The following is a 113,759-nucleotide window of genomic DNA, read 5'->3' on the forward strand; positions in this document are numbered from 1 at the left end:
CGTGCGCTTCCGCTCTGAACCCCTGAAAACCAACACGCAATCCAACACAGCGTATCGGGGATTTGGCGGGCCGCAAGGTATTGTAGCGGCAGAACGTGTGATTGAGGAAATTGCCTTTGCGACGGGGCTGGACCCATTGGATGTACGCCTACGCAATACCTATGGCACCGGCAGCCGTGACATCACGCCCTATCACATGACCGTAGAAGACTCCATTGCATCTGAAATCATGACTCAACTGGCAGAAAACTGCGATTATCGAGCTAGACGTCATGCTTTGAGGGCAAGCAATACACACAGCCCGTATATAAGGAGAGGCATAGCGCTGACGCCAGTTAAGTTCGGTATTTCATTTACGGCGACACATTACAACCAGGCTGGTGCTCTTGTGCACGTCTACACGGATGGGTCTGTGCAGGTTAATCACGGCGGCACAGAAATGGGGCAGGGACTGCATACCAAGATGGTGCAGATTGCCATGCGGGAATTCGGCCTGACAGAAGACCGCGTGCGTATTACAGCCACCACTACCGGTAAAGTGCCAAATACATCTGCAACAGCAGCCTCAAGTGGGGCGGACCTGAATGGTATGGCCGTTTTGGATGCCATTTCCAAAATCAAACAGCGCTTGGTCTGCTTTGCCGCAGAGCACTGGGAGATAGCTGAAGGCGATGTCCTCTTTCTGCCAGAAGGAGTTCAGGTAGGAGAAGCGCTGATCTCTTTTCCTGCATTGGTAAAAGCTGCCTATTTTGCCCGCGTTTCCTTGTCTTCAAACGGATTTTACAAAACACCGAAGATTTCCTGGAATCCCGATACAGGACGTGGACGCCCTTTTTACTATTTTGCTTATGGCGCAGCCTGTGCGGAAGTTGCCATTGACCTTTTAACGGGAGAAACCCGTATCGAACGCGTGGATATCCTGCATGACGCTGGGCAGTCCCTGAACCCTGCAATTGATATCGGCCAGATTGAAGGTGGTTTCATACAAGGGGCAGGGTGGCTGACTATGGAAGAACTTGTGTGGGACAAGGCAGGGCACCTGCGCACTCATGCACCCAGCACCTATAAAATTCCGGCCTGCTCAGACAGACCGCGTATTTTCAATGTGTCTCTTCTTGAAGCTGCTCCGAACAGAGAAGCAACCATTTTCCGCTCCAAAGCTGTGGGAGAGCCTCCTTTTGTGCATGGTGTAGCGGTGCTACAGGCAATTTCTGATGCTCTTGCAAGTTTGAATAACTATACGGTCTGCCCTCAACTGGATACGCCAGCAACACCTGAGTGCATTTTGCGCACGGCGGAACGTCTGCGGGCTCTTCCAGTGCCATAAGCATGAAATGAATTCTCTTCTCTCCATTCTGGAAGGCTGGAAGCCTGAAAGTCCTGCTTTTGCCTGCGTGCAACTAACGGCAGTGCGCGGGTCCACACCGCGCGAGGCAGGCGCTTTTATGCTGGTTGGGCCAGATTGGCAGAAAGGGACGATTGGAGGCGGCGTTCTGGAATGGGAGTGCCTGCGAAAAGCCCGCACGCTTTTAGAGATCAACCAGCCAAGCATGACCCATCATTTCACGCTAGGGGCGGGCACAAACCAATGCTGTGGTGGGCAGGCAACTGTTGTTATCAGTCGCGCTCAGGCTGAGATTGTTGGCGCGCTGAAACAACAGCTTTATGAGCAAAAACAGAATGACCCGACCCTACTTATGTTTGGGGCGGGTCACGTTGGAAGAGCTTTGGCTTATGTGCTGGCGCCTTTGCCCATGAATCTGATCTGGGTTGATCCACGCCCCGAAGAATTTGGGAATATACCCAAAGGGGTCACAGCGCATGTTACTACGGAGTGGGAGCAACATCTTACAGCGCTCCCTGCCAAGGCAGGTGTGCTGGTTTTAACGCCCAATCACTCTCTTGATGCCTTAATTGTCGCCAGTGCTCTGGAGCGAAATGATCTGGGCTATATCGGCCTGATTGGCTCAAAAACAAAACGACGCCGCTTCGAAGCGGGGTTTCGAGAAATTGGTCTGACAGAAACTCAGATTAGCACCCTGACATGTCCCATAGGTGGGCAAACCGTACGGGACAAGAGACCAGAAATTATCGCGGCCATGGTTGCCGCAGAGATTATTGAAAAGCTTATTCACCGACCGAATTAGAGCCGACAAACGACTATCTTAGAGAGCTGGCCGGTTTGTTTCTGAGTGTTCCACCATGAGAGAGACGTGTGCCGCGATAATTTTCCACCCCTGAGGGGAGCGAAACCAAGTCTGCATTTGTCTGCCAATTTTGCTTGAACCCGTACGTTGGAATTCCAGACTCACAACGGCAGCATCCTCTCCCAAAACAGTCACAACACGGCGTAGCATTGTGCGTGGTGGCGAACCGCCTTTTCTAGCCCGACGAAAGGCCGCTATTTCTTCCGTGCCATACAGGTTCTCACCTACACCATAGCGAACGGTCTCTGGGCCATCAAAAAAGAATTGATCTAGAGCAACTAAATCATTTTCTGCCAGAGCACGTTCATATGCATCTGATAATGCGGTGATTTCAGCTTCTAATGCATGAAAAGACATGAGGGCAGGGCTTCCCTTGAAAATGAGAGAGGAGTGATTACCATCCAGAAGCTACATGCCATTTCGCCACGAGCAAGAAAACAAAAATCCTTGAGAGATGGGCCTGCAACGCTCTCTCAAGGATCTTCACGTATTATTCCGCTCACCGAAAAGACTGTCTTTAAGCTGCTGCGTCTCAGAAGGAGGTAGAAACTGTGCCTGTCATTGAAAAACGCGGCTCAACCATGAAGGAATTTCCGTATCCGGTATAGGCAGGCGAGCTACCGCTATAAACCGTGCTGGAATCTCTAGCACTATACACCGCCCCCATGGCACCAGTACGCACAATAGAACCTGTAAGGTTGGTGAAGTTTAACTTGAAAGTTGGAGACTTGAGAAAGCTGAAAGGCTGAAAATGGTAGCCAAGAGAAAGGGAGTTGGTAACATAGCCAGGAATACGCTGGTCATTTGCAACGCTGACGGATTGAGGTCCTGTATAATGAACAGACCCGTTCGCAAAAAATCCTTTGTATGTATATGTCAAACCAAAGTTGGCGATAATGCGCGGAGCCATGACTGCTTGCGTGCCTTTGGAATGAAGCATGATCTGCTGGTACGGATCAAAAACGTTGCTGTCCTGCGTGGCATGCAGATACTCAATGGAAGCATAGGGGCTGAAGCCATGAATTGATTTTCCGGCGATCATGAAATCAAAACCACGCATGGTTTGATTACCAATGGAAAATGGACGGAAGCTATTCATACCCAGATACTGATCAACAATACGGTTGGTTACATTATAGTTGAAGAAGGACATATCCAGCATCAGATACTTGTTGTGATATCTGTATCCAAGTTCTTCCTTAATTGAGTACTGATTTTTAGGAATAGGCATGCTGGTATATAACCACCCAAGATCATTGGTGCTCGGCTGTCGATAATCGCCTTCTGCGTTGATATAAATCTGGTTCTGATTATCGATATTATAGCTGATAGAAAGCTGGGGGAGTGGAGCTGTGCGGTTATTTCCTTGATAACCGTAATAATCCTTGTTCCATGTATTCGCCATGACAAATTTGAACCCGGCGTTAATAACCAGCTTATCATGGAGATAACGAGCAGTATCCTGAATGAAGAGAGAATGGATTTCGTAACCAGCCTGCTGCCTGTCTCCTTTGGAAATAAGATAATCGCCCTTATTGGGGCCTGGGGCGGCCCCGTTATCCATAACAAATCCGCTTGGGTAATTCCGGTCCGTTACGTTGTTCTCATACCAATAACCCAGTGAAATATGGTTATGCCGGTCAATATCATACCCAAGCTTTGCCGTAGCACCGACCTGCCTTGCTCCATGCTCATTAAAATAGGAGGTCATGTTACGTTGTGCCCCGGTAGCGTCCGTTCCAATTCCTCCGGGAGACGCATCCCACCCTTGGCCAAAGCTGAAGTAAGGCTGGAGATCAAACGTAAATTTTTTGGGTAACACCACGTGAACGGGAGCAGTCAGAAAGACCTGGTTCCAATGATCGTTATTGTTTTTCCAATAATTGACATTCCGTGGGTCAGAGGAGCGTCCCCATCCGATACCATTATGTTTATAGTTAAAGAATTGTTGTTCTGTTGGGTAATTATCAATCACAAAGTCTTCAGAGTTCCAAGAAAGAAAAAGATGAGCGTTTGATCCGTTATCCCAGTCTTTGCGCACACCGAAATCAATGTGCTTGCGCTGATTGATGCCTGCGCCCATCCAACTGCGAGCATGTGTATTGGAAAAGGAAAAAAAGCTTTTTACGCCACTATTCCCAATTTCACCTGATTCAAGGCGGATGAATTCTCGGGAGAGATTATTCGTCCCATAAGAAAAATCCATCATCCCGCCGAGTTTGTTCGATGGTAGATGGGTGCGGGAATTCATGACGCCGCCGGCAGCAGACATTACCGGAAGATCACGCGCAGCACTTCCCGGTGCCACGCTGACTTCCTCCAGGTTTTCAGAATCAATGTCTTCCGTCATGTATTTGGCTGCCGCAGCCGGTGCGCCGTCCACCATGAGTGCCATATCCAGATCAGTAAGCCCGCGAGACTGGATCTGGCCGCCCTCCATACCAGAACTATCAGGGGCCATGATATTGAGACTGGGAAGATTTTTAACAAGATCAAGAGCAGTAGATGTAGGGCTACGCATATTGATGTAAGCTTTTGTAACGGTCTGCACAGCATGAGGTGCGGTTTCCAGGCGCATCATGCCTCCGCCACCGTTTAGCGCCTGACGATGCGAGCCGACGAGAATATCTTCCTCACCTTTGGCTTGAAGCGGGTTAGAGGCTTTTTTTACTGGAGCAGTTCTTGAAGAACGTGGGAATGTCGTTTTTTTTGCGCCAGTATGGGGCGCTGCGTGGCGGGAAGAAGAAGGAGCCGCTTGTCCGGGGGTAGCAAAATTGCACAACGTGACTGCGCTAACCAGGCCAGAGAGAAGCATCAACCGTTCTCGACGAGAGAGAGATGCAAACAAACGAAAAGTTTGGAAAGAATTGGTCAGCATGCTCTGCTTTCCTGCCATGACATCAATACACAAAAAGAAAATAAAACAACGGCCCCGATCACGTGCTATCCTGAAAACAGCCAGAATGATTACCATCTCGTTATATATGGAAATCGATATGTTCTCACAAAAGGAAAAAAAGCATTTTTGCGTTGCTTTTATTCGAATGTAGATATTTTCCTTTTAGCCCTTCTTACAAAACAGCAATCTAACCCCTTGACCTTATTCAGGATAATGGGTGTGTTGTTCACCCAAGCTTGGCTTCTTTAAATATTTCTTTATAGAAAACAACCACTCCCGCTCCTGAAGCGAGAAAGCAACTTAAGGGATCGTCAAGCGTTGAAAATGTAGGCGCAGAAGATAGTTCCGTTTGCTTCGAAAACGTCTTCGTGCGCAGGTTGAGTTCTTTTCATCAGGCGGAGCACACTGTCGCACAAAACCTAAAGCTACAGAGTTACACGACGGAAAGCTCTCCAGAAACGCGAGGCGAAACGCATGAAACTCTCTGAACAAATTACCTCCGCTGCTACGCAGGTTGGAGACTTTTTGACATTTGCAACTCAGGATGAATCCGGATTGCTGTCAGTAATAAATGATATTCTCGGGCCTGTGCCTCAGCCTGATCATCCCAGTAAACTGGAAGAACGTGCACAGGCAGTAGGGATGATTGATGTTATTCGCTACTGGCAAACGACAGACAAAGCGCGTAGCGCAACGCCAGAAGAAATCCAGCAGTTTTTCACCAAATCTGAACTGGACTCAATTTCTGAACAAACTGGCCTTTCAGAAGAGGCAACCATGAGCATGATGTGCGAACTGCTTCCCCGCTGCATTCGGCGCCGCGCACTGCACATGTCATTTACACGTCCGGCTATCTCCGACCCGGAATGAAACCCAAAAAAGAGGAGGTGCTGGTAAGGCATCTCCTCTTTCCGATTTCTGGGTAACCTCCAAGATAGTCTAAATTATTCTGCTTCTTGGTTATTGTTTGGCAAAGAATTAAGTAATTTTTTCATTTCTCGAATTACGTTGTGGACAGCATAAGGCTTTCTTACTACCGGAACATCTTTAAATTCAGCCGGAATCATTGAGCCGTCTGCATATCCGGTGGCGAAAAGGAATGGGACACCCTGCGCACGAAGGGCCTGAGCTATTTTGACCGATGTCTCGTCACCCAAATTCAGGTCCAAAAGAGCAATGTCCGGCATGTCTTTCTGCAAGGCTTGCTGGCCTTCATAAACAGATGAGACCGTCCTGACATCCTTCACACCATATTCCATCAGGGCATGCTCTATATCCATAGCGATCAACAGTTGATCTTCCACGATCAGAACAGATGCCATCCGCAGATCATCATCAGTCGATCTGGCTTCTGACTGTACCATAACGTCTGGCATAAGATTGTCCTCCTGCGTGACAAGCACGGCATGGCGCTTGGGTAAATCAAAACGAATGAAAAGCCCTTCAGTTCGAAAATCCCATGTAGCCCTGCCATTCAATTCATGGGGAATAGCACGCTGAATCAAAACTGATCCGAAACCTTTTCCGTCTGGCCGCGTAACAGGCGGTCCGCCGGTTTCCTTCCATGTCAGCACCCAATTCTGCTCTGCATCATCAAAGCGCCACGCCACTTCCAGACGTCCTTCCCGGCAGGAAAGAGAGCCATATTTTGCAGCATTTGTGGCCAGTTCATGGATAACGAGAGCAATAACAGAAAGACCCCGCCCCGTTAGCCATATCTCCGGGCCCTTCAGAGTGATTGTGCTTGCTTCCAGCCGATAGGGCTCCAGTTCCGCTTCTAGAAGAGGACGTAACAATCCCCCTCCATCCGCACGCACAACCTGATCATGTGCACGCGCAAGAGCCGTTATACGTGCCTTCAAAATGGAAAAATGATTCTCCATGCTACGCCCATGTGGAACAGGACGCCCCATAAGAGACTGCACAACCGCCAGAATGTTCTTAACACGATGGCTCAGTTCTTCATTCAGCATCCGCTGCCGAATATCAGCTTCCGCACGCTCCTGAAGCTGTTGCTGATGATATGCTCCCATCACTTCTATCAGGGCTGAGCGCAACTGAGTAGCTGCCTCCACATCATCCGCTGTCCATGGATAACAATGATCGCGCACTTGCTCTTTCCATATGGCAAAGCTGGTACGCGGAGTAAGACGTGGGCCATTCGGCCCTGTTTTGTAAGTCTTGTTCGGGTCACCGCCCCAGTTGAGCGTCTGCACAATTTCCTTACGGAAGAGAAAAAGATAATCTCCCGGCTGTGCCGAAATGGGAATGACCATAACGCCAGCCACATTGGGGAGCAGGCACTTCGCCCACTCGAAATCCCCCGAAAAATGCGAGGTATGCCAGATGTGCCCACCCGCTACAGAGGAAATAGTGTCAACAAGCTTCTCTGCCACCTGCAAAGTGGTTGGGGCTTCTTGGTAAGAGGTCCATTGCCCGTTAATCCATAGCCCCAGGCCATCACAAGGAACAAGTGGGAACAAATCTGCAATCCGAGAACGCAAATAGGACGGCATGTCCGTCATGGACACAGCATCCCTCAGGAAATTATCGATTAAGGCATGGGTTCTTCGCGTGATAAGAAGACGATTGGTACGCAGGATCACAACAATACGGAGAGAAACAAACTCTCCAAGCATTTTGGCGACCGCGCGCTCTGCAAGGGTGAGAACACGGGGAGAGTAATTGTGGCAGGCAATCATCCCCCACAAGGAACCGTCCACAATCAGGGAAATGGACATGGAAGCACCCACGCCCATATTCGCTAGATATTCGCAATGAATAGGGGAAACACTGCGAAGCTGCGCGAAAGACATATCCAGCGGTTCACTACTCGGCAATTCCAGCAACGGCACGGGCGTATAAGCTACATCCCCAATGGTACGGATCAGAGCCCGGCGGTAGAGATGGCGCGCCTGTGCGGGAATGTCCCCACTAGGAAAATGTTGCCCAAGAAAGCTCTCAAGCAAAGGAGAACGTGCTTCCGCTATCACCTTTCCTGACCAGTCGGGATCAAAGCGATAGATCATGATCCGATCATACTGCAACACGCCGCGTAGTAGCCGCACGACCACATCACACAGTTTCTGCTGATCTGAGAGGTTACGTATCCGATCCAGCATAAGGCGTAGCTGCCCTATGGATTGCCGGCTGATTTCCGAGGCTCCTTCAGCCTCGCATTCAACGACCACTTCCTGCCCAACAATATGGACCGAAAGATCAAAAATGTTTCCCGGGGTTATTTCAATGCCGAACAAATAGGCTGGGCGCTTGAGAGAAAGGCTGTTGGTAAGCGCGTTGCGTATCTCATGCACAGCACTGCGACTGAGATGATCAGATAACAGATCTCCGGGCAGCATCTGCTCAAGACCAAGCATGGCGGCCGCATTGGCGGATACACGCCGGAGCATGAAATTATCTCTATCACAACTGAAAAGGCAGCCGTGTGGCTGAATACTACCGGGAATATGGATCGGTTCTTTATCGCAACTGGTCAGATCAGCCTTACCGAACTCAACCATGAGAAATGCCAGCCTGCTCATCTGTGCGTCTTACGGCATCCAACGCATAGCAGAACAGTTGCCTTGCGCCTTCTACCGCGCTGTCTCCGTCAAATTGGGGAGCCTTTTCGAGCAAAGACAAGAAAGTTTTCCAACCATTCAGTGATCCTGATTGCATAGCCAGATGACGCGCACCAAAGTCTGCACTTAATCCCAGTTGGGAAGCTTGCTTGACCAGAATTTGTGCCCCCAAGGATGCTCCTTCCACCACATAAACCATCCCTAGTAATTCAGAAATATTTTGAGGAGGGGAGGGAGGAGGCAGAATGCTCGGAGACATGTCCATATCCCGAGCATCCTGATTGAGAACGGTCATAAGAGAGGCAGGACGCCACTCTTTCAAAAAATCTGGCCAGGAAATTGTCTGAAAGCAGTCTTCAACGCCTCCTCGCAACGCCATGATGCTCGCAAGATAGCGTCTATAAGCAGACAAAGAGTTCAATGGACCTATTGCGGTATCAAGTTGTTGATGGATCGTCCATGTGCCGTCACGCAAGGTAAACCGTCGGGAAGTCGCATTCATTGAAAGCAGAGCCGCTTTGCTGAGTTAGGATGTTAGAAGAAACATGGACCTAAATTCAGACATCAAAAGCAACCCTATTCAAATCCAAGTAGCACTACAGCACTATGTCACTTGCATGAAAAGGGATCAACAGCATGACTGCACAAGAAAAACAGAATATCTATAAACAATCCGCTACTGCTGCAATTAGAGGTGGTCCCCATTTTTCGGACAGGGCGATAAGCTATCATCTGGCCTGAACGAGGACGGGTTTTATGGGCAAGGTTACGCGGAAACGGTATGCGGCAGAGTTTAAGTCACGGGTTGCGCTGGAGGCGATCCGTGGGGAACTGACGCTGGCGGAACTGGCTTCGAAACATGGCGTGCATCAGACGATGATCGCCCAATGGAAGCGCCAGGCGATCGAAGGCATGGCAAGCCTTTTTTCTGGTAAGTCAGTAACGGAACCTTCAGTCAGCCCTGCTGATGTAGAGAAACTGCACGCCAAGATCGGCCAGTTGCTGGTGGAACGGGATTTTTTGCGGGATGCCTCTGCTCGGTTGGGCGTGATCAGAGGCGGCAGATGATTGACCCGAAGAGAGCATGCCTGCCGATAATCCGGCAATGCACGCTACTGCAACTCAACCGGTCGGGCGTCTACTATCGGCCTGTGCCACAGAGCGAAGCCAATCTGGAGCTGATGCGGCTGATCGACGCCCAGTTCCTGGAAACGCCGTATTATGGCTCACGGCAGATGACATGGCATCTGCGCCGCCTGGGACATGAAGTGGGCCGCAAGCGGGTCCGGCGGCTCATGGCGATCATGGGCCTGCGGGCGATCTACCAGAAGCCGCGCACGACCGTGCCCCATCCGGAGCATCGGAAATATCCATATCTGCTACGGGATCTGGTCATCAATCGGCCTGACCAGGTCTGGTGTTCCGATATCACATATATTCCCATGAAACGGGGATTTCTCTATCTCGTGGCGATCATGGACTGGTTCACGCGCAAGGTCCTGTCCTGGCGTCTGTCGAACACGATGGACGTGGAGTTCTGTATCGAGGCGCTACAGGATGCCCTCATGCGCTATGGCGCCCCGGACATTTTCAATACTGACCAGGGGTCGCAATTTACGACACCCCGTTTCACCGGGATACTGGAAGAGCGTCAGATCCGCATCAGTATGGACGGGCGTGGGCGATGGCTGGACAACGTGTTCATCGAGCGTCTGTGGCGGTCGCTGAAATATGAATGCGTCTACCTGCACGCGTTCGAGACCGGATCAGAGCTGAGGGCCGGGCTTGGCAGATGGATCGCCCATTATAACGAAAGGCGTCCGCATACGGCGCTGGCTGGACGAACGCCCGATGAGGCGTATCATAACGTGCCGACGCCATCTGGTCCGGGGTTAACCCCGGACCAGATGGCCAACAGCAACGCCGTCAGAAGGGCGGCATAACAACAACCGGGTATAGCTTATCAAGCCCGCAAAACTGTCCGAACGGACGGGACCACCTCTATTCACCAGACAAAAGAAGGGCTGTGTGGATAAGCGCCAGGTGTGAAAAGCCCTGAGGGAAATTACCTAGCTGAATTTTTCTTTCAGCATCATACTCTTCCGCTAAAAGCCCAACATCATTTTGTAGCCCTAGTAGTCTTTCAAACAAAGTCTTGGCAGCTTCCTTTCGGCCATCCATAGCATACGCATCAGCCAACCAGAACGAACAAGCCAGAAAAGCACCTTCCTCTGAGTTGAGACCATCAACATTATCTTTTGTTTCATAACGGCGGAGCAGACCATTACTGAGAAGCTTCTTTTCAATGACAGAAATAGTACTTTGAATGCGCGGATCAGAAATCGGTAAAAAACCCACGAGCGGAAGCATTAAAAGAGAGGCATCAACATTACTGCTTCCGTAATATTGAACAAAGCTTCCAATTTCCATATTAAACCCGTAGCTGCAGATATCAGCATGGAGTTCCTCCCGCACTTGCTTCCATCTTTTATAGGGGCCTGAAAGATTATATTGCTTCATATCTTTCAACGCACAATCAAATGCCAACCAAGCCATGACTTTGGAATGGACAAACTGACGCGTTCCACCGCGGACCTCCCATATTCCATGGTCTGGGTCTCTCCATTTCAATTCCAGTCGGTTGAGAAGGTTTGTTTGGAGCGCCCATGAGGAATGAGAGCGAGGCAACCCGGCATTCCGCGCCAGTTGTGCGACATGAGCCATGACACCATAGATATCAAGCTGGATCTGATCTGACGCCGCATTGCCAATTCTGACTGGTTTGGCGTTATGGTAGCCGGGAAGGTTTTCCACACTCCATTCCCGCAAAATCCGTTCACCACTGACACCATACATAATCTGGGTTTGGGCAGCATCCCCCGCAATGCTCCGATGGAGCCAGTCATTCCACGCCTGAGCTTCTTCATGATATCCGCACGAGATGAGGGCGGAAAGCGTTAAGGCTGCGTCTCTCAACCAGCAATAACGGTAATCCCAGTTTCTGATGCCTCCCAAATCTTCCGGCAGAGATGTGGTCGGAGCAGCAACAATTCCGCCAGTCGGGGAGTAAGTGAGGGCCTTCAGAACAATCAGGGACCGCATGACGGCATCCCGCCAAGGACCATGATAGGTGCATTGTTCAGACCAAGCCTGCCACCATGCTTCTGTCTCATTCAGCACGGTATCGACATCAAACGTATCGGGGAGTGGCAAATGAGACGCGGCATGCTGAAGAACAAATGTTTCTTCTTGCTGTTCTGATACTTCAAAATAGGCAACAGTGTTCAGTTCTTCAGACTTTAACGGAACTGAGGACCGAATAACGATCTGATCCGGGCCGGCAATGGCACGGATACCTTCCTCTCCATGCAGATGCGTGACCCATGGAACAGTAATACCATAATCAAACCTCAAGCGCAGAAAAAGCCGCATCCTAACGCGACCTCGTATTCCCCTTACACGGCGGATAATGGATGTATGCCCATCCAGTTTAGGCATACAATCTGTTACCAAAACCTCTCCACTTCCGGTTATCAACCGTGTTTCAAGAATAAGAGTGTTTCCGCGATACCTGCGCGAGGTTGAAATAAGAGGATCTTCCGGCTCCAGTTTCCAGCACCCGTGTTCCATTGTTCCCAAAAGAGCATTCAGGCAGGCTGCACTGTCAAAGCGAGGAACGCATAGCCAGTCTATTGAGCAGTCTTTGCCAATAAGGGCTGCAGTACGGCAATTTCCAATCAAGGCATAATCTGCAATTGGAAGAGGAAGTTCACGGAAAGGAGCATGAAGAACCTGGGGCATACCGTCTCCCTTTATGTGGATATTTATACGTATTTCCTGAAACGAAATCGAAACAGACAATGTTCCGCAAATAATTTTATTTTACAATTAAATCGGTAAAAAATGAGAAGTTGGGTTTTGCAGGTACTTTTTTGTGACAGGATTACGCCCCAACATCACATTCCCGTGACAGGCGCACTCTCAACGCTATCTGAACGTTAGTCGATACATACGGAAACCCAAATCCCGACAATCGGGAAAGGTCATGCCATGCATCAGGCTTTTCAAAAAAAAATTGAACTGGATGTTCTGTCTGTTGCATCAGAATTCTTCCCTTTGGTGAAAACGGGAGGACTGGGTGATGTAACAGGCGCTCTTCCCGGCGCATTGGCTCCTCAAGGAGTTCGTGTCAGAACAGTTTTGCCTGGGTATCCATCGGTCATGAGCGCACTGAAGTGGTCTCGTCGCGAAGGGGATTTGGTAGAAATAACAGAATTTGGGCACGCAGTTCGTATTCATCAGATCTCTATAGATCATAATTATTTCTTTATACTTGATTGCCCAGAACTTTATTTAAGATCTGGAAGCCCCTATACTGCGGGCAATGGAAAGTCTTGGGATGATAACGGCCTCAGGTTTGCTCTCCTCTCGCGCGTTGCGGCGCGTCTGGCGTGCGGACTACTGCCTGATTATCGACCCGATCTTGTCTTGGCGCATGATTGGCCCGCAGGATTAACGGCCGCGTATCTTCACTTTACGCCTGAAGCCACACCTCCCGTTGTGCAAACCATTCATAATATTGCGTTTCAAGGGCGTTTTAGTGCTGAGTATCTTTCCTCCTTCGAGCTTCCCATTGAAGGATTTTCACAAAATGGATTTGAATTTCATGGGGATATCGGATTTTTAAAGGCAGGTTTATATTATTCGCGATGGCTGATTGCCGTTTCCCCCAATTATGCAGAAGAAATACAGACCGCAGAATTTGGTATGGGCTTGCAAGGGTTATTGTATAGTCGGAGGGCCAGTTTAAGCGGCATTCTTAACGGAGTAGATACGGATGTCTGGAACCCGGAGACAGATCCAGATATCCATTTTCCGTACAAAGCGGGAAACGTATGGACCCGCAGATCAAACAAGGCCGCTTTTCAAGCTGAATTTGGCCTGACTCAAAATCCTGATGCTCTCCTTATCGGCGTTGTCAGCCGCCTGACAGATCAGAAAGGGATAGATCTACTGGCGGAAGCTATGCCAGTTCTCATGCGGCAAAATCATGCTCTGCAATGTGTAGTTGTGGGAGGAGGGGAACTCCACATTGAACGACAGCTTGGGCACCTTGCTCGTCGCTTTCCAGGACGTTTTGCCTGCACATTACGGTATAGTGAAAGCTTGGGCCACCGTGCTCAGGCTTCTGCTGATGTTATTTTTGTACCTTCCCGTTTTGAACCCTGTGGACTTACGCAACTTTATGCTCTGCGCTATGGCGCGGTGCCAGTTGTTTCAAGGGTAGGAGGGCTGGCAGACACTATTATTGACGCGAATGCCGCGGCTCTTTCCGCTGGTTGCGCCACGGGTTTTGTTTTTTCCCCCAACGATGCCACGGCGATCATTAACGTCATGCACCGTGTTTATAAAGTCTTCTGCGATAAACCGTTGTGGACGCACCTTCAAAGAAACGGCTCTCAGCAAGATGTGTCTTGGCAGAGACCTGCAGCCCAATATGGCGATTTATTCAGAAAGCTGGTTCCATCCCACCATAGCAATCAAGCCGATGTTCTGTCTTTCAGCGCTAAAACTGCGGCAGGCAAACGAAGCATTGCCAGGCGCCCTCCCATCGCCGGTTCAGAACGCTCGGTATCTTGACAATGACGCAACGTGAAACGGCAAAAGCGCTCCCAAGTGTAACACATGAGCAACTTTCTTCCCTACTACATGGTACCTGCGGTGATCCATTTTCTTTGTTGGGCAGACATAGATCCGGAAGATCTGACATTATCCGTGTGTTCATGCCGGATGCCCGCGAAGTGCGCCTGGTTCGCTGGACACGCACAGGCGTTCAGCGTGAACAGGCCATGAAATGTGTTGCGCAGGCCGGGTTTTATGAAGCACGCATTCCCACTGGTGCCCCTTATAAATTACGGATTGGATGGGCGGATGGGTGGGAAGAAGGGGCAGATCCTTACTCTTTTCCGCCTCTTCTGAGCGCACATGATCTGCATCTTTTTGCAGAAGGAAAACACCGCGAACTGGCCCAGATGATGGGTGCTCAATCCATGACCATTGAGGGGGTGGCGGGCGTACGGTTTGCTGTATGGGCTCCCAATGCGAGAAGCGTGTCCGTGGTCGGAGACTTCAATCTCTGGAACGCCCGGCGTCATCCCATGAGGCTCCGGCATGACGGCGGCATCTGGGAACTGTTCATTCCAAATGTAATGCCGGGGTCGCGTTACAAATATGATATGACAGGCCCTGATGGAGCGCGCCTGCCATTGCATGCTGACCCTTTTGCTCTGGCATCCGAAATTCCACCCGCTACAGCATCTGTTGTGACCTCCTCCACAGGGTTTGAATGGCATGATGACGCGTGGATGGACCGCCGCGCTACATTGCATAAGGAAAATGCTCCTCTCTCAATTTATGAATGCCATGTAGGATCATGGCGACGGCCCGATAAGGATGGCACACGGGTTCTGACGTGGGATGAACTCAGGGAAACCCTTATCCCTTATGTTGTTGATATGGGGTTTACTCATATTGAGCTTATGCCAATCATGGCCCATCCTTTTGATGGATCATGGGGATATCAGCCCCTCGGTTTGTTTGCTCCCGTACCCCGACAAGGGAGCCCGCAACAGCTCGCCGCTTTTATAGATGCCTGCCATCAGGCTGGTTTGGGTGTCATTCTCGATTGGGTGCCAGCTCACTTTCCAAATGATGTCCACGGGATAGCACTCTTTGACGGCACATGCCTCTTTGAGCATCAAGACCCTCGAGAAGGCCTGCACCCTGACTGGCATACCCTTATTTATAACGTAGGACGAAACGAGGTACGAGGGTTTCTGATTGCCAGCGCCTTGATGTGGCTCAACAAATATCACGTTGACGGGCTGCGCGTGGATGCCGTGGCCTCCATGTTATACCGTGATTACAGCCGCCCCCATAATGGTTGGGTTCCTAATTATTATGGAGGCCGGGAAAACCTTGAATCTGTTGAGTTCTTGCGGGAGCTAAACACCGCAGTAGCGCAGTACGCGCCTACAGCCTTGATGATTGCAGAAGAATCAACTGCATGGCCTGGCGTTACGCGAAGTGCAGATAGTGGCGGCCTCGGGTTTCACTACAAATGGAACATGGGGTGGATGCACGACACCCTGTCCTATATTGGCCGGGACCCACTCTGGCGCCGTTATCATCATGATAACATTCTGTTCGGTCTGCACTACGCTTTTTCTGAAAAATTCGTTCTTCCCCTTTCTCATGATGAAGTTGTGCACGGGAAAGGCTCCCTGCTTTCTCGCATGCCCGGAGAAGGGGGGACGCGTTATGCAGGGCTACGCGCCTACCTTGCTTTCATGTGGGGGCATCCCGGCAAAAAGCTTATTTTTATGGGCGCAGAACTGGCTCAGTGGGACGAATGGGACCCTTACGGTGAACTCGCATGGAACATGCTTGACACCCCTTGGGGACGAGGGATGCATGCCTTGATGCGCGATCTGAACCGTCTCTATCGGACAGAACCGGCTTTTCACCAACGCGACACCCATTCTGACGGATTTGCCTGGGTCATTGGTAATGACACAGAAAACAGTGTTTTTGCCTGGCTCCGTTACGGAGACGAAGGAAAACCCATTCTTGTTGTGTGCAACATGACACCAGTAGCACGGCTCGATTACCGCATAGGGGTTCCTTTGGCAGGATGGTGGGCAGAAAGACTAAACACAAATGCGGGTGAATATGGAGGAGAAGGGGCAGGCAATACGGGGGGGCGCAATACAGAGCAGGTTGGCTCTCATGGGTATGAACAATCCTGCATTTTGTATCTCCCGCCCTTGAGCGTTCTGTATCTACAACATGAAGGACACGCCCGATGACATCATGGAGTGATGCCCTGCTACCAGGACTGCCTTATCCTCTCGGAGCGACATGGGACGGAAATGGTGTCAATTTCGCTGTATTTTCTGGCCACGCCCAACGTATTGAACTCTGTCTATTTGATGCATCGTCACGCAAGGAATCCCAACGTTTTAAATTACCAGAATATACAGATGAAATCTGGCATGGTTACTTGCCAGGCGCGCGCCCCGGCACTCTGTATGGCTTTCGCGCTTTTGGTAACTATGAACCTATGCAGGGACACAGGTTCAACCCCCATAAGCTTCTCCTAGACCCATATGCACGCGGTATGGCTGGCCGCCTGACATGGACTGATGCTCTTTTCGGGTACCGCATTAACGCAGCGCGGGCGGATTTAACGCAGGATAAAAGAGACAGCGCTCCTTACATGCCCCGCAGCGTTGTCTGTCATAATGCTTTTGATTGGGGCGATGACAAACGCCCGCATGTGCCATGGGAAGACACGGTTATCATGGAAGCGCATCCACGCGGTCTATCCATGCTGCGTTCGGATATCCAGTTTTCCAAGCGTGGAACGTTTTCTGCCTTATGTGAAAACTGGTTTGTGGCCTACCTCAAAAACCTTGGGGTCACTACCTTGGAACTCATGCCCGTTCAGTCTTTTTTGACAGATCGCTATCTGCAGGACAAAGGACTGGTCAATTATTGGGGGTATAATACTCTTTCTTTCTTTGTGCCGCATGCAGGCTATATCGCCTCTGGTTCTTTAAATGACCTATGCATGCTCGTTCGTATTTTGCACGCATCGGGCATCGAAGTCATTCTGGATGTTGTCTATAATCATACGGCTGAAGGAAATGAACTTGGTCCAACGCTGTGTTATCGCGGCTTGGATAACGCAAGTTACTATCGCCTGGCACCAGACAATCTCCGCTGCTGCATCAACGATACGGGGTGCGGCAATACGTTGAACCTCTCGCATCCGCGGGTTTTGCAGATGGTCATAGACTCTCTGCGATACTGGGCGGAGACGTTTCATATTGACGGTTTTCGATTTGACTTGTGCACGACATTAGGCCGCGAAGATTACGGCTTTGATCAACGGAGCGGTTTTTTTGATATTTTAAGACAGGACCCTCTCCTGTCTCGCCTTAAACTGATTGCGGAGCCTTGGGATCCAGGTCCAGGAGGGTATCAGATTGGCAACCATCCACCCGGTTTTGCAGAATGGAACGATAGTTATAGAGACACAAGCCGACGGTTCTGGAGGGGGGATGAAGGGCAAAGAGGCCTGATTGCAGCCCGCCTTACCGGATCAGGCGATATTTTTGAACGTAAAGGCAGACGTCCCTGGAGTTCTGTCAATTTCCTGACTGCGCATGATGGCTTTACCCTCATGGATGTTGTGAGTTTTAATCAACGACACAACGAGGCCAATGAAGAAAACAACCAAGACGGCCATGGTGAAAATTATAGCACCAACTGGGGGGAGGAAGGACAAAGCGAAGATCCCGGCATCCTGCATGTACGCGATGCAGTTCGGCGCGCAATGTTTGCTACTCTCCTTTTGTCACAGGGCATACCGATGCTTTTGGCGGGAGACGAATTTGGGCAGACCCAGAATGGTAATAACAATGCCTATTGTCAGGATAGTGTCGTCAGTTGGCTGAACTGGTCACTTCTGGACACACCTCGAGAAATGGAAATGGCTGCATTTGTCAAACGGCTTCTCGCAGCGCGTCAAAATCATTTTTCCATAAATTCTGGACGATATCTACATGGTCATACTGAGATCAGCCCGGAGATAACTGACATTGGCTGGTTTTCAACCGATGGAAGCTCCATGAGCGTAGAAGAATGGGAGCGACCAGAAGGACGTACACTTGCCTTAAGACGCGCAGGCTCTCGTAAGGATGAAAAGGATATTACCCTTCTTTTACTAAATGCGAACGCCGACCCACAACTTTTTACTCTTCCTCAACCGAGCGGAGAGTGGCGGTTTATTCTGGAAAGCGCACGGCCCGACAAAGAAGAAAGTCTGGATTTTTCTCCTTTGACCGAAATTGAAGTAAGCGGACGAAGCGTCTTGCTGCTGGCGTATCGCCCAATCCCTGCCACTAAAGAAGCAGGAGCACCCTCATGAAGTCCTCAACCCGGTTCATGCCCCGTTGGGGGGCTTGGCACAAGGAAGACGGAACAACCCGTTTTCGGATATGGGCACCCCATTATAATAAGATTGCTGTTGCTTTAGAGGATAAACCCGCAATTGAGATGTCCCGGGATCAGGAAGGCTGGCACGAAGTTACTTTTCCATGTGCGGCAGGGACACTTTATAACTATCAACTCTCGTTCAGCACACTCATTCCTGACCCGGCATCTCAATGTCAACCAGAGGATGTGCATGGAAAAAGCTTGATTGTAGATCAGGGAGCCTATCAGTGGCGCACCCCACATTGGCGCGGCCGACCGTGGGAAGAAGCCGTTATTTATGAAGTTCATGTAGGGGCCGCAGGAGGATATGCCTCCATCATTAAGCAACTGGATGCACTTTCTGATCTTGGCATAACGGCTATTCAACTGATGCCGTTATCTGAATTCCCTGGCGGGAGAAACTGGGGATATGATGGTGTTTTTCCATATGCTCCAGAATCAAGCTATGGCACGCCGGATGATCTGAAAGCTCTTATCGACGCGGCTCACGAACGCAACATCATGGTTTTTCTGGATGTTGTCTATAATCATTTTGGGCCAGAAGGAAATATTCTCTCCCAATACGTTCCTACATTCTTTGACCCAGATCGACAGACAGCATGGGGACAAGCAATAAACTTCACACTTCCGGCCGTGCAGGATTTTTTTCTAGATAACGCACTCTATTGGCTCAATATTTACCACTTTGACGGATTACGACTGGATGCAGTGCATGCCATTGCCCCTCAATCCTGGCTTCGGGATCTTCTGCAAAACATACGGGCAGAATGTGATCTGGAAAGGCATATTCACCTTATTCTTGAAAATGAGAATAACGATGCCTCCCTGCTGCGTGCAGGCTACTCCGCCCAATGGAATGATGATGCCCACAATGCCCTACATGTTCTTTTAACAGAAGAAACAGAAGGATATTATGGGAACTTCGCTCACAACCCCACACAGGATCTTGTACAGGCCCTACAGGAAGGTTTTGTTTATCAAGGACAAATTTCGCCCGATACACAAAAACCGCGGGGACAACCCTCTGCAGATTTACCTCCCACCTCTTTTATTTTCTTTCTCCAAAATCACGATCAGATCGGCAACCGTGCTTTAGGAGACCGGCTATCCACACAAATAGACCCTGGCGTTTTAGGTGTGGCTCATGCTTTATTATTGCTATCCCCGCAAATTCCTATGCTTTTTATGGGAGAAGAATGGGGATCAAAAACACCATTTCTCTACTTTGTCAGCCACAGTGAAGGCTTGAATACACTTGTCCGCGAAGGACGGCAGAAAGAAATGGCTTCTTTTTCTACTTTCAGTAGTCAGGAGGCGGCAAATCTTATTCCTGACCCAGCATCCCCTGATACTTTCAAGCGTTCGTGTTTGCACTGGTCTGAACGCACTCAATCTGAACATGTACAAACCTACGAAACAGTAAAAAAACTTCTTTCTGTTCGACAGGAACATATTGTTCCTCGGCTACATAATGCACGATCTGCCTCAAGCCATATCTGGGCTCCGGGAGCCTTCGCTGTCAGTTGGTATATGGGGGACGAAAGAATACTCGAACTTTTTGTCAACTTCTCGGACACAGACATTACTCTGCTTACCGGCTATGCGGGAGTTGTTCTCTATCGTTCTGTGAATCAGGACTGTAAAATTAACCATACGTTAAAAGCTCATAGTTTCATAGCGACCTTACGAAAAGGTTCTGAACGATGACAAAACGTGATCTGCATCAGGCTGCTAAAAAAGCAGGGCTCGCCATTTCATGGCAGGATGCGTTCGGCAAGACCCATCGCACGGACCCTGATGTACTCAAGGCACTTCTTCAAACTTGTTCGTTCGGAGAGGAAAAAAAATATCCCACCTTGGTAAGCGTGAAAGTTGGGGAAAGCATATGTCTGCCTATTAATAACAAAGGATCAGAATCTTTTTTATTAAAACATGAAGATAATACGCAGACGGAAGGAAAAATTTCTCCCAATAAGGACGGGGTCTTTCAACTGCCGCCTTGTCACAAACCGGGCTACCATAAGGTGGAAATCGCTGGAACAGAGGTTACCCTTGCGGTTGCCCCCGAAACTTGCGCCGCGCTGAAATTCCGCGATGAAGGCTCTCGAGCATGGGGCCTTACTGTACAAATTCCCGCACTCAGGCAAAGCAATGATACCGGTATCGGACATTTAGGAAGTGTTGCAAAACTCGCCAAAATAGCCGGGCAGGAAGGAGCGGATGCTCTTATGATGAGTCCGCTCCATGCTCTCTGCCCTTTACGCCCGGAACGATGCAGTCCTTATTCCCCTTCCAGTAGACGATTTTTAAATCCGCTTCTTGCAGATTTGCGGACATGCTTTCCTAAACAACTTATTCACACTGTTTACCGTCAGCACCCAGAATGGGCGGCACAAATTACAGAAAGAACAGCAGAAAAGCTGATCAACTGGAAAGCCGCAGGCACATTGAGGTTTCAGGTGCTTCGGGTACTTTATGAAAAACATATTCGTCCATCCCCTCCCCAAGAGATGCTCTCTTTCATTCAACAGGGAGGAAACGCGTTAAAAAACCATGCGATCTTTGAGGCGCTGCAAGTTTCTCTAAAAACCCGAGGCCCCCGCGGAGACAACTGGAGGCTATGGGAAGCCCCCTTCAAAAAACCGACTACTCCTGAAATTGCCCGCTTTGCCCATCTGCATCAGGAAGAGGTTGGTTTTTGGCTATTTTTGCAATGGCTCGCTGCAAAAAGCCTGAAATACGCGGCCAGTACGGCTCATGATGCGGGAATGTCCATAGGATTAATTGCAGATATTGCCGTAGGCCTTGATCCGTCCGGAGCCGAGTGCTGGGCACAGCAGGACGGCTTTCTTATCGGTGCTTCCATCGGCGCGCCACCGGATCAACTCGCGCCCAAAGGCCAGAATTGGGGGTTAACCACGTTCTCTCCTCAAGCTCTCCAACAAACGGGTTATGAAGCTTTCATTGCCATGCTGCGTGCCGGTTTTGCTGCGGGCGGCGGGATCAGGTTTGATCATGTGATGGGACTTGAGCGGATATGGTTGATACCTGATGGTGGGAATTCAAACGAAGGCACGTATCTCACTATGCCCCAGAAAGACCTGAAAAATCTTCTAGCTCTTGAATCCGCAAGAGCCGGAGGCATCGTGATCGGGGAAGATTTGGGAACTGTTCCCAAAGGTTTCAGAAGCCGGATGGCGGAAAAGAAAATATGGGGAATGAATGTGATGTGGTTTACGAAAACCGCGTTAAACCAGTTCCTTCCCCCAGCAGCATGGCCCCCTACAGGTGTTGCCATGACAACCACACATGACCTCCCGACTGTTGCTGGATGGTGGCTGCAAATGGATAACCCTGCCCAGGAGAACAGCAGTGAAGAACATCAGGAAGAGAGCGACCGCCAAGGAGAAAGAAAAGCTTTATGGACAATGCTGAGAGATAATACCGCAGAAAATCAGGATCTCTCTTTGCCTCCTGTAAATGCAGATGGGGCTGCTACTGTTGTTGATGCAGCAATTCATGCGGTAGCGAGCACACCATGTCCTTTGATGCTTCTGCCGATGGAAGATCTTCTGGGATTAACAGATCAACCTAATGTGCCGGGAGATCAGAAACTGCATCCAAACTGGCGCAATCGATACCCAGTCACGGTAAAAAACCTCAGACAAAACCAAGATATCTCGCGCCGATTTTCCATTATGAACACAACAAGACATAAAAAATGACCACTCTAAGAGCAACCCTGCGACTTCAAATACATAAAGATTTCACCTTATATGATGCATGTGAGCATATCGATTACTATAAGGAACTTGGTATCAGCCATCTTTACCTCTCTCCTCTCTTTGAGGCGCGACCTGGTTCCAGTCATGGTTACGATACTATTGATTACAGTCGCATTAGTCAGGAGAGGGGAGGGGACGCTGGGCTTTTACAGCTCAGTAAGGCTGCCCATGCCCGCGGGATTGGTTTAATACTGGATATTGTGCCCAACCACATGGCGGTGGGGGCGGATAACAGATGGTGGCAGGACGTTCTGACATGGGGCCGTTCTTCCCGTTACGCTCCTTTTTTCGATATTGACTGGAGTGAAACACGCCATCGTCCTGGAAATACTATTCTTCTTCCTTTTCTCGATCGCCCCTATGGCGAAGCGTTAAAAGATGGTCTTCTGATTTTATATTATGATGCCGAAAAAGCCTCTTTTTCTATCAGGCATTATGAACATTCATTCCCCATCTGCCCGGAACATCTTTCTTTAGATACGAAAAACAACTGTGGGCCGGAGGAACTACATAATTCGACTCAGAATATTTTAGATTTTTATAATATCCCCTCGAAAGAGCAAAGAGAAAGATTACATACCCTTTTGGAAAAACAATGTTACAGGCTGGCTTGGTGGCGTGTAGCCGATGAGACAATAAACTGGCGCCGTTTTTTTAACATCACGGATTTGATCGCTCTCAATATTGATAAGGATTTCGTCTTTGACGCCGTTCACGCTTACGCTCTTACTCTGTACGAACACGGCGTTATTGACGGTTTTCGTGTGGACCATGTTGATGGGCTGGCATTGCCTGGGCATTACTGCCAGCATCTGAGGCAGGAAATGCAGCAACGGAATGCGTTCCGTCCTTCACTCTCACCGGAAGAACCTATCCTCTTTATAGAAAAAATTCTGGCTGATGGAGAAAAACTCCCCTCAGCATGGCAGGTCACCGGCACGACAGGCTATGATTTTCTGGAAGAGGTTAGCCTTTTACTGCATGATGATTCTGGAGAAGACTGCCTTACTGCCTTATGGGCAGAGACAGCACCCGACTGGTCCGGTTATGGAGCAGAGAGCCAAAGTGCCCGTATTGAAGTGGCAGAAACATTGCTCTCTGGAGCAACTGATAATTTTATTGCTACTCTTTATTGTCTCACAAGGCAGGATATTACTCTTCGTGATTTTACGGAGCGAGACGTCCGCCTTCTTATCACAACGCTTCTCTCACTTCTGCACATATATCGAACATATAGCGCAGACAATCTTAACCAAACTGGTTATTTATCACCCATATCAGGTAACCAGACTATATTTCTTGAACACGCATATGAACAACTTACAAAAAAAATGCCCATTAGATTATCGCCTTTATTAAACTGGATAAGGGAAAAACTGGCAGGGAAATATAATGATCATGAAATAGTAAGATCTTTTGAGCATTTAAGCGCTCCCCTTGCGGCCAAAGCTATAGAAGACACAGTTTTTTATCGCTATGGACGTTTACTCTCCCGGAATGATGTCGGGACAGATCCTGCACATTTTTCTATGTCAAGTGCCCAATTTCATCAGGCAATGCGAGCACGAAGAAAACACTACCCGGATAGTATGCTCGCAACTGCCACGCATGACCACAAGCGGGGAGAAGACGCCAGAGCCCGGCTCGCTGTGCTTTCGTCGTGTTCCTCAGAATGGAGTGAGGTAGTCGCAACATGGTCCACAATAAACGCCCCTCTGAAGGGACAATATGGGCCAGATAAAATAGATGAATTGATTTTGTATCAAACTCTTATTGGAGCATGGCCATTAGAACAGATTAGTCCTAGCGTCTCATTTAAGGAGCGTGTTAGCGCCTGGCAAATAAAGGCAATACGTGAAGCCAAACGGCATGGAAGCTGGGCCGACCCGGATGAAAATTACGAAACCGATTGCCTGAAATTCATTGAGAAAGTTTTTCAGCATGAGCCTTTTCTGATAGAATTTAATCTCTTCTTCCAAAAGATAGCACCAGCAGGTGCGCTAAACGGCCTCACACAAACTCTTCTCCGTTTTACGGTCCCCGGTGTGCCAGATACGTATCAAGGTACGGAATGGTGGGATTTTAGCTTGGTTGATCCAGACAACCGAAAAGCTGTTGACTATAAAGCGAGATCAAAGGCTCTCCTTGGCAAGAAACCATTCTGGCAAGCTGCCAAACACTGGGAAAACGGACATATCAAGCAAATTTTGATTCAAAAAATACTTGAGATACGCGGTCTATGGCCAAGCCTTTTTGCAGAAGGAGATTACAGTTCGATTACAGTAGAGGCCAATTTTGCAAAATCTCTTGTTAGTTTTGTTCGCCATACTACTACAGAAAAAATTCTAATTTTAGCCCCGAAGCATGGTTTTTTGTTAAACCCTGATTCCATTGACTTGAATACATTAGATTTTTTACAGAGTGGCCGAAAAATTATAGAAAAAACGGAATACACATGGAAATCCATACTCTGGGAGAATGTATGTATACGAAGAAGTGGTGAGGTTACCATTCCCCCGTCCTGCCGTTATTTTCCTGTAGATATTTTGGTTCCTGATTTTGACGAAACTTAAAGCGCATTTCTCAAGACCGTGCTCATCACTGCCCCTCCCATTCGCTAAAATTTCTTTTTCTCATCGGGAAGGAAGGCGTAATCACACATGATTATTCTCGGCTACAGTGCCTTAAAATTTCTTAATGATTGAGAGTGGAAAATATACGCCTGAAAAGGAAAACTTATCGACCTCGAACGTTGAAACGATGAAGCCCGGCAACTCTTACAAAGCACAGGAATGAAATTTCCTGCCTACACTCATTCGGGCTCCATCAAACATCAGCAACATGAGGTGCTGTCATGGTCGATAAAAAGAACAAGAATGGCAAGAAACAGGCTCAGGATGAAAAGCTGGATGAATCCTTGGATGATAGTTTTCCGGCGAGTGATCCACCGTCTCACAGTGGCGTAACGGGAGATCGAGATCCCCCTGCAAAACCATCCAAACCGCAGAAAAAAGAAGGGGCGTAAAACCCTTTTTTTCACCTGAGTAGTGCTCTTTAGGTGCTCTACCCCAAAGAGCACTATTTTTGCGGAAAAACAATAAGCGCGAGACGACGTGTATCGGTGGGACCATATTCCAGAAAATCATGATGAAAGAGCATTTTCATCCCTTGCGTTTATAGCTGCAACGGCATATGAGGAAGCGCCAATGGTCAGGTGACCTGAGGCAATGTCTTGCTATCGGGTGACCCAGTCGCACTCTACTGAAGGGCCCCGTTGTATGACTTCTTCCCCTTACAGCCGTGTTAGCGAAGCCTTGGCGTTCGACGACGTTTTGGTTGTTCCCGCTGCATCCGAGGTCGTTCCGAGCCAGACCTCTGTTCGTACTCGTCTGACACGTTCCATTGAACTCAATATTCCGCTTGTTTCTGCCGCTATGGATACCGTGACGGAAGAGCAGATGGCGATTGCCATGGCACAGCAGGGCGGTTTGGGGGTCATTCATAAAAACCTGTCCCCAGAAGAGCAGGCGGAGCATGTGCGCCGCGTAAAGCGCTTTGAATCCGGCATGGTTGTAAATCCTGTTACGGTAGGGCCGAATCAGACCCTCGCGGAAGTGCGCGAAATCATGCAGCGGAACGGCATCAGCGGTCTTCCCGTGGTTGAGCCGGGCACCCAGAAATTGGTCGGAATTCTGACAAACCGTGATGTGCGCTTTGCCATAGACCCCAATCAGCGTGTGTCTGAACTTATGACACATGAGGGCCTGGTAACCGTTCGGGATGGTGCCGATGCGGATACAGCCCGCCAGCTTCTACATAAACACCGCATTGAAAAACTTCTTGTTGTAGATGATGCCGAACGGTGTGTTGGCATTATTACTGTCAAGGATATGGACAAAGCCGTAGCCTATCCGCTTGCAATCAAGGATAGCATGGGACGCCTGCGTTGCGCGGCTGCAACCGGAGTAGGGGAAGACGGCTTCAGCCGTGCTAAACTTCTGGTTGAAGCGGGCGTGGATGTTCTGGTTGTTGACACCGCACACGGTCATTCTTCCGGGGTGCTCCGCGCAGTCGAGCGCCTTAAAGCATTAGATAACCAGATTCAGATTGTCGCTGGTAACGTCGCCACTCCAGAGGCGGCTGAAGCCTTGATTGACTCTGGGGCTGATTGCATAAAAATCGGCATCGGGCCCGGGTCAATCTGCACAACACGTATTGTCGCTGGTGTGGGTGTTCCTCAGTTCTCTGCGGTTCTGGAAACAGCACAGGCGTGTCATGCCAAGAATACGCCAGCTATTGCTGACGGAGGCGTTCGTACATCCGGAGACATCGTCAAGGCCATTGGGGCCGGGGCCGATGTTGTCATGGTCGGGTCTCTGCTAGCCGGCACGGAAGAAGCTCCAGGCGAAGTCTTCCTGTATCAAGGGCGTTCCTACAAATCCTATCGAGGCATGGGGAGCCTAGGCGCCATGGCGCGGGGCTCCGCTGACCGCTATTTCCAGCAGGAAGTCAAAGATTCGCTCAAACTGGTTCCTGAAGGAATTGAAGGCCGGGTTCCTTATAAAGGTACCATGTCGGCTGTTATTCATCAACTGGTTGGTGGCCTGAAAGCCGGTATGGGTTATACGGGCTCCCGCGAAATCAAGGAACTTCAAGAGCGTGCCCGCTTCCGTCGGATTACGGGGGCAGGACTGCGTGAAAGCCACGTGCATGATGTATCCATCACACGTGAAGCACCGAATTATCGCCGGGATTAAGACACTCTATGACTCCTTCTGCCCGACTTGCAGCCTCCATTGATCTTCTTACCGCTATGGAAGCAGCCCCCCGCAAACCGGCAGATGCCGTTGCCAACAGTTTTTTCCGGGAACGACGCTATATTGGCGGCGGGGATCGTCGGGCTATTTCGAGCCTTGTTTGGGATGTCATGCGGGCTTGGCGCAGGCTTGGCTGGCACCTTGAGCAAGCGGGAGCAGTCCCCGCAGCCCCCAGACTATTGGTTGCTGCCTGTCTGATTTTCAAAGGAACGCCACTTAAAGAGGTGGCCAGTTCTTTTTCTGATGGACGCTTCGCGGCTGGAGCATTGACCTTCAAGGAACAGGACGCTCTTTCAGCATTAGCAGGGAAATCCTTGGATAACCTTGGTATGCCGCGCGCCATCAAACAGGAGGTTCCTGACTGGCTTCTTCCCAAACTGGAGGAGACTTTTGGAGAGTTTCTGGAAGAAGAGTTGGCCGCTCTTTCCGAGCCAGCCACCCTTGATCTGAGAGTCAACATCCTACTCAATTCCCGACAGGAAGCACAAAAAGCGTTAGCGCGAGAAGGGTTACATGCAACTCTGACACCGCTTTCTCCATGGGGACTGCGGCTTAATGGACGCCAGCCTGTTACCTCCACAACGCCTTTTAAAGATGGCCGCGTAGAGATTCAGGATGAAGGTAGCCAACTTGTGGCTGCAATACTGGGAGCAGCTCCGCAGATGCGGGTTCTGGATTATTGTGCCGGGGCAGGGGGTAAAACTCTCGCTCTTGCCATGATGATGGAAAACAAGGGGCATATTGCTGCCTGTGATGTGGCTGAAAAACGCCTTGCTGGAGCAGTGCGTCGCCTCCGTCGCGCCGGTGTCCATAATGTTGAACAGCACCTTCTTCAGGCGGGTGACAAATGGGCAAAGCGCCGGTCCGGTTCTTTTGACAGGGTGCTGGTAGACGCACCTTGCAGCGGGACCGGCACATGGCGCCGCAATCCTGATGCCCGCCTACGCATGACCGAGCAGGATCTGGCAGAACTTCTGGTTAAACAGGCCGAAATTCTGGACAAAGCCGCTGCTCTTGTAAAACCGGGCGGGAGATTAGTGTACGCCACGTGCTCTGTTCTGCATGCTGAAAACGCAGCGCAGATTGACGCCTTCCTGCATCGTAAACCTGAGTTCACACTTGTTTCATCGGACAGTACAGCGCTGCCAGACACGCTAAAAGAAACAAATATGTTTTCCCTTTCCCCTCGACAAAATGGGACAGATGGCTTTTTTGCTGCGGTTCTGACACGCGCCGCGCCAGAAGAACTCTCTTCACAGGACGGCGCGACAACAGTAGCTGCATCGTAAGACCACTCTATTTCCCTTTCATACCAACCCCTCCAGAAGCGAGTTCCATCTTCGTTGCTCATGCAGGTAATCGGCTTCTGATGAGGGTAAGAAAAATTCCATTAAAGGAAAGTTGGCCCCCTCAACCTTTAAGCGCATGAATATGGATAGCTGTTGCCCCATCAGCTAACACTTGGCGTAAATCCTCTTCTGTCAGTGCAACACATCCTTCAGTCGGAGCCTTATCCTCCCGTTGAAGGTGCATAAAAATGGCCGATCCTCGGCCTGCCTGAATTTTCTCATCATTATATCCTATAATAACAATCAGATCGTAAACATGATCCTCTCGCCAAAGCCGCTCATGCCGTGCAGCATGAGGGAGTAATATTTTCTGGTTATATGCAGGATGAGCAGGATCATCACACCAGCCGTCCTGAGAGGTAAGAGCCACTACAGGTAGAATCGTATCCGGTTTTTTAACACGGTCCGCTCGATAAAACACGTTCCGTAGTGGAAAGCGTCCTGCAGGCGTTGCGTGATCTCCTTCCTGCTTATCTTGTGTAACACCATTTTTGCCGATCACCGCACTCATGATTTTGTGTTCGCAATGCAGTTGTGCATCGCTACGGCTGCATGAGCTGGGTTTAACGTGTATCATCATTGCAACAAGAGTCCTGGCCGTAGATTTTTCTATGATGTCAGGAAGATCATACTTATGGCTATTGGTTTGAGCCCAAAATCGTGACAAACTTGTTAGAGTGGATGGTTTAGGCAGCCATCGGTTACAGGCTGACACAAGGAGATGAAAACCCCATGACGGGTGCACGTCCAATATTGGTTGTTGATGATGACCGGATACTGCGTCAGACGCTGGTTGAGCAACTGCAACTTGAAGGTGAATTCACTGTACAAGAAGCCGCTTCGCTAGCTGAGGCGCGCGAGAAGCTCAAGGCTCCCGATGCGAGATGCGATGCCATTCTACTGGACGTCACGCTGCCTGACGGTGATGGGCGTGACTTTTGTGCCGAGCTACGAAAAGATGGGCTGCGTATGCCCATTATCATGCTGACCGGCTCCGACGACGAAGCAGATATTGTTCGCGGGCTGGATGCCGGAGCAAATGATTATGTTGCCAAGCCATTCAGAATTGCAGAACTGCTTGCGCGCTTGCGTGCGCAGCTAAGACTTTTTGAAAACAGTGAAGACGCTGTTTTTACAATTGGGCCCTATACGTTCCGTCCATCTGCAAAACTATTGCAGGATCCTCAAAAAAATCGCCGTATCCGCCTGACAGAAAAAGAAACGGCCATTCTTAAGTTCTTGTATCGGGCGGGAACACGCCCCGTTCCTCGGCAAGTTCTTCTGAACGAAGTCTGGGGCTATAATGCCGCAGTTACGACTCATACTCTTGAAACTCATATCTATCGGCTACGGCAGAAAATCGAGCCCGATCCAGCAAATGCCTCTCTTCTCATTACAGAAGGGGGCGGATACCGCTTGAATCCAGAAACAGTTGCGGTTGTTTCAGAATAATTTTCTAATTATTCAAATTGAATAAAGGAAATGTTGTACTATTATACAATTTCCTTTATTCAATTCATTGGTGAATAAAAAATTTTTCTTTTATTTTAAAAATAAATAATTTTATATTTTTTAACAAAAATTATACAGAAAAAATATATTATTTTATTTCATCAAGAACGATTTTAGAAATATCGATAACCTAAATGGAGGGTTCTAAAAACCCCCTGGTTTTGAAACCAGCTCTGTGATTCCATTCGTCCGGCTCTGGCTGAGGGAATGGCGCTATGAACCAGGCTGGTTTCTTTGATGTTGAAGAGCGGCTTGCCCGGTTGAGCGGGGTTGGCGATCAGCTCGAAGCGTTTTCCCGGACAGTGGGTTTTGAAGTGTTCCGCCCTGATTTGGAGCAGGCTTTGGCCTATTCAGATGGAAGTAAAGGCGGACGACCGCCATTTGATCCGGTGTTGATGTTCAAGATCCTGGTGATCCAGACGCTGAACAATTTGTCTGATGAACGGACGGAATATCTGATCAACGACCGCCTGTCGTTCATGCGTTTCCTTGGCCTGGGGCTGTCGGACCGTGTGCCTGATGCCAAAACGGTCTGGCCATTCCGTTCTTTGGCTACAAGTCCCATGTTTCCATCGACCGGAAGTTCCGGTTCATCCAGAAATGGAAGACGACAGATGCCGCCGCCAGTGATGGCGCGCGATTGCGAGAAGGGCTGCTGGATAAAACCAATACGGCCTCAAGCGTCTGGGCAGACACGGCGTATCGCTCCAAAGCCAACGAAGACTTCATGGAAAAGCAGGGCTTTGTCTCAAAGGTTCACAGGAAAAAGCCGCATCTCAAACCTATGCCCCGGCATATCCAGAAATCGAATGCTGGAAAGTCAGTGGTCCGATCTCGTGTCGAGCATGTCTTTGCCGATCAGAAATCGCAGACGGGACTGTTCATCCGAACCATCGGTATCACCCGGGCCACCATGAGGATCGGACTGGCCAATATTGTCTACAACATGCGCCGCTTTCTCTTCCTCGAAAGATTGAGCGCGAGCGCGTAGTCATCCAGAGGGGGCAGTCCCCGGTATGCTCAAATCGCAGAACGAAAATCAGGCTAAGGAACCAGAAATCAACACGTCAAAAACAGGAAATCAGGCACAAAAGCAGTCAGTCAAAGGTTTTTCGAACCCTCCAGGTAACCTTGAATATGCCCGGCATTCCTCTTTCATCAGAACGCTCCACAAGCACTGATAGAACAGTTGCCAGCCGCCACAATGGCGCATTGGGTGGTAGGCCGCGCAAAGGAGAAACCTCCGAAGAAGCCCGCCTGCGTAGATTTCACATGGTGGAGAAAGAGGTAATTCCGTCTGAGAACGGGCAAAGTGCCACGGTGATCACGTATGCCACCCACCCAGAGCAGCAGGAAAGACTTTCTGGGCTGTAAAGCAGGAGAGGGTAGCCGTGTCGGCTACCGCCTCCTTGCGGTCGTTCACAAAGTGACCGTCTCAGCTTTGAAGCGGACGCTCGCTCCGTGTAAAAGCGCTGGAGATTCGACACAGCACCGCGATGTTGTGTGTTTCGGACAAGCCCATGATTTAAAGGAGGATAGTTTGGGTAACCGTCTTTTCGTTGGAGTTCTCGGCAATCGAAACTCGGGCAAATCGACTACGTGGAACACCTTGTTCGGTGCGACGGTACGAACAGGTCAAAATACTCGAACTCTGACTCTTTATGGAGGCGAATGCGTTGAGGTGTTTTTAATTAGCGGATCGCCCGAAGAGCGCCAACTTTATGCAGGGGATATTCTCGAGAACCAAAAGTGCCGCATCATACTGTGCTCGATCCAATACACAGAGACATTGCGTCAAACGCTCAACTATGTAGTCGAGAATCAATTCGACATTTTTGTGCAATGGTTGAATCCAGGTCGCTCCGATGCGGGCGAGAGTTACGACCGTCTAGGTCTGCTCCCGTGGCTCATCGGGCATGAAGCATCCTTCTCCATGCGTGACGGCAAAGGAGCGCCGCAGAACCGGACCGAGGAGCTTCGTCAATTCATCCACAGTTGGGCGAAGGCGCGCATAAGCCTCAAAACAAAAGTCTATCGTCTGCTTGCCAGTCATCAGCGCGGCTCTCTCCATGGTGGGTTATCCATGTCGTCAACTCTAATCGGTTCAGCGCTGCGCCTCTCCACCCGTCGAAGCATTTTTATGTTGTATCAAACACCGACATCACCGATCTTGTGAGGAGAGGCTTCTGTGTCCAAGCGGTAGGCACCTGTAAAAATGAAAAATTGGACGATTCACTGGTTAGATGCGTCGGGGAATTTTTATGACCATCGTTCACCTATTATTGAGGCCCTTCAATCAGCCTATGCTGTATTGGCTCGGTATGTTCAGATACCCAAAATGGATGTCCTTATTCAGCGCGCGGATGGCCACACTATCCCTGAGCTCGGCATTTCAGGTCGAGCCTATCGAGCAAGTCTATTCGCTCTGAGCTTTGATCCTGATAATCCGAATTTTGCGAACAGCCTTTTTGGGGGAGCTCTGGTACGCCAAATCGTACATGAGGTTCACCACTGCCTCAGAATGGCAGGACAAGGATATGGTAAGACATTTGGCGAAGCCCTAGTCAGTGAAGGGTTGGCCGGTCGTTTCGTCCAGCATGTAATGCAGTCACAGCCTGAGCTATGGGAAGCCGCAATTCCTATCTCGGAACTGAAAGCTTTTATGGTGAAGAAAAGCATGCTTTCGGAAGTCAGATATGACCACTCACGCTGGTTTTTTGGACGTGGGTCGATTCCACGATGGTTTGGCTACACACTTGGTTATGAGATCGTCGGTAATTGGCTGATCACCGTTCGCGCCGATACTGTCGATTGGATCAACGTACCTGCCGGTGTTCCCATCACCGCTGCCATCAAAAGCGGATTAATTGCGAAAGATTAAATGTTACGGACATAGCGTGAACGCCTACCGCTAGAGTCAGGACGTTACCCAATGTCTGCTTATTGATAGCAGGTGACAAAAAGCAGACCGTCGTAATCCCCCCCCCTAAACAACCTGTCTGCTCTACGAGCGATAACAGATAGGCGGTGCCGCCTTAAATCGGTCATTAGAATTGTCGCAAGAACGTATGAAAAGCGCGCGTAAACCTTATAATTGCTACCTATCCAAAGCACCGCTATGCAAGAACCATGAATTCGACAGACCAACTTCCGCGCGTTTTTCAGGCGAACGCTCATCGCTTCTATCAGCGTGTGATCGTAGCAACACTTGATCAACTCCCTATGCATGGCGCCCTCATCACAGGGGAGATGAAAACTTTTGAGAAGTTTGCAGGCAACTGCGCTGCTCAAGTTGATAACTATATAGCTAACGAAGCCATAAAAGCATTCTCCCTCACATTTGACGGCATGTTTGAGCGGCAACTTAGACGGTGGGTGGCCGGGCATGATGTGAAAGTAGGAAATAATTGGGGCAAATTGCTTAAAGAGTGCGCGAAAATTGGATCGCTCGATCTTACGGTGAATGAAATGGCCGATGATCTCGAGGAAATGCATCTGGTGGCGAATGTGGTCCGCCACGGAGATGGCCGGTCGTGTCAAGAGCTAAAAGCTCAAGCACCAAGCCTTTGGGATAGTCCGTCTCTCGACTATTCTGATGTAGTACCCGGCCCTACGCCAGTAAGCGATAATCTTCGGGTGCGGCCGAATGATTTACTGCGTTATGCACGTGCCGTCTTTCGATTTTGGGGTAACGTGGACCGGCTGCCCCACGCTGCACTAAATCCACCCTATTAACCATTAACTTGGATCATCGCATACTAACATTCAGCTCGATCTCCCAGCAGATAACCTTACCAGGAAAGTCACTAGAGTTTTTTTAAACCCTCTAGGTATTTGGACCAAAGTGGAGACACGGGTGAGAAAGCGGCAAAAGCAAAAACGAATCAGAAAAAGCGGCACGGATTTGGCACGGATTTATGCGTGCCAAAGTGCTTTAGTTGATACTAAAGTGGATTAACACGATCTTTGGGAAACAACCGGAAACCACATAAGACCCGCAGAAAACTGGGGGAAATCGTGGTGGGTGCGACAGGGATTGAACCTGTGACCCCCGCCGTGTGAAGGCGATTAGCCTTTTTTATAACCATTTGTTCTAATTGAATTAATTTTCAACATGGACTGGCTGGCCCGTATATGGCACGCATTTCTGAATTTCGGACCAGTCATCATATGCCCACCATTTCCTGATCTGGTCGCAATAGTGGTCCGGCATTTTTTTGGCATACCGCGTCACCATGGTGATGGTCTGCCAGCCTCCATCCTCCTTCAGTTTCAATAAGTCCCGATGGACGCAATAGTGCCACGTGGCAAATGTATGCCGAAGACAGTGGGGTGACATATCCGGCACAAATACCTTCTTAGGCCACCGTTCTCCCTTTGGGGTCCACACGCGCTCGTGACCAGGCAGTCCGGCCCGGCGACAAGCTGCGGCCCATGCGCTCTTGATCTGGCCTCCACCGGTCCGGTTGGTATCGAGGTATGCATCTCCGACTACCCAGCGCAACACGCCATGCGAATCGCGCCGCTTGAAAACGGGCCGGAACACGCGCCCATCTCGCCACGGGATCCCGCGCAGGGCAATGACGGCTACCGGCGGCAGATCTATGTGGCGCTCATTCCCCTGTTTCTGCCAGACCACCGCCCGTGCCCCATCGAGATCGACATCTTGCCACTCTAACTCCAACGCCTCAGACATCCGGGCACCGGTGGTAATCAAAAAGACGAGTAGAGGGCGAATATGCGGGGCGGCCTCGTTTACGAGCGCCGCGGCTTCTTCTGGCCGCAGAAACTGCATGCGAACAAGCTCAACCTTGGGCCGCTCAAAGGCAGGCTTGTCGCACCAGCCACGAATCGCGGCCCACTCCAAAACAGCGCGAAGCGGAGTAAGGACGGCCCGTATTTTTGTTGCGCCCTTAGATTCTCCACCCTGCGTAAGTATGGCAGCATACGCGCGATCTAGTTCATGCTGACCAATGGCAGACAACTTTATCTTACCGAAATAGTTCACCAGCCGCAGTAGATGCCTTTGCGTTGTTTTGCTGCGTGGTTCTGCATTAACATACCCCGTCACGGCATCGGCAAACGTGACTACTGCCCGCTTGCCATAGACACTCGCCTGCCAGAGTTCCGCTTCTCTTTTGGCGCGGAAAGCTTCTGCAAGTTTCGGGTCAGAAGTGTTTGTGCATTCATAAACGCTTTCTCCGCCGACGGTACCACGGACGTATAGCGTTTGCCTTCCTTTGCGTTTGACGACTTTGAGCGGCATTCCAGGCTTTCGAGTAGGCGAGGGTAATCTTCGGCACGGACCACAACTTTGCCACCTATTTTTCGGTGCGTCGGCCGGCCATTGAACTCAGGATATTCACGCAGGTGTTTGAGCAGATAAGTGCGGCCCACGATGCCACGCAATCGTTCCAGAACATCCGGCAGCGTCATCAGCTCAGGTAGCTTCTCACCCATCTACCCCTCCCAGTTCAGCACTATCTTTCAGTTTTGCTAAAACGAGAGTCATGTTTTGCGGCGCAGGAGCGCCAAGGCGCAGAGCCTGAGCAGACATAAAGCCCAGGCGCGGGCGAGCACGGTTAAGGGCAGGTGCATGGTGCGGTACCATCAGGACACGCCCTCCAGATAGAGGACGATTTTGGTTACGCCATCTGCCCATTGGCCAAGCAGCCACCAGCCTACGTCTGTGCAGCACATCAGCACGATAGCAAGAGTGATAAAGGCCAGTGCGTTGACGATCTCACCCACTGTTGTGCGAGAGAGCCCGCGGCAGGTAGCGACTACCTTTCCGGCCAGTGTGGCGGCATGAATGAGGGCCTGTTCTGGCCAGTCTGCGCGCTTTTGCAGGGTGTCTATCTGCTGCACTGTGTTCATGGCCGGGCTCCTGTGAGCTTGTCGGCTCTACGAACACGGGCTTCCGCAGATACGCGGCAGGCCGCAGCCAGATGTTTCCATTCCGCAGCATCTTCCAGTTTATCGCTGGCAAGCGATGCGCGACGGAAACGCTCAAAACGATCTGCTTCCAAAAAGAGGATATCAGCTAACCGCATATGATCCTGCGCACGGCTGATATGGTCCTGCGCTTTGGGCTGTTGGGAGATAGCATTCATGATTTTTCCTGCCAGAATCTGGCTTCAAAGCGCAGGTTGACGGTGTGGGGCAGGGTGCAACTGCCAACGTCAAAGTGCTGGCGCAGCGTGCTCAGATCGCCACGGATCTGATCAGCATCCGCAGCGGCCATTCTTGCCAGAGCAAGAGGGCGGCACAGGCGGTGACATTCCGTGAGCATGGTGCAGGCCAGATCAAACGCGCGTTTGTGGCTATTGCGAGGCGCTACACGCGCGGCGATCTTCTCAATGAGCGCGTTATCCTCGGCGCTGATAACGAGGTTACGCTTTACTGGGACGGAAGGTTGAGCGAAAAAGCCGCCTCTTCCATGTGCTACCGGGGCCTGCGCTGGGCGGCTCTCTCGTGCAGCGTTGAACATGATGTTTCTCCATCACGGGTTGTGATGAAGGCAATGTGCATATCAAGCACATTTTCTGTCAATGAAAATGTGAACCACAAGCACAAAAAGAATAAAAAAGGCTTTATTTCTAGCCGTTTACGCTTCGCATAGGTGCCCCCAGTGAACATCTGGGTTGAATGTTCACTTAATGTTCTTCAGTATTAGCAAATGAATATGTTGAGAACAAACGAGTCTGGTTTGCTTTTAGATGGCGGTGGGTTTGATACGATTACCCACCAACGCGATCAGGCCTGCACGTTCGCTCTCGTTCATAGCACGCCATATCTTGAGGAGAAGCCTCTCATCCTCGCTATGCGCGATATTCTCCGGAGACTGGATCGTCGGAACAGAGCTCTTACCTCTAAGGTAATCAACGGAAACGTCATAGAAATCAGCTAAAGCTGCGAGACTTTCCCAGCTTACTCCAGCCTTATCATTTTCTAGTTTGGACAAGTGGGAACGATCTACGTTTGTCTCAGCGTAGACTTCGGTTTGATTTAAATTGCGCTCATTACGCAATTTCCTCAGGCGTTCACCCATTGTCTCAGTCATGTGAATCAGAATGACAGCAACCGGCAGAGCGTGTGTGGCTGTCATGCACATTTTGTGTTGACCAGATATGTGAATGAGATGCACATTAGCGCGATGGATGCCAAGGAACTCATCAAAGCTGCTGGTGGCTGTGTGCGGCTGGCCGAAATATGCGGCTTAAAGTCACACACCACCCCCTTACGATGGAAAACTGTTCCTGTAGCCCATCTCAGGGCAATCGAAGCGGCGCTAGGAATCCCTCGGCACGTCATGCGGCCGGATATTTTTGATGTGCCTTCAGGTGCAGGAGTTGCGACATGACGTGTCATGAGAAGAACCATGCCGCAGGGCCTGAAGCCTGTCAGCCGAATAGTGTTCGGGCCGAGATGCACGCGGCTTTGCAAGAGGTCCTTGCCCAAGAGCGGAAGCTTGCGGCTAAACGCGCCATGGATTTCTGGAGACAGAAATTCTCCGGTGAAGAGTGGCTTGAATTCCAGAACCTGACTTCAGATGAAGCTGACGCTGTTATTCAGGCTGTGGTTGAGCGATTGAACGGTATGATCCGCTCTTCCCGCGTTTCAGGTGTTATTCTTATGCAGGAAGGCGGATACTCCAAGATAGAAATACTGTTTCGGGACTATAAAACGCCGTCAGTTTCAGGTGTTTCGGAATGAGCAGTCGCAACAAAACCAGTCATGCCGCAGGGCCTGAAGCCTGTCAGGTGAATGGTGTTCAGGCCGATATCGAGCTTCGGAAATGGGCCATTCAGACAATTCTGCTTAGCCCGCATCCTTTGCCGTCATCTCTAGAAAGGCTGGAAACTTCCTCGCTCAGGCTTGCAAGCTTTGCAAAGCATGGGACTCTATTTCCAGAGATCCGGGCGGTCGTAGACACTTCCCTCTTCGGACGGAGAATTAAGACCGGGAATAAGAATGTCAGCGGCTTTCAGCGCATCAAGAATTTTGCGCTGATTGCTCGCAAGTTCATCTATTTTCCGTTCAAGTTCTTCTACGGTTGGTTTCATAAAGAATCATCCTTTGTTGGTTTTGTCGAAGATTCCACAATGGACGATGGCGGGCGGTGCGGCAACGTACCGCCCAATGCCGCTGCCAGCAAAGGAACTGCCCCAAACAGACCAAGGTGTTTTCAAAAATGAAAACACTTAGAAGCATTTTTCCTTCTGGCATTCTTTCCGAGGATACATGATGGCTCCGTTTTCCGCCCGTTTCCTCGCAGCTATCAAGACGGCAACCAAAACGGCCGTTCAGGCTGTAGGGGATTTCCGCTCTGCCGCAGGGTTCACCCGCGTGCAGGAAACACAGCTGCACGCTTACACCAGCCGCAACCAGCCAAGCGTGGTGCCGCTGGATGTGGCGATAGATCTTGATCATTGCGCAGAAAAGCCCATCCATCTGATGGAAATGGCGCATGCACTGGGCTTTGTGGTGCTTCCGCTGCATGTGGGTGCCGGTGATTTTGGGCAGGATATGAGCGAATTTGCCCGCACATCTGGAGATGTGCTTGGCACGGCCGTGCGTATTCTTGAGGATGGCCGCATAGATCCGCATGAGGCGCGTGAGATCGGGCCCAAACTTATGCAGGGCAAGCACATTCTTGAACGCGCCCTGGCACGCGTGCATCAGGTGCAGAAAGACAACCAGCCTTACATAGTCTCTGATAGAGAGGCCGCTCATGGCTGAGGAATTGCTGACGCTGCAACAGGTGTTTTCAGAACTGAATACACAGGTGGCGCGCGCTGGCGGAAACAACGCCTTCGCCCGCCTGCATGGCCGGAACAAGGGCACCGTTTCCAACTGGAGCAACTGCAACCGAGAGGTAAGTGACGCTTGCTTGGAAGCATTGGGCCTGGAACGTGTGGAGATGTTCCGCCGCAAGAAACCCATTACGCCTGGGAGGGTAAAGAATGGCTAGTGCCATGATACGCCCAGATGTGGCTGAATTTGACCGTAAGGAAATACCGTCACTCAAATTGCTGCGTTGTCTGCCAGCAGAGCTGCACGGTGTGATTGTAAAACTGCATGATGCCTTGAAGGAAATGCGCTCGTGCGTGTTTCGGATTGGGCAGGATGTTATGCAGGACGCTGAGATCGCTCTGGTTGCAGGCATGCCTTCTGATGTGTTGGTCAGCACGTTGCCTGCCATCATTCGCAAAGGGATGATGGCACGGGACGATGCAGGCGCACTCTTCAGCCCGCATTTTTACGACAAGGTTCTGCGCAGTGAAGAGCGTGCCGCTCGTAAGGCGCAGGCGGAGCAGGACCGCGCCCAGTGGGTGGCGGAAGCGCAGGCGCGTGGTGATGTGCCTGCGGGCCTGACACCCAAGCAACTGGCCAGCATGATCAATGGCCGCAAGGGTGGCCGTCCGCGCAAGAATGGCGTGCCGGTGGCAGGGCAAAAGAACATGCCGTTTTATGGCGTGGTGGGTGGCACAGAAAACCCAAACAAAAAACCCGAGAGTGCTCAGGTTATGGAAAACGCTAACCCGTCAGGTTCCTTGGGTTCCCTAGAAGAAGAGAGAGAATATACTAACTTAACTCATAATATCTCTTCTTCCTCTCTTTCTAGAGAACCCGAAAACCCAAAACCTGACAGAGCCGAAGTCCGCCGCATTGCCCAGAAGGCGAGGGAAGCTGGCGGCATAGGGGCCGACCAACGGACTTACGCCGAAAACTACGTCCGGGACTGGTTGCAAGCCGGGGCGGATGAAGGGCTGATTGTGCAGACTATCGCGCCATTGCACGGGAAAGCGCACAAGTTTGTCTATTTTGACGCCCCGGTGAGACAGGCCATCCAACAGAAAAGCACGGAACCTGCGGCAAAACCCGCTATTCCGAAGGATGAAGCCGAACGGCAGGCGCAGGAGGCGTGGAAACGTGCCCAGCCTGTGTGGGCCAGAATGATGCAGGCAGAGAAGGATTTAAGCGTGGTAGGTCGCAAGTGGCCGTCTGTTGCACAGAAGAATGGCTTCCCCGACTGTCCACCCGGATATGACATTTACGTGGCGCATTTCAGGGCGCAGGCAAAGGGAAGCGAGGCTGTGGCGGCGTGATGGCGGGAAATGTCCGCGTATTACTGCGCAATCTGCGCCTACGGGCAGAGGGCAGGCCCAACCCGATTGATGCAATGGAAGACCTGAAGACCAAACTGGCCCAGGAACAGAAACGGCGCGCAGAGGCTGAATTGGAAGTCACCACCCTGCAACGCCGTTTAAACGCATTCGAGAAACCCCGTGATGCACAAGGACGGTACACGAGAACACGCGGGGCAGCAACGTGCGCGACATCAAACCAACAGCAGAAAGACTGGCAAAAGGCGACGTAACGGAAGTTTACGTTCAGGAGCAGGAAAAGCAGCCGCCAGAGAAGCGTTACCGTTCCTCTGGCGCGCTGTATGCGCTGCGCCGTGCCGGAACCATTACAGACGCCCACGTAGCGGCTGCCGAACTGTGGGCAAGGGATTATGAAACCGGCGTGCTGGGTGCCAGAGACCCGGAAGCAGGCCGCAAAGGCGGTGTAGCAGACCCTCACACCATCATGCTGGCCCGCGCCGCCGCCGTGAGCCGGTGTGAATACGTGCGCAAAGCCCTGGGCGCTGTAGGTGAGACCCTACTGCGCCGCATGATGATTGATGGGATGAGCGTGCAGGCTATTGCAGAGGCCGGCTCCACTCACAAACTGCGCGTTTCAGGCGCATTAGAATTGCTTTTGGACCAGTTGGTTGAGGCTCTGGATCGGATGCCGGGGAGGTTATGGTAGTTTTTGATGAATTAAAAAATCTTTGATCTTTTTCAAAAGACATTTCGATCGTGTATTGCTTGAATATCTTATTTAGAATTTTTCTATCGGCTAAAACTATGTTTCTTAGTTTTTCATATTCAGTATCTTCAGTTCTTTTTCCGCCAGTTCCTCTTTTGTATTTTTTATTGTAAAGATTTGTAATATTATTCTGTATATGATGTAAATCTAAATAAGAATTTTTAGAAAGTAATAGTATTGATTTGTGCATGGCCTCTCTAGAAGATAACCAGTATTTACTAATATCAATATCTTTATTGTTTTTTCTGGATAGCATAGCTTCTATTGACGAAACAAACGATTCATATATTGAAAATCTTTTTATGAAAAGATCTAAGTCTAGTTTCTCTTTTGCGATTTTATGGGTTTTGTGTGTGAGTATCCAAGTGGAAGCTAGAGTCACACAAGCAGCTAGAAAGCTGAATAATGGCGCATATGGCAACAGGCTATGGAAGTATTTTGCATCAATTTCCGTAATAAAAATATCATTTAAATAAGGGAGGTTTGTACTTTTAATTTGCCAAGTCACTTCTAAATATCTCCAAAGCGTAAAAACGCGCTTCAAAGCATGATTCGGTTTTTCGGACTAACGCTAAAAAAGAAGGGGGCCTAAGCCCCCTTGTGTGTTGCATAGGTGACCACCACGGCGTTGGAGCCGTCGGGGGAAGGGGTGATTTCCTTTTCCACCATGTGGAAGCGGCGGGATGCGGCCTGTTGGGGGCTTTCGCCTTTGCGGGGACGGCCGCCGAGTGCACCATTGTGGCGGCTGCTTATGCGGGTGGCGGTGGTTGATCGGCCAGAGCCTGCTGGTTCCGGGGGTAGGACGTTGGCTGGTAGATCTAGCGCTGCTTCCATCAGCAGGCGCAGAGCCTGCTTGCGGGGCATGGGAAACAGCGGCCCTATGGTTTTCCATTCTTGCAATGCGGCATCTGGGCCTACTGCATCCCAGAGGCACAGCACGCGGGCGAAGTGGTTGAACCATTCCTGCGGGCTAGAGGGCAGGCCGTAGCTGCCGGTTTTGCGGATGGCGGGCAGGACCTCGCCCGTCACCCACTTGCGGAACCGTCTGGCCTCCGCCTTCCGGCTGGTGAAAATGAGGTTGTAGAGGCCACTTTCATTGATGATGCTCATCTCCTGCGGGCCGCCAAGGGTGTCCACAGTATGGACACCCTTTTCGTCTTCATCCATCCGGTCGGTGACATTGCGACTGTTGGTTATGTCCAACACGCTGCACACATCAGCCAGCACGAACCACGGTTCATCGTCGCGGGTCAGCACCCTTACGGCATATCCATCAAAGGTGAACGGAATGACGTTGCTCACGCTACGTTCTCCCGCACCAGATCCCGCGCCAGCGAGAGGATAAGCTGTGTCTCTCCGTCCATTTCGCTATACCGCAGGTGCTCCGGCAGAAGTGCGAGAATGATTTCCGCCTTCAGGCGCTGACCTTGCGGAGTGAGGGCAGGAATGGCCGCCAGCTCTTCCAGACGGTCACATTCTTCCAGAACCATTTTGTCAAAAAGGGCTTCCCGCGCATTGCACTCGGGTGTGCCAAAGGCGGGGGACGGTTCGCGGCTTGCTGCGCGCACGGCAGAATAGACAGCATGAAAGCGCTGATGACTGGCGAAGAGCCGCGCATCATCCAACTGGGAGGCTGTTACGGCTGGCGTGACAGCCAGCAACGGTGCAGCCATGATTCCGGTAAGCACACAACGGCGTTGTGTGGTAGATAAGGCGTTAGCCTTGGGCATGGGGATACTCCCTGCTTGAGGTTAGGCCGGGCAGGAAGGTTGTAGCTCCTGTCCGGCTGTATAATGTATGAAAACTTTATAAACTTTATCAAGTGTTGTTTTCCAAGTTGTGATCGTTTATAAAGGTTGAATGTCAGAGGAATTAAAATCAGAGCGCGTTACGACAATGATGACACCTTCAGAAGTGAAGGCTGTTGATGATTGGTCTTTCGAGAGCCGAATTCGTAGCCGGGGCGAAGCCATACGCCGCCTGATCCAGTTAGGACTGGAAGCCGCAAAATCCACTGATGGAAAAGACTGAATGCCGACAGTTCTTCGGATTGGCGGCTACAGGTTCTTTTTCTACAGTATGGAAGGGAACGAACCGCCGCATATCCATATTGAAGCGGGGGAGAACGTTGCCAAATACTGGCTTGACCCGGTTGCGCTGGCCATGAACGACGGATTCAGGTCGCACGAACTCACCAGATTGCGTATGATGGTCATTGAGCATCGAGACACGTTCAGGGAGGCATGGGATGCCCATTTTGGCAGCTAAATTTGACCCCACCGCAACTGATGTGCGGCTGGATAGTGACCTGCTCCATATTGTGATGGCGGACGGGCGGGAGCTTTCCGTGCCGCTTGAGTGGTTCCCGCGCCTGCGCGATGCATCCCCCGAGCAGAGAGCGCACTGGCGGTTTATCGGCCGCGGCAAAGGTATCCATTGGCCTGACGTTGATGAAGACATCTCTGTCGCCAGCCTCTTGCGCCTTTCCTGAGGGGTGAAGGCCCTGAAAACCGGAAGAAACTCAGGGCTGAAGGCTGGGTTTCTCCCAAGGTGTAAGGTTTTTTAAATTTCAGCCCCTATTATTTTGATGCGTTAGGTACTAAACCCGCGCCAGACTTACCGTAGGTTCCTACGGAACATGTCGCGGCAACTTTGCGCGTGACTTCTCACGGTGAGAAGTCACGTTGCCTGCGGGTTTGGGTAGCAGCCAGAAGGGGAGGAAAGTAGTATGTCGCAAGCGCCGTATGACCCCCGAGCTGTTGCCAACAAATTGCTGGATATGGCCGCTTTGGTGATGGAAAAGCAGGCGACCATCACACCGCTTGCTCTCCAAAAGCTTCTCTATTTTGTTCATGCCCGGTATCTGGCGACCACAGGCAAACCTGCGGTTAAAGGTGCCTTTGAGGCGTGGCAGTATGGGCCCGTTCACCCGACCGTTTACAAAGCCTTCAGTGACTTTGGGAAAAGCCCCATCACGAGCCGCGCCAAGGCCCAAAATCTGCTTACGGGGGAAGAGCGCGAACTTGCTGCCCCCGAAGATTGGCAGCTTAATCGCGCCATTATGTCGGTATTGCTTAATGTCGGGCATTTGCCTGCTGGCAGGCTGGTTGATTTGTCTCACGCTGAAAATGGACCTTGGCATTTCATCTGGGAAAAAGTCCGGAAAGGTGAGGCTGTTACGCGCCAGATACCTGATAAGGTGACTCAGGAGCGTGGAAATCGTATGTTCATGATCGCACCTCACGAACAAAGCGATTCCCTAGATGGCGAAGAAGTCCCTCCCCAGTACTGATTTTGCTCGATTTGCAGCTCTCCCGAGAGGAGAGATCAGGGACAATGCAATAAGGAAGTTCGTCATGGGTGGAGGCATTTGGTCCTATGACCCTGTGCGTTCACACCTTGGCGAAATTTTGCGTGAACAGCCCAGATTCAATTTTTTCGTGCCTGATGCGCCATGGAGCGTTTTGGAAGAGAGAATTGGTGGCAAGTGCAAAAAGTCTCAAATTGAAAAAGAGCAAAATTGCCTGAAAGCAAAAGCTCTGTTTGATCACTGGCGCGACAATGCGTGGTCCTCCATCCGGTATGACGACATGCCGCCAGGGATGATGAACCCTTCACACGGTTACACACGCTTTTGGGACAACCGCTTTTGCGTCATTGATGAAACACGGACGTTTGTTCCTTTTTTCGATTTTCGTGGCCCTGACACGCGTCTTAGCGCGGATGCAAGGGATGTTGTCTTTAGTGTGCAAGACTGGCTTATCCGTCAGTCCATACCGGAACTTGAAGAGTTGGCCCTTGCGGTCATTCGCTTTGACGGCACTAAAGAGACAGGCTTCTCTGTTGTTCCGCATTTCCATTCTGGCCCAGTACGTTGGTCTCCTACCGAACTAACCGAACTCATATTTGAGGTTTATGCAGACTGGGTGCGGGTAGCGCAGCAGTTTGAGCGTGCGCCGCGCCGTACGGGCACTGATGATAATAGTTGTTTTGATTTTGGTTGATTGAAATACTGTATTGCAGAAGGTGCATTGAGTAATGTCTGATAAAAAAAAGAAGAAAACATGTTTTGTTATTGGCCCAATAGGAAGTGTGGACTCACCAACAAGGAAGCATGCTGATTTTCTTTTAGATGGCATAATAAAAGAGGTTCTGGAAAAGGATCCGTTCAGTTATGAAGTGAAGCGTGCTGATAAGGACGTCAGTCCTGGCTCGATTAACTCCGCAGTAATTAACGACATTCTTAATGCAGACCTAGCTATCGCAGATCTTTCAGAAAGAAATCCAAATGCTTTTTATGAGCTTGGGATTAGACACGCCTGTGATAAACCTGTCATACATATGATACAAAGTGGCGAACAAATTCCTTTTGATAATTTTGACCAGAGATGTATTTCATTTTCAACAGAAACTTGGTCTGGAATACTTTCAGCTAGAGAGGATTTGCGAGGGTGTGTTGAGTATATTTCTTCTTCAGAATATAAATCGTCTAACCCTGTTACTATAGCGAAAGCTTTGCAAAGCATAGCTAATTCGGGGGGTGATGCGGGACTTGCTTTAAATTCTCTCATGGAAGAAGTTAATTCCTTAAGAAAAGAAAATAGAAATCTATACGCTAAATTAAATAATGTGAATGTTAACCATAAAGAATTTAGTGATGATGCAAGAAAAGCATTATATGATGCACTGTCTAATTTCGCCGCCTCAGGAGACGAAACAGGGCCATCTCAAAATTCCTGGAAGCGTTCTTGGAATAAAGTTGCTTGACGCTTACCCCTAACTTACAATAAACAGTCAAAATCTTCGAAGTCGTGTGCCCAACCGGGTCCACGGCTTTTTTTATGTCTCCAGAAAAGTGAAGAAGCATGAGCCATCATGAGCAGCGCGTCTGCCGTGGGGCCGTTGTGCTGCGCGGAAAATGGCCGGTCCTTGTGGTGGCTGTTCGCGGTGCGCTGTGTGCGGTGGTGCCGCTGGCAGCGCCGTGCCTGCCGCATCACCGGGCAGATGTGCCGCTGGCGGGCTGCTCTGCGGTCCGTGGTCACATTGCCCGTTGCGGTGCGCCGGTTCTTGTCAGGGCAGGGGGCCTTACCAGCATTCTCGGCACGGTCAGCACGGAGTGCCTGCGCCGGGTGGATGCCGCTCTGGCAGCGGAACACACCGCCCGCCAGTTGGAGCGCCTGCGCCCCGGCGTGGTCAGCTGCGCTCTGGCCCGTGGTTATCGCCCCGGCAGTAAGGGTCGCAAAATTGGCGGTGCGCCCCACGCGGAATAACGGCCCCGCATAGGAAAAATAAGCGAAACCCCCGCGCTGCGTGAACAGCCGGGGGTTTCTTTTTGCCCACCCCTGCATGCCCAGGAATGAACATGCCTGATCTTAAAGATATCTGGCGTTTGGTACAAGCTATGAATGAAATCAAAGCATGGCGCTTCATCGCCCTCATTCTGCTTTGCTTGGCATTTGCCGCCGAAAAGGCCCTCCCCGGCGTGGCAGCAATCATTACAGCATGCCGCTAAAAAGCGTCATGATAACACGGAGTTATTTGACAGAGCCTACCGGGCAATGTGTCAGATAACCCGCAGATACCCCCTCAAACCCGTCAGATAACGGCAGTTATCTGACGCTTTTTGAGGTCTGGAAACGACCCTATAATTTAGGAATATCAAATGGTTAGCGGTGATCAGCCTAGATCGGCCGCGCCAGCAGCCCCGGATGACGGTCTCAACAGGGCAGACATTCCGCTCGTCAAAACGTGGCTCCATAACCGCAGTAGCCATACGGTGCGGGCCTACCGCGCAGATGTTGCAGAGTTCGCCCGTTTTGTTGCCAAGCCCATGGCTGATGTTGCCCTGGAGGATCTCCAGGCGTGGCATGACAGCATGAGCGATGCGTCAGACAGCACGCGGCGCAGGAAGCTCAGCGCCGTGAAGTCTTTGCTGACCTACGGCCACAAGCTGGACTTCCTTCCGCATGACGCGGGAATGGCGTTTCGCCTGGAGCGCGGCAGGGACAGTCTGAACGAGCGCATTCTCACGCGGCCGCAGGTGCTCGCCATGATTGCGGGCGAGGCTGATCCGCGTCGTCATGGTTTGCTGGCGTTGCTGTATGGAACCGGCGTGAGGCTCTCGGAGGCCTGCACACTGCGTTGGCGCGACATGACACGCCGCCAGTCTGGCGGCATCGCAACGGTTTTCGGCAAAGGCGGCAAGACCCGGCACGTTCAGGTCGCGGCGTCTTTGTGGAAAGAGCTCGTGGCGCTCAGGGTTGATGACGGGCCGGATGCGCCTGTTGTCCCCGGCCACGATGGCGGCCCGCTTCACATTCGCGCAGCACATCGCGTGGTGAAGCGGGCCGCAAAGAGGGCTGGGCTTGCGCCGGATGCGTCCGCCCACTGGCTGCGCCACGCTTTCGCGTCGCACCAGTTGGATGCCGGGCAAAACGTGCATTGGGTGCAGGCCCAGCTTGGGCATAGCTCGCTCGCCACGACAACACGCTACAGCCACGCCAGCGCGGATACCGTTGGCGCGGATCTTCTCGCCTGACGCACCGAGCGCGGGCACATCAGACAACGACGGAGGACGACAATGACAACCGTGCCTGACGGTTACATGCGGGACGGTCGCGGGCGGCTGGTGCCAGAGGCGAACGTCCGGCCATCTGACAAGCTGCAGGATGATCTTGTACGCCGTTTGCATGCTCAGGGTGAGCCGGTGCGGCAGTTCATGCTGGAATTCAAGCGCACCTGTTTCACAGAAGTGCATGCGTTCCTTGAACTGGTGGCGGAGCAGTACGCGACCAAGATCGGTGGTGAGAAAGGCAACGTCACGCTCACCAGTTACGATGGCACGCTCCGCGTCACGGTTGCGGTTGGCAACTGCATTTCGTTCGGCCCGGAAATTCAGTCGGCCAAGACCATCATTGATGAATGCCTGAAAGAGTGGACCAAGGGCGGCAACCCCAATCTTGAAGCTATCGTCATGGACGCCTTTGACGTTGGTCAGCAGGGCAAGCTCCAGGCTGGCAAGATCCTTGGGCTCCGTCGTCTGAACATTGAGGATGAACGGTGGCTGCGCGCCATGAACGCCATTTCTGACAGCGTGCGTCTAGACGTGACGAAGGACTATGTGCGCCTGCATCGTCGCGGCAACGTAGAAGGTAAGTGGGAGCTTGTGCCATTCGACATGGCCAAGCTGTGAGCGTGAGCCGTAAACATGCCTCACTGAGCTGCCTGAAGCCGCTTGTCGGTGTTCTGGATACCAGCATAGCCAAGGAGCCGCCCAAGCGTGCTGACAGCTTTTATACGAGCTCTGAATGGCGGGCTCTTATGGCTGAGATCAAGCGCGAGAGGCCCAACTGTTGCGAACGCTGCGGGCGGAGCGGCACGCGTCTCTTTGGCGACCACATCGTGGAGCTGAAGGACGGCGGCGCGAAGCTGGACAAACGCAACGTGCAGTTGCTGTGCGGCTCCTGTCACACGGCCAAAACAGCCAGCGTGCGGGCCGAACGGAACGCCCGAATCTGGTGATCTGCGACATGCGCGTGGAGCATGGGGGGGAGGGTAAATCTTCGCCCGGCGCATAGGGGCGTAACCGCGCCCGTCCCACGCGTGAAAAATTTTCCGATTTTGAGTTTTGAAGTGCGCACTTTTGGGGCGCGGGAAGGACTATCGTGGCCAGAAAATCGAGCATCGACTGGGCAGCGGTGGAAGCTGACTTTCGCGCTGGAGGCCAGTCAAACCGCCAACTTTCGGAGAAGCATGGCGTTGCGGAAAGCTCCATACGCAAGCGCATCAAGACTGAGGGATGGGTGCGCACCAACGCCTCCAAAGTGCGCACTAAACCGCAAAGTGCGCACCAACCTGCGCGCACTAGGCCCGCAGCCCCCGCAAAACAGGGCGGTATCCCCCCGGAAAGTGCCGATTATCACCTGAATGACCGGATCAGCGCACTGGCGTCACGCCTTGTGGGCGAGTTGGAGGATGCCACGGCTTACCTGGGCGAAATCGCGGACGCCATTGAGGAAGAAACGGCTGAAGACCGCAGCGACCGCCGCAAGCAGGCCATGCTCAAGGCCATCAGCACAAGAGACCGGGCCGAGACGCTGCGCACCTTGAAGCAGATCCAGATGATGGAAGCAGGGAAGGCCGGAAAGAAAGGCGTGAAGGAAGAACGGAAGGAGGCGGCCGAAAAGGCTGCAAAGGGCAGGTTTGCCCGCATGGCCTCTCCCAAACTGGTTGTGAACAATGGCAAGTAAGTCCCCCAGCAAGACAGCGCCTGCCGTGCGCAAAAAGTCAGCGGCCACTCAGAAGAAAGCCTCGGCCACCAGGACACGCAAGCAGACCGTGACGCCGCCAGATAAGAGCGGAAAACCGGTCTGGAGCACGGCATGTAAAGACTGGGAAAAGCGGATCATGGCAGGCGAAAGCCTTGTGCCGTGCAAGCCGCTTTTTCCAGCGGCGGCCGAGCAGGGCATGGCGGTCTTCAATGCGCTCAAGATCGTGGACGTGCTGCATGAACCGACCATCGGGGAATCCTGCCGGGACTGGCTGAAGGACTTTGCGGCTGCCATTTTCGGGTCATATGACCCGGATACCGGTACCCGTCTGATTACCGAGTTCTTCCTGCTGGTCAGCAAGAAGAACACCAAGTCCACCATTGCGGCCGGTGTGATGCTGACAGTGCTGATCCTGAACTGGCGGCAGTCCGCTGAGTTCCTGATTCTGGCACCCACCAAGGAAGCCGCGGACAACGCGTTCAAGCCCGCCCGTGACATGATCCGGGCTGATCCGGATCTTGAAGCCCTGTTCCATGTGCAGGATTACACCCGCATCATCACGCACCTGGAAACGGGTGCGACCCTGAAGGTGGTGGCGGCTGACGGATCCTCGGTTGTGGGGAAGAAGGCCACCGGCATTCTGGTGGATGAGCTGTGGGAGTTCGGGAAGAAACCGACTGCTGAAAACATGCTGATGGAAGCCACGGGCGGCATTGCGTCCCGTCCGGAAGGCTTTGTCATCTATCTCAGCACCCAGTCTGATGAAGAACCGGCCGGGGTGTTCAAGAGCCGTCTGGAATATGCCCGCTCAGTGCGAGACGGGAAGATCGTGGCACCGCGTTTCCTGCCGGTGATCTATGAATTCCCGCAGAAGGTTCTGGATAAGAACGGTCAGCACAACCCGGACAACTGGTACATGACCAACCCCAATCTGGGTGTGTCCGTGTCAGAGGAGTTCCTGCGTGACAAATACGCCCAGGCCAAAGAGGCAGGGGAGGGAGTGCTGCGCGTGTGGATGGCCAAGCACCTGAACGTCCAGGTGGGCATGTCCCTGCGGGAAAAGGCCTGGGCCGGAGCCAAGTATTGGGAGCGGCAGGGGAATGCGCAGGTCACGCTGGATCTGCTGCTGGACTGCTCGGACGTGATTGTCTGCGGGATCGACGGCGGCGGTCTGGATGACTTTCTTTCCCTGGCTGTTCTGGGCCGGGACGCGAAAAGCCAGGACTGGCTGCACTGGCAGCGCAGTTGGGTTTTCAAGGACGTGCTGAAGCACCGCAAGGAAGAGGCCCCGCGCTATCTGGATTTCCAGAAGGAGGGGGATCTCGTCATCACCCAGGAGATGCGAGAAGACAACCAGCAGTTGGCGGATGTGATTGAGCAGATCGACGAGACCGACAAGCTGGCGCTGATTGGTCTGGATCCAGCCGGTGTGGCTGAAATCGTGTTCGCTTTGCATGCAAAGGGGATTGATCAGGACCGCATTGTTGGGGTGAGCCAGGGCTGGAAGATGACCGGGGCCATCAAGACGCTGGAGCGCAAGCTGGCTGACGGCACGTTTTCTCATGGCAACCGCCCCATCATGGCGTGGGCTGTTGGGAATGCCAAAGCGCAGGCCAAGGGGAACAACGTGGAAATCACCAAGCAGATGGCGGGCGACAAGAAGATTGATCCGCTGATGGCCCTGTTTGATGCCGTTTCCTGCATGGCGCGCAATCCGGAGCCTCCTACCAGAAGCATCTATGATCGTGAGGAACTATGGGACTCCTGAACCGCCTGTTCGGTAGCGCGCCTACACCGCCTGCAGATCGGCAGGAGCCGCATTTCAGCAATGCGGGCAACCCGGAAAATCCAACAACACCGCTCAGCGATATCGCAAGCTGGGAGGATTTTCTCGGCACGCCTGGAAGCGGGCAGGAGTGGATGCCACGGGTACGGGAAACCACCTCCATGGCATGCTCCGCCGTTTACCGTTGCGTCACGCTGGAAGCAGGGGTGATCGCAGGACTGCCGCTGAAGATCTGGAAGCAGAAGGACAATGGGGAGCGGGAAGAAGCGGCCAGGCACAGGCTCGCTCCGCTCCTGAATGTCATGCCCTATCCGGGCAGATCCCTGACGGCGTTCTCCTGGCGGGAACTCTGGGGGCTCAACCTGCTGTTGTGGGGAAACCACTACAGCGCCATCCGGTATGATGGTGCCGCCCGTGTGATCGGGTTTGAAACCTTCATGCCCTGGCAGGTTCAGGTTGTACGGATCCCGTCCATGCCTGGCGTGAATTTCTACGTCTGCACCCATCCGGATGGGCGGGTGGAAACGGTTTTGCAGGGTGATATGCTGCACATACCGGGTCCGGGCTTTGATGGCCTCAAGGGGCTTTCCCGCATTCAGTCCTTCGCACGCGGATCGGTCGGGTTAGCGCAGACCATGGAAGAACGCACCGGCCGCCTGCATCAGAACGCCGCCCTCCCCAGCGGGGTGATGCAGGTACCGAGCAAAATGAATGATGCCTCGTTCCGGCGCATGAAAGCGCAGATCGAGAACAATTATTCTGGCGTTTCCAAATGGGGCCGCACGATCATTGTGGATGATGGGGCAAAATATACGCCGTTTCAGTTAAGCCCGCAGGATCTGCAAACCATTGAGGCCAGGCGCTATCAGGTCGCGGATATTTCCCGGTTTTTCGGTGTGCCGCTGCATCTGCTGAATGAGACGGATAAAACCACATCGTGGGGATCCGGCCTTTCTGAAAACACATTGGCGTATCTGATTTTCACCTTGGATGCGGATCTGAAGCGCATTGAAGGGGAGCTCAATGCCAAGTTGTTTCTGGGCACGCCGTATTTTGTGGAGTTTGACCGTGATGGCCTGCTCTCCATGGATCCGCAGAAAGCGGCGGCCGTCACGGCGCAGCAGATCAGCAGCGGCCAGTTGACCATTAACGAGAGCCGAAAGAAGCGGAACCTGCCAGCCGTGCAAGGCGGTGACACCGTGCTGGTGAACAGCACCAACGTGCCGCTGGAACAACAGGCGAGCAAGCAAAACGGTGCACCTCAACCCGCACCATCGCAACCTCATAAGAATTGAGGCATCATGTACAAGTTTAATTCTCCCGGCGCACGGTTTTCAAACCGTGTGCTGCTGACGCATGCGCGAGCGGGTTTACCGCAGCAGCTAGACAGCCGACCACGCGCAGCGGCAGATCAGCCAGCAACCATCTATCTGTATGATGAGATTGGTCTATGGGGCATCACCGCAAAAGACTTTACCCAAACGTTAGCTGCCATCGGTCCCGGTCCTGTTAATCTTCATATCAATAGTCCAGGCGGGGACGTGATGGACGGATTAGCAATTTTCGCAGCCCTGCAAGCCCATGACGGTGCTGTGAATGTTGTTATTGATGGACTGGCGGCCTCTGCGGCCTCGTTTATAGCCTTGGCTGGTAATACCATAAGCATGGCTCCCAACGCCTTTCTTATGATTCACAATGTCTTTTGTGTTGTTTTGGGCAACAAGGCTGACATGACGGAAACAGCAGCCGTTCTGACCAAGATCGACGGTCAGCTTGTCAGTTTGTATGCTGATAAAACCGGGCAGAAGCCGGAGGCCATCACTCAGATGATGGACGCGGAAACATGGTTTACCGCGCAGGAAGCCAAGGATGCCGGGTTCATCGACACCATTCTTGATGCCAGCCAGAACAAGGCCCAGCCCGCCCTGAAAAACGGCGTGTTTGAGCACCAGCCCACACCGCCCGCCAACACCCTTTCCGTGCCGGACATTGCAGCGCGCCGCCGCATGGTCCGTCTGGCCGAAGCCGAAAGCTGACGCCCAACTCTCCGGATTTTCCGGACAGTTCACCCTCATTCCCTCAGCGGAGACAATTTGATGAAATCCAAGGAACTGCGCGCCAAACGGGCGAAGCTGATTGAAGACGCACGCGCTCTGGCCAACGGCGAGACCATGACGGCCGAGCAGGTCACCCAGTTTGACGCCATGATGGCTGAAGCGGACCAGATCAAGGGCCAGATTGACCGTATTGAAAAAGCGGATGCGGCCAACAAGGAACTGGCCGCAGGCATTGCAGCCCGTGCTGAAAACAATGGCACCAGCCCTGATGAGCAGGAAGAAAACGAGAAGCGTCATGAACGGGTGTTCGTGGCGTGGCTCCGTGGTGGCATTGATGCGCTGGCTGGTGAAGATCGCGCCTTTGCCATGCAGCGTGTTCAGGCCTATCAGGCGAACTTCAAAAACGCAGGTGACATGGGCACTGGCACCGGCCCCGGTGGCGGCTATCTCGTCCCGCCAGCATTTGCAGCACAACTTCTGGTTGCATTGAAAGAGTATTTCACTGCCCTGAATTTGTTTGATGAAATCACGGGTGGCACTGGCGCGGATCTCCCGTGGCCGACCAATGATGACACGTCCCGTCGCGCCAAGATCATTGGCGAGAATCAGCAGGTCGGTCAGGGGAACATGAGTTTCGGGCAGGTCAGCCTGAAAGCCTTCCTGTATGCGACGGACGCCATTCTGGTGCCCTGGACGCTGATGCAGGACAGCTTCATGGATCTGGATGCTTTCATCCGGACTGCTATTGCCACGGCGTTTGGTCGCACACTGGCGGATGATCTGACCATCGGCACCGGGGTAGGGATGCCGCAGGGTGTGCTGACAGCCGCAGCAGCCGGGCCAACGGCCAAGGCCGCGGAGCTGGTGTATGATGACTTTGTGGAACTGATCCACAGCGTCAACCGGGCTTACCGCTCTGGCGCCGTGTTCATGATGAATGACAACAGCACCAAAGCCCTGCACCTGTTGAAGGACAATCAAGGCCGTCCACTGTGGGTGCCGAGCCTCGTCACCGGTATGCCCGATACGTTTGCGGGCTACCCGATTGAGGTGAATGAGAGCATGCCGGACATTGCGGCCGGTGCCACCCCCATCCTGTTTGGCAACCTGAAGAACTACAAGTTCCGCATGGTCAAACAGGTTTCCGTTGTGCGCCTGAATGAGCGGTATGCTGACTATTTGCAGACCGGTTACTTTGGATATGCCCGCTTCGGTGGTGGCCTGCCGTCTGCGGCCCAGCCGATCAAGAAACTGGTCATGCCTGGCGCAGCAGGCGGCTGATTACGGAAAAGCCCATGATAAGCCTTTCCCTTGATGGTCCGACGGCAGATGTCCCGCTGGCTCTTGTTGCGGACCTGAAGGCGGATCTGGAAGTCACGGACAGCAGCAATGATCTGCGCCTTGAGCGCCTGCTGCTGACCGCATCCAGCATGGTGCTGGCCTATATCGGCCGTCCGATCCTGTCCGGAGAGTGGACTGAGGAATTCCGCCTCAGTCCCTCAGAACGGATTGAAGAGATTGTGCTGGGTGTTGTGCCGGTCACGGAGATCAAGACGGTATCCCATAACGGGACCGGCTGGTCTGCGGATCAGGTGGCAGACCTCATTCTGGATAAGAGGGCAGGGCTCCTGTCCCTGCCGTTAAAGCGGCATCCCTTCTGGCGGGCGGGCCTTTACGGCATCACCTTTCAGGCCGGATACGTGCCGCCCTCGGTCGATGCAAACAGTGTGGTTCAACCAGGCACGTTGCCCAGGGTCATCAGCCAAGCGGCTCTCATGACTGCTTCCGCTCTCTTTCTGGGCAGTAGCCGGGATCCGAACATGAAATCAGAAACGGTGCAGGGCGTGGGCTCCACAACCTGGAATAGTGCATCAGGCACTGGTGGCATGCCACAGGCTGCCGCTGATCTGCTGGATAACTTTCGCGGAGAGCTGATGTAATGGGCTGGATTACAACCTCACGCCGCCGCCAGATCAGCACCAAGGGACGCCAGATGGTGCTCGGCAGCAATGGCACGAGCGTGACGCTCAAGGCGTATTCTCCGCCTCCACAGGCCGCCCAGCTACAGGATGGCGTGGCAAAGGCGGCGTTCGTGGTCGAGATCATGGCTGATGAGGTGAACGCCAAAGGTCTGACGCCCGCCGCTGACATGGAGATCACGGACGGCCCGAAATTCTACACCCTGACCGACGCCGTGCCGATCTATGACGGGGCGACCCTCTGCGGCTGGCGTCTGATTGCCGCAGGAGGCCAGTAATGACGAGCGATGCTGTCTGGAATGACGCTTTCAGTCGCGCTATCGGCGTCTGTCAGGCCAATGACCTCAAGTTGATCGACCCTCTTGTCGCCAAGGTAGACGGCCGCCCGGACTGTTATTGGGTGCTGGATATCGCAAGCGCGGTGTCTGACCGGCTTGGCATGGGCGAGACAGCGGATGAGGAAACCGGCCAGATCATGCTGCACCTGATGGTGCGCAAGGCCTCCGGCATCAACACACCCACGGCGCTGTCTCATGTCAAAGCCATGAGCACGGCCTTTCGTGCCTCCCGCATCACCACACAACCGCAGGGCTGGCCGGAAGGCCTGTTCTATCGGGGGCAGAGCAATGCCCCTCCCAACCTTGATGATACCGGCAACTGGTACGTGCTGACCCTCATGGTCGATTACACTTATCAGGACGCCCTGGAGCAACAGCCATGAAGTTTTTCCCTCTCATTGAAACGGCAGCAGGATCCGGCAAATTTCTGCTTGCCAGTGCTGCGGTAGAAGCTGCCAGCACATCAGCCGCCCTTGCCCTGATCGCGCCTTCTGTTGGCGCAGGCCTGCGCTATGGCGCATGGCTCAATCGTGAGGTGCGGGGCCTGCCGTCTTTTGTGCCTGCTCCGGCAGAAGAAACCGGAAAAAGCTACAAGGTTCTTGCGGAAATTGGCGGGGCAGACCAGCCGTTTGTCCTGACCGGCTCCGTGCAGACCTCCCTGCCGTTTGACGCCTCTCTCATGTGCCTGGCCATGCAGCAGGGCGCAAACTTCCGTTATGGGCTGATGCCTGCCGATGAGCAGCCTGTTGCCGCACCGGAAAGCCCGTCAACGCCGTCCAGTTCGACACCGTCCGAGAGCACGAGCGCAACTGAGGGGTCTGATACGCTCGCCAGCAGCTAACCGGCTTCCCGCACCGCCCTGATCTGTCAGGGCATCGTTTTCTGATACAGGTCGCCATGTGCGGCCTTTTTTTATGAGGTGACCTATGGCGTTCACTGGGGCCACATCCGGCCTGGCGGCAGGCGCACAGACCAATGACACGCGCATGGATTTTGCGCTGGAAACACTCTACGCCACGCCGCCAACTGGCAACTACCAGGCGTTGCGGATCACGGGCGAGAGCTTCTCACGCGCCCAGACCACATCCCGCCCGCAGGAAATCAATGACCTCAAACAGGTCTCGCAGTCTGTCATCACGCAGGTGCAGGCGTCCGGCACCATCTCCGGCGCACTGTCCTCTGGTACCTTTGATGATCTGATTGCTGGTGTCATGGGAGCGGACTGGGCTGGTGTGCCCATGGGTAGCATCCCACCCGTTACGTCCAGTGCGGCACAGTTGATCCAGATCTCGTATAATCAGGCCAGCAATACAGGACTGGATGCAATCTGGGCGCATGACACAAGCGGCAAAGGGCTGCCTATTTTCGAATCGTGGCCAGATACAGGCTACGTGATCATTTCTGATCCAGTGAATAAGGTGGATCTTTTCGCCCAATATATCGGGCAAGCTAATACCAATTCGACCCTTTTGTTTGCTAAGGGGACGTTTGCATCCGTCTATGGTCTGATTGGAGATAAAGGCAGCAATGATATGCTTGACCTGTCTGCGCAGACTTTAGTCAGGCCGCTGGACATCTTCAATTCCAGTCTCGACAAGACATTCACCATCCGCAAAAAACTGCTCGGAAAGTTCCTGCATTATCCGGGCAGCCTTATCACGCAGGTGCAGATCCAGTTGCAGCAGGGCCAGTTTGGCACGATCAGCCTTGATGCCATCTGTGCGGATGAGGTCAAATCTGAAACGGATATTGCAGCATCTGTTCTGGCCGCACCTGGCGGAAAAGTCCACAATACCGTCAACAACTTCCTTGGCGCCACAATCAATGGACAGGCCCCGGCCGGGTGCGTCACCCAGTTCACCTGCACGCTGGCGCGTGATGGCAACGGGAATGATTACGGTAACGGCCACGCCAGTGCCTGCGGTGTGCGCACGGGACAGTTCACGGCATCTGGCAGTATCGAATTCTATTTCCGCACCTGGGATGAATATGATGCCGCTCTTGCTGGCACGCAGGGACCGATTGTTGTCAAATCTGTTGACGATAGCGGCAACGGTTACGCCTTCATGTTCACCAATGCCGCGCTGCGGAACGCCAAGGTCAACAGTTCCGAGACTAACCAGACAGTGAAGGCTTCCTTCGATATCGAAGGCAATCCCACGGCAGATGGTGGTCCCACCTTCGCCATTTTCCGCCTGACAGGTGTTGCCGCTACCGGCTCCTGATCTCGCCTTTTTTCACCATAACTGGCCGCTGCGTGCGGCCTTTTCTGTTTCAGCCCCTCATATCAATCAGGAAAAATGACCATGGCAAAAGCTGCCCGTTACATGCGTGATGAATCTGCTCTCGATAATGGCCAGGCCATTGATGTCGGTCCCGAAGGGGACAAGTTCACCATCACCACACGCGGTTTCACCACCGCCTATATTGACCGTCTGGCTGCCTTGCAGCGCGCGGCCGCCATCCGGCTCAATACCGGTCTGCCGCCTGCCTCCACGGATCGTGTCACACCGGACACCCTGCCGCCATCCGTCCAGGACGAATGCCAGGCTCAGGCGCTGGCTGAAAAATGCCTGCTGGATATCTCCGGTCTGGAAAACATGGACGGCTCCCCCATGACCATTGAGCAGTTCAAGGCCGCCATCCTCAAGCGCGCCAATATGGGGCTGCTCGTGCTGGCTCTTCAGGCCGCAGGCAGTGTTGGCATGGCCAGCAAGGCGCTGCTTGAGGATGCGGAAAAAAACTCTCAGCCGCCCTCTGCTGGGTGATGATGGATGCGCCCCTTGTCGCAAAATATCAGGGGCGCGCCATACCGGATACGGACTGGGAAGCGCTGGATGCCCAGTCCCGTTATGTGGCGGTAGAGCCCTGGCTGATCACGCCCTGGCGCTGCTGGAACGAGCTGGCGGGCGAGCGTCTTCATACACAGGATGTCTTCGGGGGCGGCATGGGGGCTGTTCGTGGCATCCCACGCCCGCAGGAACTCCCCTATCGGGCCGTGCAGGAATGGTGTGACCGCAACCGCCTGTATGGAGAAAACCGTGAGTTCGTGATCGCCTGTGTCCGTATTCTGGATGCGAATTTCATCAGGCTGAGCACCATCCAGATCAAGCAGGAACTCAAAACCATTTTCGGGAAATAGGTCATGGCGAATGGTGCAATGTTTGCGCGCTCCGTGCGCCTGTTTGCCCGAAAGACCCTCTCTCCGGAGGCTCTGTCTGCCCATCTTGCCACCAGGGCCATTCAGATCCGTGATGATCTGATTTCCAGCCATCAGGCTCCTAACGCCTACACCACCTATGTGGACGGCCAGAAGGACGCACGGGAAGCCGTTGTGCAGCCTGATGGTGTGATCCTCTATCGCTTCCACTATCTGCCGCAGGCCACGCTGCTGGCGGTAGAGCAGGCCATGCGCCTGTCTCCCGTCCGCTCAGGCCGCTTTCGGCGCGCCTGGTGCGTGGTGGTGGATGGCCGGGTCTGGACGCAGGATCTCGCCCGCATCCCGGCCGGGAGTGAGGTCATGGTGCTGAACCCGGAGCCTTACGCCCGCAAGATCGACACGGGCGGCATGAAAACATCAGTGCCACCCGGCATTGTGGAGGCCACACGCCAGATCGTGCAGCGCCAGTATCCCAACATCAAGGCGGAACGGAAGTTCGTCACCATCCCGGCCGGTGTCATTCCTGGTGCACCGTGGATCCTCCGCCAGAACCACGGCCGCAGCAGATCGCGCTCGGCCGGTCAGCCCATTACCTATCCCGCCCTTGTCCTGAAGGAAAAAGTCTGATGCCCAATGAAGAGTCTTTGCGCATCTCGTACGCCAGCAATGTTGCAGGACTAGTGGAAAAGGATGCGGCTGCCCTGGAAAAACTGGGGGATGTTGCAGAAGTCACAGATCGGGTCATCAAGAAAACCTCTCAGACGGCCGACGGTGTGCAGCGTAGTAATGATGCAGTGGCACGTTCCACACGCACTCTGGAAACCCTGCTGAGGAAGCGGGCAGAAGCTGAAGAGGTGATGGCCGACGCCATTGCGCGGGGCGAAAAGACAGAAGAAGACCGCCAGCGCACTCTGGCCGGGCTGGACCAGAGAATTGAAAAGGCGACACAGAGTCTTGCCAAGGCGGAAGCGCAATGGTCCGCCTATGAGGTGGCACAGAGTGAAGCTGCAAAAGGAGGATCCTCGGCGGCACTGTCCTTTGACACTCTGACGGCCGCTCAGTCTGCCCAGTTGCTCAGCATGCGGGATGTCTCCGCCCAGTTTCGGGCTGGGCAGATTACGGTGCAGGACTATCGCGCGGCACTGCGTGACATTGCAGCCTCGTACGCCACACTTGGCACTGCCGCTGAGGCAGCAACCCATCAGATGGCCTCTGGCCTCCGGTCGCACATTGACAACCTGACCGGTGTGTCATCCGGCTCGGCCGACACATCGGATAAACAGGCTGATTTTGAAGCGGCCGCTGAAGCTGCTGACAAACTGCGTGCCAAATGGGTGCCATTGGCCCGTGCGGAACAGGATTATGCAAAATCCCAGCAGGAACTGAATACACTCCTGCGTGCGGGCATTCTCGATATGGGCGAATATGAAGCCTCCATGGCGCGGATCACGTCCGCCTATCAGGCTCAGAAAACGGCCATTGTCTCCACCGCCCAGGCGCAGCAGGATGCGCTCCGCACGCAGAACGAAACCACTGCCGCAGGTGCTCAGGGCAAGATCAATGCCTGGGCTGGTGTGTCCACACCCGAATATGGTCAGGCTGACACACGGCAGGCCGATTTTGAGGCGGCCGCACAGGACGCAGAAAAACTGCGTGCCCAGTTGGTCCCGCTGGCGGCTGCCCAGCAGGAGTATGCAGAGGCGCAGGAAAAAGCAGGCGCGGCTCTGGCGGCCAACATCATCTCCCAGCAGGAGTATGATGCCTATGTCGGCAAAGCAAAAACCACGCTGGACCGGCAGACGGCCTCTCTCTCAGGCAATGGGGCTGCGGCAAAACTTTCAGCATTTGAGCTGGGTATCCTGGCGGATGAGACCCACAAGTTTTTTGACCAGGTCCTCGCCGGTGGGAACGCCATGCAGGCAGCCTTTTACCAGGTGCCCAACATGGTGCAGATCATGGGGGGCTTCCGGGCCTCCCTGACACGCGTGACGTCTGCCCTGGTTGGTCCTGGTGCGCTGGTAGCCGGTGTAACGGCAGGTGTGGCTGCCATTGCCGCCATGGGTTACGCCTCGGAGAATGAGCAGCAGCAGCTTGCCCAGCTCAGCACCCATCTGCGCGCCACACGCACGGATTACGCTGACATGGCAACGGCTGCCGAAAAAGCGGCCCGCAGTCTGCATGAATCTGACAGTGATCTGTCTCTGTCAGACAGCCGCACGGCCGTGCAGACCATTGTTTCCGTGCCAACCGTGGATAGCAGCCAGATTGAGCGTTACATGACGGACGCCCGCAATCTGGCGGCCGTCATGGGCGAAACCGTGCCAGAGGCCGCCAAGACCATGGCGTCTGCCTTGCAGGATCCTGCCAAGGCCGCAGAAGAGTTTGCCCAGCAGGGCATGCCCGGTTTCAACGCCGGTCTGGTGCTCATGGTCCAGAATATGGCACAGGCAGGGGATCGCACCGGCGCTCTGGACGCCGTAATGAAACGTTGGGAACAGACAACAAAAAACGCGGAAGAACAGGCGCTCACACCGTTTCAGCAGTCCCTGAAAAACCTGAAAGATGAAACCGGTGGCGTGGGAGACGCGGTGGTCTACGCCTTTGACCATATGGGCAATGGGGTCATGGGTATGGTCACCTCCAGCGTCAAAGGTCTGACGGGGCTGATTAAGCTCATCGAACAGATTGCGCCGAAGGTTGAAACAGCCACAAAGTCCATCTGGGATTCCGTCGCCTCCGGGATGGAGTGGGTCGGTGGGAAGCTGGAAGGGGGAGTAGAAGGTGGCCTGAACCTGCTAGGAGCCACCAATCTGTCGCACCTCATGGCACAGGGAAATACGGCTGAGCCGCAGTTCTCCATGCCCACCAATACCAACGCTACGGGGGGTGTCCGCGGAACAAATGACAGTTCTGGTAATGTGCCGTCTACTCAATCCTTAAAAGCACAGGATGTAGCCGTAACAAGCCTCTCTGCTCACTGGGCTGACCTACAAAAGACCGTGGATGCGGAAATCGGTTCTGACAGTAGCCTCAGCGGCCAGTTGGATGATCAGAGACGCAAAATTCAAGGTCTGAAAACTGCTGTATCTGGCCTGAATGAACTGCATGCGGCTGGAAAGATCGCTGATGAAGAATATGCCACCGACATGCGTAACCTCAATGGCCAGCTCACCGCGGCCAATGTTGCCTTGGCCGGCCTGCGTGGGCCGTTTGCGGATCTGATTGAGCAGCAGGACCGCGCTGCCCAGTCTGCGGCGGCTCTGACGGGCTATGACAAGGCCATGGTGGAGGCGTCCCAGCAGGCGGACGATGCCGCACGCCAGCTTTCGGGCGGCATGGCCTCAGCGAGCGAAAAAGCGCTGGTGCAGGCTGCTGCCGCCCGCACTCTGGCGGCGGAATACCAAACCAACCTCACAGTCATCGCCCGCAACACGCAGTTGCAGGATGGCATCACAGCCGCCTGGGCCCAAGGTGGTGCCGCAGCCGATCATGCCACCAACTATGTGGAGGCCTATAATTACGCGCTGGATCATTTCGGGAAAAATGCGCCCGGCTTTACTCAAAAAGTCGACGCAATGGCAGCAAGCCTGGATCGTCTGGCGCAGTCCAAAAGAGACACGGAACTGTCTCAGCAGACCTACGCCAATGAGAACCAGATCAAGCTGATCGGCCTGGAAACGGATACGCTGGGCATGAATGCGGATGCCCGCACCAAGCTCATCAACCGCATGCAGGCCGAACAGGAGCAACAGCAAAAAGGCAACTCCCTACAGGCACAATCCACACAGGACTATCTGGCCAGTGTGGATGCGCTCTCTGACGTGACAACGGCGTATGCACATCACCAGCAGGTGTTGCAGGACGTCACCGGCAGCCTGGAGAACATGACCGACCAGCTCACGGATGGCGTCACGCAGGGGTTCCTTCAGGGAACCTCTTCGGGCATGTCCTTCAAAAATGTGCTGAAAGGGATTGAAGTTCAGGTTGTTGGCATGATTGCCAAAATGGCTTTGATCAACCCACTGCTAAACAAGATTGACGGTGGCACCCGGACCACAATGGATGACATCACCAAGATGTTCAGCCAGCAACAGAACGGGTCAGGCAGCACATCATCAGGCAGCAGTTGGGCCCCCACAGCCAGCTCGGATGCGATGAATTCTGTTTATGCCAATGACAACAGCACATCGGCATCCAGTTCCTACAGCAGCGACTGGGCACCGACGGTCAGCGGTGGCATGAGCCTGTTTGGCAACACGTCAAGCCATGGTGGCCTGTCCTCATCTGGCCAGGCCACGGCCTCAAACGGCATGAGTGTCAGTGATATCCAGAGCATTTTCGGTTCTGGCTCATCCTCGTCTGCCACTGCGTCTTCCGGCTTTGGGTCTCTGTCGGATATGTTTGCGGGCAACGGCGGCCTGATGTCGGATAGCGGGCAGGCAACGGCCAGCACCGCAGGCGGGGCCATGTCTCTGGCCGGGGGTGTCCTTGGTGGTTTGAGTATGGGCTACAGCGTTGGCAAGATGTCGTCCAACCTCACTGGCGGCGGTCAGGGCGGCAAAATCGGTGCGGCGGTGGGGGCTGGTATCGGCACCGCCGTTGGCACCGTATTTGGTGGCCCTGTTGGCGGCATGATCGGGGGCACCGTCCTGGGCGCAATCGGCGGCATCATCGGTGGGCTTTTTAATAAAACTCACCGTATTTACGATAGTGTTATCGGTTCAGACGGTCAGCTTGCTATTGGTGGCACGCGCTCGAAACATGCAAAAGACGATGTGACGGAAGGCCTCACAACGGATCTTGCCAGCGTCAATGCCGCGTATGCCGATGCCGGGATTACCGTGTCTGATGGCAGTTATGGGGAGGTGGGGCACTACCACAAAGGCAAGAAACACCGCTCCACGGCTCTGACAGATCTGCTACCCAACATCACGCTGCAAAGCGATGATGCCAACGAGAATCTTGCGCTCCAGCAGTTGATGCCCAAAAGTTTTGACAGCGTCAGCAGCTATACGCAGGCCATCGAAAGCATCAAGCAACTGGCAGATACGCTGGATGCCCTGCATGTGTCTGTCGCCAAATTTGACGATCAGACGCATATCACCGTTGGTCATATCAGCGGCTATACGGGGGATCTGGGCAAGGTGCTTGCCGGGTTTGATGGCAAGACCATCTCAACCGATGCTCTGCAAACCCAGATCAGCAATCTCAAGGAGCTGCTGGATATCACCAATAGCGGGGCGCAGAGCCTTGTCAGCCAGGTGGCGGACCTGCGGGACAAATACCAGCAGGCAGCAGACCAGGCCAAGGCCTACGGGCTGGACTATCAGGTGATCCTGGATAAAGGCAAAGCCGTTGCCCAGGCCATGCTGGACGCAGAAAACACCAAACTGACCCAGTCTGACCAGTCCGTGCAGGCCCGATACCTTGCCGCGGTCGGGGATCAGGAGGGTGCTGATCTGGTCAATTTTGACGTGTCAGCCGATCAGCAGCGCCAGAGCCTGCAAGATGAGTGGCGCAGTTATCTGGGGGACAGCTTTGCTGACAACCAGACCTATGCCGCCCAGATGGCAGACCTGGACAAGACGCTGGCGGCCGAGCGCCTCAAGATCCAGACCACCTATGCCGATCAGGCGCTTGCTGCCCAGCAGCAGGCGGCACAGGCAGCGGCGGAGAAGCAGGCGGAATACCTCTCCGAGGCGCAATCCTCGGTAGCGTCTGCTTTTTCAAACCTTGCTGATTACGTGCAGGGTCTGGGCACGTCCGATGCCTCGCCCCTGTCCGTGCAGGATCAGTACAAGCTGGCCAATGATAATTTTGACACGGATTATCAGGCGGCCATGGGCGGGGATTACGATGCGCTCACGCGCCTCCAGTCTGAGTCCCAGACGGCTCTGTCTGTCGATAAGCAATGGCTGGGCTCCGGCACGGATTACAGCAAGGCCTATCAGGACATGCTGACCAAATTGCAGGCTATCGGCAATCTGGGCGCTGACACCTTTACGGCCAATCTGGCCAAGCAACTGGCAGCGCAGCAGGTGGATGCAACGCTCCAGGTCAACAAGTCCATCCAGACCATGCAGGCAGCCATCACGGCAGAGCTCAAGCAGTTCATTCGGGTCCAAACCTTAAAGGCGGCGTAAAATGGCAGTTATCCGCACGGTAGAGCTGGACATTGTCCAGCCTGCCGCTGGCACGCTTGCGGCCACCTATGGCCACGGCACGCGGGCGCACGGCACCTTGCGCCGGCGTGCCCATAATCCAGAGGCTACGGACACCATCCGCTATTCCGATTGTGGGTATGTGGATGAGTCCGGCACACCGTATCCGCCCTATGTGACGGATGCGTTTGCGCTGGACCGGGGGCTGACCCTCACGGCGGATGCCATGGGCGGTGCGCTCTCGGCCGGGTCCATCACGTTGGCCAATCCGGGTGGCGTGCTGGACAGCCTGTTGACCACCCGCGTCAATGATCATCTGCCGGTGCGGATCCACACCGGCAGCAAGATCTGGGATGGCGTGCGGCGTGTGTGGAAAGATCCTGCCAGCACCAGCCTGCGGCCTGTGTTTGCAGGCCTGGGCAAGAGCTGGCGACCGGACCGCACATCCGTGGTGATTGACCTGCTGGACGCCACCTACTGGCTGGAGGGCAGCATGCCGGTCTCCGTCTATGGCGGGGCGGGCAAGCTGGATGGAGACAGTAACGTGGCGGGCAAGGGCATGCCACGCATCCGGGGCACCGTGTGCAACATCACGCCGGTGCTGATTGATAGCGTCAATTATGTCTATCAGATCTCGGATGGCCCGGCCTCCATCACCGCACTGTATGAGGGTGGGTATCCGGGCGGCATCGCCTCGGCGGGCACGGTGGCGGATATCTATGCCAGCAGCCCCAGCCCTGGCACCTACACCGTGCAGACTGGCTCCGCTGGCACCTGGCTGCGGCTGGGCACCAAGCCGGTCTATGGCATCACAGTGGACGCGGTAGGCAAATTCCGCTCCGGTGCAGCGCCTGCCAACGTGCTGGATATCCTGCGGCAGATGCTGCTGGAGGATCTGGTCATGCCTGCGGCCTACCTTGATGCGGCATGGCCGGCCACGTCCTCGATCGCGCCCTGGCAGGGTGGCTGGTATTGGGATGGCTCACAGACCATTACCGGCAAGCAGGCGGTCAGCACGTTGCTTAGTGGCCTGTGCATCACTCTGGTGCCCACCCGCACCGGCACGTTGCGGCCCATCCTGCTGACCGCGCCGGATCCGTCTGCCACACCGGCCGCCGAATTGAATGCGGATCTGATCACCGAGATAGCAGCCGCAACACTGGACAGCTCTCTGGATCCACCAACATGGCGCTGGCGCATTGGCTGGCAGCATAATTTCACCACCCAGACCACGGGCTCAAACCTGCACCCGCAGGCTCCGGCGGCACGGCAGGCCATCATCGCTGTGGCGGATCGGGCTGCCATCTGGTGGTCGCCAGACATCAAGGCCCACTGGCGGGTGCCCAATGACCCGGCCCTGGTCACCACGGCACTGGCCCGCCAGACGGATGCCACCCTCATTGCGCAACGCCATGGGGCATTGTGGGGTCAGCAGAGGCGGCTCTGGGCCGTCACCATCCCGCAGAATCTCGCCTGGGGAATTGATCTTGGCTCTGTGGTTGGCATTTCGGCACCGGCACCGGGGCTGGAAGACAGGCAGCTAGGGCGGGTGGTGAGTGAACAGATCCGCTCAATAGAGCAGACCGTCACCTTTCAGATCCTCGTTTAAAGACGGATAAAAATGGAAAATTGTGGATTGGGCTGGGAGAACCGCGTGCTGGACGCGGCGCTCACAGCCTCTGCGCAGGCCTCGGCGTTGCCGGTGGAAAACCTGCGCAACCAGCAGGGGGCGGCAAGCCTCGGCTGGCGTGTGCCAGGCACTGCGGCAACGCTCACCATCAGCCACCCGCCTGCCGGCCCCTGGCGCGCCTTTGGGCTGTTCCGCACCAACCTGACAGCCGGGGCCAGCATGACTGTCACCGTCCTGTCAGGCGGCAATACGGTCTGGCAGGGCACGGCGCAGGCGGTCGCCAATGGCCAGATCCTGCTGGTGGCGCCAATGGCCGTCACGGGCGATACGGCCACCATCCAGATTACGGACAATGGGAATCCGGACGGGTTTCTCTCAATCCCGCTCGCCTACGCTGGCCCCATCTGGCAGCCGGTGCGCAATTACAGCACGGAGAGCACAGCGGACCGCACGCTGGGGCAGGACAGTGTCACAACTCTGGGTGGCGCTGAGTTTGTCTCGGCCCGCTGGTATCAGCGCAAGCTGAGTATTGCCCACCAATCCTATGGCGATGCGGACGCGGTTGTCCTGGACAGGATCCTGCGGGTGGCAGCTACCGGGCAAAACATCCTGTTTCTGCCCGACCCATCCGCCACTCCGGCAGGCCTTGCAGCAAAGGCGCTGTTTGGCCGCCTGAGTGGGGCTGAGCTGTCCAACCCGTTTGGAAATGCTGACAGGCATTCCCTTCCTCTGACTTTGACGGAGCGCCTGTAATGGCACCACAGCTTGGCAATTTTGTCCTGGAGACAGCCACAGCGCCCGGCACGGGCAGCTTTACCCTCAATGGTCCGGAAACCAGCCGCCGGAGCTTCTCTGCTGCGTTCCCTAATGGCGGTTCAGTGTTCTATTTTGCCGATGACGGATCCAGTGCGGAATGGGGTGTGGGCACGCTGACCATCGGCACGCCCAGCACGCTTTCCCGCACCACCATCATTGGCACCACAAGCGGCGGCACATCAGCGCTCAATTTCTCGGGTAGCGTGGAAGTCTATAACGAAATACCGGCTGAATATGTGCCGATTTTTGAGGCTGACGGGCATCTGATCGTCAAATCCATTTCCGACTGGACCAAGCGGCAGGCCCTCGGGGCGGCGGATGCGGAAGCCCGATATATAGGCCGTGCAGGAGGATCAAAGGATTATGCCCCGTTGCAGGGGGGCGTGCAGATCTCAACCGGCAATATGTGGTTTTCCTATAAGGATTCAGGTGGCGCAATAAAGTATGCGTTTGCCCAGCAGGCGGGTGACTATGCAACCCATACGGATGTGGCGAATGTCATAAACAATAACATCGTTATTGCCGGGCAGATGCATGTTGATACCACGGGGTATCTGCAAATCTATCGCAAGAGCAATGTGGGCACAGATGGCATTGTTGATCTGTATTCGCACTGGTCCAGCCCGAACAACAATGTAGCCAGGGTTGATGCGCAGGGGAATATCTACACGCTCAAGAGCGGGTCCATTTATCTTGATAATCCTTACGCAAATTCGGGAAACAATGGCGACTGGAACGAAGCCCCCGGCATTCAGTTTGGCCTGTCCAGCCGGGGCTCAAATGCCCGGATGTGGTATGAGGAGCATGTGGGCCAGATTGACCAGCTCACGTTGCTGCTGAATGGATACGGCCACAAAACCTATTTCTGGTTTGGACCTGACGGACGCCTGAACTCGTCCGCCGGTCTCATGGCGCTAAAATCAGAGATCCCGACTGATATTTACTCGGGCACATCATTCAACAATGATTTTTCCACCAGCGATGACCGGATCATCAACCTGCCGTATGGCAATATCCTCCAGTGCTTCCGGGTGGATAACGTCTCATCCGGCCGCATCAGCTTCCCGCAGGCGTTTTCGTCCACCCCGCAGTCCATTGTTGTGCAGGCCATTACGGGCGGCGTGATCGCGCATTATCACTGCGTCTGGGAGCCAGATGCATCAGGTTTCACGCTCAATCTCTATGGCTCATATGATGCCATTTATGTTCAGGCAAAAGGCAAAAGATAATCATGACAGACACAGTTTTGACGGGTGCGGCCCTGATCGCCTCTGCCTATCCGGCCCGCTACTATGCACAGTATGACAGGGCAGCCACCGGCATCACGCTTGTGACCGGCCTTGTTGATACGCAGGCTGATGATGCCCGGATCAACGCGCTGCCAGCAGCAGCCGACATGATCGCTCTCACGCCAGCGCAGTGGTCTCTGGCGCAGCGTGCCCAGTCTATCCATGTGCAGGATGGCAAACTGCTGCATCCGGCGCGCTATTATGCCAGTTTTGACCTTTCGGCCGCACAGCCCACGCCAGTGTTGGGCTGGTATGATACCTGGGCCATGAGCAACGTTGCCAACGTGCCTGCAGCCTCGGACATGATCGCGGTTGCCGAAAAGGACTGGGACGATATTACCGCATTCCGCAAGTCAAATGGCCGGGGCGTGCAGGATGGCAAGATCATCGACTACACGCCGCCGGTCCCACTCTCAGTCCAGGCGCAGGCGGAACAGAGCTGGATCCAGCAGCAGGAATCCCGTGCCTTTGTGCGGGGGCAGAAATTTACGGCTGAGATGCTGGCGTATGCGGATGCGATTGAGGCCATTGCTGAGGGCACGGACACCGCCAGCACAAGGCTGCCGGACAGGCCCGCCACAATCATGAGTTGAGGCAACGCCTGGTTGCTGTTTCTGCCGCCCGGTGAGGCGGTTTTTTTATGTCTGGATGCTGAAAATGTCTGAAACGAATACGATTACCCGCCCAGAATTTCGCGCCTACCAGCGTGACGTAGATGGGCGGCTTGGTGCGGTCCAAAAAGGGATTGAGGCCCTTGCTGCTGAGGTCAAGAAGCTCAACACGCCGCGTGCGTGGATCTTCGGAAGCCTGACGGTTCTGGGCAGCGCCTTGGGCAGTGGCATTGTGACAGCCCTGCATAACGCGCTGCACTGACAACCAGAAACGGCCGATGTGTAAACCAGATCACCGAAACTCGCCCGTGGCCTGTTCCGTTCAAAATGGCAGTTTTGTGCGGGTCTTTCGCATTGCTGGACTAATCCGGGCCTAGCTGCCTGTAAACTCGTCCACCCCGGCCGCGCATGACGCGGCTTTTTTGTATCCGGAAAACACGATGAATGATCCGATCCTTTTGGCGGCTGCTTTGGCGCGGCGGTTTGAGGGCCTGTGCCTGCGCCCATACGTTTGTCCGGCCGGTTACTGGACCATCGGCTACGGCAGCCGTTGGTTGGCCAACGGGGCCGCCGTATGTGCCCACACAGCCCCAATTACGGCAGCAGAGGCAGAGAGCCTTCTGCTGGCGGCGCTACGGGCGATTCAGCCCGAGATACGCAAGATTGTGCATGTGAGCCTGACGGCCGGGCAGGAGGCTGCCTTGCTGGATTTTGCTTTCAATCTTGGGTTGTCGGCGCTGGCTGGCTCCACCCTGTTGCGGCGGCTGAATGCAGGGCAGGGGACTATGGCCCGAAACCAGCTCCTGCTGTGGAACCACATGCACAAAGATGGCCAGCTTATCACCTCTCCGGGCCTGACCCGGCGGCGGCATGCCGAATGGCTGGTGTGGGCTGGCCAGCCTTTTGCCTGACCCTTTCATCCTCTCTCAAAAAAAGGAAACGCCATGGACTGGCAATCTCTCCTGGCATCGGTTCTGCCGATGCTGCCCGCGCAATATGCGGGGGACCTTGTGACTGTTGGCACCTTTCTGGTGGCGCTGTGTGCGCTGTTGGCCCGGTTCTGGCCACGCCCGGCTGAAGGCTCCCGCTGGCTGAAGCTGTATGAACTGGTCAACAGCGTGGCGCAGAACAAGGGCCACGCGGCCAACGCAGATGATGCTGCGGGCAAGCCTACGAGCGGCTGAAGCCGCCGAAAGACCATACCACACAATACCACGCACCACAGCCGCCCATGAGGTGGCTTTTTTATTGGGATATGACCATGAAGCTCTGTTTCCTGCGGCACAAAGCTGCCGCCCTGATGGCTGCTCTGCTCCTGCCGCTGGCTCTGGCCGCGTGTGGAGCGAACCAGACTGTACAGCGCCAGCAGTCTGTTTACGGCCTCAGCCTGTCCTTTGCTGCGGCGGCCCAACTAGCGGCGGACTATGAGAAGAACCCTGCGGCAGACCCGGCAGTGGTAGCCAAGCTGAAGCCTGCCTTCCAGAAGGCGCATGACCAGATCAAGCTGCTTGATGAAGCCGCCCGCAAGGGCGACCCGCTGGCAGAAGCAGCCGTAGAAGCCGCACAGGATGCGCTGGACGCGGCGCGAACGCTTATGCCTGTATCCTGACCCGCTCCATCACCCACACCGCAATAAACCAAAGGAAAACTGACCGATGAACTACACCCAGATTGCCGTTTCTGCCGTGGAAGCCCTGATCCAGAATGGCCCGATGATTGTGGAGGATATCAAAGCGCTGCTGCGGCCGCTGAAAGAAGGCCGGGAGCCAACTGCTGACGAATGGGCGTTTGCGGAACAGCAGTTGGACGCCGCGAATGTTCAGGTGCAGCAGAGCTTAATAAGATAACTGCCTTAAAAGAACGAAGAGCATTGTTCATAAAAATGTAAACTATTATTGGCCTGAGAAATAAATAATATATCCATAAATTTCAATGACTTGTGTAAGGTAAAGCTTTTTGTGATATCTGAAGTGTAATGACAAAGATTGCATAAAAGTCATTTTTTCACTTACTCAAGCATCCAAGACGTGAGGACGAATCAATTTTCATAGTGAGATAGATAAGCGTGTCGACAGTTGAGATAATCCGCAGTTTCAGAGACAGAATGCCTTGGTCTGTTAGTCATTCTGTCTTTTCAGATCTTGAATTAGGAAGGCGGGCTAATTGGGATAAAACACTGGCGCACGCAGAAACTGGCGATGAATCTTACGAGGAGAAAACAGAAGATCTTCTTGATGCTTTAACAGAGCATCTTCTTTGTGGAGAAAAACTTGTTCGTTTCTACGAAGTAGAAAAAGAAAAAATCAAGGATTTTCGAAGGAAAGCAGAAAATTTACAAGTGGATGACAATATATTTTCGGACAAGTTTCCGATCTTGGTACCCGAAAACGAATTAAATGGTCCTGTGCCAAACCTCAGTGTATCTGCCATACATAAAAACGAAGAAGGGATAGCTATTGTCCTTTCTTCAAAAAGATATACCTATTCTCGTCAAAAATTTTTAAAAGATCAATTTGAAGATTTGCCTCCAGAATTATCTAAATATAATGAATTTATTGGTGTATCTTATAAAAGATATGAAGCTTTTGATGTTTTGTGGATTCCTAATAATAGTAGCGTCATTGAGATACGTGCCGATTATCCAGAAGGAAAAGAGGCAACTCAAGTAGTATACGCAATCAATCAAGCTGAAATTTTCTTTTCTAAAAAATTTGGAGAAGATTATTTTCAAAATAAAATTAATTTTTTCCCTGCAATAGACTCTCTCTACAAATCTCGTGATGACGGAAAAGTTATCGAACTAGGGTTTATGGTTTCAGGAGCAGCACAGAAACTCGAGAAATCCCGTCGGGATGGAACTTGTTGCAGGGTAGAAGCTTATCACCTTAGTGGAATTCAGGGCCTTGAACTTCCGATCGCAGTTTACCGTATTGTCGTGATGTGGAAACGACCACACAATAGCAACTCATATTCCCGACCGGAAGTCGGTATACATGGCCGTTCGACACAAACAGCAGAACCTTCCCCTTATTTAACAGAGATTGCGATCTCAAGATGCGGCAGTCTTGAAGATTATAATTTTGTTAGGGATAGAATTCTTCGTCATTGTCATTAGTTGTAGGAGGCACACTGAAGAAAGGACTATCAGTGAGTATAGATAAAATTAAGATACAATTAGCGAGACAACTGGAAGAGCCAGTCCTTCAAGTGTGTCTTAATATTGTTGATCATCTATCTCGCGTGTCTTTTGATCAGGCTCAGAGATTAACTTTTACATTGTTATATAATTGGTCTGAAAGCGATGTAGACGAATCTACATTTTACGCTGCTTTAACCGCGCTTACGTCCATGAAAAATCGTCCATTAGTCATGTACTTTGTTTTCCATGATGAAAACGAAGATAGAGAGATTGCGATCTCGGCTAAAGATGCCATGAAGGCTGCAAAAGAGAACGAATTTTATAATCCAGAAACAGGAGAAGAAATCGACGATTTTTTGAAAAAATTGTTCCCAGTTTATAAAATGACAGAATTTTTTGCTGCGGCTGCAAAAAAACAATGAACGTTAACCCAAATTTAGGGGATATGCTTGTAAAGGCAAGACTATCTCCCGCCGCTCAAATGCTTATGGATATAAATTCTATAGAAAGTTATAAAGATTTCTTAATAGTTGTTTATAAAGCATTGGAAGTTTCTATTAGGCAAGTGTCCATGCAACGGAAGCATCGGCAAAATGCTACAGAAGATCAAATAACGGCCATGATTGTTGGGTATTTTAGAACGCAAGGATTGACGACCGCTGTACATGATCCTGACATAGGTGGGCATGTAGATATCGCTATTGAATTAGATAATGGCTATCTCTGGTTAGCTGAAGCTAAAAAATGGGCTGGATGTTCTTGGATTATGAGTGGGTACAAGCAGCTGCTGACTCGCTATGCAACAGGACTTAACAATCAAGACCATGGCGCATTGCTAATTTATTTCTTTGAAGAACGACCTCAGACATTAATGAAAAAATGGTTTGACCAAATCCAGAACAAATATAAAATTTTGTCAAATTTGAATAAAATCGGTTCTTTTGAGTTTGATTCAACGCAAATTCATAAAAGTACTGAAAACCCGTATTATATACGTCATATTGGTGTCCCACTGCTTTGGAGGCCGGAAAAATAATAAAGAAGATATTCTTCTTTAATTCTTTTCCTTTTCAAGACCCAATTTAATAAGCTGCCGGATCGCTTCGGATTCCGTTTTGATACGGTTTTCGAAGCGATAATCTTCAATCTCTTTTGCGACCTCTTTGGGTAGAGAGACCAATTTACGCACGGTGGTTTCTGGGTTCACTGCCATACAGATCACATACACCAAAAATAGCATTGCAGACAATGGTGATGCAGTGATACACCATTGTGACCGAGGCCGAAGATTTGGCCCTTCAGCCTCGGTCTAACCTCAAGCAATGGAGAGCCCCAATGCCCAAGGCTAATGCTTTATCTATCACACAACGCCGTTGTGTGCTTACCGGAATCATGGCTGCACCATTTTTGGTCGGAACGCCGGGCACTGCTACGGCAGCACCATTTCAAGCTGATGCAGCGCTGTTTGCCTGCCATCAGCGGTTCCATGCTGTTTATTCTGCCGTGCGCGCAGCAAGCTGCGAACCGTCCCCCGCCTTTGGCACACCCGAGTGCAATGCGCGGGAAGCCCTTTTTGATAAAATGGTTTTGGAAGAATGTGATCTGCTGGAAGAACTGGCCGCTATTCCAGCCCATACTCGGCAAGGGCAACGACTGAAGGCCGAAGTCATTCTCGCCCTTCTACCGGAACACCTGCGCCACAATGAGCAAGATGGAGAGACGCAGCTTGTCCTCTCGCTGGCGCGGGATTTGGTGCGGGAGAACGCAGCATGAGCGCCGTGATCCCATTTAGCTTTGATGAGCATGCCGTGCGGGTGCTGACCCGTGAGGAAGAGCCGTGGTTTGTGTTGGCCGACGTGTGCGACGTGTTGGAAATTGGAAATCCAACGATGGCTGCCAGACGGCTCGATAATGATGAGAAGGGGGTCAATACTATTGAGACCCTTGGCGGCCAACAGGAAGTGAGTGTCATCAGCGAAAGTGGCCTTTACACCCTCATTCTCACCAGCCGAAAGGCCGAAGCCAAGCGCTTCCGCAAATGGGTCACGGCGGAAGTCCTGCCATCCATCCGCAAAACGGGCAGCTACGCGCTGCCCACCAGCAAGGCGGAATGGTTCAGCCGCTTCGCCCGTGTGCTGTGCCTGTGGGATGCAGTAGGGGAGGCCGCTGCCCAACAGGAGTGGCAGAACACCGGCCTGCCCATTCCCATGCCCAGAAAGCAGGGTGTGCGCCTGCTTATGGAGGCAACTTTGGATATACCGGGCCTAACACTCCCCTCAGAACGACCTAATACCCCGGCCAGAACAGTCGCCAGCCGCCACAATGGGTCATTAGGCGGCCGACCACGAAGCGGAGAAACCCCAACGCAGGCCCGCCTGCGCAGGCTTCATATGGTTGAAAAAGAAGTCATTCCCTCAGAAGACGGTCAGTCCGCCACGGTAATCACCTACGCCACCCACCCCGAACAGCAGGAAAGATTTTCTGGGCTGTAGAGATAGGGGAGGGGGGCCGGTACAGGCAAAAACGAATCAGAAAAAGTGGCACGGATTTGGCACGGATTTATGCGTGCCAAAGTGCTTTAATTGCTACCAAAGTGGACTAACATGATCTTTGGGAAACAACCGGAAACCACATAAGACCCGCAGAAAACTGGGGAAAAACGTGGTGGGTGCGACAGGGATTGAACCTGTGACCCCCGCCGTGTGAAGGCGATGCTCTACCGCTGAGCTACGCACCCGGTTTGTGAAGTTGGTATTAGCTGAGCCTCTGGCTGTTGGCAAGCGGGGGTGAATAATTAATTTGCATCGCTAGCCAGATTTTCTCGTTTCATTTCAAGCTCCAACCACTTTTCCTCAGCAGCGGCAAGAGATGTCTCCACGACCTGTAAGTCTGCACTGAATTTCTCAAATGCCTGAGGATCTTTTGTGTAGAGATCTGCATCCGCTAGCTTGTCGCGTAATGTTGCTGCCTGCTTTTCAAGCTTGGAAATCTCCTTGGGAAGATTGTCCAACGCAAACTGATCCTTGTAACTCAGTTTGCGGACAGATGTTTTCGATGATGGGATTGTATTTTCTGATGACTTCTGAACTCTAACAAGCGGCTCAGCCCCAAGGATGCTCTCTTCAATCCCGCCACGCTTTTGGGCGAGCATGTCACTATAACCACCTGCATACTCGACCCAGACGCCTTCACCTTCTGACGCGAGAACAGAGGTCGCAACTCGGTCCAGAAAATCTCGATCATGGCTCACCAAGAGCACTGTCCCAGCATAGCTCGACAACATTTCCTGAAGGAGGTCCAGCGTTTCAAGATCGAGATCGTTAGTAGGTTCATCCAATACGAGAAGGTTTGACGGTTGAGCCAAGGCGCAGGCCAACATCAGACGGCCTCGTTCTCCGCCTGAAAGTACGCCCACAGGGGTGCGGGCCTGCTCAGGTTTAAACAGGAAATCCTTCATATAACCTATAACATGCCGCTTTTCTGACCCAACTTGAACCATATCTCCGCCGCCGCCAGTAAGGGTATCAGCCAAGCTTTTATGCGGATCTAAGGTTCGCCTTTGCTGATCAAGCGTTACCATGGAAAGGGAAGGCCCTAGTGAGATGGAACCACTATCGGGCTCCTCCTGACCGACCAACAAACGAAGAAGCGTGGTTTTCCCTGCGCCATTGGCGCCAACGAGCGCAAGCCTATCCCCACGGAGCAACCGCAGATCAAGATCACGCACAATGACGCGATCCCCCCAAGATTTGCTGACATTTTCAGCCACAGCAACCAGCTTGCTGGACATCCCTGACGATTGTGCAGCCAAAGAGACAGTGCCGGGTGATCTTACAGCCTCTCGCTTGGCGGCACGTAAGGCAGCCAATTCTCCTACACGGCGCACGTTCCGTTTGCGGCGAGCGGTCACGCCATAGCGCATCCAATCTTCTTCACGCGCGATCTTACGGTCAAGCTTGTGTGCGTCACGTTCCTCCTGCTCAAGAACCTCCTCACGCCATTCTTCAAACCTGGTAAACCCTTGATCCAGACGGCGCGTAATCCCCCGGTCAAGCCACACCACGGAACGAGAGAGTGTAGATAAAAGACGCCTGTCATGGCTGATCATCAACATTGCTGAATTAAGACTCAGCAATTCGCGCTCAAGCCATTCGATTGTTGGCATATCCAGATGGTTGGTGGGCTCATCCAGCAGAAGAATATCCGGGGCGGCCGCAAGCGCGCCAGCTATCGCACAACGCCGCGCTTCTCCACCGGAAAGGTGAGAGGTATTTTCTTGACCGGTTAGCCCAAGCGCATCAAGCATGGCAGCAGCACGCCATGAATTTTCAGGCTCAGCTATTTGCGCCAGCACATACTCGGATGTAGTAGCGTGTGTGGAAAGATCTGGTTCCTGAGGCAGATAGCGTAACGTTGCTCCGGGCTGAAGAAACACAACGCCTGAATCAGGCTGTAAAACACCAGCCGCAATTTTCAGTAAAGTGGACTTACCTGAGCCATTACGCCCGACAAGGCAGACACGTTCTCCGCGCGCCACGGCAAAGCCTGCTTTATCAAGCAAAGGCCGACCACCAAGAGTAAGAGAAATATCTTGAAGATGGAGAAGGGGAGGGAGAGCCATTCTCCGTTTCTGTGCCAGAGCCCTGAGTGACGCAAGAGGATATTTCCAGATATCACACGTTGGAAAGGAAAAGCCTCACGCAACACTCAGGAACTGGCAAGATCAAAGCTGCTGACAGCCTGATAAGTTGCAACAGCCAACGTCAAAGGTTCAAATGGTTTTGTGATAACAAAACTTGGCTCTGATGTTTCCCCGGTGAGGAGGCGCTCGGGGTAGGCGGTCACGTAGATAACAGGGGCATTATGTGTTTTGGTAATTTCCGCAACAGCCCGCATACCGTCCCCACCACTCCCCAGATTGATATCGGCTAGAATAAGGCCTGGGCGGGTTTCCCGTGCGATACGAATGGCATCTTCCTGCGTATGCGCTACTCCCGCCACTTTATGACCACATTGTAGCACCAGTTCTTCAATATCCATGGCGATAATCGGTTCGTCCTCGATAATCAGGACAGAGGTTTGAATTCCCGTTCTCAGAAAAGAGTAAGCCCGTTCGGTCTCCCGCTCAGCTTCAGCATCTGAAAGATCAAGAATTCTAGCCGCCATGGGGGGAGAAACTTCTTCCAGCGTTAGCAGTAGAAGCAACTGCCGCTGGAGGATGGACAGGGAACCTTCCTCAAGGTGGTGACCTGACTGGGCGGAGAAATGACGTGATATTTCCTGATAGAGACGACATAAAGCTGGAAGATCATCTGCGGGACGACTTGTGGTCAAAGTCCGCAAACTCTCAGCCACCAGAAGATCACCCCGCGGCTGGCTACGCGTTAGTGCGCGTGCGTAGCGTCTGCCATAGGGAAGTGCCTGAATTAAGGCCGCGCGTTGTGACTCTGGCATGACAAATCTCCTTCGCGTGGAGTAATGACGGTAGGCACGCAGGATCGCAACGATGACATGGCCGATCGTCTGCAGGAAGGGGTAAGTGTTCTGAAACGCGATAAACTGGAGCACCGTAGCGCAACTGCATCATTTTCTCGCACAGATTTATTGGCGCTCATTCCTGCGCTCCGCGCCTTTGCACGTTTACTGGCACGTGATGCAACCCTCGCGGATGATCTTGTGCAGGAAACTATTCTCCGCGCGCTGGCAAAAGCAGACCTGTTCACTCCGGGCACCAATCTGAAAGCATGGACATTTTCCATACTGCGCAATCTGTTTCTTGAACAGGCGCGGCGCAAGCAGAAAGAACAAGAAGTGTTGGATCACTACGCTTCCAATGCCCAGTCACACCTTCCGAATCGTCAGAATGGGCCGGACCGGGAGGCGATTCGGGACTTGGATCATTATCTTTGGCAGCTTTCTCCTCTTTTAAGAGAAGCACTGGTTCTGATCGGCGCGCAGGAAATGACCTATGAAGAAGCAGCAAGCATTTGCGAGGTTTCGGTTGGAACTATGAAAACACGGGTATCACGTGCCAGGGCAGAACTTCAGGCTCTAACCCAAGGGGACTGAAAATTGCCCTACAAAGCTTAAGTCACTTTTACGTGATAATTTTCTTTGGCTTTTTTTGTAACCTTTCCTGCGTCCCGTTCATTCTGTTTTCAAGAATGTATAAAGGCGAAGGAAAAATCCCATGACGAAGTCATTCCATGATCAGGTTATTGCCATTCTGCCCAAACTGCGCGTGCAGGCACTGGCACTGACACGGAACCGCGCCGCCGCCGAAGACTTGGTTCAGGATGCCGTATGCAATGCACTTTCTGCCCAAGACAGCTTTGCTCCGGGCACAAATTTCCCGGCTTGGATGCACCGCATTCTACGAAACCGTTTTATTTCTGATTTGCGCAAGAAACGCGAAACAACAGACATTGATGATATGCCGCCCTCATTTCTTTCCACGAACGCTCCCCATGAAGATCGGATTGTTCTGAAAGATCTGGATGCAGCTCTTGCACGTCTGCCAGACGACCAGCGGGAAGCTCTGGTGTTGGGCGTTCTTGAGGGAATGAGCTATCAGGAACTGGCGGAAGTGGCTGGATGTGCTGTTGGAACAGCTAAAAGCCGCGTTTTCCGTGCGCGTCGCCAGCTTGAAGCGTGGATGATAGGCGAAGAACATGTGGGCAATGATCGTCTGAAAGCTCAGGCGGCAGCCTTGCAGCGGAAGGTAGAGCGGCATACACAGGAAAAAGCCGCATCAAGCCGCGTTTGAGATGAGAGCAGGACGGTGGGCGTAAAAGCCCACATATGAAGGTAGGCTAACGAGCTTGAGTATGTCAGATGTTTGCTATTCAGACAGACAACATGGCATTTCCGTCGGGCGGCGTAAGGGTGCACCACCGGATGGAAAAATTCATGGGTGACGATCCACCAAAAAAACCTAAAAAAACGTCTGATCAGGCGTTCGATCTCTGGCTCAAACGCGGACTTCACCAGCTTTTCGACGATGTAGCGAACGAACCTATTCCAGAAGAACTGCTGAAGCTCATTGAAGAAGATCGTCGAGACTAGGCCGGGGCAGGAACACGGAAAGCTTTTACGCTCAGGGCGTAAGCTTCTTGCTTCCCTGCTTTCTGGCATTGGTCATATCTTCAGCACAACCAGCGCCCGCATGCGGCTCCTGATCTGTCTGTCCGCCATACCTGTGGTGGCGATTGGATCAGTTCTTGCTGTCCATAATTATAATGAACTCATGGTTGGCAGTGCACAGCGTGCCGCCACGGCCATTACACGTCTGGATCTTCAGTTCCGACATGATACGGATCGCTTGCGTAGTGCTCTTGAGACCATTGGCGGCATGGGACTAACCCCTGAACAAATTGGCCATGCTCTTAAATTGGCCGAAACCATGAGCGGCCAACGTTATTGCTATCTAGGGGTGTTGAATGCTGATGGCACCGTAATCCAGTCAATTTCCACCCCTGGAAGCGGCTGTCAGAAGGTGGAGGAAGAAGAAACATCACCTTCTTTTCAAGGCATTCTGCTGGAAGCTGTTCAGAGCAATAGCACCTCTGAAGGCAGTGGCTCTTTCCTTAAAATTACCGTCCCCGCAGTTTTCCTTTCAATTCCCGAGACGCATGGGTACCTGGTTGGCATTCTCCAGCTCTCACGAAAAGCCGCCTACCTTTCCAACAGTATAGGCTGGCAGGCATTTTCGGATGAAAATAATCCCCTTAAAGCGTGGCTCATCAACCAGGATGGGTCTCTAAGTTCCGTTTGCACAGATTGCCGATGGGAACCGCCTCCCGGCTTTATCGTCGGAGCTTTGCAACGTCGACTAGAAGCCAGTGCTGGTTCTGTTGTTTCTCTTCCCACCCCTGAAGGCGGGTACGCATTGGGTGCCATTGCCGGTGGAGCCGACATTCTCGTGTCTGCGCAAAGAACAGCCCGAGAATCGGGGGCTCTACGGACCATGATTCTCGAAATTTCTGGACTGGTTCTTCTGTTGGGTGCAGGGCTGGTTGGCGTAACACTGGCAGCCAACATTGTTCTGGTCTGGCCCCTTCGTCGCCTAACCTATTCTGTTCAGAAATGGCAGATAGAAGGGGTGTTTGATACGCGCATAACTCGCTCCATGCCTTTGGAGCTTCAAAGGCTTGGACAGGCCTTTACACGAGCAACCCGTAGGCTTTCCCGTCATGAGGCGCGCCTAAAAAAAGCCATGGCGCACCAGGAATTGCTGATGCGTGAAATTCATCATCGCGTGAAAAACAATCTTCAGATTGTTGCGTCCCTTTTGAACCTGCAGGCAAGCCGCATTTCAAACCCTGATGTACGCGCAGAATTTGCTCTGGCGCGAGATAGGGTGAGAGCTTTGGCCACCCTCCACCGAACGCTCTACGCAGAAGATCGGCTGGATAGCCTCAATATGGCGAGTTTCCTCAAGGAACTCTGCGACCAAACGCTGCATATTGCGGGAGAAGAAAGCGCTGCGCGTATTACGCTTGACGTTGTTGCTGACGATTTTTCCATGAACCCTGATCAGGCGGTTCCCTTGGCCCTGATCGTGACAGAAATTGTTACAAACTCCATCAAATATGCCTTCCCCGATGGACGACACGGCACGATTGCTGTCAGGCTGACTCTACAAGGTCCGAATGTCATGCTTTCAGTCAGTGATGACGGAATAGGATGCCTGATTGACCCCGCCTCTGCGGCTGACCAACATGGCATCGGCCTAAAGCTTATCCGAGGATTTGCGCGACAGTTAAACGCCGAGTTTGAAAAAAATTGCGAACACGGCACTCGTTACAATTTTATTTTTCCCCTCGACGACCACTAAAAACGTTTACACGTGCTTTCGACTATCTGCATGCTCCTGCCACACAAAAAGTGTGGTATGCCCTGTTTGCAGCCGGGGCTGGCGTGCTTAATGGTTTGCGTCCTTCCCTGTCCGGTATAAACGCCTACGTCATGAGCGGTAAAAAACAAGCGATACGCGGGTGGACGCGGACACAAACCCGTCTGGGACGCAAAGCAGCCGGACCCGTAGTGGTCTTTGGCATCCTGTCTTCTCTTGTTGGTGTAGCGCAGGCATGGTGCATAGCCGTTGTGCTTGGCCATACATTGATAAGCCTTCATTCCAGCACCGTTCCCGCGGCTTTGCCCCTCTGGCCAATAGGGGCTTTTCTGGTTCTGGCCATTGTGCGGACCTGCTTTCTGGCTGGCGTGGATATAGGCGCGGCCAATGCAGGGATAGAAGCCCGCAAGCGGCTAAGAGGAGAGGTGCTCTCCTCTGTTTTAACCGGAGGCCCCGCGCTACTGCGTCAAGAACATAGTGGAGTTCTTGCCACTACGGTTGTTGATCGCGTTGAAGCTCTGGATGGATTTTTCGGTCGATGGATCCCTGCCTCAATCACATGGATTGCGGCACCTGCTCTTGTTCTCATCCCCGTCTGCTTCGTTCAACCCCGTGCTGGGCTTGTTCTTGGCCTCTGTGGTTTGGCCGTTCCTGTGGGGCAAGCCCTCTTTGGTATAGGTGCTGCTGTTGCATCCCGTAACCAGTTCCTTGCCATGACACGCCTGCAAGCGCGCTTTCTGGACCGGGTAAAAGGTATCGCAACTATCGTCCTCGCAGGACGGACGGAAGATGAGACACACCGCCTAGCCGAAGCAGCAGACGAACTGCGACTGCGGACCATGAAAGTTCTACGGGTCGCTTTTCTTTCTTCCGCATCCATTGATGCAGCCATGGTGGTCGCCCTGATTGTAGTTGCCATCATGGACAGCCATGCAGCCCTGAGCCTGCAAGAGCAGAATTCAACACCTTTGCTAGAGCACATCCTGACAAGCAGCCTGTTTGTGCTCCTGGTTATTCCTGAATTCTTTTCTCCCTTGCGTGCTTTAGCTCTTGCCTATCAAGACCGTGCTCATGCGCAGGGCGCTGCGACAGCGGTGATTGATCTGCCTGTCGCCAAAGAGCATAGAACCGTACCTGAGCAAGACCTTTTCCCAGACCGCTCCATTTCAATCACGCTTGATCAGGTCTGTTTTACCTGGGACCCGGCACGCGGTCAGGCTCTTGATCACATCAGCTTTAAAGTGCCTGCAGGGGAAACCGTTATTTTAACCGGCACCTCCGGCTCAGGGAAATCGACCCTGATGGAACTGCTGTTGAAGTTCATCAGCCCTGATAGTGGGCAGATCCTTTTGAACGACATTCCTCTTGAAACTATTCCAGCTGATGCTCTTTCCCACATTGTTTCCTGGATCGGGCAAAAACCAATCCTGTTTGCGGGCACCCTTCGAGACAACATCCTTTTTGCGCATCCGGATGCCGATGAAGAAGCTCTGATGGCGGCGGTCAAAGCTGCAGCAGTTGATCAGTTTCTACCTTCTCTTTCGGAAGGATTAGACACACGCATTGGAGAAGGCGGCTTTGGGTTGTCAGGAGGACAGGCCCAGCGTATTGCCATTGCGCGTGCCTATTTGAAAAATGCTCCCGTCCTGCTGCTGGATGAGCCGACAGCCCACCTTGATCCGGAAACAGAAAAAAGCGTCTTTGAAAGCCTACAGCGGCTTGCTCTCAACAAAACGGTCATTTTGGCGACCCATTCTGCCGCGACCCATATGTTCAATGGGCACAGAATTGGTCTCCAGGATGGAAAGATTGTCCAAAAGCAGGGATCTGCGTGAAATGCCTGAGATAGACCAAATATCACCAGCATCCACCAATCAGTCTGGCCCCTCGCGCATTACAGACAGGCAGGCTATTTTTCGCATCCTGAGGCTCTGGCAAAGACAGGCACCCCGGCTTACTATCGGCTTAATGCTGGCTCTACTGGCGTTGTGCGCAGGGCTTCTGCTTATGCAGGTTTCTGGCCTGCGGCTGGCGGGAGTAGTTCTAGGCGAGATTATCATTACCACAGCGCTGCTTCGTTGGGTGGGGATTGGCCGGGTTCTGCTACGTTACTCAGAGCGGCTGTTTGCCCATGATGCCATGTTCCGGGCGCTAGCTGATTTACGGGTGTGGTTCTTTCATTCTCTGGCACAAGGAGCCGCTGCTGGGCTCGGTTTTCGGCGGGCGGGGGACATGCTCTCTCGCCTGGTGTCTGATATTGGCACGCTAGATGGTCTCTATTTGCGCATTCTGGTGCCATTCATGTGCGCCACTCTCACACTCCCCATTCTGCTGGTTCAACTATGTTCCCAAAATATCATGCTTGGGTGCCTGACCGGCCTGCTTTTTGCTTGTTCCGCTTTTCTTTTTCCTTACCTCATCGCGCGCTCCGGCCGACAGGAAGCTGAACAGCTTACCCGGAGCCTTTCCGCCTTACGCATCAGTGTGCTTGATCTGGTGGGAGGGCTGCGCGAAGTTCGAGCCTTTGGGGCTGAGCCGCAGATGTTGGCCCGCGTGGAGGCTGATGATGCAGCGTTGCTGGGCGGACAAAAACAACTGGCCCGGCGGGCTGCTCTTGCCAATGCCACGGCTTACCTTTGCGGGCAAATCGCTATTCTTTTCGTTCTGCTTGCTATCTCAGGCGTAGGCTTCTCAAAGGTTGCGCCTCTGTCTGGCGTGGGCATTCTGTTTTTGACTGTAGCGGCATTTGAGAGCGCGGGCGCTCTCACCAGAGCCGGAGTGCAAGCAGGAGCAATGGGGGCCGCTGCTCGTCGGGTTGTAGAGATTGCGCAGGGTACCCCTGCAGTCTCAACAACAGGGCAAGAAGTAGATGCCCCACCAGATACCCATATTGGTATTACTGGTGTGAAATTCAGATGGGCTTCTGATCGTCCTTACGTGTTTGACGGTCTGAATCTTGATATTCCTGCTGGAGCCCGCGTTGCTATTCTAGGCCCCTCTGGGGTAGGAAAATCCAGTCTGGCAGCCCTCCTGTTAAAAGCAGCAACGCCAGAATCTGGCAGCATTACCCTTGGGGGGATCGATATCTCGCACATACGGGCAACTTCTTTACGCCGCCAAATCGCCTGGCTCTCTCAAGCCACCCATCTGTTTGACGACACAATCCGTTCTAACCTTCTGCTCGGTAAGCCTGACGCCACTGAAGATGATTTGTGGCGTGCACTCGAGGATGCAGCCATAGCAGGAGTTGTTCGCAATCTTCCCGAAGGGCTTGATACGTGGCTTGGTGAAGGCGGAGTTAATCTTTCTGGGGGGCAGGGCCGACGCATAGCATTAGCCCGTACCCTGCTGACTGACGCCCCGATCATGATTCTGGATGAGCCGGCAACTGGCTTGGATGCTCAAACGGAGCAGGATTTCTTACGCACGCTGAACACAGTGACCGCAGGGCGCACGATTATCCTGATAGCCCATAGGCTCACTGGCGTAGAAAAGCTCGATCAAGTGTGGCGTCTGTCACATGGTCAGGCAGCAGCCGTTCCCCTCTCGTAAACACAGCAGTTGACGAGAGGGGAAGCAAAGGGCACCAAATGTCGTTCTGCTCTGGTTTTAATTCCTGGGCAGATCAGTATTTGAACAAGATGTTATATCTTAACCAATCTAGCCGGGGTTAAACTCATGCGTCGCCTGCTGCCAGTTCTGGGCCTTTCTCTTCTTGCCGGATGCGCCGCTCAGCCTCCGCGTAAATATGTTGTCTTTTTTGCCAACAACTCGGTTGAGCTCGACAGTTCGTCCCGTGCGGTCATCTCGGAAATTTCCGCCAAGGCACAAAGGCATCCTACGCGGGTTGTCCAGGTTGAGGGCTATGCAGGCGCAGGGAATGATCTTTCCGCCGATTCTCTTCTGGCAGTACAACGTGCCAAACTTGTGGCGGAACAATTGCATGAAGATGGCGTGTCTGGTGATCGAATCCGTCAGACACCGCGTGCACCCTCTACAACAGAAGCCTCTGCTGTTGGTTCTCGTCGCGTAGAAATCGAACTGGTAAACCCCTGATTTATCCATGACACAATCACAGGCCGGTCTTGTTTCTCTTCCCGTCCTTCCTGAGAACGAGAAGGGAAGGGACCGGTTTGTAGGCAGCACTCCTCAGGAAGTGCTGCAATCTGTTTTTGGTTATCCGGATTTTCGCAGCCTCCAGGCGCAAGCTGTAACGGGCATTATGGACGGGCAAGATACGCTTGTTCTGATGCCCACAGGGGGTGGTAAAAGTATCTGCTATCAGATACCCGCCCTGTGTCGCGCCGGTATGGGGCTCGTCGTTTCCCCTCTCATTGCCCTGATGGACGATCAGGTTGCGGGTCTGCGACAGTTGGGCATCAATGCCGCCGCCCTTCATTCCGAACTGGAAAATGAAGAAGCCTCCAAAATCCGCGCGGATCTGGCCGCAGGCAGAATTGACCTTCTGTATGTGTCTCCTGAACGTCTTCTCTCACCAGGGACCCTAGACCGACTTACGCGCCAGCCTATCTCAGTTATCGCAATTGATGAAGCGCACTGCATCTCGGCATGGGGGCACGAATTCAGGCCGGAATACCGTGAGCTTGCCGCTCTTCCGCGCCATTTTCCTGGTGTGCCTCGCATTGCCTTGACAGCGACAGCAGATCAGAGGACGCGCGACGATATTCTTACCGCCCTGGATATGCCCCATGCCAGAGTTCTCATTTCCAGTTTCCACAGACCCAATCTGAATATAGCGGCGCTTCCCAAAGCCTCAGAATTGCGTCAGCTCACCACCGTTCTGGAGCGGCACAAAGAAGAGGCTTGCATTGTCTATTGTGGGAGCCGGGCAAGAACTGAGCGTATAGCCGCCTCTCTTAGGGAGCGCGGATGGACGGCTCTCGCCTTCCATGCTGGGCTTTCCCCCATAGAAAAACGAGCGGCCCTTCTGCGGTTTCGTTCTGGAGAACCTATTGTCATTGTGGCGACTGTTGCCTTTGGCATGGGAATTGACCGGCCAGATGTAAGAGCCGTTATCCATCTGGATATGCCCGCCTCACCAGAGGCCTATTATCAGCAGATCGGTCGAGCGGGACGTGATGGTTTGCCGTCTGATACGGTGCTTCTCTATGGAGGAGAAGACATGGCCCGTGCGCGTTATTGGCTGGAGCAGTCAAATGCACCCGATTCTGAAAAACGCATCATGCGGTCCCGTCTGGAAGCAATGATTGCTTTGACAGAAACAACAGGCTGCCGCACGCAAGCTTTGCTCCACTGCTTCGGTGAAACGCTGAGCGAACCGTGCGGTCATTGTGATAACTGCCGTCATCCTGTCATTACGTTCGATGGCACGGAATCAGCACGCAAATTTCTCTCTGCGGTCTATCGTACTGGACAGCATTATGGGGCCTTGCACATTATTGCTGTTTTACGGGGCAAACGCACCGATGCGGTGGAACGGAACAGGCATGATACTCTCTCTGTGTGGGAAATTGGGAAAGACAAGCCCGAACCTTTCTGGCGGAGTGTTGTCAGGCAGCTTATTGCCCGCGGCGCCTTGAAGTCAGAGGGGCAGTATGGTGGCTTGGCACTCAATAATGAAATTGCTCGTCCTATCTTACGCGGGGAAGAAAGTATCCAGCTTCGGGCGGACGCCACGGCGGAGCTCGAAAAGGGAAATACGTCTCGTAGCAGGCAGTCCTCTCCAGCCACTGAATTACCCGAAGACAAACAGGCTCTATTTGCCGCACTCCGAAAATGGCGCCTCGACGAGGCCCGTGAACAGGAAATTCCACCTTACGTTATTTTTCATGATGCCGCCTTGAAAGACATTGCGGTGCAAGAGCCCTCTACTCTGGAAGCTCTGGGTGAGATAAAAGGGGTAGGACGGTCAAAACTGGAACGGTATGGAAAAAACGTTCTGGCTGTTATTGCTGCATCCCACCCAGGTCAAGACGCATGACCACGGGTGTAAAAGAACGGCGCGCCCGAATTTTGCAATTTGTGCAACAGCAAGGCTATGCCGCCAACGAAGATCTGGCCAAGGTTTTAAACGTTACCGTCCAAACCGTAAGGCGCGACGTTAACAGTATGGCTGCCGAGGGGATTGTCACCCGCCATCACGGAGGGGCATCGGCCATTTCCCCCACGGAAAACATTGCTTATTCTGACCGCCAGATCCTAAACCTGAAACAGAAAGAAACCATTGGGCAGGCAGCCGCACTGGCTATCCCCGATGGAGCATCATTGTTCATCAATATTGGCACGACCACAGAAGCCTTTGCACGCTGCCTCCGCGGGCACCGTGCTCTGCGAGTTATTACAAACAATATTCATGTAGCATCTCTTCTGGCGCCTGCACCGGAATGCAATCTGATCATCGCCGGAGGAACTGTTCGGTTACGGGATGGAGGAATTGTTGGGCCGGCAGCAGCAGCCATGATTGAACAATACCGTGCTGACTTTGGTGTTATCGGCATCAGCGGCATTGATGAGGATGGAACACTTCTGGATTTTGATGCCGATGAAATCAACGCGGCTCAGGCCATTATACGAAACGCCCGTACAGTCTTTCTTTTGGCTGACCATACCAAGTTCAAACGCCGCCCCATGGCACGGGTCGGTCATATTTCGGAAATCAGCGCTTTCTACACGGATATCCCTCCACCGCCTGCAATTGAGGCCATTTTACATAAGGCCGGGGTCGTTCTTCACGTTGTCAATGGCTCGGAATTTTCGGAAAGGAAAACAAGGAAGCCAGTTTAAGTCTCAATAGTCATATTAAGGCCATTGTTTTCCGCTCTTGTTTTCGGATACGAAGATCAGAGATCGTTTTCATTTGTTGGTATCGGAAGAGAAAATGCTAGAGACTGCATCTGCAACAGGGCGCCCTTATGACCTGCTGATTGTAGGCGGAGGCGTAAACGGAGCGGGGATTGCACGTGATGCAGTCGGGCGCGGTGCTTCGGTTCTCCTGGTAGAACAGGATGATCTTGCAAGTTATACCTCTTCGGCCAGCACAAAACTGATCCATGGTGGTCTGCGTTATCTGGAGTACTATGAGTTCCGATTGGTGCGGGAAGCTCTGACCGAACGTGAGCGTCTGCTAAAAATGGCTCCACATATCATGTGGCCCATGCGCTTCGTTCTTCCTCATTCCAAACTTGTACGGCCAGCATGGATGCTGCGAGCAGGACTTTTCCTTTACGATCATCTTGCATCCAACATGACTCTTCCAAAATCCCGGGCAATTGACTTCCGGACACACTCTTCCGGTCGTCCCTTGAAGTCGGATTATACTAAGGGTTTTGTTTATTCAGACGGATGGGTGCAAGACAGCCGGCTGGTTGTTTTAAATGCCATAGACGCCGCTGAACGAGGCGCTGATATCCGCACACGCACGCGCCTTGTTCATGCTGAACGCGTGAATGGCCTCTGGCAAGCCACGCTTGAGGACCGAAACACAGGAACCACTCAGGTGGTGCAGGCGCGCGCGCTCGTTAACGCCGCTGGGCCATGGGTAGCAAGGCTGCTTGCTGACACCCTTAAAATTCCTAACTCCAAATCAGTCCGACTGGTTAAGGGCAGTCACATTATTGTCCCGCGTGTATTTGAGGGACCTCAGGCTTACATTTTCCAGAACCCGGACAAACGTATTGTTTTCGCCATCCCATATGAACAGAATTTCACGCTGATCGGCACCACCGATATTCCATGGAAAGACGCTCCTGGACGCGTAGGCATTGCGCCAGATGAAGTTACCTACCTTTGCGAAAGTGTGAATCGTTATTTCAAGGCGGAAGTTAAAGAAAGTGATGTTGTCTGGAGCTATGCGGGACTGCGGCCTCTTTATGATGACGCATCCGCCAATGCCTCCGCTGTAACACGCGATTATGTTCTGGATCTGGATACCCAGAACGGCGCACCGTTGCTTTCAATCTTTGGTGGCAAGATTACAACCTACCGGAAGCTTGCAGAACATGCGCTTGAAAAGCTGGCTCCTGTTCTTCCTGCTGTAGCGGGAGGAAGCTGGACAGCAAATGAGGTTCTTCCAGGAGGAGACATCGGTGAAGGTGGGTTCGAGGCAGCCCTGGGTCGCTTGCGGCGTGCTGCCCCATGGCTTGCTGCCTCATTGGCATGGCGTCTGCTCCGCAATTACGGTAGCCGTACCTACGAGATCATTGGGGAAGCAAATGCCATGACAGATCTGGGCGAGGTTCTGGGTGGAGACCTGACGACCCGTGAAGTTGATTATCTAATTGAGCGTGAATGGGCACGGACCGCAGAGGACGTGTTGTGGCGCCGCAGCAAATTGGGGCTGCATCTGAACGAAGCAGAAAAAACCAAGGTTGCTGATTACCTCAAGCAGAAAGCGGCTTGATCACATAAAGGCAACCCTTTCTTTCCCAAGAAAAACAATGAAGATGAGGAAAGTATGACAGGTGTAAACAAGGCTTTCATCGGCGAATTAATTGCCGAATGTGTCGCCGTTTTCATTATTATTGTGTTCGGGGATTCTGTAGCAGCGATGTATTCGCTCTACGATCCCAGCCCCTACAAACTTGCCTATTGGGGCGTGTGTATTGTGTGGGGGCTTGGCGTCACCATAGCCATATATGTTACCGGAGCCGTTTCAGGCACGCATGCAAATCCTGCCGTTACGCTAGCCTTGGCGTGCTTCCGGGGCTTTTCATGGAAAAAAGTGATTCCCTACTGGGGCGCGCAGGTGCTCGGTGGCTTTCTTGGGGCCATCATTGTTTACACCCTCTTTTCCCCCGTCATTGACCATTATGCAGCCATTCACCAGATGGACCGACTGCATGATGGAGCCGGGGCTGGGGTATTTTTTACCCATCCCGGTGATTTCATTACCCCCATGCATGCCTTTGTAGATGAGATCATCCTCACCGCCATGCTGCTTCTGGGTATTTTCGCAGTTACTTGCGAGTACAATACTCAGGCACCCCAAGCGAATTCCGGTGCATTGATTATCGGCTTTCTGGTTGCCGCTATCGGGGCGTCCGCAGGCTATCTGGAAGGATGGGCTATCAACCCGGCTCGTGACTTCGGGCCGCGTCTGTTCTGCTATTTTGCAGGCTGGGGCTCTTCAGCCCTTCCGTCACCCGCAAATTACTGGTGGGTGCCTATTGCCGGACCATTGATAGGAGGCGTTATCGGAGGGGCTTTCTATCAGGGGCTTCTCAAACCCTTCATGCCATCTTTAAACAAGGCCCGTGCTTCCGACACGGCTCACGACTAACAAGCTCCGATCAAAGAAGGATAATCTCGATGAGCGCGCAAGACTACGTATTAGCTATTGATCAAGGCACGACCTCAACACGTTCGATCGTCTTTGATCGTCATGCTCACGAGATTTCCAGGGCTCGGCAGGAATTCGCCCAACATTATCCAAATGCAGGATGGGTTGAACATTGCCCAGAAGACATCTGGAATGATGTTGTCACAACATCCAAGGCTGCTCTGGAACAAGCCGGAGGGGCAGACCGCATTGCCGGCATAGGCATTACAAACCAGCGTGAGACGATTGTGGTTTGGGATCGCGTTACGGGCAAGCCCGTGCACCGGGCCATTGTGTGGCAGGACCGTAGAACGGCGGCCACTTGTCAAAAATTGAAAGAGGAAGGAGCTGAGGCACTCGTTCGCGAACGTACGGGCCTGCTGATCGACCCTTATTTCTCTGCCACCAAACTGGCCTGGATACTGGACAACGTCAGTGGAGCACGCGGGCGTGCAGAAAAGGGAGAGTTAGCTTTTGGAACGATCGATTCCTTCATTCTCTGGCGTCTGACTGGTGGAAAAGTACATGCCACTGATATTACAAACGCCGCCCGCACATTGCTGTTCAACATTCACACCCAGCAATGGGACCCGGAACTTCTGCGGCTGTTCAACATCCCCGCTGCCCTCCTGCCAGAAGTAAAAGACAACAGTACCCTTTTTGGTGAAACTGATCCGTCCCTCTATGGGCGCGCCATTCCAATTGCCGGCATGGCAGGAGATCAGCAGGCGGCCGTGGTCGGCCAAGCCTGCTTCACACCGGGCATGGCCAAGGCCACGTATGGCACTGGCTGCTTTGTTCTTCTGAACACAGGAGAAAAACCCGTTGTTTCAAAGCACCGGATGCTGACAACCATAGCCTATCGCATTGGCGGCAAAACCACTTACGCCCTTGAAGGATCAATTTTTGTGGCTGGGGCTGCCATCAAATGGCTACGCGATGGACTGCATCTCATTACGCATGCCTCCCAGACAGATGACATGGCCACCCGCATTCCCCATAGCCATGGTGTTTATATGGTCCCAGGCTTTGTCGGGCTGGGTGCGCCGCATTGGGACCCGGATGCACGCGGCCTGATCTGCGGCCTGACACTGGATGCCACCGCAGCCCATATTGCACGGGCAGCCTTGGAATCCGTTGCTTATCAAACGCTTGATCTGGTGACTGCCATGATGCAGGACGGAGGCGGCACGACGGATGCCTTACGTGTGGATGGTGGTATGTCTGCCAATGACTGGTTTTGTCAGTTCTTGGCGGACATGCTTCAGGTGAAGGTCGAACGTCCCCAGAATGTTGAAACTACAGCGCTTGGAGCTGGTTTTCTTGCCGGACTGGCTACTGGCGTATGGGAAAATGAGGCAACGCTGGCTTCCGAGTGGAAACGTGGCGAACTCTTTGAACCATCAATGAACAATGAGCAGCGCCGCACAATGATTGCTGGCTGGCATCAGGCCGTAAAGCGTACCCTTACCAATCAGTCACAAGGCTAACACGTATGCCTATCCTGCCTGCATCCCTCAAATATGCAGGTAGGATAAAAAAAGAGGCAGATATTATTCTACCGCCTTCTCCTCTCCCACCGGGATTGTCACATTTTTGGAAGAGCCTCCCAAAAAGGAAAAGGTAAAAGTGGCTTCCTGTCCGGGCTTAAGGGCTGGATCTGGGTCCAGACATAGAAGATGATAGCCACCATGAGGGAATACCAGCGTGGTATTGGCTGGCAAAGAGAGATGGGTAAAGAGATTAAGGGTGCCGGTCGTGCTTTCCTGGTCAGAATGATGCCCTACCAACGTCCGGCATGAGGATGACGAAACATTCGTAACCAGATGGGCGTTTTCACCCTTGTTTGTCAGCGTAAAATAAACTGCGTAAACGTGCCCGGCTGGCCGGACAAGTTGCATGCTGACGTCTTTAATCTCGATATCCTTCTGGGCATTTTCCTGCCCTGGAATTACTTTTCCCGGGTCTCTATCTTCCGCAATGGCGGGTGTATGAACCAGGAGCCCGGCGAGCAATGCAGGCATGATACCGAGATGGTAGTGAAGTTTCATCGTGACTCCGGTGTTTTTAGCCTCAGATACGTATATAACGCCCAGGCAGGTCCAAGCATGGTGTAGCTTCACTATACCGCAATATTGTTGGGCTGTAAGAAGGTTCTACCAGGGGTAGCCAGCCAGTTTGAGAGGCCAGATTACAAATGCGTTGCCCATTTTGCGGGAACCCGGACAGTCAGGTTAAAGATAGCCGCCCTAATGAAGAAGGCTCGGCCATACGCCGCCGTAGAGCCTGCTTATCCTGTGGCCAACGCTTTACCACCGTTGAACGTGTGCAGTTACGAGATCTTGTCGTTGTCAAAGCGAATGGTCGCCGTGCTCCATTTGAGCGGGAAAAACTTGCCCGCTCCATTCGAATTGCCTTGCGCAAGCGACCACTGCCCGAAACCAGAATCGAACAAATTGTCAGCGGGCTGGTTAGACAACTTGAAGCTTCGGGTGAAACTGAAGTGCCATCCTCGCGTATAGGTAAGCTTGCCATGGATGTGCTCAAGGAAGTGGACACCGTAGGCTATGTCCGCTTTGCTAGCGTGTACAGAGATTTTACAGAAGCCAAGGATTTTTCGGAAATTCTGACATCCATGGATAATTCCGAAGCAGAGAAGCAGGAAAAAGACTAGACCTTTAGCCATAAAGGCGTCATGAAACCCCGCTCCCTCAATAGGGCACGCAGGAGACAGGGATGACAGAGCTGCAGGACCAACCGGAACTTAAAGGAGCGCAACGACCGCGTACCGCGGCTCGTGTCGCGGCTGTTCAAGCGCTCTTCCAGATTGAGCAGAACGATGATCGCGCTGAAAGTGTTGTTCAGCAGTTTATGGTCCACCGCTTCGGAACCACGCTGAACAATGAATCCTATGAAGAAGGATATGTACCGGAGCCTGATACGCGCCTTTTTATATCTGTTGTAAAACAGGCCGTCTCTCATCGGAGTGCCATTTTGGAGCAGCTGGGGCTCACGTTACCTGCGACATGGCCTGTTAGCCGTCTTGATCCTGTTTTGCGGGCTCTTTTCCTTGCCGCTCTTGGCGAAGCACTGACTGGCGATGTACCGGCTAGTGTGATTATTAACGAGTATATGGACATCGCTCACGGTTTCTTTTCTGGAGAGGAACCCAAACTGGTCAATGGGGTGCTGGACACCGCCATAAAGCGCCTTGCTACAACAGAAGAAAAACCCGCCTCTTCTGAAATAGAGGACAACAAAGCTGACTAACCTTCCGCCGGAATTTACATTTATCCGTCGGCATTTTTCAGCCTTGGCTGGACCTGGGGCTCTTGGTCTGACAGATGACGCTGCCATTTTTGCCCCCCCCGTGGGCCGTGAACTAGTGGTGGCGGCTGATGCAATGGTCGAGAATGTGCATTTCTTGCCAGACGATCCGCCAGACACCGTTGGACGTAAGCTTCTACGCTGTAATCTGTCCGATCTGGCAGCTATGGGAGCTCGACCCGAAGGCTGGCTGCTTACCATTGCGCGACCACCTTCAATAGAAGATCAATGGTTTGAAGGCTTCTGCTACGGGCTCAAAGAGGATCAAATCCTTTTTGAGCTTGGCTTGCTCGGGGGAGATACAACCTCAACCTCTGGCCCATTGGTTCTTTCCCTGACCATTTTGGGATCAGTACTCCCCGGACATGCAATAAAGCGTCAAGGTATTCACGCGGGCGATGGCCTCTGGGTTACTGGAACGATTGGCGATGGTGCGCTGGGCTTGCGAGCCCTCCAAGGCCAAGTTGACGACCCCACAGGCTATCTGACTCATCGTTATCGCCTTCCTCAACCCAGAGTAGGGGCTCCTCTCTATGGTTTGGCTTCAGGCGCTATGGATGTTTCTGATGGTCTTCTTCAAGATACAGCCCATCTTGGAAGAGAAAATGCTCTCGGCGTAACCCTTCATGTTGATGCCATACCGTTTTCTCCTGCCGCTCGTGAATGTGGACCAGAATGGCTGGAGACATGCCTTACAGGCGGAGATGACTACGAACTTCTTTTCGCCGTGCCGCCCGATAAAGAAGACACGCTTTTACGGTCACCTTTCTTGGCCACTGTCACTGGAAATGTTCCTGTAACCCGCATCGGGTCTTTCGACCAAGACAGTAATGGTGTGAGAGTAATTGATAGCAACAATAAAGTGCTATCTTTCAAAAAATCTGGCTGGAGCCATTTTTAATGGCTTTCCAGATTATTATTTTACTTTGGTATAATTAAATATCTCTGAAAAATCCCTATAATGCAAAATGGTTAGAGATATTACCACGCAGGGCGCATCCATCAAATTTGAATGCACCATTTTTATTTTCAAGAGATAGTTTTCTCGTACATTCGATGCTTTTTATAAGGCGTGGGTACAATGCGTTCTATCAGGTTGCGTATTCCAACGTTTGTTTCCAACACCCAGCCTAGCTCAATAGTCCTATAAGGCAGAACATGCCCCCGCTGCATTAGTTCATCAATCAGCAGGGCAGGAATAACGGCACTCAAAGCGGTTCCCGCCAGCTTCTTCTTTACACCCAACAAAATGACTCGGGCTGAATGAAAATCATGGGTCAGAATTCGGGAGCCAAGCTTAACCCAACCAATAGGGGAGGGAGCACCATTCAAGTCACCACTGATATCAAAAATGTTCGGCACAACCAGCGCGATTGCTACTGGTTCACCTTCAAATTCAACAAGAACATACTGTTCTGGCTTCAGTACAGGTTTCAGTGAGGCTAAAAGAGCCTGCACTTCATCACGCGTAATCGGCACGTTCCCCCACGTTCCCGCCCATGCATCATTATAGATATCCCGGAGAATATCGGCGTCTTCCGCAATGTGATCCTTGCGCAGACTGCGTACTGTAACTGCCCCCAGTCGAGCTCGCAGATTGGCAGGAACTCGGTTGGCACGCTCCGCAACGGGACTGACTTCCATGCGATAAGAAAGAAGGTCCATGGCCTTGGCAAAGCCAGCTCGCTCGATAGCTGGGCCCAACGTTTCCGGATGCCAGCCTGTACCAACCATAGGCGGCTCCATTTGCCCTTCGATCATGGTGCCGGATTCACCATGATAATTCAGCGTCCAAGGACCCCGAATACGTTCTATCCCTTGCTGGCGCAACCAATCCGTTGCTGCATCAAGCAAAGGTTTGACACACTCAGTCTCCACCGCATCCAATGCACCAAAGAAACCGGTCCGTGGTCCATCCTGCTCCAGAGCCAATTGGTCAATCTGTGCAGAAATACGCCCAATCGGCTTTCCGTTACGCCATGCCAGAAAGTAACAAGCAGAACCATGCTCAAAAAAACGTGAGCGTTTGGGGTGGAGCATTCCTTTCTGCTCCATATCCAAAGGCGGCACATAACTTGGCAAACCGCTATACAAAAGCCGGGGCAGCCGGATAAATAGCGCAAGCTGACGCGCACCCGAAACGGGGGATACGACAATCTGGTCAGAATTAGTCATCGGTGCTCCATCAACTGCGCCTTCAAACCGAACGGTGATGCCTCATTCCGACCGAATGGAAAAGGGGGAAGTGTGAACCAGGTTCATCTCAAAGGCTCTGAACTACGCTCGATTCTGATTACTGGCGCTACAGGAGGCATCGGGATGGAGCTAGCCAGACGTTATGCAAAACCCGGACGAACACTGATTTTATGGGGACGAAATGCAGAGCGCCTTCAGCGTCTGGCGACACTTTGTTGCGCCCGGGGGGCTGCCGTTGTCACCCGCCAGATCAATCTTCTGGATGGCAAAGCCGCCCTTCAGGCTATACGGGAAGACGATACCAAGCACCCACTCGACCTTGTTATTCTTGGAGCTGGCCTTTCTGATATTCAGACGGCAGGGCACCCTACAGAAGATCCTGAAAAAGTTCTGGCGCTCTCTCTCGTCAATTTTGCCATCCCCACCACACTGGCGACGGCTGCTGCTGAACGCATGATTCCGCGAGGCGGTGGAAAAATTGCACTCATCGGCTCTGTTGCAGGATTCTATGAGTTACCTTTTGCGGCATCCTACAGCAGCTCGAAAGCGGGACTTGCGCGGTTTGCCGAGGCGGCCAATCTGGGATGGGCCAAACACAACGTTCGCACCACACTCATCATTCCCGGATTTGTGGACACACCAATGAGCCAACGACTTGATGGGACGCTTCCCTTTCTTGTCTCTGCTGGTAGTGCAGCCCGTCGCATCATGCGGGCGATCAACGCTGGTAAAAAAGAGTATATTTTTCCCTGGCAGTTTCGGGCACTGCGTGTCGCAGAGCGCCTCGTTCCTCATTTTCTGAGGGAACGTATCCTGCTCAACCTGAAGGCCGACCAAAAACCAGCAAAAAATTCATAGCCGGAAAGCCTTTCTTTTTTGAAAAGAAAGGCTTCTACATATTTTCAAAAGGAAGAACGTGAGCCTTTTAAAAAGGCATTCTCCAGCCATAAAACTGGAGGTCCGGGCGGGAGCCGAAAGAATCTTAGTACACAATGGTTTGCGGTGGCAACCCACCATTTCAGCGCCCATTGAAAACATTGCGTTTTTTCACACATTGGCAAACCGGGGGCGTGCATGAGCGCCACCGGGAACAGCGCGTTCAAGGCGTGCATGAAGGACGTGGCGCTTGCTCTGCTGGGCGAGCCGAATTCATCAGTGTCGAGCAAGACGGAACTACGCTTCGGGACACGGGGCAGCCTGTCAGTCGATCTGACCAAGGGCACCTGGTATGACAACGAGGCTGGTGAAGGAGGCGGGACCATTGATCTGGTCATGCGTCACCTCAGCTTGGCCAAGCCGGACGCCGTCAAATGGCTGCAAGATCACGGTCATATAGACCGCCGGGAACAGAAACCCGCCGTCAAACCGCGAACCGTCCAAGAATACGACTACCATACGGAAGATGGTGAGCTCCTGTTCCAGATATGCCGGATGGACCCGAAAGACTTTCGCCAGCGCAGGCCGCTGCCTGATGGCGGCTGGTCCTGGTCAACCAAGGGCTTGCCCCGCATCCCGTATCGTTTGCCGGGACTGATTGAAGCCATACAGCAGAAGCAGACCATCTATGTGGTGGAAGGCGAGAAATCAGCGGACAAGCTGCACAGCCTTGGCCTGACAGCGACATGCAGCCCAGGCGGGGCAGGCAAGTGGAAACCAGACTGCACCAGATACATGCGCGGTGCGGATACGGTCATTCTGCCCGACAACGATTCGCCTGGGCAGAAACATGCCAAAGCGGTGGCAAAGGCGCTTGAAGGCGTTGCAGCACGCATCCGAGTCGTGAACCTTCCCGATCTGCCGGAGAAGGGCGATGTGTTCGACTGGCTGGCCGCAGGCAAGACCGTGGCCGATCTGGAGGCTGTGGTTCAGGCCGCGCCGGACTATGATGCCGGAGCCTTGGAACCGAAACACATCCTCAGACCGGCATGGCTTGATGACTGTCAGGTCGATGACCGTGGACAGCCCATCCCCAACGTGGCGAACGTGCTGCTGGCCTTGCGAGCGGATGAGCAATTTTCCAGCAGCTTCGCCCTGGATGAAATGCAGTGCATGCCGTTCCTCATGAAGCAACTCGGTCCGCAGGCGGAGCCGTTCAAGGCGCGACCGCTAACGGATGAAGATGTGACGGTGGTGCAAGAGGCGTTGCAACTTGCTGGCCTGCGCCGGATTTCCAAGGACGTGACCTTTCAGGCCATCAGCCGGGTTGCTTATGAGCGCCGCTTTCATCCAGTTCGTGCCTACCTTAACGGCCTGAAATGGGATGGCATACCCCGCCTTGTTACGTGGCTGACTGACTATATCGGTGCCGATCTCACGGATTACACCCAGGGCATCGGGCGGATGTTCCTGATCGGCCTGATTGCCCGCATCATGAAGCCCGGCTGCAAGATGGATTACATGCTTGTGCTGGAAGGCCAACAGGGAGCCAGAAAATCCACTGCCTGCGCTATCCTTGGCGGTGACTGGTATTCGGACAGTCTGCCAGACCTGAAAACCGGCAAGGACGTGCCGGTGCATCTACGCGGCAAATGGGTGATCGAAATTGCGGAACTATCCGCATTGGGCAAGGCCGAGAACGAACTGCTCAAGTCCTTTCTTACCCGCACAACAGAACGCTACAGGCCGCCCTATGGCCGCATGGAAGTGGTCGAACCACGCCAGTGCATCCTGATCGGAACAACCAATAAATCCGTGTATCTCAGCGACGAGACTGGCGGACGCCGGTACTGGCCGGTGAAGGTCGGCAAGATAGACACGGAATTATTGGCGCAGGGTCGTGACCAACTTCTGGCTGAGGCCGTGGATGCGTTCCGCAAAGGTGAACAATGGTGGCCGGACGGTGACTTTGAACGCCACATCATCAGACCAGAACAGGAAGAGCGGTTCGAAGTCGATGAATGGGAAGGGCTGATTGCCAACCATCTGCTCGGACAGAAGAAAACCACCATTCAGCGCGTGGCTTATGACGCATTAGGCTTTGAAAACAAGAAGATCGGCACATCAGAGCAACGTCGTATCGCCAAGGTCATGGAACGGCTTGGATGGAAGCGTGGTTTGCGTGGCACTGCCGGAGTGCGTTTTTGGGAGAAATCAGTATGACGAACCCTCCCAATAGTGACGCAGTGACGCACAGTGACGCACTTTCCCTATATAATCCCCATACGCATACGCGCACACACACGCACACACACGGAAAACCATTATATAAGAAAGTGTGTCACTGTGCGTCACTGCGTCACTCATCTCCACTTGATGACCTCGCCAATGCTGTGCAGCGGCTGACCATAGACCGGCGTGATCCAGAGAAGTTTCACCAGGACAAGTCTGAGATCGTCGCGGCTTTACGGCGTATGGCACGGAAGGCGCGGTCATGAGCGAACCGTTCTACCGCACCCAGGCATGGCGCAGGCTACGCGCTGCCTGCCTCAAGCGTGATCCAGTCTGCACGGTTGCCGGATGCACCCGGCGGTCCGTTGTGGCCGATCACATCACACCCAGAAGCAAAGGCGGTGCGGACAGCCTGTCCAACCTGCGCGGCCTGTGCATCCAGCACCACAACATGCGCCGCCAAGGCAATGAACCGTGGCTCAAGGGCTGTGATGCTTCTGGCAAACCCAATGACCCAACACACTGGTGGAATTCAAAATGACCAACACAAACCTGATCAGTACCCTGCGCACCGAACTGGACCTGCCAGACGATAGCAAGGATGACCGCCTGAATGACATTCTCACTCAAGCGTGGGGCATTGCCTCCGACTATTGCCAGCAGGACCTGACCGCCCTGTCACCCGTTCCGCAGACAGTCACCCGCACCGTGCTGGACATTGCCGCCGCCATCTACCATCAGGCTGGCCGTGACCGCTCCATCACGGAAGACACGTGCGAAGGCGTAGGCTCAACCAGCTTTGGCCTGACCAGATGGACCGATCAACTGACCGGCCTTGATCCTTGGCGCGTCTATTATGTGGCCTGAAAATCTCTCAGAGCTACGGGGGTGCGACCGTTCGGGGGTCACAAAAATAGTTAGTTTCAGATTGAGGTTTTGAAAAATGGGCCTTCGTGGACCCGGTGCAAAGCCAGTGTCATCGCCAAAGACCCCGGCACCATTGCCGCTCTTTGGGGATGCACCTAGCGTCAATACTACCGGCATCCCGGTAGATAGGCCCCTGACGGGTGAGACGCGGGCAGAGCGGCTGATCTGCTGGATAGAACGCCTGACCGTAACCAGTGGCGCACTGGCCGGTGAACCTATGCGGCTGGATGACTGGCAGAAAGACATCATCCGCGCCTTGTATGACACGGATGCTGACGGCCTGCGCTACGTCCGCACCGGCGTCATCAGCATGGGCCGCAAGAACGGCAAGACAGGCTTGGCCTCTGCTCTGGCCTTGGCGCATCTGTGTGGGCCGGAAGCAGTAAGGCGCGGGCAGGTGCTGAGCGCCGCAGCAGACCGGGGGCAGGCGTCCATCGTGTTTGATGAGATGGTCGCCTTCGCATTGGAACAGCCCCACCTTGCTGCGCGGCTGGTGGTTCGTGCCTTCAACAAAACTGTGGAAGATGCCGTGACAGGCTCAATCTACAAGGCGCTGTCCGCCGATGCCCGAAAGGCGCACGGCCTGTCACCCACCTTCGCCATTGCAGACGAGGTTGCCCAGTGGCGTGACCGGGATCTGTTCGACGCCCTGAAAACGGGTGGCGGCGCACACCGGGAAAGCCTGCTGCTGGGCATTAGCACCAGATCACCCGATGCTGACAACCCGCTGGAAGAGCTGCTGCGCTACGGTGCCAGCGTGGCGGACGGCACATTCCCTGACCGCACCTTCAAGTCCTTCGTCTGGTCCGCGCCGATGGATGCAGACCCATGGGCGGAAGAAACATGGCGCTTGGCGAACCCGGCGCTGGGAACATTCCGCAGCCTTGAAGATATCCGCTCCCAGGCAATGCAGGCCATGCGCGTGCCCAGTCAGGAAGCCGCCTTCCGCAGTTACACGCTCAACCAGCCGGTGGCGGCGGACGTGCGCTTCCTGCGCCCTGATGACTGGGACGCCTGTGCAGGCAATGCTGAGGCATCAGGCCCGTGTTACTGTGGTCTTGATCTGGCTTCCGGCGCAGGTGATCTAACCGCCTTCAGCTTCTTCTGGCCAGAGACGGGCCTGCTGAAGGTCGCGGCGTTCCTGCCCACTGAACTTGTCCAGGTCAAGCAGGCGGAAGATCATGCACCATATGCAGAATGGGTTTCGGCCGGGTTAATCGAATTGATACCAGGGAGAGCAATTGACAGGGCATGGCTGGCCGTTTGGATTGCCCAGGCAATCGAAGGACTGGACGTTGTGTCCATCGCGTCTGACCGCTGGTGCCTGACGGATTTTCTGGCCGTATGTGACCGCGAGGGCATCGCCCTGCCCATGAAGCCGATCGGCATGGGTTTCAAGGACCAGAGTCCTGCCATCACGGCCTTTGAGGGTGCCGTCCTACAGGCGACCATCAGGCACGGCGGCAACCCACTGTTGCGTTGGGCTGTCTCCAATGCTGCCTTGGACGTGGACCCGGCGGGCAACCGCAAACTGTCGAAGCAACGCGCCCGTGGCCGCATAGACCCTCTGGTCGCCGCCGTGATTGCAGTCGGCACCGCTGCCCAGGCACCAGCACCCAAGGACCTTCAGGTCACGGTTCTGGATTTTTAGAAAAGGTGACGCCAGATCTGGCGTCATGCTTAAACTGTGCACATCTGCATATTTCCGGATTGACACCAGACTCCGGCTTTGGCAGGTTCAGCAACGGAGTGTGATAACTCCTGAAAGCCATAGCGGGCACTGCACGAAAGCAGAAATCCGCACAAAAAATTCGCTCCGGGGGCGGTAAGGATATGTCCAGAGGGCAACCTTAAAGCCTTACCGGCCTGATCTATGGCCAGGTTTATCACCCCCCGGAGTCTGTACGGCGTGATAACCGTGCTGGCTCTGGCAATCTAAGCCATGGGAGCCGCACACATGCGCTCGATGAATCGCCGCGACTTTTTCCCCGCACTCGGAGCCACCGCGCTGGCAGGCATCGCCGCCGCCGGTTTTGCCAAACCCGAAACCCTGACCGCCGCGCCTACCGCGAAGCCGGAAGGGAAAAGCCCGATTATCAAAGCCCGGAACGAGTATTTCTCTGCTCGTGCCGATGTAGAACGCATTGGCGACGAACCCGCTGCAACACCAGGCCACCCTCACCATCAGGACAACAGCGAGCGGAGCCTTGCTGCATGTGAAGCAATGTGGGCTGCAATCGCCTTTCTGGCGCATACTCCCGCAAAAAACCTACATGACCTAAAAGCAAAAACGGAAGTAGCTAACCTAGAATTTCCTGAATATTGCGATGCTTTTGTAATGGAAGAAACTTCGGATGAGGTGCAGTTGGCAATATCAATTATTTCGGACCTGCACCGCCTATCTGCGACATTGGCTTAAAAATAGGTTGCAACCCAGATAGCTACTCCTTATAAGCAACTCAGGATGCTTATAAGGAGGGTAAGGTGCCTGAAATTAGCGCCCGCTTCGATGTGAAAGAGATGGCTCACGCGACCGGGCTAACCGTTAACAATATCAGGATGCTTATGGACAGAATGCCCGGCACGCTAACAACAGAGCAGGTTTTACCCGGTCGTGGAGTAGCCAGAACATTTCCAATCATGAGCATGAAACGTGCGGCTCTTATCCGTGCGGTCATGAAAAATGGCGTCGGAGTAACGCAGGCTGCACACTTGGTAGATGCGTTTTCTGGGTGGTTTGAAATGAACTACAAAGGGCTTCCTGCTAACATGGACGCATATGTCGGCCGTTCCGAACGGCAGAAAGTCTATGATTTAGGCTATGGAAAATCGTTCGATGGAGGAAATGACTGGGAGTTTTATGCCTATATGGGGTTAAATCTCACAATTCCCCATGAAGCAAAAACTGGCGACATGATCATGGAAGTTATAGACCAGACTTATGTGTTCATGACCCTCATCCGCCCGAGAGTGAAATTGATAGGCGGCCCGAAAATGGAAGCTGTTTTCCGGGTAGAAGGATGGGAACGTGGTGGTGAAATAACCATCACTGATGCATCTGAATGTGAAGACGAATTGGAACATTGGCAGACTGTAAGAGAGAATTTCACAACAAAAATTCTCGTAAATGTCAGTCTCGCCATCAGAGATGCTTTTGAGCAGATACGCCGCACAAGGGTTGCGGACTGATGCTCGCATTTCTGCGAGATGGCCTGGGCAACCATAGGAACGCTGTGAAGCGTCCCGTTCCCTTGGATGGATGCCCACCCCCTGACCATCGCGAGATGGCCGTTTCCCTTAGAAGGACCCCTTTATGACTTTACGTGAAATGCAGGCCCGCAAAACGGAAATCGCAACCGAAATGCGCGCCTTGAACACAGCACATCCGGATGGTGCGCTTCCGGCTGAGGCAGAAACACGGTGGACTGAACTGTCCACCGAACTGAACACGCTGGAAAGCCGCATGGCACGTCAGGCACAGATTGACGATCTGGACCGCACAGCCCCGGCTGACCGTGTAGGCGGTGGCGCACCCGCACAACCGGAAGTCCGCGTTGCAGGTTTTCCTGCACCGGCACAGATACCGGAGAGTTTTGACGGCCTGATGCTGCGCACTCAGGAAGGGCAGACGGTTCCGGTTCTGGAAGCCCGTCACACTCTGGCTTCTTTCCTGCCTGCCAGTGAAAACCGCGCTCAGGAACTGGGACTTGGCGGCTTCCTGCGTGCGCTGTATCGCGGCCCGCAGACGGAACTTGAACGCCGCGTCATGTCCGAAAGCAGCATCGGTTCGGGTGGTGCGTTGGTGCCGGTTCCTGTTGCCGCAGCCGTCCTTGATGAACTACGTGCCAACACGGTTTCCTTCCGCGCTGGATGCCGCACGGTGCCCATGTCCAGCCAGTCCCTGACTTTTGGCCGCCTGACCAAAACGCCAGTCGGTGCATGGCGTGCGGAAAATACAGGCATTGTTGAAGACGAAAGCACGTTTGACCAGGTGAAGATGACCGCCAAGTCATGGGCGCTTCGTTGCAAGATCAGCCGGGAACTGCTGGAAGACGGGCAGAACGTGGATTCCATCATCCGCGCCGCTTTTGCCGCTTCGGGCGCACTGGCGCTGGATCAGGCCATTCTGTTCGGTGATGGCTCCGCGAACAGTCCGCTTGGCATCGTCAACACACCCGGCATCCAGACAACCGCACTGGGCGGCAAGCTGACCAACTGGGACCCGGTTCTTGATGGCGTGCTTGATCTGGAAAACGTGAACGCGGGCAAGGTGACGGCCATGATCATGGCGCCGCGCACCAACCGGGCAATTCGCGGTTTCAAGGATTCCAACGGCAACCCGCTTTCCGCCCCGGCGGACGTCTCCTCCATTCCGCGCCTGACCACCACGTCAGTTCCTGTTGACCAGGGCACGGACAAGAACGCCAGCACCATCGTCATGGGCGATTTCAGCCAGGTCTATGTTGGTATGCGGACCAGCCTTCAGATCAGCGTCCTGAACGAATTGTACGCCGAAAACGGACAGATCGGCTTCGTGGCGTGGATGCGGGCTGACGTGCTTGTCGTGCGGCCTCAGACCCTGCTGACCCTGACAGGCATCACGGCATGACCGGCGCGACTGGCAGCGTGGAAAGGCGTTCGTGTGGCGTGGAATTCCGCGCCGCCAGTCGCAAACTTGAAGGCTATGCCGCCGTGTTTGGGGCATCTGCCCGCATCGGCAGCTTTTCCGAAACCATCCGCTCCGGCGCTTTTGCCAGCACACTCACGGCAAACCCGGACATTCTCGGCCTGGTCGATCATGACCCCACCAGGCTGTTGGCCCGCACGGCATCGGGCACACTCAAGCTGGCGGAAGATACACGCGGTCTTCATTTTGAACTGGCGATACCAGACACACAGCTTGGCCGTGACGTTCTGGCTCTGGCCGAACGGAATGATCTGGGCGGCATGTCTTTCGGGTTCCGCGTCAAGGATGAAGCATGGCCGGCATCAGACCAGCGTGAACTGCGTGCGGTCGATCTGGTGGAAATCAGCGTGGTGCAGGCGTTTCCGGCCTATGCGGATACAACAATTTCCGCACGGAGCCGCAGCACCATCATGACACCGGCGCAGCGCCGCCGCTTCTTGGAGACGATCAGATGAGTTTCCTTGACCGTCTCTTTGGCCGCCCTGAAAAACGGGCGGCTGTATCCGCAGAACCCGTTCTGCCTGATTTATGGTTTCCGCGCGGGCCGGGTAATCCTGAAAATCTGGCGACCGTGCTGGCGTGTGTAAACGCCATTTCCAGCGGCATAGCGTCACTGGATGCCTACGTCTACAACACAGCGGGCAATACCAGGACGGAAGCGCCGAACCATCCTGTTTCGCGGCTGATCAGGCAGCCCAACCGCACCCAGACATGGCCTGATCTGATGGAATGGGCGCTGGCAAGCGTCCTGCTGACCGGCAACGCCGTGATGGTGGTGGAGTATGACGGCGCAGGCCGTCCAACCGCCCTGACGCCCATTCCGTGGCAGTGTGTCCAGGTGGACCGGCTGAAGTCTGGTCGCCTGCGTTACACCGTGATGGCATGGCAGGGCGTCACCCGCACATTGCTGGATAATGAAGTGTTCCATCTGCGCGACCGTTCCGACGATGGCCTTGTCGGCCGCAGTCGGCTCAGTCGTGCGCGGGATGTGTTCACGGGTGCCGCAGCCCTTCAGGATTACAGCCTGAACATGTGGCAGAATCAGGTGGTGCCGTCTGGTATCGTCTCAAGTGAGACGGGCGCACTCAGCAACGATCAGGCCAAGGACCTCAAGCAGCAGTTACAGGAACGGGCAGGTGGGACCAATAATGCCCGCCGCGTAATTGTCCTGCCCAACGGCCTGAAGTGGCAGGCGGTCGGCATCAGCCCGGAAGATGCGGAAGCATTGGAAAGCCGCAAGTTCAGCGTGCAGGAGCTGTGCCGCATCTACGGCGTGCCACCGCCGATTGTGCAGGATTACTCGAACAATACCTTCACGAACGCGGCGCAGGCCAGTCTCTGGTTTGCCCAGAACACGTTGGTGCCGTGGGTGCGCAAGATCGAGGCCGAATTCAAGCGGTCCGTGTTCGGTGCGTCCAACCCGTATGAACTGGTCATTGATATGAGCAGCCTCATGCGTGGCGACTACGCAACCCGGTGGCAGTCCTACGGTGTCGCCATACAGAATAAAATCCTGACCGTGAACGAGATCCGTGAACAGGAAGGATACAACCCCATGCAGGAGGATGCAGCGTAATGGCGAAGCCTGTCATGCCCGATTGGGGCCGGTTGTTACGGCGTGAACTGGCAGCGGCATACCTTGGCGTTTCCGCGAGCAAGTTTTCGCAACTGGTGCAGGAAGGCGTTCTTCCTGCACCACGCACCTTTCCGGGCGGAACCGTCAACGTCTGGGACCGCAGGGAACTGGATGGATGGGCCGATAGCCTTGCTGAAACTGAAACCTCCAACGGATGGGATCACACAGCGGCATGACCAAACTTGATCTGGCATATGTCCACCGCTTCCGTGACCGGCATAACAAGATGCGCCATTATTTCCGTAAACCGGGTTATAAGCAGGTTGCGCTGCCCGGTATGCCGGGCTCGCAAGAGTTCATGACGGCATACCAGGCAGCGTTATCTGGCACGCCTGTGCCGGTCGCTGTAACCCGCACGAAACCGGGCACATTCAACGCCCTGATCGTGTCTTATTATCAGAGCGCGGATTGGCTTCAGCTTAAACCCATTACCCAGGCAACCTACCGGAATCTCATTGAACGGCTTAGGGTGCAGCATGGTGACAACATGGTGGCGCAACTGGAATCCCGCCATGTTCGCCTTATAGTCGCTAAAAAAGCGGACACACCCGCATCAGGCAACGCCCTGCTCAAGATGCTGCGCATCCTGATGAGGCACGCCATAGAAATGGGATGGCGCAAGGACGATCCCACCCAGTATGTCCGCAAGCTGAAGAACAAAACGGACGGGCATGAGTCGTGGTCTGAAAGCGACATCACCCAGTTCCGCAATCACTGGCCGATAGGATCAACCGCGCGGCTAGCCTTGGAACTGCTGCTCTATACGGGCCAGAGGTCCGCCGATGTGCGGATCATGGGATGGCAGCATATCCGAAACAACAAGATCGACATTCGCCAGAGCAAGACGGGTGCGCATCTGCTTCTCCCTGTTCATCCGAGTCTGTCAGAGGTTCTCAGTCACGTTCCCGCAGGACAGATGACCTTTCTACTGACGGGGCAGGGGAAAACATTTTCAGCCGGTGGGTTTGGCAATTATTTCCGTGATTGCCGTCGAGCCGCTGGATTGCCAGAAGGGCTTAGTGCCCATGGCTTACGCAAAGCCGCCGCAAGACGGCTGGCCGAGGCCGGATGCAGCCTGCCGCAGATCATGGCCGTAGGAGGATGGAAAACACCCAAGGAAGCGACAGCATACCTTCGCGCTGCCAGTCAGGAACAGATGGCCGATAAGGCCATCGCCAGCCTGATGGAGTGCAAACGGTGAACAAGCATTGGCAAACCTGCGGGAACAGGTTTGCCAATAAATTCGATAAGTCTTTGAAAGGTAAAAACAATGCACACAGCATTGGAGGTCCGGGCGGGAATCGAACCCACGTACGCGGATTTGCAGTCCGCTGCATCACCATTCTGCCACCGGACCAGTGACGTGAGAGCCTTATGTCCTGTCAGGGCGCATCGGTCAAGCCGTTGTGTTGTGCGATTTTACACACCCTGTGCCACACAGACTTATGTGCGATGATTTTTATCTCATCAGTGACGCGGAAGAGGGCACTTGAAACACATGACTGCTGACTGTTCGACCACCAGCCTCCTTGGCAATCGGCCCCAGTTTTATCTGAATGATTTTGCACAGGCCCGCGATTATATGGTTGATGACCAACTCCGGCCTTCAGAAATTACCGATCCTCAGCTTTTGAAGATCATGCGCACGTTGCCACGCGAAGAATGTGTTCCCACTGCACAACAGGCAATCGCCTATGCGGATGTAAATGTGCCAATCGGGGAGAAGCGCGTTTTAGCTCAACCACTTATTACAGCACGCTTGGTACAAGCCAGCCTTTCCGAATCACTAAAAAAAACATTAATCGTCGGTGCCGGAGCTGGGTACACGGCGGCAATTTTTGCTCATTTAGGCAAAAACGTCACAGCTTTGGAATCTGATCCTACCCTCGCAGAAATCGGGGAGAGATTCTGCCAACGTCATGCCCCTTCCGTGACATGGGTCGTAGGCAACCTCAAAGATGGTCACCCTTCGAACGCACCTTACGATCTGATCTATTTCGACGGCACAGTGTTTGATATGCCCCAATTTTGCGATGAACAACTGAGTGACAAGGGGGCTATTGTCGGTATGTGGGCCACAACTCATGGCATGGCCTCTGGCTTTCAGGCGTACCGAGAAAATCGCTCTTCAACAATTTTTACCAAAACTTTCCTCTTTGATGGCTTTTTACCTCCTCTCCAGGGCCTATCGCCAACCTCAAGTTTTCAATTTTAGGCTCTGAAATATTCAACCAGAAAAATCGAGGGAGTGTGTTTTTCGAGTTTAAGTGATAGAAATATGTCCTATGTCGTGCCATGTAAGGGCAGCATAAATATTTAGTCATTTAAGTGGGAGAAGCACATGAGGCGTATTTGCGGAGTGGGCATCGGCTTAACAGCCGCGCTTTGCAGTTCCACCGCGTGGGCTCAAAAATATGATGGGAGCGGCTCCCCCACTTTTGTGCCGCATACACTGCAGGAAGCTCTTGCGTCTGCGTATCTGACTAATCCGACCCTGCAGCAAGCCCGCGCCACCTTGCGTGCTACGGACGAACAAGTGCCGACTGCCCTGGCTGGATGGCGGCCGACAGTTACGGGCAATGTCGGCCTAACTTACTATAAGGGACAGAACGACTATCAAGGCAGCGCCGATCAGCCTGGTTATTTACGCATATATGATACGCCTGGCTATACTGCCGGGGTCTCAATTCAGCAGCCTATTTATAGCGGTGGCAAGACAACGGCAGCTACCCATCAGGCTGTTAATAAAGTGATGGCCGCTCGTGCCAATCTGATTTCTGTAGAGCAGCAAGTCTTCAAGAATGTAGTGAACGCCTATGTCAGCGTTATTGAAGACGAGCAGCTTCTTCAGCTTAACATTAATAATGAGCGCGTTTTGCAGCAGCAGCTACGTGCGACCAATGAACGCTTCCGTGTAGGAGAGATTACCCGCACAGATGTAGCGCAGGCAGAATCAGCCTATGCTACAGCTAAAGCAGCCCGCCAGCAGTCTGAAGGGACGTTGCAGACAGCCCAGGCAACTTATATGCAAATTGTTGGAATGGCACCTCCGCCCAATCTCGTGCCACCACAACCGTTGGTTCTTCCGGTAAAAAATGAGCAAACTGCAGCCGCTATGGCTGTGCGTAACAATCCAGACGTTATTAATGCTCTTTTCACCGAATCTTCACAGAAAGACGCTGTTTCTGTCGCCATTTCAGCGATCATGCCAAAAATTTCTGCGACAGCAGCATATCAACGGCAAGTAAACCAAAGTTTGAATCATCAGATTGATGAAAACAAATACGCCATGCTGAATTTCAATATTCCAGTCTATCAGGGTGGTTCGGAATATGCTGCTGTTCGGCAGGCCAAACAGCAGGTGCAGGCGGCTCACCGAGAAGTTGATATTCAGCGCCGGACCGCCGCGCAGGATGCTGTTTCCAATTGGCAGAAACTGGTATCATATCAAGCTGCCATTTCCAGCAATCGCGCCGCTATCAGAGCAGGAACCGTGGCGCTGGATGGTGTGGAACGTCAGGCTATTGTTGGAACAAGCACCACACTGGAAGTTCTTCAGCAACAGGAAACACTTCTGCAGGCTCAGGTCGCTCTCGTGCAAAGTCTGAGCAATATGGTCTTGGCATCATATAATGTTGCATCTGCAATCGGCCGCCTTACGGCTGCAGACTTGAAACTGAATGTGCCCCTTTATGATGACAAAGCCTATTACCAAGCAGTAAAAGACCGGCTATGGGGAATAAACGACTACGCAGTCAATCAGCCAGGTCGTTAATTGCTGAGAGCAGTCGTTTGGCAGGAATTTTTTAATGACGTCACCTCACGAGACAGAAGAAACAGGGCGATCTGTTGCGGATGTGTTGTCATCCATAAGGCAGGTTTTGCACAACGAGCATATGGCTGCGCAGAGCGCTGGTCCATCTTCCAGCTCCGAGGATGAAGATGAGGACATCCTTGTTCTGTCCCCCGCGATGATGGCAGGCGGGACCGATTCGCATACTCATGACGGCTTGCCTTTAGGAACAGAGGACCAAACTGATACTGGACAGCCTCTCGGTTCAGAGGCCATAAAACAGAAGCATGACAGTCATGCAGATGGACCGGAGAAAAGCACGCAGGTTTTGGCAAAAGAGGCACCATCAGATGTCTCTCTCCCAGAAAATGCGGACAGTAACGAGGTTCTGTCTGTTACTGATCTCAGACAAATTGAACTGATTGATAAGGCTGAAAATATGTCCGGTTCCCTGCCGATTCCCTTGAATGACGAAACCATTTCCGACACTGGAAGTTCGTTTTCCGTTCTGCAAAAAACCCTTCAGGAAAAGTACCTGAGAGAACATGAGGAGAGAAAAGTGGCCATCACACATGAAGGTTCTCTGACTGTCGAAGATATCGTCCGTCAGGAAGTACGTGTTTTCCTCAAAAAATGGCTGGATGCTCATCTGGCGGGAATCGTGCAGGCGGCAGTCCGTAAGGAAGTAGAGCGTCTGACTCAACGCGGCCTATAACCCTGCGGTAAATATCTCTTTCCTGTCCAAGCGCAGGAAAGAGAATTACTGCTTGGTCTCTTCTTGGTATGCAGGATGCTCCATTCTGCTTGAGGCGGGGGTATAATATGCCTTCCGCCTTTTTTACGTTTGCTGGTTGGATATGATGCTGAACAAAACGTTTGAGCCTGCTGAAACTGAAAAGCGCCTTTATACTTTGTGGGAAAGCCAGAAGGCCTTTTCAGCTCAGCCTGAAAGCACCCAAGAGCCTTTCACCATCATGATCCCGCCGCCGAACGTAACAGGCACTCTGCACATGGGGCATGCGCTCACCATGACATTGCAGGATACGCTGATCCGCTGGAAACGGATGCAAGGCTTTGATACTCTGTGGCAGCCAGGCACAGATCATGCTGGCATCGCGACTCAGATGGTTGTTGAACGTGCACTCGCGGCAGAAAACACCACGCGCCAAGAATTGGGGCGAGACGCTTTCACGCAACGTGTGTGGAAGTGGAAAGAGGAATCCGGTGGCGGAATTACGCAGCAGCTTCGTCGGTTAGGAGCCTCTCTTGATTGGCCACGTGAACGCTTCACCATGGATGAAGGGCTATCACGTGCTGTTAAGGAAGTTTTTGTCACGCTGTATCAGGAAGGCCTGATCTATCGTGACCGGCGGCTCGTTAACTGGGATCCGGTGTTCCGCTCTGCTATTTCTGACCTTGAAGTTGAAAGCAAAGATGTTGCGGGCAAACTCTGGTACATCCGTTATCCGGTAGAAGGGCAGGGCGATATCTGCATTACGGTTGCCACGACCCGGCCGGAAACCATGCTGGGTGACGTGGCCGTTGCCGTTCATCCTGAAGATGAACGTTACGCCGCCCTGATTGGTCAGTCCGTCCGCCTCCCTCTCACTGGGCGCTTGATTCCCATTGTCGCGGATCTTCACTCCGATCCTGAAAAGGGAACAGGGGCGGTAAAAATTACCCCTGCACATGACTTTAATGACTTTGAAGTTGGGCGCCGCCATCAACTTCCCATGCTCTCCGTGCTTGATGAAGAAGCACGCATCATACTCGAAGAAATAGAAGACGAACTACAGCTTGTTCCGGGCCTGGCTGATCCTGATTTTGTCAAAACATTGAACGGCCTCTCACGTGAAGAGGCCCGCCAGGTCATTGTCACCGAACTGGAAACCTTGGGCTGGCTCGAAAAAATAGAGCCACACCGGCATCAGGTGCCGCATGCTGAACGCGGCGGTGCAGTGATTGAGCCGCGCCTGACAACCCAGTGGTACTGTGACGCCGCCAAACTGGCAGGCCCGGCCATTGAAGCTGTTACCAGTGGTAAAATCACTTTCATCCCCAAACAGTGGGAAAATACCTTTTTCGCGTGGATGCGTGACATTCAGCCATGGTGTATTTCTCGCCAGTTGTGGTGGGGCCATCGTATTCCCGCTTGGTATGGACCAGATGGACACGTATTTGTTGCGCGAGATGAAGCTGACGCTCAAGCTCAGGCGGTAGGTCATTACGGTAAAACTGAATCTCTCACGCAAGATGAAGATGTTCTTGATACATGGTTTTCATCTGGGCTTTGGCCATTTTCCACATTAGGCTGGCCAGAGAAAACACCTGAACTTGCACGCTACTACCCGACAGACGTTTTGGTGACGGGCTTTGACATCATTTTCTTCTGGGTTGCCAGAATGATTATGATGGGTGAGCACTTCATGAAAGATGTGCCGTTCCGCCACGTCTTTATTCATGGATTGGTGCGGGACGAGCGTGGACAGAAAATGTCCAAGAGCAAAGGAAACGGCATCGATCCTCTGGACCTGATTGACGATTTCGGTGCCGATGCTATGCGCTTCACGATTTGCGCACTGACCGGCATTGGTCGAGACGTCAAGCTGGGGCGTAAAAAAGTTGAAGACTACCGCGCTTTTGTTACCAAAATCTGGAATGCGGCGCGCTTCTGCGAAATGAACGGCGTTAAAGCACAGGAAAATTTTGATCCAGCAACTGTCCAGTCCTCGCTCGGCCGCTGGATCATAACGGAAGCTTCCGCCGCTATTCAGGACGCCACCAGAGCGTTGGAAGTCTACCGTTTCGATGAATACGCATTAACCTGCTATCGCTTCATCTGGAATCGTTTCTGCGATTGGTTCCTTGAGTTTGCCAAGCCCGTTTTTGCCTCAACCAATGCAGCAGAAGCCGCCGAAATTCGTGGTGTTGCGGCGTATGTGCTAAACATCATCCTGCGCCTGCTGCAGCCCGTTATGCCATTTGTCACAGATGATCTATGGCATTCGTTTGGCTTTGGAGCAGAAGGAAGTCTGATTTCTGCTCCATGGCCCGAACCTGTGAAGATGACAGAAGCACAGACAGCACTTTCTGAATGTGATCAGATTATCCGTCTGATTTCCGAAATACGGACCGTACGTTCAGAAATGAATGTTCCGCCCTCTCAGAAAGCTCCGGTATTTCTGAAAGATGCAAACCCGGAAACCGTTGCTCGTGCTGAGCGCTGGAAAGAAGCCATCGCCCGTATGGCACGCGTCTCTGAGGTTGCGGCTTTGGAAGGTGAAGTTCCCCGCGGTTCCGCTCAAGCTGTTGTTGATGAAGCAACACTGGTTATTCCGCTGGAAGGCTTGATTGACATCACAGCCGAGCAAGAACGCCTCAAGAAAGAACTGGCTAAGGCAGAGGATGAGATTGAAAAAACCGAGAAAAAACTCGGTAACGAAAATTTTGTGACCCGCGCAAAGCCTGAAATTGTAGAAGAAATGCGGGAACGTTTGGAAAATCAGCAAGGTGAGCGCTCTCGTCTGCAAGCAGCGCTTGCACGCATCAGCTAATATAGCGAAGAGTGATGCAATAGCGGTCAGCGTCTGAAGAGTATGCTGACCGA

115 protein-coding genes, 2 tRNA genes and 1 pseudogene (1 of these 118 only partly in view) are annotated in these 113,759 nt (G+C 53.2%); 96 read left to right on the forward strand and 22 right to left on the reverse strand.

The genetic code is table 11. The features are described 5' to 3' along the window. Positions 1-1,327, forward strand: the 3' portion of a protein-coding gene (gene xdhB, locus QWU00_RS15865; protein ID WP_262411413.1) for a xanthine dehydrogenase molybdopterin binding subunit. The gene continues 1,070 nt to the left of window position 1, outside the view; the window shows 1,327 of its 2,397 coding nt (coding positions 1,071-2,397); its start codon lies off the left edge, out of view; it ends in the stop codon at positions 1,325-1,327. Between the two features lie 7 nt (positions 1,328-1,334). Beyond that, positions 1,335-2,147 carry a xanthine dehydrogenase accessory protein XdhC gene (gene xdhC, locus QWU00_RS15870; protein ID WP_035379665.1) on the forward strand — a complete coding sequence of 271 codons (813 nt, stop codon included), beginning with the start codon at positions 1,335-1,337 and terminating at the stop codon, positions 2,145-2,147. Between the two features lie 18 nt (positions 2,148-2,165). Here the strand turns inward: xdhC and hpxZ are convergent, their stop codons facing one another. Both hpxZ and QWU00_RS15880 read right to left on the reverse strand, forming a co-directional pair. Then, positions 2,166-2,564, reverse strand: a complete 399-nt coding sequence (hpxZ, locus tag QWU00_RS15875) for an oxalurate catabolism protein HpxZ (RefSeq protein WP_035379661.1) — start codon at positions 2,562-2,564, stop codon at positions 2,166-2,168. Positions 2,565-2,739: 175 nt separating this feature from the next. Next, the gene (locus tag QWU00_RS15880; protein ID WP_052051303.1) at positions 2,740-5,085 is read right to left on the reverse strand and encodes a TonB-dependent receptor; all 2,346 of its coding nucleotides are present in this window, start codon (positions 5,083-5,085) and stop codon (positions 2,740-2,742) included. A gap of 495 nt (positions 5,086-5,580) precedes the next feature. Here QWU00_RS15880 and QWU00_RS15885 point away from each other — a divergent pair, with 495 nt between their 5' ends. After that, entirely contained in the window at positions 5,581-5,976 is a 396-nt protein-coding gene (locus QWU00_RS15885; protein WP_035379658.1) for a YidB family protein, read from the forward strand. Between the two features lie 74 nt (positions 5,977-6,050). Here the strand turns inward: QWU00_RS15885 and QWU00_RS15890 are convergent, their stop codons facing one another. Next, on the reverse strand, positions 6,051-8,648 hold the full coding sequence (locus QWU00_RS15890; protein WP_231551655.1) for an HWE histidine kinase domain-containing protein: 2,598 nt from the start codon (positions 8,646-8,648) through the stop codon (positions 6,051-6,053). After that, on the reverse strand, positions 8,620-9,162 hold the full coding sequence (locus QWU00_RS15895) for a biliverdin-producing heme oxygenase (RefSeq protein ID WP_150395649.1): 543 nt from the start codon (positions 9,160-9,162) through the stop codon (positions 8,620-8,622). The genes QWU00_RS15890 and QWU00_RS15895 overlap by 29 nt, the downstream gene beginning before the upstream one ends. Before the next feature lie 281 nt (positions 9,163-9,443). On the opposite strand from QWU00_RS15895, the gene QWU00_RS15900 reads away from it, so the two are divergent. Further along, a protein-coding gene (locus QWU00_RS15900; RefSeq protein ID WP_150395534.1) for an IS3 family transposase occupies positions 9,444-10,630 on the forward strand; the annotation gives its coding sequence in 2 pieces (ribosomal slippage) (positions 9,444-9,714 and positions 9,714-10,630; 1,188 coding nt in all). Positions 10,631-10,688: 58 nt separating this feature from the next. On the opposite strand, the gene QWU00_RS15905 is transcribed toward QWU00_RS15900, so the two are convergent. Continuing rightward, complete coding sequence (locus QWU00_RS15905; RefSeq protein ID WP_035381494.1) at positions 10,689-12,488, reverse strand: glycoside hydrolase family 15 protein; 1,800 nt, start codon at positions 12,486-12,488, stop codon at positions 10,689-10,691. A gap of 249 nt (positions 12,489-12,737) precedes the next feature. On the opposite strand from QWU00_RS15905, the gene glgA reads away from it, so the two are divergent. The 9 genes from glgA to QWU00_RS15950 all read left to right on the forward strand — a co-directional run bounded on the left by glgA (position 12,738) and on the right by QWU00_RS15950 (position 28,640). Beyond that, positions 12,738-14,327 (forward strand): glycogen synthase GlgA, encoded by a 1,590-nt coding sequence (gene glgA / locus QWU00_RS15910; RefSeq protein ID WP_035381492.1) that lies wholly within the window; start codon positions 12,738-12,740, stop codon positions 14,325-14,327. Positions 14,328-14,329: 2 nt separating this feature from the next. Then, entirely contained in the window at positions 14,330-16,555 is a 2,226-nt protein-coding gene (gene glgB, locus QWU00_RS15915; protein WP_035381490.1) for a 1,4-alpha-glucan branching protein GlgB, read from the forward strand. Further along, complete coding sequence (glgX, locus tag QWU00_RS15920; RefSeq protein ID WP_035381488.1) at positions 16,552-18,681, forward strand: glycogen debranching protein GlgX; 2,130 nt, start codon at positions 16,552-16,554, stop codon at positions 18,679-18,681. Before glgB ends, glgX begins: the two co-directional genes overlap by 4 nt. Beyond that, positions 18,678-20,456 carry a malto-oligosyltrehalose trehalohydrolase gene (treZ, locus tag QWU00_RS15925; RefSeq protein ID WP_035381486.1) on the forward strand — a complete coding sequence of 593 codons (1,779 nt, stop codon included), beginning with the start codon at positions 18,678-18,680 and terminating at the stop codon, positions 20,454-20,456. Before glgX ends, treZ begins: the two co-directional genes overlap by 4 nt. Then, positions 20,453-22,474 (forward strand): 4-alpha-glucanotransferase, encoded by a 2,022-nt coding sequence (gene malQ / locus QWU00_RS15930; RefSeq protein WP_035381484.1) that lies wholly within the window; start codon positions 20,453-20,455, stop codon positions 22,472-22,474. The genes treZ and malQ overlap by 4 nt, the downstream gene beginning before the upstream one ends. Further along, positions 22,471-25,107, forward strand: coding sequence for a malto-oligosyltrehalose synthase (treY, locus tag QWU00_RS15935; RefSeq protein ID WP_035381482.1), 2,637 nt, complete (start codon positions 22,471-22,473; stop codon positions 25,105-25,107). The genes malQ and treY overlap by 4 nt, the downstream gene beginning before the upstream one ends. Before the next feature lie 281 nt (positions 25,108-25,388). Beyond that, entirely contained in the window at positions 25,389-25,559 is a 171-nt protein-coding gene (locus QWU00_RS15940; protein ID WP_166443810.1) for a hypothetical protein, read from the forward strand. Between the two features lie 253 nt (positions 25,560-25,812). Continuing rightward, entirely contained in the window at positions 25,813-27,291 is a 1,479-nt protein-coding gene (gene guaB / locus QWU00_RS15945; RefSeq protein ID WP_035381480.1) for an IMP dehydrogenase, read from the forward strand. A gap of 8 nt (positions 27,292-27,299) precedes the next feature. Next, entirely contained in the window at positions 27,300-28,640 is a 1,341-nt protein-coding gene (locus tag QWU00_RS15950) for an RsmB/NOP family class I SAM-dependent RNA methyltransferase (protein ID WP_035381478.1), read from the forward strand. 121 nt (positions 28,641-28,761) lie between these two features. Here the strand turns inward: QWU00_RS15950 and QWU00_RS15955 are convergent, their stop codons facing one another. Beyond that, the gene (locus QWU00_RS15955) at positions 28,762-29,280 is read right to left on the reverse strand and encodes a L,D-transpeptidase family protein (RefSeq protein WP_086640841.1); all 519 of its coding nucleotides are present in this window, start codon (positions 29,278-29,280) and stop codon (positions 28,762-28,764) included. A 152-nt stretch (positions 29,281-29,432) separates the two neighbouring features. On the opposite strand from QWU00_RS15955, the gene QWU00_RS15960 reads away from it, so the two are divergent. The 5 genes and pseudogenes from QWU00_RS15960 (at position 29,433) to QWU00_RS15980 (ending at position 33,947) form a co-directional block, all read left to right on the forward strand. Further along, on the forward strand, positions 29,433-30,152 hold the full coding sequence (locus QWU00_RS15960; RefSeq protein ID WP_035381477.1) for a response regulator transcription factor: 720 nt from the start codon (positions 29,433-29,435) through the stop codon (positions 30,150-30,152). Positions 30,153-30,427: 275 nt separating this feature from the next. After that, positions 30,428-31,203, forward strand: a pseudogene (locus tag QWU00_RS15965) (transposase). A 339-nt stretch (positions 31,204-31,542) separates the two neighbouring features. Next, positions 31,543-32,388 carry a P-loop NTPase family protein gene (locus QWU00_RS15970; RefSeq protein WP_187668566.1) on the forward strand — a complete coding sequence of 282 codons (846 nt, stop codon included), beginning with the start codon at positions 31,543-31,545 and terminating at the stop codon, positions 32,386-32,388. Positions 32,389-32,427: 39 nt separating this feature from the next. Beyond that, positions 32,428-33,093 carry a DUF2268 domain-containing putative Zn-dependent protease gene (locus tag QWU00_RS15975; RefSeq protein WP_035381475.1) on the forward strand — a complete coding sequence of 222 codons (666 nt, stop codon included), beginning with the start codon at positions 32,428-32,430 and terminating at the stop codon, positions 33,091-33,093. Positions 33,094-33,341: 248 nt separating this feature from the next. Beyond that, entirely contained in the window at positions 33,342-33,947 is a 606-nt protein-coding gene (locus tag QWU00_RS15980) for a hypothetical protein (protein WP_035381473.1), read from the forward strand. A 367-nt stretch (positions 33,948-34,314) separates the two neighbouring features. Here QWU00_RS15980 and QWU00_RS15985 read toward each other — a convergent pair whose 3' ends face one another. The 6 genes from QWU00_RS15985 to QWU00_RS16010 form a co-directional block, all read right to left on the reverse strand. Beyond that, positions 34,315-35,478 (reverse strand): site-specific integrase, encoded by a 1,164-nt coding sequence (locus QWU00_RS15985; protein WP_052051459.1) that lies wholly within the window; start codon positions 35,476-35,478, stop codon positions 34,315-34,317. Positions 35,479-35,664: 186 nt separating this feature from the next. Continuing rightward, positions 35,665-35,823 (reverse strand): hypothetical protein, encoded by a 159-nt coding sequence (locus QWU00_RS15990; RefSeq protein ID WP_156105425.1) that lies wholly within the window; start codon positions 35,821-35,823, stop codon positions 35,665-35,667. Next, positions 35,823-36,089: a hypothetical protein gene (locus tag QWU00_RS15995; protein WP_035381471.1), complete on the reverse strand. Its 267-nt coding sequence runs from the start codon at positions 36,087-36,089 to the stop codon at positions 35,823-35,825. The genes QWU00_RS15990 and QWU00_RS15995 overlap by 1 nt, the downstream gene beginning before the upstream one ends. Then, positions 36,086-36,325 (reverse strand): hypothetical protein, encoded by a 240-nt coding sequence (locus tag QWU00_RS16000; protein WP_035381469.1) that lies wholly within the window; start codon positions 36,323-36,325, stop codon positions 36,086-36,088. Before QWU00_RS16000 ends, QWU00_RS15995 begins: the two co-directional genes overlap by 4 nt. Continuing rightward, positions 36,322-36,702, reverse strand: coding sequence for a hypothetical protein (locus QWU00_RS16005; RefSeq protein ID WP_150395706.1), 381 nt, complete (start codon positions 36,700-36,702; stop codon positions 36,322-36,324). Before QWU00_RS16005 ends, QWU00_RS16000 begins: the two co-directional genes overlap by 4 nt. Before the next feature lie 225 nt (positions 36,703-36,927). Further along, positions 36,928-37,263 carry a helix-turn-helix domain-containing protein gene (locus QWU00_RS16010; protein ID WP_166443811.1) on the reverse strand — a complete coding sequence of 112 codons (336 nt, stop codon included), beginning with the start codon at positions 37,261-37,263 and terminating at the stop codon, positions 36,928-36,930. Between the two features lie 90 nt (positions 37,264-37,353). Between QWU00_RS16010 and QWU00_RS16015 the strand changes: the two genes are divergently transcribed. From QWU00_RS16015 to QWU00_RS16050, 8 genes are read left to right on the forward strand one after another with little or no spacing between them, the layout of a single operon-like run. Continuing rightward, positions 37,354-37,575 carry a helix-turn-helix domain-containing protein gene (locus QWU00_RS16015; protein ID WP_150395707.1) on the forward strand — a complete coding sequence of 74 codons (222 nt, stop codon included), beginning with the start codon at positions 37,354-37,356 and terminating at the stop codon, positions 37,573-37,575. Next, entirely contained in the window at positions 37,572-37,928 is a 357-nt protein-coding gene (locus tag QWU00_RS16020; protein WP_035381465.1) for a hypothetical protein, read from the forward strand. Before QWU00_RS16015 ends, QWU00_RS16020 begins: the two co-directional genes overlap by 4 nt. After that, entirely contained in the window at positions 37,925-38,410 is a 486-nt protein-coding gene (locus QWU00_RS16025) for a hypothetical protein (protein WP_035381462.1), read from the forward strand. Before QWU00_RS16020 ends, QWU00_RS16025 begins: the two co-directional genes overlap by 4 nt. A gap of 46 nt (positions 38,411-38,456) precedes the next feature. Further along, positions 38,457-38,954: a hypothetical protein gene (locus QWU00_RS16030; RefSeq protein ID WP_231551837.1), complete on the forward strand. Its 498-nt coding sequence runs from the start codon at positions 38,457-38,459 to the stop codon at positions 38,952-38,954. Beyond that, positions 38,947-39,186, forward strand: coding sequence for a hypothetical protein (locus QWU00_RS16035; RefSeq protein ID WP_035381460.1), 240 nt, complete (start codon positions 38,947-38,949; stop codon positions 39,184-39,186). The genes QWU00_RS16030 and QWU00_RS16035 overlap by 8 nt, the downstream gene beginning before the upstream one ends. Before the next feature lie 4 nt (positions 39,187-39,190). Next, positions 39,191-40,324 (forward strand): hypothetical protein, encoded by a 1,134-nt coding sequence (locus QWU00_RS16040; protein ID WP_150395708.1) that lies wholly within the window; start codon positions 39,191-39,193, stop codon positions 40,322-40,324. Further along, a complete protein-coding gene (locus QWU00_RS16045) occupies positions 40,324-40,596 on the forward strand; it encodes a hypothetical protein (protein ID WP_081939102.1) in 273 nt (90 codons plus the stop codon). Before QWU00_RS16040 ends, QWU00_RS16045 begins: the two co-directional genes overlap by 1 nt. Further along, positions 40,548-41,030, forward strand: a complete 483-nt coding sequence (locus QWU00_RS16050) for a hypothetical protein (RefSeq protein ID WP_035381458.1) — start codon at positions 40,548-40,550, stop codon at positions 41,028-41,030. Before QWU00_RS16045 ends, QWU00_RS16050 begins: the two co-directional genes overlap by 49 nt. Here the strand turns inward: QWU00_RS16050 and QWU00_RS16055 are convergent. From QWU00_RS16055 to QWU00_RS16065, 3 genes are all read right to left on the reverse strand, one after another. After that, complete coding sequence (locus QWU00_RS16055; RefSeq protein ID WP_150395709.1) at positions 40,921-41,598, reverse strand: hypothetical protein; 678 nt, start codon at positions 41,596-41,598, stop codon at positions 40,921-40,923. The genes QWU00_RS16050 and QWU00_RS16055 overlap by 110 nt on opposite strands. Positions 41,599-41,678: 80 nt before the next feature. Next, entirely contained in the window at positions 41,679-42,392 is a 714-nt protein-coding gene (locus QWU00_RS16060) for a BRO-N domain-containing protein (RefSeq protein ID WP_035381456.1), read from the reverse strand. Next, on the reverse strand, positions 42,389-42,820 hold the full coding sequence (locus QWU00_RS16065) for a hypothetical protein (RefSeq protein WP_231551836.1): 432 nt from the start codon (positions 42,818-42,820) through the stop codon (positions 42,389-42,391). Before QWU00_RS16065 ends, QWU00_RS16060 begins: the two co-directional genes overlap by 4 nt. 166 nt (positions 42,821-42,986) lie before the next feature. Here QWU00_RS16065 and QWU00_RS16070 point away from each other — a divergent pair, with 166 nt between their 5' ends. From QWU00_RS16070 to QWU00_RS16250, 37 genes are all read left to right on the forward strand, one after another. Next, the gene (locus QWU00_RS16070) at positions 42,987-43,121 is read left to right on the forward strand and encodes a hypothetical protein (RefSeq protein WP_269320089.1); all 135 of its coding nucleotides are present in this window, start codon (positions 42,987-42,989) and stop codon (positions 43,119-43,121) included. Then, positions 43,122-43,358 (forward strand): DUF4160 domain-containing protein, encoded by a 237-nt coding sequence (locus QWU00_RS16075; RefSeq protein WP_035381454.1) that lies wholly within the window; start codon positions 43,122-43,124, stop codon positions 43,356-43,358. After that, on the forward strand, positions 43,339-43,581 hold the full coding sequence (locus QWU00_RS16080) for a DUF2442 domain-containing protein (protein WP_035381452.1): 243 nt from the start codon (positions 43,339-43,341) through the stop codon (positions 43,579-43,581). The genes QWU00_RS16075 and QWU00_RS16080 overlap by 20 nt, the downstream gene beginning before the upstream one ends. 237 nt (positions 43,582-43,818) lie before the next feature. Beyond that, the gene (gene socA / locus QWU00_RS16085; protein WP_035381450.1) at positions 43,819-44,382 is read left to right on the forward strand and encodes a type VI toxin-antitoxin system SocA family antitoxin; all 564 of its coding nucleotides are present in this window, start codon (positions 43,819-43,821) and stop codon (positions 44,380-44,382) included. Next, the gene (gene socB / locus QWU00_RS16090) at positions 44,354-45,094 is read left to right on the forward strand and encodes a type VI toxin-antitoxin system SocB family DNA replication inhibitor toxin (RefSeq protein ID WP_150395710.1); all 741 of its coding nucleotides are present in this window, start codon (positions 44,354-44,356) and stop codon (positions 45,092-45,094) included. The genes socA and socB overlap by 29 nt, the downstream gene beginning before the upstream one ends. A gap of 34 nt (positions 45,095-45,128) precedes the next feature. Further along, entirely contained in the window at positions 45,129-45,857 is a 729-nt protein-coding gene (locus QWU00_RS16095; RefSeq protein ID WP_052051453.1) for a hypothetical protein, read from the forward strand. A 98-nt stretch (positions 45,858-45,955) separates the two neighbouring features. Further along, the gene (locus QWU00_RS16100; RefSeq protein ID WP_035381448.1) at positions 45,956-46,360 is read left to right on the forward strand and encodes a hypothetical protein; all 405 of its coding nucleotides are present in this window, start codon (positions 45,956-45,958) and stop codon (positions 46,358-46,360) included. 92 nt (positions 46,361-46,452) lie between these two features. Continuing rightward, positions 46,453-46,602, forward strand: a complete 150-nt coding sequence (locus QWU00_RS16105) for a hypothetical protein (RefSeq protein WP_166443809.1) — start codon at positions 46,453-46,455, stop codon at positions 46,600-46,602. Positions 46,603-46,752: 150 nt separating this feature from the next. Continuing rightward, positions 46,753-47,628 carry a tyrosine-type recombinase/integrase gene (locus QWU00_RS16110; protein WP_035381446.1) on the forward strand — a complete coding sequence of 292 codons (876 nt, stop codon included), beginning with the start codon at positions 46,753-46,755 and terminating at the stop codon, positions 47,626-47,628. A 42-nt stretch (positions 47,629-47,670) separates the two neighbouring features. Further along, complete coding sequence (locus tag QWU00_RS16115; protein WP_035381444.1) at positions 47,671-48,282, forward strand: DUF3164 family protein; 612 nt, start codon at positions 47,671-47,673, stop codon at positions 48,280-48,282. A gap of 2 nt (positions 48,283-48,284) precedes the next feature. Continuing rightward, entirely contained in the window at positions 48,285-48,611 is a 327-nt protein-coding gene (locus QWU00_RS16120) for an HNH endonuclease signature motif containing protein (RefSeq protein WP_035381442.1), read from the forward strand. A 143-nt stretch (positions 48,612-48,754) separates the two neighbouring features. Next, a complete protein-coding gene (locus QWU00_RS16125) occupies positions 48,755-49,339 on the forward strand; it encodes a hypothetical protein (protein ID WP_035381439.1) in 585 nt (194 codons plus the stop codon). After that, entirely contained in the window at positions 49,329-51,128 is a 1,800-nt protein-coding gene (locus tag QWU00_RS16130) for a terminase large subunit (RefSeq protein ID WP_052051451.1), read from the forward strand. Before QWU00_RS16125 ends, QWU00_RS16130 begins: the two co-directional genes overlap by 11 nt. Continuing rightward, positions 51,116-52,441: a phage portal protein gene (locus QWU00_RS16135; RefSeq protein WP_035381437.1), complete on the forward strand. Its 1,326-nt coding sequence runs from the start codon at positions 51,116-51,118 to the stop codon at positions 52,439-52,441. Before QWU00_RS16130 ends, QWU00_RS16135 begins: the two co-directional genes overlap by 13 nt. Positions 52,442-52,447: 6 nt before the next feature. Then, complete coding sequence (locus tag QWU00_RS16140; protein ID WP_035381434.1) at positions 52,448-53,182, forward strand: head maturation protease, ClpP-related; 735 nt, start codon at positions 52,448-52,450, stop codon at positions 53,180-53,182. Positions 53,183-53,242: 60 nt separating this feature from the next. Continuing rightward, positions 53,243-54,484, forward strand: a complete 1,242-nt coding sequence (locus QWU00_RS16145) for a phage major capsid protein (protein ID WP_035381432.1) — start codon at positions 53,243-53,245, stop codon at positions 54,482-54,484. A 14-nt stretch (positions 54,485-54,498) separates the two neighbouring features. Then, the gene (locus QWU00_RS16150) at positions 54,499-55,143 is read left to right on the forward strand and encodes a head-tail connector protein (RefSeq protein WP_035381430.1); all 645 of its coding nucleotides are present in this window, start codon (positions 54,499-54,501) and stop codon (positions 55,141-55,143) included. Next, a complete protein-coding gene (locus tag QWU00_RS16155; RefSeq protein ID WP_035381428.1) occupies positions 55,143-55,460 on the forward strand; it encodes a hypothetical protein in 318 nt (105 codons plus the stop codon). Before QWU00_RS16150 ends, QWU00_RS16155 begins: the two co-directional genes overlap by 1 nt. Further along, positions 55,460-55,903 (forward strand): hypothetical protein, encoded by a 444-nt coding sequence (locus QWU00_RS16160; protein WP_035381426.1) that lies wholly within the window; start codon positions 55,460-55,462, stop codon positions 55,901-55,903. Before QWU00_RS16155 ends, QWU00_RS16160 begins: the two co-directional genes overlap by 1 nt. Then, on the forward strand, positions 55,900-56,361 hold the full coding sequence (locus QWU00_RS16165; RefSeq protein WP_035381424.1) for a hypothetical protein: 462 nt from the start codon (positions 55,900-55,902) through the stop codon (positions 56,359-56,361). Before QWU00_RS16160 ends, QWU00_RS16165 begins: the two co-directional genes overlap by 4 nt. A gap of 85 nt (positions 56,362-56,446) precedes the next feature. Beyond that, positions 56,447-57,745: a phage tail tube protein gene (locus tag QWU00_RS16170; protein WP_150395702.1), complete on the forward strand. Its 1,299-nt coding sequence runs from the start codon at positions 56,447-56,449 to the stop codon at positions 57,743-57,745. A gap of 81 nt (positions 57,746-57,826) precedes the next feature. Further along, positions 57,827-58,288, forward strand: a complete 462-nt coding sequence (locus QWU00_RS16175; protein WP_035380096.1) for a hypothetical protein — start codon at positions 57,827-57,829, stop codon at positions 58,286-58,288. Then, on the forward strand, positions 58,288-58,662 hold the full coding sequence (locus QWU00_RS16180) for a hypothetical protein (protein ID WP_052051342.1): 375 nt from the start codon (positions 58,288-58,290) through the stop codon (positions 58,660-58,662). Before QWU00_RS16175 ends, QWU00_RS16180 begins: the two co-directional genes overlap by 1 nt. Positions 58,663-58,665: 3 nt before the next feature. Next, a complete protein-coding gene (locus QWU00_RS16185; RefSeq protein ID WP_052051343.1) occupies positions 58,666-59,307 on the forward strand; it encodes a hypothetical protein in 642 nt (213 codons plus the stop codon). After that, a complete protein-coding gene (locus QWU00_RS16190; protein WP_304651051.1) occupies positions 59,307-64,823 on the forward strand; it encodes a phage tail length tape measure family protein in 5,517 nt (1,838 codons plus the stop codon). Before QWU00_RS16185 ends, QWU00_RS16190 begins: the two co-directional genes overlap by 1 nt. A 1-nt stretch (position 64,824) precedes the next feature. After that, positions 64,825-66,450, forward strand: coding sequence for a hypothetical protein (locus QWU00_RS16195; RefSeq protein ID WP_150395579.1), 1,626 nt, complete (start codon positions 64,825-64,827; stop codon positions 66,448-66,450). Between the two features lie 45 nt (positions 66,451-66,495). Next, the gene (locus QWU00_RS16200; RefSeq protein ID WP_304651052.1) at positions 66,496-67,224 is read left to right on the forward strand and encodes a hypothetical protein; all 729 of its coding nucleotides are present in this window, start codon (positions 66,496-66,498) and stop codon (positions 67,222-67,224) included. Further along, entirely contained in the window at positions 67,224-68,516 is a 1,293-nt protein-coding gene (locus QWU00_RS16205; protein ID WP_052051568.1) for a hypothetical protein, read from the forward strand. The genes QWU00_RS16200 and QWU00_RS16205 overlap by 1 nt, the downstream gene beginning before the upstream one ends. Before the next feature lie 2 nt (positions 68,517-68,518). Further along, positions 68,519-69,169 carry a hypothetical protein gene (locus tag QWU00_RS16210; RefSeq protein WP_238706708.1) on the forward strand — a complete coding sequence of 217 codons (651 nt, stop codon included), beginning with the start codon at positions 68,519-68,521 and terminating at the stop codon, positions 69,167-69,169. Between the two features lie 64 nt (positions 69,170-69,233). Next, complete coding sequence (locus QWU00_RS16215; RefSeq protein ID WP_150395578.1) at positions 69,234-69,449, forward strand: hypothetical protein; 216 nt, start codon at positions 69,234-69,236, stop codon at positions 69,447-69,449. A gap of 178 nt (positions 69,450-69,627) precedes the next feature. Continuing rightward, positions 69,628-70,098, forward strand: coding sequence for a lysozyme (locus tag QWU00_RS16220; RefSeq protein WP_035381980.1), 471 nt, complete (start codon positions 69,628-69,630; stop codon positions 70,096-70,098). Between the two features lie 33 nt (positions 70,099-70,131). After that, a complete protein-coding gene (locus QWU00_RS16225; protein ID WP_052051509.1) occupies positions 70,132-70,371 on the forward strand; it encodes a hypothetical protein in 240 nt (79 codons plus the stop codon). A 77-nt stretch (positions 70,372-70,448) separates the two neighbouring features. Then, positions 70,449-70,796: a hypothetical protein gene (locus tag QWU00_RS16230; protein WP_231551873.1), complete on the forward strand. Its 348-nt coding sequence runs from the start codon at positions 70,449-70,451 to the stop codon at positions 70,794-70,796. A 46-nt stretch (positions 70,797-70,842) separates the two neighbouring features. Continuing rightward, the gene (locus tag QWU00_RS16235; RefSeq protein WP_035381978.1) at positions 70,843-71,034 is read left to right on the forward strand and encodes a hypothetical protein; all 192 of its coding nucleotides are present in this window, start codon (positions 70,843-70,845) and stop codon (positions 71,032-71,034) included. Positions 71,035-71,291: 257 nt separating this feature from the next. Further along, complete coding sequence (locus QWU00_RS16240) at positions 71,292-72,302, forward strand: hypothetical protein (RefSeq protein WP_035381976.1); 1,011 nt, start codon at positions 71,292-71,294, stop codon at positions 72,300-72,302. Between the two features lie 32 nt (positions 72,303-72,334). Continuing rightward, positions 72,335-72,748: a hypothetical protein gene (locus QWU00_RS16245; RefSeq protein WP_150395576.1), complete on the forward strand. Its 414-nt coding sequence runs from the start codon at positions 72,335-72,337 to the stop codon at positions 72,746-72,748. Continuing rightward, positions 72,745-73,362: a hypothetical protein gene (locus QWU00_RS16250; RefSeq protein ID WP_035381973.1), complete on the forward strand. Its 618-nt coding sequence runs from the start codon at positions 72,745-72,747 to the stop codon at positions 73,360-73,362. The genes QWU00_RS16245 and QWU00_RS16250 overlap by 4 nt, the downstream gene beginning before the upstream one ends. A gap of 18 nt (positions 73,363-73,380) precedes the next feature. On the opposite strand, the gene QWU00_RS16255 is transcribed toward QWU00_RS16250, so the two are convergent. After that, positions 73,381-73,539, reverse strand: a complete 159-nt coding sequence (locus tag QWU00_RS16255) for a ribbon-helix-helix domain-containing protein (protein ID WP_166443772.1) — start codon at positions 73,537-73,539, stop codon at positions 73,381-73,383. Between the two features lie 179 nt (positions 73,540-73,718). Between QWU00_RS16255 and QWU00_RS16260 the strand changes: the two genes are divergently transcribed. Both QWU00_RS16260 and QWU00_RS16265 read left to right on the forward strand, forming a co-directional pair. Next, positions 73,719-74,099, forward strand: a complete 381-nt coding sequence (locus QWU00_RS16260; RefSeq protein ID WP_231551872.1) for a hypothetical protein — start codon at positions 73,719-73,721, stop codon at positions 74,097-74,099. Beyond that, positions 74,096-74,818 carry a BRO-N domain-containing protein gene (locus QWU00_RS16265; RefSeq protein ID WP_035381969.1) on the forward strand — a complete coding sequence of 241 codons (723 nt, stop codon included), beginning with the start codon at positions 74,096-74,098 and terminating at the stop codon, positions 74,816-74,818. Before QWU00_RS16260 ends, QWU00_RS16265 begins: the two co-directional genes overlap by 4 nt. Positions 74,819-74,988: 170 nt before the next feature. Here QWU00_RS16265 and QWU00_RS16270 read toward each other — a convergent pair. The 3 genes from QWU00_RS16270 to QWU00_RS16280 form a co-directional block, all read right to left on the reverse strand. After that, positions 74,989-75,063 (reverse strand) — tRNA-Val (locus tag QWU00_RS16270). A gap of 57 nt (positions 75,064-75,120) precedes the next feature. Then, complete coding sequence (locus QWU00_RS16275) at positions 75,121-76,947, reverse strand: ABC-F family ATP-binding cassette domain-containing protein (protein WP_035381968.1); 1,827 nt, start codon at positions 76,945-76,947, stop codon at positions 75,121-75,123. A gap of 86 nt (positions 76,948-77,033) precedes the next feature. Further along, a complete protein-coding gene (locus QWU00_RS16280) occupies positions 77,034-77,780 on the reverse strand; it encodes a PhyR family response regulator anti-anti-sigma factor (RefSeq protein ID WP_035381967.1) in 747 nt (248 codons plus the stop codon). Between the two features lie 57 nt (positions 77,781-77,837). Between QWU00_RS16280 and QWU00_RS16285 the strand changes: the two genes are divergently transcribed. From QWU00_RS16285 to glpK, 12 genes are all read left to right on the forward strand, one after another. Then, entirely contained in the window at positions 77,838-78,395 is a 558-nt protein-coding gene (locus tag QWU00_RS16285) for a sigma-70 family RNA polymerase sigma factor (RefSeq protein ID WP_231551870.1), read from the forward strand. A 121-nt stretch (positions 78,396-78,516) separates the two neighbouring features. After that, positions 78,517-79,092 carry a sigma-70 family RNA polymerase sigma factor gene (locus tag QWU00_RS16290; RefSeq protein WP_035381965.1) on the forward strand — a complete coding sequence of 192 codons (576 nt, stop codon included), beginning with the start codon at positions 78,517-78,519 and terminating at the stop codon, positions 79,090-79,092. Positions 79,093-79,223: 131 nt separating this feature from the next. After that, positions 79,224-79,391 (forward strand): NepR family anti-sigma factor, encoded by a 168-nt coding sequence (locus tag QWU00_RS16295; RefSeq protein WP_166443776.1) that lies wholly within the window; start codon positions 79,224-79,226, stop codon positions 79,389-79,391. Positions 79,392-79,491: 100 nt separating this feature from the next. Further along, complete coding sequence (locus tag QWU00_RS16300) at positions 79,492-81,162, forward strand: sensor histidine kinase (RefSeq protein ID WP_035381963.1); 1,671 nt, start codon at positions 79,492-79,494, stop codon at positions 81,160-81,162. Between the two features lie 131 nt (positions 81,163-81,293). Further along, positions 81,294-83,015, forward strand: a complete 1,722-nt coding sequence (gene cydD / locus QWU00_RS16305) for a thiol reductant ABC exporter subunit CydD (protein WP_035382065.1) — start codon at positions 81,294-81,296, stop codon at positions 83,013-83,015. Position 83,016: 1 nt separating this feature from the next. After that, positions 83,017-84,732, forward strand: a complete 1,716-nt coding sequence (gene cydC, locus QWU00_RS16310; RefSeq protein WP_035382064.1) for a thiol reductant ABC exporter subunit CydC — start codon at positions 83,017-83,019, stop codon at positions 84,730-84,732. A gap of 126 nt (positions 84,733-84,858) precedes the next feature. Beyond that, positions 84,859-85,236, forward strand: coding sequence for an OmpA family protein (locus QWU00_RS16315; RefSeq protein ID WP_035381962.1), 378 nt, complete (start codon positions 84,859-84,861; stop codon positions 85,234-85,236). Between the two features lie 7 nt (positions 85,237-85,243). Further along, positions 85,244-87,142 carry a DNA helicase RecQ gene (recQ, locus tag QWU00_RS16320; protein ID WP_035381961.1) on the forward strand — a complete coding sequence of 633 codons (1,899 nt, stop codon included), beginning with the start codon at positions 85,244-85,246 and terminating at the stop codon, positions 87,140-87,142. Further along, a complete protein-coding gene (locus QWU00_RS16325; protein ID WP_035381959.1) occupies positions 87,139-87,945 on the forward strand; it encodes a DeoR/GlpR family DNA-binding transcription regulator in 807 nt (268 codons plus the stop codon). The genes recQ and QWU00_RS16325 overlap by 4 nt, the downstream gene beginning before the upstream one ends. Before the next feature lie 94 nt (positions 87,946-88,039). After that, positions 88,040-89,560 (forward strand): glycerol-3-phosphate dehydrogenase, encoded by a 1,521-nt coding sequence (glpD, locus tag QWU00_RS16330; RefSeq protein WP_035381957.1) that lies wholly within the window; start codon positions 88,040-88,042, stop codon positions 89,558-89,560. A 54-nt stretch (positions 89,561-89,614) separates the two neighbouring features. Then, on the forward strand, positions 89,615-90,439 hold the full coding sequence (locus QWU00_RS16335; RefSeq protein ID WP_035381956.1) for an MIP/aquaporin family protein: 825 nt from the start codon (positions 89,615-89,617) through the stop codon (positions 90,437-90,439). Positions 90,440-90,468: 29 nt separating this feature from the next. Then, the gene (gene glpK / locus QWU00_RS16340) at positions 90,469-91,968 is read left to right on the forward strand and encodes a glycerol kinase GlpK (protein WP_035381954.1); all 1,500 of its coding nucleotides are present in this window, start codon (positions 90,469-90,471) and stop codon (positions 91,966-91,968) included. Between the two features lie 63 nt (positions 91,969-92,031). On the opposite strand, the gene QWU00_RS16345 is transcribed toward glpK, so the two are convergent. Next, positions 92,032-92,529: a copper chaperone PCu(A)C gene (locus tag QWU00_RS16345; RefSeq protein WP_052051508.1), complete on the reverse strand. Its 498-nt coding sequence runs from the start codon at positions 92,527-92,529 to the stop codon at positions 92,032-92,034. Positions 92,530-92,675: 146 nt separating this feature from the next. Here QWU00_RS16345 and nrdR point away from each other — a divergent pair, with 146 nt between their 5' ends. The 3 genes from nrdR to thiL all read left to right on the forward strand — a co-directional run bounded on the left by nrdR (position 92,676) and on the right by thiL (position 94,706). Continuing rightward, positions 92,676-93,152 (forward strand): transcriptional regulator NrdR, encoded by a 477-nt coding sequence (nrdR, locus tag QWU00_RS16350; protein WP_035381953.1) that lies wholly within the window; start codon positions 92,676-92,678, stop codon positions 93,150-93,152. A 62-nt stretch (positions 93,153-93,214) separates the two neighbouring features. Next, positions 93,215-93,748, forward strand: coding sequence for a transcription antitermination factor NusB (gene nusB, locus QWU00_RS16355; RefSeq protein ID WP_035381951.1), 534 nt, complete (start codon positions 93,215-93,217; stop codon positions 93,746-93,748). Next, positions 93,741-94,706: a thiamine-phosphate kinase gene (gene thiL, locus QWU00_RS16360; protein WP_035381950.1), complete on the forward strand. Its 966-nt coding sequence runs from the start codon at positions 93,741-93,743 to the stop codon at positions 94,704-94,706. Before nusB ends, thiL begins: the two co-directional genes overlap by 8 nt. A gap of 128 nt (positions 94,707-94,834) precedes the next feature. Here the strand turns inward: thiL and QWU00_RS16365 are convergent, their stop codons facing one another. Continuing rightward, entirely contained in the window at positions 94,835-95,980 is a 1,146-nt protein-coding gene (locus tag QWU00_RS16365) for a GNAT family N-acetyltransferase (RefSeq protein ID WP_035381948.1), read from the reverse strand. A 72-nt stretch (positions 95,981-96,052) separates the two neighbouring features. On the opposite strand from QWU00_RS16365, the gene QWU00_RS16370 reads away from it, so the two are divergent. The 12 genes from QWU00_RS16370 to QWU00_RS16425 all read left to right on the forward strand — a co-directional run bounded on the left by QWU00_RS16370 (position 96,053) and on the right by QWU00_RS16425 (position 107,560). Continuing rightward, positions 96,053-96,859, forward strand: a complete 807-nt coding sequence (locus QWU00_RS16370) for an SDR family NAD(P)-dependent oxidoreductase (protein ID WP_052051507.1) — start codon at positions 96,053-96,055, stop codon at positions 96,857-96,859. Between the two features lie 216 nt (positions 96,860-97,075). Beyond that, positions 97,076-99,100 (forward strand): VapE domain-containing protein, encoded by a 2,025-nt coding sequence (locus QWU00_RS16375; protein ID WP_197056332.1) that lies wholly within the window; start codon positions 97,076-97,078, stop codon positions 99,098-99,100. Between the two features lie 271 nt (positions 99,101-99,371). Further along, positions 99,372-99,650, forward strand: a complete 279-nt coding sequence (locus tag QWU00_RS16380; protein ID WP_081939125.1) for an HNH endonuclease — start codon at positions 99,372-99,374, stop codon at positions 99,648-99,650. Continuing rightward, a complete protein-coding gene (locus tag QWU00_RS16385) occupies positions 99,647-99,976 on the forward strand; it encodes a phage head-tail connector protein (protein ID WP_035381945.1) in 330 nt (109 codons plus the stop codon). Before QWU00_RS16380 ends, QWU00_RS16385 begins: the two co-directional genes overlap by 4 nt. 106 nt (positions 99,977-100,082) lie before the next feature. Continuing rightward, complete coding sequence (locus tag QWU00_RS16390) at positions 100,083-101,687, forward strand: terminase large subunit (protein ID WP_197056331.1); 1,605 nt, start codon at positions 100,083-100,085, stop codon at positions 101,685-101,687. A 306-nt stretch (positions 101,688-101,993) separates the two neighbouring features. After that, positions 101,994-102,455, forward strand: coding sequence for a hypothetical protein (locus tag QWU00_RS16395; protein WP_150395575.1), 462 nt, complete (start codon positions 101,994-101,996; stop codon positions 102,453-102,455). Positions 102,456-102,520: 65 nt separating this feature from the next. Continuing rightward, complete coding sequence (locus QWU00_RS16400; RefSeq protein ID WP_035381940.1) at positions 102,521-103,225, forward strand: hypothetical protein; 705 nt, start codon at positions 102,521-102,523, stop codon at positions 103,223-103,225. A gap of 124 nt (positions 103,226-103,349) precedes the next feature. Beyond that, positions 103,350-104,645 (forward strand): phage major capsid protein, encoded by a 1,296-nt coding sequence (locus tag QWU00_RS16405; RefSeq protein WP_035381939.1) that lies wholly within the window; start codon positions 103,350-103,352, stop codon positions 104,643-104,645. Further along, positions 104,642-105,178 (forward strand): HK97 family phage prohead protease, encoded by a 537-nt coding sequence (locus QWU00_RS16410; RefSeq protein WP_035381938.1) that lies wholly within the window; start codon positions 104,642-104,644, stop codon positions 105,176-105,178. The genes QWU00_RS16405 and QWU00_RS16410 overlap by 4 nt, the downstream gene beginning before the upstream one ends. Continuing rightward, the gene (locus tag QWU00_RS16415) at positions 105,175-106,299 is read left to right on the forward strand and encodes a phage portal protein (protein ID WP_035381935.1); all 1,125 of its coding nucleotides are present in this window, start codon (positions 105,175-105,177) and stop codon (positions 106,297-106,299) included. The genes QWU00_RS16410 and QWU00_RS16415 overlap by 4 nt, the downstream gene beginning before the upstream one ends. Continuing rightward, a complete protein-coding gene (locus QWU00_RS16420; protein ID WP_035381934.1) occupies positions 106,299-106,535 on the forward strand; it encodes a helix-turn-helix transcriptional regulator in 237 nt (78 codons plus the stop codon). The genes QWU00_RS16415 and QWU00_RS16420 overlap by 1 nt, the downstream gene beginning before the upstream one ends. After that, positions 106,532-107,560 (forward strand): tyrosine-type recombinase/integrase, encoded by a 1,029-nt coding sequence (locus QWU00_RS16425; protein ID WP_035381933.1) that lies wholly within the window; start codon positions 106,532-106,534, stop codon positions 107,558-107,560. Before QWU00_RS16420 ends, QWU00_RS16425 begins: the two co-directional genes overlap by 4 nt. A gap of 82 nt (positions 107,561-107,642) precedes the next feature. Here QWU00_RS16425 and QWU00_RS16430 read toward each other — a convergent pair. Beyond that, positions 107,643-107,716, reverse strand: a tRNA-Cys gene (locus QWU00_RS16430). Between the two features lie 141 nt (positions 107,717-107,857). Between QWU00_RS16430 and QWU00_RS16435 the strand changes: the two genes are divergently transcribed. The 4 genes from QWU00_RS16435 (at position 107,858) to QWU00_RS16450 (ending at position 113,706) form a co-directional block, all read left to right on the forward strand. Beyond that, positions 107,858-108,574, forward strand: a complete 717-nt coding sequence (locus tag QWU00_RS16435) for a protein-L-isoaspartate O-methyltransferase family protein (protein ID WP_081939123.1) — start codon at positions 107,858-107,860, stop codon at positions 108,572-108,574. A gap of 126 nt (positions 108,575-108,700) precedes the next feature. Further along, positions 108,701-110,134: a TolC family outer membrane protein gene (locus QWU00_RS16440; RefSeq protein ID WP_035381931.1), complete on the forward strand. Its 1,434-nt coding sequence runs from the start codon at positions 108,701-108,703 to the stop codon at positions 110,132-110,134. A 34-nt stretch (positions 110,135-110,168) separates the two neighbouring features. After that, positions 110,169-110,867, forward strand: a complete 699-nt coding sequence (locus QWU00_RS16445; protein ID WP_052051504.1) for a DUF2497 domain-containing protein — start codon at positions 110,169-110,171, stop codon at positions 110,865-110,867. 145 nt (positions 110,868-111,012) lie between these two features. Continuing rightward, positions 111,013-113,706, forward strand: a complete 2,694-nt coding sequence (locus tag QWU00_RS16450; protein ID WP_035381929.1) for a valine--tRNA ligase — start codon at positions 111,013-111,015, stop codon at positions 113,704-113,706. The last annotated feature ends 53 nt before the right edge of the window (positions 113,707-113,759 follow it).

This window comes from Acetobacter tropicalis (assembly GCF_030644465.1).
Classification (GTDB): Bacteria; Pseudomonadota; Alphaproteobacteria; order Acetobacterales; family Acetobacteraceae; genus Acetobacter; species Acetobacter tropicalis.

Excerpts from the sequence above, each read along its gene's own strand:
- QWU00_RS16425 (WP_035381933.1), top strand. The coding sequence starts at position 106,532 with ATGACCAAACTTGATCTGGCATATGTCCACCGCTTCCGTGACCGGCAT.
- QWU00_RS16440 (WP_035381931.1), top strand. The coding sequence starts at position 108,701 with ATGAGGCGTATTTGCGGAGTGGGCATCGGCTTAACAGCCGCGCTTTGC.
- QWU00_RS16095 (WP_052051453.1), top strand. The coding sequence starts at position 45,129 with ATGTCTGATAAAAAAAAGAAGAAAACATGTTTTGTTATTGGCCCAATA.
- QWU00_RS16280 (WP_035381967.1), bottom strand. The coding sequence starts at position 77,780 with ATGCCAGAGTCACAACGCGCGGCCTTAATTCAGGCACTTCCCTATGGC.
- QWU00_RS15960 (WP_035381477.1), top strand. The coding sequence starts at position 29,433 with ATGACGGGTGCACGTCCAATATTGGTTGTTGATGATGACCGGATACTG.
- QWU00_RS16075 (WP_035381454.1), top strand. The coding sequence starts at position 43,122 with ATGCCGACAGTTCTTCGGATTGGCGGCTACAGGTTCTTTTTCTACAGT.
- QWU00_RS16335 (WP_035381956.1), top strand. The coding sequence starts at position 89,615 with ATGACAGGTGTAAACAAGGCTTTCATCGGCGAATTAATTGCCGAATGT.
- recQ (WP_035381961.1), top strand. The coding sequence starts at position 85,244 with ATGACACAATCACAGGCCGGTCTTGTTTCTCTTCCCGTCCTTCCTGAG.
- QWU00_RS15880 (WP_052051303.1), bottom strand. The coding sequence starts at position 5,085 with ATGCTGACCAATTCTTTCCAAACTTTTCGTTTGTTTGCATCTCTCTCT.
- QWU00_RS16260 (WP_231551872.1), top strand. The coding sequence starts at position 73,719 with ATGGCTGCACCATTTTTGGTCGGAACGCCGGGCACTGCTACGGCAGCA.
- QWU00_RS16365 (WP_035381948.1), bottom strand. The coding sequence starts at position 95,980 with ATGACTAATTCTGACCAGATTGTCGTATCCCCCGTTTCGGGTGCGCGT.
- QWU00_RS16255 (WP_166443772.1), bottom strand. The coding sequence starts at position 73,539 with ATGGCAGTGAACCCAGAAACCACCGTGCGTAAATTGGTCTCTCTACCC.
- QWU00_RS16290 (WP_035381965.1), top strand. The coding sequence starts at position 78,517 with ATGACGAAGTCATTCCATGATCAGGTTATTGCCATTCTGCCCAAACTG.
- QWU00_RS16215 (WP_150395578.1), top strand. The coding sequence starts at position 69,234 with ATGTCTGAAACGAATACGATTACCCGCCCAGAATTTCGCGCCTACCAG.
- QWU00_RS16135 (WP_035381437.1), top strand. The coding sequence starts at position 51,116 with ATGGGACTCCTGAACCGCCTGTTCGGTAGCGCGCCTACACCGCCTGCA.
- QWU00_RS16385 (WP_035381945.1), top strand. The coding sequence starts at position 99,647 with ATGACCAACACAAACCTGATCAGTACCCTGCGCACCGAACTGGACCTG.
- treZ (WP_035381486.1), top strand. The coding sequence starts at position 18,678 with ATGAAGTCCTCAACCCGGTTCATGCCCCGTTGGGGGGCTTGGCACAAG.
- QWU00_RS16235 (WP_035381978.1), top strand. The coding sequence starts at position 70,843 with ATGAACTACACCCAGATTGCCGTTTCTGCCGTGGAAGCCCTGATCCAG.
- glgA (WP_035381492.1), top strand. The coding sequence starts at position 12,738 with ATGCATCAGGCTTTTCAAAAAAAAATTGAACTGGATGTTCTGTCTGTT.
- QWU00_RS16180 (WP_052051342.1), top strand. The coding sequence starts at position 58,288 with ATGATGGATGCGCCCCTTGTCGCAAAATATCAGGGGCGCGCCATACCG.
- QWU00_RS16160 (WP_035381426.1), top strand. The coding sequence starts at position 55,460 with ATGACGAGCGATGCTGTCTGGAATGACGCTTTCAGTCGCGCTATCGGC.
- glpK (WP_035381954.1), top strand. The coding sequence starts at position 90,469 with ATGAGCGCGCAAGACTACGTATTAGCTATTGATCAAGGCACGACCTCA.
- QWU00_RS16190 (WP_304651051.1), top strand. The coding sequence starts at position 59,307 with ATGCCCAATGAAGAGTCTTTGCGCATCTCGTACGCCAGCAATGTTGCA.
- QWU00_RS16165 (WP_035381424.1), top strand. The coding sequence starts at position 55,900 with ATGAAGTTTTTCCCTCTCATTGAAACGGCAGCAGGATCCGGCAAATTT.
- QWU00_RS16225 (WP_052051509.1), top strand. The coding sequence starts at position 70,132 with ATGGACTGGCAATCTCTCCTGGCATCGGTTCTGCCGATGCTGCCCGCG.
- QWU00_RS16150 (WP_035381430.1), top strand. The coding sequence starts at position 54,499 with ATGATAAGCCTTTCCCTTGATGGTCCGACGGCAGATGTCCCGCTGGCT.
- cydD (WP_035382065.1), top strand. The coding sequence starts at position 81,294 with ATGAGCGGTAAAAAACAAGCGATACGCGGGTGGACGCGGACACAAACC.
- QWU00_RS16445 (WP_052051504.1), top strand. The coding sequence starts at position 110,169 with ATGACGTCACCTCACGAGACAGAAGAAACAGGGCGATCTGTTGCGGAT.
- socB (WP_150395710.1), top strand. The coding sequence starts at position 44,354 with ATGGCGAAGAAGTCCCTCCCCAGTACTGATTTTGCTCGATTTGCAGCT.
- QWU00_RS16140 (WP_035381434.1), top strand. The coding sequence starts at position 52,448 with ATGTACAAGTTTAATTCTCCCGGCGCACGGTTTTCAAACCGTGTGCTG.
- QWU00_RS16435 (WP_081939123.1), top strand. The coding sequence starts at position 107,858 with ATGACTGCTGACTGTTCGACCACCAGCCTCCTTGGCAATCGGCCCCAG.
- QWU00_RS15950 (WP_035381478.1), top strand. The coding sequence starts at position 27,300 with ATGACTCCTTCTGCCCGACTTGCAGCCTCCATTGATCTTCTTACCGCT.
- QWU00_RS16015 (WP_150395707.1), top strand. The coding sequence starts at position 37,354 with ATGCACATTAGCGCGATGGATGCCAAGGAACTCATCAAAGCTGCTGGT.
- QWU00_RS16065 (WP_231551836.1), bottom strand. The coding sequence starts at position 42,820 with ATGCCCAAGGCTAACGCCTTATCTACCACACAACGCCGTTGTGTGCTT.
- QWU00_RS16110 (WP_035381446.1), top strand. The coding sequence starts at position 46,753 with ATGGTTAGCGGTGATCAGCCTAGATCGGCCGCGCCAGCAGCCCCGGAT.
- QWU00_RS16410 (WP_035381938.1), top strand. The coding sequence starts at position 104,642 with ATGACCGGCGCGACTGGCAGCGTGGAAAGGCGTTCGTGTGGCGTGGAA.
- QWU00_RS15980 (WP_035381473.1), top strand. The coding sequence starts at position 33,342 with ATGAATTCGACAGACCAACTTCCGCGCGTTTTTCAGGCGAACGCTCAT.
- QWU00_RS16325 (WP_035381959.1), top strand. The coding sequence starts at position 87,139 with ATGACCACGGGTGTAAAAGAACGGCGCGCCCGAATTTTGCAATTTGTG.
- QWU00_RS16295 (WP_166443776.1), top strand. The coding sequence starts at position 79,224 with ATGGAAAAATTCATGGGTGACGATCCACCAAAAAAACCTAAAAAAACG.
- QWU00_RS16185 (WP_052051343.1), top strand. The coding sequence starts at position 58,666 with ATGGCGAATGGTGCAATGTTTGCGCGCTCCGTGCGCCTGTTTGCCCGA.
- QWU00_RS16275 (WP_035381968.1), bottom strand. The coding sequence starts at position 76,947 with ATGGCTCTCCCTCCCCTTCTCCATCTTCAAGATATTTCTCTTACTCTT.
- QWU00_RS16155 (WP_035381428.1), top strand. The coding sequence starts at position 55,143 with ATGGGCTGGATTACAACCTCACGCCGCCGCCAGATCAGCACCAAGGGA.
- QWU00_RS16405 (WP_035381939.1), top strand. The coding sequence starts at position 103,350 with ATGACTTTACGTGAAATGCAGGCCCGCAAAACGGAAATCGCAACCGAA.
- QWU00_RS16265 (WP_035381969.1), top strand. The coding sequence starts at position 74,096 with ATGAGCGCCGTGATCCCATTTAGCTTTGATGAGCATGCCGTGCGGGTG.
- QWU00_RS16250 (WP_035381973.1), top strand. The coding sequence starts at position 72,745 with ATGAACGTTAACCCAAATTTAGGGGATATGCTTGTAAAGGCAAGACTA.
- QWU00_RS16375 (WP_197056332.1), top strand. The coding sequence starts at position 97,076 with ATGAGCGCCACCGGGAACAGCGCGTTCAAGGCGTGCATGAAGGACGTG.
- guaB (WP_035381480.1), top strand. The coding sequence starts at position 25,813 with ATGACTTCTTCCCCTTACAGCCGTGTTAGCGAAGCCTTGGCGTTCGAC.
- hpxZ (WP_035379661.1), bottom strand. The coding sequence starts at position 2,564 with ATGTCTTTTCATGCATTAGAAGCTGAAATCACCGCATTATCAGATGCA.
- socA (WP_035381450.1), top strand. The coding sequence starts at position 43,819 with ATGTCGCAAGCGCCGTATGACCCCCGAGCTGTTGCCAACAAATTGCTG.
- nrdR (WP_035381953.1), top strand. The coding sequence starts at position 92,676 with ATGCGTTGCCCATTTTGCGGGAACCCGGACAGTCAGGTTAAAGATAGC.
- glpD (WP_035381957.1), top strand. The coding sequence starts at position 88,040 with ATGCTAGAGACTGCATCTGCAACAGGGCGCCCTTATGACCTGCTGATT.
- QWU00_RS15970 (WP_187668566.1), top strand. The coding sequence starts at position 31,543 with ATGCCACCCACCCAGAGCAGCAGGAAAGACTTTCTGGGCTGTAAAGCA.
- glgX (WP_035381488.1), top strand. The coding sequence starts at position 16,552 with ATGACATCATGGAGTGATGCCCTGCTACCAGGACTGCCTTATCCTCTC.
- QWU00_RS15955 (WP_086640841.1), bottom strand. The coding sequence starts at position 29,280 with ATGATGATACACGTTAAACCCAGCTCATGCAGCCGTAGCGATGCACAA.
- QWU00_RS16420 (WP_035381934.1), top strand. The coding sequence starts at position 106,299 with ATGGCGAAGCCTGTCATGCCCGATTGGGGCCGGTTGTTACGGCGTGAA.
- QWU00_RS16010 (WP_166443811.1), bottom strand. The coding sequence starts at position 37,263 with ATGGGTGAACGCCTGAGGAAATTGCGTAATGAGCGCAATTTAAATCAA.
- QWU00_RS16210 (WP_238706708.1), top strand. The coding sequence starts at position 68,519 with ATGACAGACACAGTTTTGACGGGTGCGGCCCTGATCGCCTCTGCCTAT.
- QWU00_RS16240 (WP_035381976.1), top strand. The coding sequence starts at position 71,292 with ATGCCTTGGTCTGTTAGTCATTCTGTCTTTTCAGATCTTGAATTAGGA.
- treY (WP_035381482.1), top strand. The coding sequence starts at position 22,471 with ATGACCACTCTAAGAGCAACCCTGCGACTTCAAATACATAAAGATTTC.
- QWU00_RS15985 (WP_052051459.1), bottom strand. The coding sequence starts at position 35,478 with ATGCCGCTCAAAGTCGTCAAACGCAAAGGAAGGCAAACGCTATACGTC.
- QWU00_RS16070 (WP_269320089.1), top strand. The coding sequence starts at position 42,987 with ATGATGACACCTTCAGAAGTGAAGGCTGTTGATGATTGGTCTTTCGAG.
- QWU00_RS16025 (WP_035381462.1), top strand. The coding sequence starts at position 37,925 with ATGAGCAGTCGCAACAAAACCAGTCATGCCGCAGGGCCTGAAGCCTGT.
- QWU00_RS16450 (WP_035381929.1), top strand. The coding sequence starts at position 111,013 with ATGCTGAACAAAACGTTTGAGCCTGCTGAAACTGAAAAGCGCCTTTAT.
- QWU00_RS15890 (WP_231551655.1), bottom strand. The coding sequence starts at position 8,648 with ATGAGCAGGCTGGCATTTCTCATGGTTGAGTTCGGTAAGGCTGATCTG.
- QWU00_RS16080 (WP_035381452.1), top strand. The coding sequence starts at position 43,339 with ATGCCCATTTTGGCAGCTAAATTTGACCCCACCGCAACTGATGTGCGG.
- QWU00_RS16145 (WP_035381432.1), top strand. The coding sequence starts at position 53,243 with ATGAAATCCAAGGAACTGCGCGCCAAACGGGCGAAGCTGATTGAAGAC.
- QWU00_RS16000 (WP_035381469.1), bottom strand. The coding sequence starts at position 36,325 with ATGAATGCTATCTCCCAACAGCCCAAAGCGCAGGACCATATCAGCCGT.
- QWU00_RS16130 (WP_052051451.1), top strand. The coding sequence starts at position 49,329 with ATGGCAAGTAAGTCCCCCAGCAAGACAGCGCCTGCCGTGCGCAAAAAG.
- QWU00_RS16300 (WP_035381963.1), top strand. The coding sequence starts at position 79,492 with ATGCGGCTCCTGATCTGTCTGTCCGCCATACCTGTGGTGGCGATTGGA.
- QWU00_RS16105 (WP_166443809.1), top strand. The coding sequence starts at position 46,453 with ATGCCTGATCTTAAAGATATCTGGCGTTTGGTACAAGCTATGAATGAA.
- QWU00_RS15995 (WP_035381471.1), bottom strand. The coding sequence starts at position 36,089 with ATGAACACAGTGCAGCAGATAGACACCCTGCAAAAGCGCGCAGACTGG.
- QWU00_RS15885 (WP_035379658.1), top strand. The coding sequence starts at position 5,581 with ATGAAACTCTCTGAACAAATTACCTCCGCTGCTACGCAGGTTGGAGAC.
- QWU00_RS16315 (WP_035381962.1), top strand. The coding sequence starts at position 84,859 with ATGCGTCGCCTGCTGCCAGTTCTGGGCCTTTCTCTTCTTGCCGGATGC.
- QWU00_RS16285 (WP_231551870.1), top strand. The coding sequence starts at position 77,838 with ATGGCCGATCGTCTGCAGGAAGGGGTAAGTGTTCTGAAACGCGATAAA.
- QWU00_RS16380 (WP_081939125.1), top strand. The coding sequence starts at position 99,372 with ATGAGCGAACCGTTCTACCGCACCCAGGCATGGCGCAGGCTACGCGCT.
- QWU00_RS15990 (WP_156105425.1), bottom strand. The coding sequence starts at position 35,823 with ATGGTACCGCACCATGCACCTGCCCTTAACCGTGCTCGCCCGCGCCTG.
- QWU00_RS16195 (WP_150395579.1), top strand. The coding sequence starts at position 64,825 with ATGGCAGTTATCCGCACGGTAGAGCTGGACATTGTCCAGCCTGCCGCT.
- QWU00_RS15940 (WP_166443810.1), top strand. The coding sequence starts at position 25,389 with ATGGTCGATAAAAAGAACAAGAATGGCAAGAAACAGGCTCAGGATGAA.
- QWU00_RS15905 (WP_035381494.1), bottom strand. The coding sequence starts at position 12,488 with ATGCCCCAGGTTCTTCATGCTCCTTTCCGTGAACTTCCTCTTCCAATT.
- QWU00_RS16100 (WP_035381448.1), top strand. The coding sequence starts at position 45,956 with ATGAGCCATCATGAGCAGCGCGTCTGCCGTGGGGCCGTTGTGCTGCGC.
- QWU00_RS16345 (WP_052051508.1), bottom strand. The coding sequence starts at position 92,529 with ATGAAACTTCACTACCATCTCGGTATCATGCCTGCATTGCTCGCCGGG.
- QWU00_RS16395 (WP_150395575.1), top strand. The coding sequence starts at position 101,994 with ATGCGCTCGATGAATCGCCGCGACTTTTTCCCCGCACTCGGAGCCACC.
- QWU00_RS16205 (WP_052051568.1), top strand. The coding sequence starts at position 67,224 with ATGGCACCACAGCTTGGCAATTTTGTCCTGGAGACAGCCACAGCGCCC.
- xdhC (WP_035379665.1), top strand. The coding sequence starts at position 1,335 with ATGAATTCTCTTCTCTCCATTCTGGAAGGCTGGAAGCCTGAAAGTCCT.
- QWU00_RS16045 (WP_081939102.1), top strand. The coding sequence starts at position 40,324 with ATGGCGGGAAATGTCCGCGTATTACTGCGCAATCTGCGCCTACGGGCA.
- QWU00_RS16230 (WP_231551873.1), top strand. The coding sequence starts at position 70,449 with ATGAAGCTCTGTTTCCTGCGGCACAAAGCTGCCGCCCTGATGGCTGCT.
- cydC (WP_035382064.1), top strand. The coding sequence starts at position 83,017 with ATGCCTGAGATAGACCAAATATCACCAGCATCCACCAATCAGTCTGGC.
- QWU00_RS16415 (WP_035381935.1), top strand. The coding sequence starts at position 105,175 with ATGAGTTTCCTTGACCGTCTCTTTGGCCGCCCTGAAAAACGGGCGGCT.
- QWU00_RS16030 (WP_231551837.1), top strand. The coding sequence starts at position 38,457 with ATGATGGCTCCGTTTTCCGCCCGTTTCCTCGCAGCTATCAAGACGGCA.
- glgB (WP_035381490.1), top strand. The coding sequence starts at position 14,330 with ATGACGCAACGTGAAACGGCAAAAGCGCTCCCAAGTGTAACACATGAG.
- QWU00_RS16170 (WP_150395702.1), top strand. The coding sequence starts at position 56,447 with ATGGCGTTCACTGGGGCCACATCCGGCCTGGCGGCAGGCGCACAGACC.
- nusB (WP_035381951.1), top strand. The coding sequence starts at position 93,215 with ATGACAGAGCTGCAGGACCAACCGGAACTTAAAGGAGCGCAACGACCG.
- QWU00_RS16040 (WP_150395708.1), top strand. The coding sequence starts at position 39,191 with ATGATACGCCCAGATGTGGCTGAATTTGACCGTAAGGAAATACCGTCA.
- QWU00_RS16005 (WP_150395706.1), bottom strand. The coding sequence starts at position 36,702 with ATGTTCAACGCTGCACGAGAGAGCCGCCCAGCGCAGGCCCCGGTAGCA.
- QWU00_RS16115 (WP_035381444.1), top strand. The coding sequence starts at position 47,671 with ATGACAACCGTGCCTGACGGTTACATGCGGGACGGTCGCGGGCGGCTG.
- QWU00_RS16035 (WP_035381460.1), top strand. The coding sequence starts at position 38,947 with ATGGCTGAGGAATTGCTGACGCTGCAACAGGTGTTTTCAGAACTGAAT.
- QWU00_RS16020 (WP_035381465.1), top strand. The coding sequence starts at position 37,572 with ATGACGTGTCATGAGAAGAACCATGCCGCAGGGCCTGAAGCCTGTCAG.
- QWU00_RS15975 (WP_035381475.1), top strand. The coding sequence starts at position 32,428 with ATGAAAAATTGGACGATTCACTGGTTAGATGCGTCGGGGAATTTTTAT.
- malQ (WP_035381484.1), top strand. The coding sequence starts at position 20,453 with ATGACAAAACGTGATCTGCATCAGGCTGCTAAAAAAGCAGGGCTCGCC.
- QWU00_RS16175 (WP_035380096.1), top strand. The coding sequence starts at position 57,827 with ATGGCAAAAGCTGCCCGTTACATGCGTGATGAATCTGCTCTCGATAAT.
- QWU00_RS16220 (WP_035381980.1), top strand. The coding sequence starts at position 69,628 with ATGAATGATCCGATCCTTTTGGCGGCTGCTTTGGCGCGGCGGTTTGAG.